The organism is Frateuria sp. (assembly GCF_035944355.1).
In the GTDB taxonomy this organism is placed as follows: domain Bacteria; phylum Pseudomonadota; class Gammaproteobacteria; order Xanthomonadales; family Rhodanobacteraceae; genus Frateuria_A.
The window spans coordinates 1-107,100 of sequence record NZ_DASZBH010000007.1; the positions used below are offsets into that span (position 1 = coordinate 1).

The window sequence follows — 107,100 nt, forward strand, 5'->3', positions numbered from 1 at the left end:
CGCGTCGATCGCGTCGTAGGCCTTGAACTCGCCACCGAAGCGCTCGGCGCCCACCTTGGTCAGCGCCGCCGTCAGCGTCGTCTTGCCGTGGTCCACGTGGCCGATCGTGCCGACGTTCACGTGCGGCTTGGTGCGTTCGAATTTACCCTTTGCCATGCGCGCTAAACCCCGATGGAGTCAATGAAAAAAAGAAAACCTGCCGTAGGCCCGGAGCGACCGGCGGCAGCCGCGTGAGATGGTGCTCATGACAGGAATCGAACCTGTGACCTCTTCCTTACCAAGGAAGTGCTCTACCGACTGAGCTACATGAGCGAAGTACTTTCAGCCATCCTTCCTTAGGTGGCGAATGGCCCGGCATCCGGCCGAACCCTAAAAACCCTGCGACGAGATCAATGGAGCGGGAGACGGGAATCGAACCCGCACCATCAGCTTGGAAGGCTGAGGTTCTACCATTGAACTACTCCCGCATGATGCACGCCTGCGCGGAACTCGTCATGGTGGAGGGAGGTGGATTCGAACCACCGAAGGCGTAAGCCAGCAGATTTACAGTCTGCCCCCGTTGGCCGCTTGGGTATCCCTCCAACAAAGAACGGCTATTTTCGCGAGCGCCCTGGGATGTGTCAACAGTTTGCGATGGGAAACGTGGATTCATCGGTTGCGCCGCAGGGGCGGGCATGCGCCGTCGTGGCCGCTTGCGCGGGGCCATGCCGGCCGCCATATGCCTGACAGGCCGATGGGAGCATGCCATGCCCGCACCACTCTCCGTTCCCTGTCCCCATTGCTGCGCACTCAATCGCGTCCCTGCCGAAAGACTGGCCGATCGCCCCGTGTGCGGCCGCTGCAAGCAGGGGCTGTTCGAAGGCCGGCCGGTCGAGCTTACTGCGGCCAACTTCGATGCCACTGCCGGGCGCGGCGATCTGCCGGTGCTGATCGACTTCTGGGCGACCTGGTGCGGCCCGTGCCGAGGTTTCGCTCCGGTCTTCGCCGAAGCGGCGCGGCACTTCGAACCCCGTTTGCGCCTGGGCAAGGTGGATACGGACGCCCAACCACAGCTTTCGCAGCGCTTCGCCATCCGCAGCATTCCGACCCTGGTCTTGCTCAAAGACGGACGCGAGATCGCGCGCCAGTCCGGCGCGCTCGGCGCCGCACAACTGCGGCAGTTCATCGAAGGCGCATTGCGCTAGGCGCCCGCGTCGTAGGTCTGGCGGCTGTCCGCCGGCGCCTGCGCGCGATCATGCATGCCGTAGTCGCGCAACACGGTCGCCACGCGCAACCGGTAATCGATGAACACCGCCGCCCGGCCATCGCGTTGCGCCGCACGGTGCGCTTCGAGCCGGCGCCAGTGGGCGACCGCAGCCTCGTCGCGCCAGAACGACAGCGACAGCAGCTTGTCCGGATCGGCAAGGCTGCGGAAACGCTCGATGGAAACGAAGCCGTCCACCTGCTCGAGCAGCGGTCGCAGCTGCGCGGCCAGATCGAGATAGCGCCCGGCCTGGCCTTCGCGCAGCGCGACTTCGAAGATGACGGCGATCATCGTTGCGCCTCTGCGGCATGGAGGTCGGCGGCATGGAGGAATGCATCCACGCTCTCGTACAGCGACCGCCGCGCACGCTCCAGGTGCATCACGTGCGTGCCGTCGTCGATGCATAGCCGCCAACGCAAGGGACTGGCGCTGAACCGCTCCAGGAACGCCGCCGCCGCCGCATCGCCACCGACCACCGTGTCATAGTCGCCGTAGACCACGAACACCGGCACGCGGACGCCGCTTGCCACATAAGGATAGCGGCCCGCCTCGGCGTCGCCGATGTCCGCCAGCGGACCGGATGGTATGCGCAGCTGCCCGGGCCGATCACCCGCCACACGGGGCACCGACGCCTGGAAGCGCCCAGCCCATACGGCGTCGACGGCGGGCTCGAGCAACACCTTCCCTGGCGGCAGCACCTGCGCGTAGCGCAATTGCTGGTAGCGCTCCTGTGCGCTGATGCCCCACCACGCGTTGCGCACCGGCTCGAACTTCGGATGAGCGGCCGGGGTGACCGGCCCGAACAGCGTGAGCGAGGCCAGCGCGCGCGGGTGCGCCGCCGCGAAGGCAGCCGCCGGAAGGGTGCCCCACGAATGGGCGACCAGATGCACCGCCCCGATGCCTGGCGCTGCGCGCAGGCGCTCGACCGCCAGCGCGATCTGCGCGGCCGCGTCCGGCGCGCGCGTCACCGGCATGCCTGCCCCGCCGCCCGTCATCGATGGCGGACGGCTGGAGGCGCCAAAGCCGATGAAATCCAGACCGCAGGCCAGGTAGCCGCGGCGCGCCGCGAACGCCATCCAGGAATCACCTGGTGCGAATTCGAAACCGGCGGCGAGCAGGGTGGGAAAGCTCGCACCATGCACGAACAGCACGCTCCGACCATTGGCATGCACGGGCGCGATGCAGTGCAGCGCTACGCGCTGCCCCGGCGCAGCCGGCAATGGAAGGTAGCTGGTGTGCACGGGCGCGGCCGAGAGCAAGGCGGCAGGCAGGCTGGCGAGCATGGTGGAGATCCGGGCGAGTGGGCCTCCATGCTGGAAGCATTCCCGCCGGGTTGTTTCGTCAGCGGACGAAACGTCGCCGCCCTAGGAACTGCAGGAAAGCATCGAGCAGCCGGCACGCTGCTTTGCCCAGTCCGGGCGCTTGTGAGCAAAGCGTTCGCGGCCTGGCTGTTCGTCGTACGGGCGGCGCATCACGTCCAGCAACTCGTGCACCATGGCGTAATCACCCTGCTCTGCCAGATCGATCGCTTCCTGCGCGAGGTAGTTGCGAAGGACGTACTTCGGGTTGGCCAGCCGCATGCGGCGGCGGCGCTGGTCGGCGGGCAAAGGGTCTTCGCGCAGCCGCGCGGCATAGCGTTCGAGCCAGCCATGCAGGGCCGGCTCGGTGGCCTGCCGGCGCTGCGGGTCATAGCAGGCATCGGCAAGCAACTGCGGCGAAGGCGCAGCCGGCTCGAAGTCGACGAGCGCGCGCCAGGCCAGCGTCATGTCCGCGCCGGCTTCGCGCATCCAGGCGTGCAGACCATCGCGCAAGGCCAGGTCCTCGTCGCGAGCCTGCTCCAGGCCAAGCTTCGCGGCCACGTTGGCGCGATCGGCGGCCTCCCACGCGGCGACGTAGCGGTCCAGCCCCGCCTGCAGCGGTTCCGTATCGGCAAACAACGGGGAGAGAGCACTGGCCAGCCGGGTGAGGTTCCACCACGCCACGTTCGGTTGCTGGCCGAAGCGGTAGCGGCGGCGGCTGGCGTCGGTGGTGTTGGGCGTCCAGTCCGGATCGTAGTCATCGATCCATCCGTACGGACCGTAGTCGATCGTCAGCCCGAGGATGGACATGTTGTCGGTGTTCATCACGCCGTGCACGAAGCCCACCCGCATCCACTGCGCGACCATCCGTGCGGTGCGTTCGCAGACCTCGCCGAACCAGTCGGCGTAGAGCGCCTCGCCCTGCCCGCGCAATTGCGGGAAATCGCGGCGGATGGTGAAGTCGGCCAGCTGGCGCAGCAGCGCCACCTCGTTGCGCGCATAGGGCAATTCGAAGTTGCCGAAACGGATGAACGAGGGCGCGACGCGGCAGACGATCGCGCCGGCTTCCGCACGGGGATGGCCGTCGTAGAACATGTCCCGCACCACCGTCTCGCCGGTTTCCAGCAGGCACAACGCGCGCGTGGTCGGAATGCCCAGGTGGTGCATCGCCTCGCTGCAGAGGAACTCGCGGATCGACGAGCGCAGCACCGCACGCCCGTCCGCCCCGCGCGAATACGGGGTGGGGCCGGCGCCCTTCAGTTGCAATTCCCAGCGCTGCCCACGCGCATCGAGCACCTCGCCCAGCGAGATCGCACGGCCGTCGCCCAACTGCCCGGCCCACACACCGAACTGGTGGCCGCCGTAATTGCTCGCCCACGGCCGCATGCCTTCCAGCAAGGCGTTGCCGCCGAAGACCTGGGCGAAGCGCTCGCTGCGCACATCGTCGTCGGTCAGGCCGAGCGCAGCGACCATTTCGGCCGACCAGGCCACCACGCGCGGCATGGCCACCGGCGCCGGCTCGACGCCTGACCAGCAGGCAGCTTCCACCTGACGCAGGCGCGAGCCGCTCTCAGCGTCGCCGGGAAGCTCGCGCACGAAGGCATTGTCGAACTCGAAACGCATGCCCGCATGATCGCATGCGCGGCCGACGGGCGACCGCCGGGACGAACACGATTCCTTTGCACACCCTGCAGCCGCAAGCCGCATACTGGCGCGTGAACGACGACTTCGAAAACGACAGATACGCCACCGGCATCGATCCGACCGTGCAGTGCACCGCGTGCGACGCGGTCTGCTGCCGGCTCACCGTGGTGCTGATGCCCGAGGACCACGTGCCCGACTGGCTGGTCGTGCACGACGACCACGGGCTTGCCACCCTGGCCAAGGGCGAGGACGGCTGGTGCGCCGCGATCGACCCGAATACCTCCCGCTGCACGATCTACGAAGATCGCCCGGCCATCTGCCGCAAGTACGCGATGGGCAGCCCGGGCTGTCGCGACGAGCGCCGCAAGTGGTACGGGAAACGCATCCCCACGCCGGCGAAGTTGCTCTAGGCGTACGGCGTCAGCAAGCCGGTTCGAAGACCTGCGCCACCGCCGCCGCGTCGAGCACCCGCCACTCGCCGGGCGCCAGATCGCCGAGCGTCAGCTGGCCGATCGCCACACGCTCGAGCGCTTCGACGTGGTTGCCGGTCGCCGCGAACATGCGGCGTACCTGGTGGTAGCGCCCTTCGGTGACGGTCAGGCGCGCCCGCCGGGGCGAAATCGCCTCCAGCCGCGCGGGCGCCAGCGGCGTGGTTTCCGATTCCAGCATCAGCGTGCCGCTGGCGAACAGCGCCGCCTCGTCTCCGCCGAGGTCGCGCGCCAGCGTCGCCTCGTACACCTTCGACACGCTGGCTTTCGGCGAGATGATCCGGTGCAGCAGGGCGCCGTCGTCGGTGATCAGCAGCAGCCCGGAGGTGTCGCGGTCGAGCCGCCCGACGGTGGACAGCGCAGGCTCGCGACGGCGCCACCGTGGAGGCAGGAGGTCGTAGACCAGCCGGCCGGCGTCCTTGCGCGAGCAGGTGACGCCGAGCGGCTTGTGCATCATGAGGACCAGGCCGCTGGCCGGATCGAGCGGCTCACCGTCGATGCGCACCTGGGCGTGCTCGATCCTGTCGTCGGCGTAGAGCCGCTCGCCCGCCGCGTCGGTGACGCGGCCTTCGCCGAACAGCTGCAGGACGTCCCGACGACTGCCGTAGCCCAGATTCGCGATCATGCGCAAAAGCTTCATGCGAGCACCGCCTCGATCACCTTGAAGCCATCCTGCGTGGCCACCGTGCGCACCTGCGCGAAACACGAAGCGAGCGTCGCCTCGTAGGGAAGATGCCGGTTGGCGACCATCCACAGCCGCCCGCCGGGATGCAACGCGGCGGCGGCGACCGTGATGAACCTACGTCCGAGCTCGGGCAGGTCCGCGCGGCCCTGGTGAAATGGCGGGTTGCTCACGATGGCGTCGTAGCGATACGGCAGGCCGCGGGTGACGTCGTGCCACAGCACGCGCACGTCCACCTGGCGCCCGCTGGCGGTGACGGCTTCGTCCAGGTTGGCCTGTGCCGGCCCGAGTGCGCGCGCCTGGGCCTCGTAGAGATCGACGGAAACGATGGCCTGGCAGCGCGCTACGGCCTGCGCTGAGAGGTAGCCGTAACCGGCACCCAGATCGGCGAGCCGGCCACGCAGGTCACCGGGCAGGTGTGCCGCCAGCAGCGCCGAGGCCGGATCGATGCGGTCCCAGGCGAACAGGCCCGGCCGGCTGAGATAGCCGTCAGCGATCCGGCGCGGCTCGTCCCAGGCAATCCATTGGTCCAGCAATTCGCGATCGAGCGGGTCGCCGGCCATCGCCCAGAACACGCGGCATTTGTGCTTGGAAAGGCTCCGCACAGGACCGAACAGCCGCGCGAAATCGGCCTGCGCCGACTTCGCCCCTTCGGCGTTGGGCACGGCGGCCAGTACGCAGCCGCCCGGCGATGCGTGACACGCCGCGCGCGCGAACACCGCCCTCGCCTCCTCCCGCTGGCGTGGCGGCAACACCAACACCCGATCGTAGCGCTCGCCGCTGACCGCTTCGCCCACCGTCAATCCCGCGCGCTCCAGGTCATCGGCGAAGGGCTTGAAACCCTGCTCGCACAGCCAGTCCGGACCGGCCCATTCGCGCAGCCAACGGCCGCCGCGCGCGCGCAGGAACAGCACGCGGGCGTCGGCAGGCAGCGCCAGCTCACCCTGGGCGAAGGGCAGGAACAGCGCGTCGAGTTGGCCCTCGGGCGCGGCGGCGACGGGTGATGCCATCGGAACTCGAAGGGCGGTTGAGGGAGCGCGATTCTACGGCCTCCTGCCGGACCGGACCGCCCCAACGCGCTGCCGGCGACCACGGGGACGCCGAAGATTCCTCTTCGTCGGCTCAGCGCGCCACCGACCCGGCACGCGCCAGGTACTGCACGCTGAACATGCGCTCCGGATCGACCCAGACGCGCAGCACCTCGAGGCCGGCCTTGGCCGCGAGCGAGGCGAAGTCCTCCGGCGAGTACTTGCAGCTGATTTCCACGCGGACCGCTTCGCCTTCGCCGAAGGCGACCTGCGCGCGGCCCAGCCGGACCTTCTGCTCGCGCTGGCTGACCAGGCTGGTCTCGATGCGCCCGGCCAGCGCGTTGTAGTGCGCCCGATGGCGAAAAGCGGCCAGGTGGAAATCGCTGCCGAGCTCGCGGTTGAGCCGGGCCAGCAAATTGAGCGTGAACGCGGCGGTCACCCCCGCCGCATCGTTGTAGGCGGCTTCGATCGCGGCGACGTCCTTTTTCAGGTCCACCCCGATGAGGATGCCCCCGTTCTCGCCCATCTCGCCGCGCATCTTGCGCAGCAGCGTGACCGCCTCGCGCGGGGTGAAGTTGCCGATGGTCGAACCGGGAAAGTAGATCACCGTGCGCCGTGGCGCACGTGGCGGGATCGGCAGGCGCAGCGGACGGGTGAAGTCGGCACACAACGGCTGCACCGGCAGCTGCGGAAAGGACTCGCCCATCCGCCGCACGCTCTGTTGCAGCGGCTCGGGGGAAATCTCCACCGGCACGTAGCTGACCGGCGATGCCATGTGCCCGAGCAGCAGGCGCGTCTTGGTCGCGCTGCCGCTGCCGTACTCGACCAGGCGCACGTCCACGCCCAGCCGGTCGGCGATACTGGCCGCGTGCACCTGCAGCAGGGCGATCTCGCATCGGGTCAGGTAGTACTCGGGCTGTTCGCAGATCTGCTCGAATAGCGCCGAACCCTGCGCATCGTAGAAGAGCCACGAGGGCAGGCGCTTGGGTTGCGCGCGCAGCCCGCGCTGGACGATCTCCAGCAGGCCGCTGGCCGGTGGCGTGCGTCCGTCGTCTTGCAGGTCCAGGGCACGGATGTTCATGCGGCGAGGCTCCTTAAGAGGTCTATCGGTCACGTGCGAGGCGCAGCCCGGCGAACTGCCAGCGCGCCTGCGGGGGGAAGAAGTTGCGGTAGCTGGCGCGTACGTGGTCACGGGGCGTGGCGCAGGAGCCGCCCCGCAGCACCCATTGCCCGGACATGAACTTGCCGTTGTACTCGCCGAGCGAACCGGGCAAGGGCCGGAAACCCGGGTAGGAGACGTACGGCGAGGCCGTCCATTCCCACGTGTCGCCGTACAGCTGCAGCAGGCCCGCGCCGGAGGCCGCCTGCGGCGGTCGCGGCGCTTCGTCGAGCAGGTTGCCCTCCACCGGCAGTGCGGCGGCGGCGACCTCCCACTCCGCCTCGGTGGGCAGCCGGGCATCGGCCCAGCGGGCGAAGGCATCGGCCTCGTAGTAGCTCAGGTGGCAGACGGGCGCAGCCGGGTCGAGCGCCTGCACGCCGGCCAGGCCGAAGGCGCTGGCCAGGTCCGGCTGCCAGTAGAGCGGCCGCTGCCAACCCTCGCGCTGCACCGTGGCCCAGCCGTCAGACAGCCACAGCGTCGGCTCGCGATAGCCGCCGTCGTGGACGAACGCGGCGAACTCCTCGTTGGTGACGAGGCGGTTGGCCAGCATGTGCGGTGCCAGCAGCACGCGGTGGCGCGGCGTCTCGTTGTCGAATGCGAAGCGCTCGCCGGCGCTGCCGATCTCGAACACGCCCTCGCGACCGGGCAGGAATTCCAGCGGCGCCGGGCCGGAACCTGCACCCGCTTGCGACGCCCGACTCCGGTACGCCGGCGACAGCGGGTTGCACCAGAACGCGTGCTGGATGTCGGTCAGCAGCAACTCCTGGTGCTGCTGTTCGTGTTGCAGCCCCAGTTCCACCAGCGGCGCCAGCGCCTCGTCCCGATCCCGCAGCAACCGCTCGCTCACTGCCTCGTCGACGTGGCGGCGATAGGCCAGCACATCGGCAAGCGCCGGCCGCGAGAGCAGCCCGCGCTGCGGCCGCGCATGCATCGGACCCACGCTCTGGTAGTAGGAGTTGAACAGGAAATGCCAGGCCGGATCGCGCGGCCGATAGCGCAGGTCGCAGCCGAGCACGAACTGCTCGAAGAACCAGGTGGTGTGCGCCAGATGCCATTTGGCCGGACTGGCATCGGGCATCGACTGAACCATCATGTCCTCGGCGGACAGGCCCTCGCACAACTGCAGGGTCCGCTCGCGCACACGCCGGTAGCGTCCCGCCAGCACATCGCCGGCGGGCCTGTGCAGCGCCGTCATGGCCCGCACCCCGGGTGCTCGGGCGTGGTGCTGTACCTGAGAACGGATCGAACCGTTGGCATGCTCCAAGCATGGCGCAGCCATCGTTCAATACTCGTGATCCGCCCATGGCAGATCGCTGACAGTGGCGGCGGCGGCGCAGGCGCGCGATGCTGAGCGATGCAGTCCCCCGTACCTCCGTCCCCAGTGAGGTGATGCCATGAAACGCCTGCCTTCCCTGCTGCTGTTGGCCGCTGCAAGCTGCACCACCGCGTTTGCCGGCAATGCGCCCCCCGCGCACAAGCCGTTGCCTTATGCGCAGTGCATCCAGATCGACAAGATCGCCGAGTGGCACATCGTCGACGCCCGCACCGCGTTGGTGCGCACCGGGCCTTATCGCTACCTGGTGCACCTGCAGGCCGATTGCCCCCGATTGGGTGTGGGCCTGCCCGGCTTCAGGCTTCGCGCCAGCGAAGCGAACAAGGCCGTCGGCGGGGGCCGCATCTGCGGCGAGGTGGGCGAGACGGCGAGCGCCCGCGACCAGCCGCCGTGCGCGATCGCTTCGGTCTCCCTGGTGGACCAGGCCAAGTTCGATCAGTTGCGCGAGCACGCCCTGCACCACGGCATTGGTGCCGAACCGCCGCCTGCGAAATGATTCCGCCAAACGAGAAGGGCCCGGCGATGCCGGGCCCTTCTCATGGCGAACGCAAAAGACTCAATCGTCGTCGTCGCCGACGTAGCGGGTCGGCGGAGCCTCGTAGACGGTGCGTGTTTCGATGACACGCCGGGTCACGACCGGCTCTTCGTAGATGACCTGCACCGGGCGCCGGTACACCGGCTGCTCGTAAACCACGGTACGTGGCGGCGGGTTCAGGGCATTGTCGACCAGCCCGATCACCGCACCGGTGACGATGGCGCCGGCGATCCAGCGCCCGCCGCTCCAGTGGCCGCCTTCACGGCGGTAACCGTCATGCCAGTCGCGGTCGTAGCGGTCGCCATGCCAGTCGCGATCGTAGTGACCGCCACCGCGCCAGTCGCGGTCGTGCCAGCCATGCGCCGAGGCAGCCGTAGGCAGCGCCGCAGCCGATGCCACCAGAAGCGCGGCCATCGCCAGAGCGGGTTTGCTTAGCCAACGCTTGGTCATGATTTTCGCCTCCATCCGGGCGACGGTGCCCGTGGCGACGATGCTCCGTCCGGTGGGCTTAATCGCCACTTAAGCGATACGGCCGTTTCCAAGCGAGCCTCAGCCGGCGCTTGGGCTACCGCTTGATGCGGGCGCTGTCCCATGGGTTGACGGCCGCATCCGGGCGGCGCGGGCGCAGCAACCAGCAGCCGTGGATGTCGGCGCGGCGGGCGAAGTCGAAAGGAATGCTGGCCGCGCTCCAGTCCTCGATGGCGAAGCGTTCTTCCAGCGCCGGGCGGTCGAGCTTGAACCGGCGGTAGTTGTTGGAGAACACGATCACCCCATCGTTCGCCAGGCGGCCGGCGCAGGCCAGCAGCAGCGCGGCATGGTCGCGCTGCACGTCGAAATCCTCGGCGCGCTTGGAATTGGAGAACGTCGGCGGGTCGACGTAGACGAGCCCATAGCGGCCGTGGTCGTTGCGCAGGAAGGCGGTCGCGTCGGCCTGCACCAGCCGGTGCGCCGCCCCGGTAAAGCCGTTGCGCGCGAGATTGCGCGAGGCCCACTCCAGATACGTGCCGGAGAGATCGACGCTGGTGGTGTCGCGCGCGCCACCGGCGGCGGCGTACACGCTGGCGGTGGCGGTATAGGCGAACAGGTTGAGGAAGCGTTGCCCCTTGGCCAGCTCGCGCAGCTTCGCGCGCACCAGGCGATGGTCGAGGAACAGCCCGGTATCGAGATAGTCGGTCAGGTTGACCAGGAAGGTCAGGCCGCCCTCCTCCACTTCGTGGAATTGCCCGCGCTGGTCGAAACGGCCGTACTTGGCGCCGCCCTTGCCGCGCTCGCGGGTCTTCAGCGCGATGCGCTCGCGCGGCACTCCGAGCACTTCACCGGCGACGCGCACGATCTCGCGCAGCCGCGTGCGCGCCACGTCGGCCGGCACCTCGGCCGGTGCGCGGTACTCCTGCACGTGCAACCAGGAGTCGCCGCCTGCGCTGCCATAGACGTCGATCGCCGCCGCATACTCGGGCAGGTCCTGGTCGTAGGCGCGCCAGCAAAAGACGCCTTCACGGACGAGCCGCTTGCGCTGGTGGCGCAGCGTCTTCTCCAGCCGGTTCCTGAGCATCTGTGCGCCGGCCGAAAGCGGCCTGGGCTCGCGGGCGACCGGTTCCCGCGGTGACAGGTCGAAGGTCAGCAGTACGGTTTCCAGCGCGCCGTTGTAGAGCACGTAGCGCTTGTCCGCATGCAGTCCGAGCGCGCGCCCCAGCTCCGCGTCGCCGGCGAGCACGGCACCGCGCCAGCCGGTGAAGCGCTCGCGCAACGCATCGCCCAGGGCGCGATAGAGCGCGGGCATCTGCGCACGCTCGCCCAACCGCTCGCCATAGGGCGGATTGGTGATGACCAGGCCCGCCGGGGAGCCCGGCGGCTGCGAGACATGTGCCACGTCGCGTTTTTCCAGGGTCATGAAGCCGGCGACGCCTGCTTCCTGCGCGTTGCGCTTGGCCACCTGCAGCATGCGCGAGTCGGCGTCGGAGCCGAAGAACGCCGCGCGCAGCCCGCGCAGCCCTGCCTCGGCGCGCTCGCGCGCCTCGTCCAGCAGGCCGCGCCACAGCGCGATGTCGTGCTGCCGCCAACCGAGGAAACCGAAGTACTCCCGGCGCAAGCCCGGCGCGACGTCCGCGGCCATCAGCGCGCCTTCGATCAGCAGCGTGCCGGAGCCGCACATGGGATCGAGCAGGGCACCGCCGGCGGCATGGATCTGTGGCCAGTGCGCACGCAGCAGCATTGCGGCAGCCAGGTTCTCCTTCAGCGGCGCCTCGCCCTGGGCCTCGCGCCAGCCACGCCGGTGCAGCGGCGTACCGGCCAGGTCCAGCGACAGGATCGCGCGGTCGCGCTTCAGGCGCAGGTTCAGGCGGACGTCCGGCTCTTCGGTATCCACGCCCGGACGGGCGCCCTCGCGCTGCCGGAACTGGTCGACCACCGCGTCCTTCACCCGCTGGGCGACGAACTGGCTGTGCGTGAGCTTGCTCAGCGCCGCATGCGCGTCGACCGCAAGGGTGCCGTGCGGGGCCAGGTGCTGTGACCAATCGATCGTCTGCACGCCGGCGTAGAGCGCCTCATCGTCGGCCGCATCGAACTCGGCCAGCGGTAGCAGCACACGGCTGGCCAGGCGCGACCACAGGCAGGCGCGGTAGGCGGTCTGCAGCGTGCCCGTGAAACGCACGCCGGCCAGCGCCTCGTGCGCTTCGGCCGCGCCCAGCGCGAGCAGTTCGTCGCGCAGCAGGTACTCCAGGCCCTTGGGGCAGGTGGCGAAGTACCCGTTCATGCCAGTGCGTCGAGGAACAGCGCGAACTGCCGTTCGATCGCCGCGAGGCTGCCGCCCAGGCGGTGGTCGTCGTCCAGGACCAGCAAGGGCAGCTGGCGGCGGCCGGCGAAGGCGTAGATATCGTCCAGCGGACAGACTTCGTCGCGCCAGCCATGGACCAGCAGCGTGGGCACGTCCTGGCGGGCGTCCAGCGCAACGTCGAACCCCGGAATCGCCTCGGGCGTGGCGAGCAGGAACAGGCCGGCGACCGGATGATCCAGCGAAGCCAGCGCGGATACGAATGCGCCCATGCTGGAGCCGACCAGCAACGGCGGCGTGCCGCAGGCGGCGATCGCGGCGTTGAGGCGCGCCAGCCGCGGCGCTACCGAACCGGCGTGGCCACGCGCGTCGTCCTCGCGGTAATCGGGCCGCTGCGTGCGCCAGCCGCGCCCCTCGGCCAGCGCCACCAGCGCGCTCACCTTGGTGGCTTCGGGGCTGGAGCCGGAGCCGTGCGAAAGAAGGATCGTGCCGTGCATCGCCCGGGTCTCGTGGCCGCCGTGGGACCGCGCATGATAGCCGGTGCCGTGCGAGACTTCCCGCCATGTGCGCCATCACCGACCAGCCGCTGCCCTATGTCGACCGCCTGCCCGAGCGCCCGGCCGAAGCAGTGACGCTGGCGGTGATCCACTGCACCGAACTGCCCGATCTCGCCACCGCACGCGAATATGGCGAGAAAGTGCTCTACGAGAGCGGCGCTGGCAACAGCGGGCACTACTACATCGACCGCGACGGCCGCATCGCTTGCTACGTGCCCGGCACGCGCATCGCCCACCACGTGCGGGGCCGCAACGCCGACTCGATCGGCATCGAGCTGGTCAATCGCGGGCGCTACCCCGATTGGTTCGCGGCAGGCAACCAGACCATGAGCGAGCCGTATCCGCCGGCGCAGGTCGAAGCCCTGTGCCGGCTGCTGGCGCAGCTTCGAAAGGATTTCCCGAACCTGCGCGCGGTGGCCGGCCACGAGGACCTGGACACCGCCCGCGTGCCGGCCAGCGACGATCCCCAGGTGACGGTGCCGCGCAAGCTCGATCCCGGCCCGCTGTTCCCGTGGGACGCGATCGTTCCCGCATGCGGGCTGGAGCGCATCAGGGCCTGAGCGGCTGGCGGCGAGCGCAACCGTCTCTCTCTGCAGGGATAGGGCCGAAGGCGCTGCGGCGGTCCTCTATAATCCGCTATCCCCCACGCACACGGACATCCCATGCGGGAAGAGCACGTCAAGGAACTGGTGGAGCTGCTGCAGTTGGAGCGGCTGGAAGACAACCTGTTCCGCGGCCAGAGCCGCGACATCGGAACGCGTTTCGTGTTCGGCGGCCAGGTGCTGGGCCAGGCCCTGGCGGCCGCGCAGCAGACCGTCGACCCCAGTCGCGAAGCGCACTCGCTGCACGCCTATTTCCTGCGTGCGGGCGACATCGAGGCGCCGATCGTCTATTCGGTGGAGCGCGCGCGCGACGGCGGCAGCTTCTCGGCTCGGCGCGTGGTGGCGATCCAGCACGGACAGCCGATTCTCAACGGCGCGATTTCCTTTCAGGAACCCGAGAAGGGTTTCGAGCACCAGAGCGCCATGCCCGAAGTGCCCGCGCCGGAAGACGTCGAACCCATGCGCCACCTGCCGCCGGACGAACTGGCCAAGCTGCCGGTGAAGCTGCAGCGCTGGCTGGGCATCGACGGCCCGTTCGAGTTCCGCCAGGTGTGGCCGCGCGACGAGCTGCGCCCGACCAAGCGGCCGCCGATCCAGCACATCTGGTTCCGCCTGACCGCGCCGATCGGCGACTCGCCCGTGCTGCACCGTGCACTGCTGGCCTATGCCTCGGACTTCCACCTGATCGGTACGGCCACGCTGCCGCACGGCATCTCCTACATGACCCACAACGTGCAGATGGCCAGCCTCGACCATGCGCTGTGGTTCCACCGCCCCTTCCGCGTGGACGAATGGCTGCTGTACTCGTTCGACAGCCCCACGGCGCAGGGCGGCCGTGGCCTCGCGCGCGGGCAGATTTTCAGCCGCGACGGCGCTCTGGTCGCCTCCACCGCGCAGGAAGGGCTGATCCGCCTGCGCGGCGAGTGAGGCATTAGACTCGCACCATGCGCCCGCTCTACACCTCGCCCCGCCAGGAAAACATCGACCGCGTCGTCGCGCTGCTCGCCGAACACGGCATCGAGACGACCATTACCGGCCGTTCCAACTGGAACCGCCCCAGCTACCAGCGCTTCAGCTATTCCCAGCGCAATGAGAACCGCGAGAGCTGGCCACAAGTTTGGATCAACCGCGCCGACGACTACACCCGGGCGCGCGCCCTGATGCGCGGGATCGGCATCGAGCCGATGGTGCGCCACGGCGAGGAGCTCGCCCTCGCGCGCAACCCCACGCCCGAATCGCGGCGCGCCGGCGTGGCGACGCGGGTGAGGCGCATCGTCCTGCTGGCGCTTGCCGCCGCGTTCGTGGTGCTGATGCTGCGCTACATGGGCAAGCTCTAGCGGCCATCAGGTCAAAACGGCCTTCTCGGAAAATTTGCAACCGTGCGGCGGCGCGGTCATAGAATCGGCTCATGCGCTCCGAACGCGTCCGCCTGTTCCAGACCTTGCCGCACACCTGCGGTTATTTCGCCGAGCGCACAGCCCAGAACCTGGTGATCGATCCGGCCGCACCGCGCCTGGACCAGCTCTACGGCCCGGCGCTGGAGCGCGGCTTCCGCCGTGCCGGTGGGCACCTGTACTACCCCAACTGCCCGCAGTGCCACGCCTGCACGCCCTGCCGCATCGACGTCGAGGGCTTCTCGCCGGACCGCTCGCAGCGGCGCTGCCTCAAGCGCAACGCAGACCTCACCGTGGTCGAGTGCATGGCCGGCTACAACGCCGAGCGCCATGCGCTGTACGAGCGCTACCTGCGCATCCGCCACAGCGGCGGAGGCATGGACGAGGCCGACGCGAGCGACTTCCGCCGCTTCCTGACGGCGCCGTGGAGCCCCACGCTGTTCCTCGAATTCCGTCGCGGAGCGCGCTTGGTCGCGGTAGCCGTCACCGACGTGTGCCTCAACGGGCTGTCGGCGGTTTACACCTTTTTCGACCCGGACGAGGCCACCCGCAGCCTGGGCACCTACGCCATCCTGCAGCAGGTGCAGCTGGCCCGCCGCCGCGGCCTGCCGTGGGTGTATCTGGGCTTCTGGATCGAAGGCCACCCGAAGATGGACTACAAGCGCCGGTTCCACCCGCTGCAGGTCCGCACGCGCGAGGGCTGGATAGCGCTGGCCTGAGCGCCAGCGTCCACGTCAAGTGGAAGGTTGGCCGGAGGCCGCTCTGGCCGAGCCCGGTTCGGGATACGGGAACAGCCTGACCAGCGGCACCGACAGGCCGTCGTCGCCCACCACGCGGCAATGGGTGCGATCGAGCTGGCGCGGATCGTCCACGCCGCAGCTGTGCGCGATGATGCCGACCTCGCACATCAGGTTGCGCGCGTAGTTCGCCACCTTCTCGGTCTTGTCGGTCACCACCAGGCCGCGCTGCAGTTTCGGGTTCTGCGTGGTGATGCCGGTCGGGCAGGTGTTGCGGTTGCACTGGAGCGACTGGATGCAGCCGAGCGCCAGCATGAAGCCGCGCGCGGAATTGACGAAGTCGGCGCCCATCGACAGCGCCCAGGCCACGTCGTAGGCGGTGATGCGCTTGCCCGAGCAGATCACCTTGATGCGCTCGCGCAGGCCCTTTGCGATCAGCGTGTCGATGAGCGCCGGCAGCGCCTCGTGCAGGGGCAGGCCCACCCCTTCCATCAAGGTCTGCGGCGCGGCGCCGGTGCCGCCCTCGGAGCCGTCGACGATGATGAAGTCCGGCGCGCTCTCGATGCCGCGCCTCCACACCTCGTCGCACAGTTCGGCGATCCAGTCGCAGTCGCCGAGCACCGCCTTGAAGCCGGTCGGCTTGCCGCCGACCTCGCGCACGTGCGCGATGGCGTCGAGCAGTTGCGGCACGTCGGCGATGTCCAGATGCCGATTGGGGCTTTGCGAATCCTCGCCTACGGGAATGCCGCGGATGGCGGCGATCTCCGGCGTCACCTTGATGCCCGGCAGCAGGCCGCCCATGCCGGGCTTGGCGCCCTGACCGAGTTTGATGCTGACCATCTTCACCTGGGCATGCGCGCAGATCGCGCGCAGCTTGTCGTCGTCGAGCCGGCCGTCGGTGGTGCGCACGCCGTACTTGGCGGTGCCGATCTCGAACACGATGTCGCAGCCGCCCTCCAGGTGGTAGGGCGCCAGGCCGCCCTCGCCGGTGTCCAGCCAGATGCCGGCCTTGGCCGCACCGAAGGAAAGCGCGCGCACTGCCGGCGCCGACAACGCGCCGAAGCTCATCGCCGAGATGTTGAAGAAGGCGGCGTGGTCGTAGGGCTCGCGCGCGTATGGGCCAATCCGCACCGGCTTGGGTGGAACGTGATGGCCTTCCAGCTTGGGGAACGGGGCGTTGACGAAGAAGGGCACGCCTTCGGCGGAAAGATCGCGCGTGCTGCCGAAGCCGATGGTGGTGTCGGCGTTCTTGGCTGCGCGGTAGACCCATACACGCTGGGCGCGGTTGAAGGGCAGCTCCTCGCGGTCGCTGGCGAACAGGTACTGGCGGAAGAACTCACCCAGGCGCAGGAAGCCGTAGCGGAAATGGCCGATGACGGGGAAGTTGCGCAGCACCGCGTTGCCGGTCTGGTAGCGGTCGCCGATCCACACCGCCACGACCATGGCAGCGGTCAGCACGAGCGCGAGCAGGAACAAGGCCGTGAGCGTTTGCACCACGACGATGAGCCAGTGCGAGAAGCCTTCCGACGCCATGGGTTTCCCCTTTCTTTGAAGCCCAGAGCCTAACCGATTGCGCCGCGCGGCCTCTCCCGTGCGACAAGGCAACCAGGCGCTGGGCCCGCTCGAGCTACAGCTCGACCTTCAGGTGTCCGGCCGCCCGCACGGCCTTGGCACGCGCCGCGTCGACGTCGGCGTCCCGCGCCAGCGTGACCGCCATGCGCCGGCGGCCCTTCACTTCGGGCTTGCCGAAGATGCGCAGCTGCGTGTCCGGCTCGGCCAGCGCCTCGGCCACGCCGTGGTAGCGCGGCGCGCGGCCTTCGCCCTCGACCAGTACGGCGCAGGAGGCCGAAGGCCCCAACTGGCGGATCACCGGGATCGGCAGGCCCAGGATCGCCCGCGCATGCAGCGCGAATTCGGACAGCTCCTGCGAAATCAGCGTCACCAGCCCGGTGTCGTGCGGGCGCGGGCTGACCTCGGAGAAGATCACCTGGTCGCCCTTGACGAAGAACTCCATGCCGAACACGCCCCAGCCGCCGAGCGCCGCCGAGACGGCAGCGGCCTGGCGCTGCGCCTCGGCCAGCGCGGCCTCGCTCATCGGTTGCGGCTGCCAGGACTCGCGGTAGTCGCCGTGCTCCTGGCGGTGGCCGATCGGCAGGCAGAAGCTGGTGCCGCCCTGGTGGCGCACCGTGAGCAGGGTGATTTCGTAGTCGAAATCGACGAAGCCCTCCACGATCACCCGCCCCTGCCCCGCGCGTCCGCCGGACTGGGCGTAGTCCCAGGCCTCGGCCAGCTCGGAGGCACCGCGCACCGTGCTCTGGCCCTTGCCCGATGAGCTCATCACCGGCTTGACCACGAACGGGTAGCCGATTGCCTCCGCCGCGGCGCGGTATTCGGCCTCGTCGTCGCAGAACCGGTACGGCGAGGTGGGCAGGCCGAGCTCCTCGGCGGCGAGGCGACGGATGCCTTCGCGGTCCATGGTCAGCCACGCCGCGCGTGCCGTGGGGATGACCCGCAAGCCCTCCTTCTCCAGCTCGACCAGGGTCGGCGTGTGGATGGCCTCGATCTCCGGCACCACCAGGTCCGGCCGCTCCTGCGCGATCACCGCACGCAATGCGGCGCCATCGAGCATGTCGACAACATGGCTGCGGTGCGCCACCTGCATCGCCGGCGCATCGGCATAGCGATCCACCGCGATCACTTCGACCGCATAGCGCTGCAGTTCGATGGCGACCTCCTTGCCCAGCTCGCCCGAGCCCAGCAACAGCACGCGCAGGGCGCGATCGGACAGGGGCGTGGCAAACGGCTTCATGGTCGGCTCCGGCGGAAAAGCGCGCATTGTAGGGCTACGCTGCACTGCGCATTGACGTGGCGCCGGCCACCGGCTCCACTGGTGCTCAGTCATCCATCCCCGGGGTTGACCATGCGCCGCGTCCTGCTCACCTTGCCCGCTTTGCTGGTGGGCATCTTCTTGCTGCGCATCTGCACCGCGGCCCAAGCCGCCGCGCCGCTGCAGACGGACTGGATGACCGTGCTTCTGGGCGGCCGCAAGGTCGGCTATCTCCAGGTCGACCGCGAGGGCGAGAACGGCACCATCGTCACCACGCAGACCCTGGCGCTGGACCTGAGCCGCGCGGACAAGCCCATGCACCTGGGGAACATGAGCCGCAGCGTCGAAGGCCCGCAGGGCCAGCCGCTGGGGTTCTCCGCACGGACCCGGATGTCCTCCATGGACAGCACCGTCGAGGCGCACACCGACGGCGCGGGACGCTACCTGGTCACCACCACGGTGGGCGGCCAGGCCCGCACGTCGCTGATGGACTGGCCCGGCGGCGCTCTGCTGGCCGAGGGACAGCGGCTGGCCGCGGTGGCCGCCGGGCGCAGGCCTGGCGACAGCTACCGGATGCGCGAGTTCGACCCGTCCAGCCTGCAGGTGGTGGACGTACGGGTGGACATCCTGGGCGACGAAACGGTGGCCCTGCCCGGCGGCGCCATGCGGCTGAGCCACCAGCGCCAGACGCTGGTGCTGCCGCACGGCCATCAAACGCTGGACTTGTGGATCGACGGCGACGGCATCGCCCGCAAGGGTCTGATGAGCCTGCTCGGACAACCGCTGGAGATGCTGGCCTGTGACCGCGCCTGCGCGCTTGCGCCGGACCAGCCGGTGGACATGTTGCGCGCCGCCACGGTCGAATCGCCGCGGCTGCTGCCGCAGTACGTCCGCTCGGTACCGATGCGCTATCGCATCCACGTCAGCGGAGGCATCGGGCAGCCGTTCATCACTACCGACGAACAGCAGGTCACCGCGCTGGGCGGCGACGACTGGATGATCGACGTAGGCAGCCCCCACCCTGGGCGACAGGCGCCGCCCACACCGGCCGACCGCGAACCCAATGCGTGGCTGCAGTCCGACGCTCCGGCCATCCGCCGGCTCGCCGCCAAGGCAGTGGGCGGCGCGCGCGACGATCTCTCGCGCATGCGCCGCCTGCGCCGGTTCGTCAGCGACTACATCACCGCGCACGGCTTGGACATCGGCTACGCCTCCGCGCTGGAAGTACTCGACAGCCGCGAGGGCGACTGCACCGAATACGCCGTGCTGCTGGCCGCCATGGCGCGTGCCCAGGGCATCCCGGCGCGGGTGGTCAGCGGCATGGTGTATGCCGACCGCTTCGCTGGCGAATCACGGCAGTTCATTCCCCACGAATGGGTGCAGGCCTGGGTCGATGGCCGCTGGGAGAGCTTCGACGCGGCGCTGCGCCATTTCGACAGCACCCACCTGGCGCTGGCCAGCGGCGACGGCGATCCCTGGCATTTCGCTGCCACCACGCAACTGTTCGGCAACCTGCATATCCGCCAGGCCGTGCCGGATGCGGACCTGAGCACGCCGGTCGGCGGGTCGGCGCCGCCTGCGGGCAGCGGTACGGGCAACGGCGGCACCAACGGCGGGCGCGGCGGCTGACGCCACTTGTGTTTTGATATATTTTTGATATCTACTTCCCGCACCTTAGGGAGGTAGCGACATGAACGAGCGCGAGGGTTTTTCGATTGCCGGCATTCCCTTCATCGGGTTCTGCCTGGTCCTGGCGGCCATCGGCCTGGGGCTGCTGGTGACGGCCGAGGGCGGGCAACCGGCCACGCACGTGATCCCGGGAGCCTTGTTGCTGGTTCTCACCGGCTTTTTGCTCAAGGGCTTTTTCCAGGTCGCGCCCAACGAGGCGCAGGTGATGCAGCTGTTCGGCAAGTACGCCGGCAGCGTGCGCATCGAGGGCCTGCGCTGGACCAACCCGTTCTATGCCAAGGCGCGCCTTTCGCTGCGCGTGCGCAATTTCGAGAGCGGCAAGCTCAAGGTCAACGACAGCGACGGCAACCCGATCGAGATCGCCGCCGTGGTGGTATGGCAGGTGGTCGACACGGCCGAGGCCGTGTTCCGCGTGGACGATTACGAGAACTTCGTGCACATCCAGAGCGAGTCGGCGCTGCGGCAAATGGCGCAGAGCTACCCCTACGACGCGCACGAGGATGGCCAGCCCTCGCTGCGCAGCCACGGCGAGGTGATCAACAACCACTTGCGCGACGAGATCCAGGCCCGGCTCGAACGTGCCGGCGTGCAGGTGATCGAGGCACGCATCAGCCATCTGGCCTACGCGCAGGAAATCGCCCAGGCGATGCTGCAGCGCCAGCAGGCCGGCGCCATCATCGCGGCGCGCACCCGCATCGTCGAAGGCGCGGTGAGCATGGTCGAGATGGCGCTGGACCAGCTGAGCCGCCGTGGCGTGGTGCAACTGGACGAAGAGCGCAAGGCGGCGATGGTCAGCAACCTGCTGGTGGTGCTGTGCGGCGAGCGCGGCACCCAGGCGGTGGTCAATACCGGCACGCTGTACGGCTGAGGACGCCCATGACCCATGCCCTGCCCGCGCTCATCGTGATGCTGGTGATCGGCGCCCTGGCCGCGCGCCGGCGCGCGCGCCGCTGAGCCCATGCCTGCCGAGAAGAAAGCCTATCCCCTGCGGATCAGCGCCAGCGTCCTGGAAGCGATGCAGCGCTGGGCGGACGACGAGTTGCGCAGCGTCAACGCGCAGATCGAGTACGTGCTGCGCGAGGCATTGCGAAAATCCGGGCGGATGAAAGCAGGCACGACCCGCCCGGCGCCGGACGACGAGGCCTAGCCTGGCACCGGCGGCGCAAGCCACCGGAAGCTTCAGCGCGATACCGCGGCCAGCGGCTGCGGTCGCAACCCCGGCAGCCGCACCACTTGCGGCCCGGCATTTCCCAGCACCACCAGCCAGCGACCCTCGAGCACCAGCCGGTCGACGTCGGCCAGGCCGCTGGCGCGGTCGATCGTGCCCAGTGGCTGGCCATCGCGCGCGTCGTAGGCGCTGATGCGGTCCTGCTGCCGGTCCGCCACCAGCAGCCAGTCGTGGCCCTCGGCTGTCCAGCGCACCAGTTGCTTCTGCGGTCGTTCCGCCGGCGCCGACACCACGAGCGCGGCCAGCGCCGCCGCAGCAAGGGTGGTCGCGGCAAAGCGCAGGCGCCGGTCGAGCCGGCGCGGAATCCGCGAAAGGAACGGGTATCGGCGCATGCGCGCAGCATCGCGCCGGCGCATGACGCGGCTATGACGCGGGCTTGTCCACGCGATGAAGCGCCATGCCCAGCGCGATCCAGCCGACGATGAACGCGACGCCGCCCAGCGGCGTGATCGCGCCGCACCAGCGCGGCGCGCCTAGCGCCAGCGCATAGAGGCTTCCGCTGAACAACACGATGCCGATGGCGAACGCGCCCGAGGCGATGCGCCGTCCGCGGCCGTCCGGTGCCAGGCAGGCCGCCGCCAGCGCCAGCGCATGCCAGAAGTGGTACTGCGAGGCGGTATGCCAAAGCTCGCGCCCGGCCGGATCCAGCACGCCGCGCAGCGCGTGCGCGCCGAAGGCGCCCAGCAGCACCGCGCTGGCGCCGGCCATGCCGGCCAGCCACGAAGGCCAGTGCACGAAGGCGGGGACAGGTTGTCGCATAGGCTCCTCGTCGGCGGCGCCCCAACGCCGCGTGGCGTATGCTGGCGTGATGCATCGCCCGGATTCTTGCATGAAGCCTTCGCGCCTGGCCCGCCTGCTGTTGCTCGTGGCCGTGCTGTTCCTGGCCGCCTGCCATCGCGAGGGCGCCCTGCCCTGGCGTCTGACCAACGTCAGCGGCCATATGCCCGGCCTCGAGTTCCAGCTCACCGACGACGCGGGCAAGCCGGTGACCGGCGAGGACTACCGCGGCAAGGTGGTGCTGCTGTACTTCGGCTACACCCACTGCCCCGACGTGTGCCCGCTTACGCTCGCGCACCTGCACGCCGTGCTGCAACGCGTCGGCCCCAGCGCCGACGGTGCGCGCATCCTCTTCGTCAGCGTCGACCCGGCGCGCGACACGCCGGCGATCATGCACGCCTACGTCAACGCCTTCGACAAGAGGGCGGTCGGCCTGACCGGCACGCCGGGCGCGATCGAAGCGCTCAGCAAGCGCTACCGCTCGGCATTCACCCGCGAACCGGGTACGGGCGATGGCCAGTACGAGGTGAGCCACAGCTCGGCGATCTACCTGTTCGACCGCCAGGGCCGCGCACGCCTGCTCGCCACGCCCGCCACCCCGCAGGACGATCTGGTCCACGACCTCTATCTCCTGCTCCAGACCGGAGACTGACCATGCGCACGAGCCCCCTTTCCCTGCTGCTCGCCGGGCTGCTCTGCGTCGGCGCCGCACACGCCGGCGAAGCGGCCAATGTGCATGCGGCCGACGCGTGGATCCGCGTGCTGCCAGGCGCTCTGCCCGCCGGCGGTTACGTCACCCTGCGCAACGACGGTGACCAGCCGGCCGTGCTCACCGGCGCAAGCAGCCCTGCCTACGGCAGCGTGATGCTGCACCAGAGTTCCACCGAGACCGGCATGGGCCACATGCGCATGGTCGACCGGCTGGAAGTGCCCGCGCACGGCCAGGTCGCACTCTCGCCCGGTGGTTATCACCTCATGCTGATGGACGCGGCCAAGCCCGTGCAGCCCGGCCAGACGGTGCGGATCACCCTGCGTTTCGCCGATGGCAGCACGCTGGCCACCGACTTCCTCGCCAAGCCCGCCAACGCGCTTTAGCACGCGTACCGGGTGCCGCCCGCGAAGCCGCGGAAGCGGCCTAGGCGTTGCGTGCGACTGGACGCTGCTGCACGCGGTGCTCGCGCCGGATGCGTCCGCGCCTGGACAAGGCCAGCCACTGGCGCAGGGCGAACAGGGCCCCGATCGATTCGATGACCGCCGCCGGCACCCACATGATCACGCCGCCGACCAGCTGCCCGGTCAGCACGTTGAAGGTGAAGGCGCGGCCGCAGATCTCGAAGATCGGATACAGGTCGGTCTTGGAGAAGGTCACGATGGCGCCCGCCAGGATCTGCGGCGTCATGGTGACCGCCGGCGAGAGTACCCGCAGCCCCGGCGTCATCCGTCCCGGCGGCCGCGGCCGGTGGTCCAGCACCAGCGCCCAGTAGATGAAGCCGCTGGCGAGCATGGTCCAGTTCATGAAGCGGTAGATCCGCCAGTCCAGCATCGCCAGCGTCTGCATCGACGGCACCAGCCACACCAGGATGAACGCGACGAACAGGAACGTCGCCACCGCCGGGTTGCCCAGCACCCCATCCACCGCCCGCCACGGCCACGACCGCGCCGCCGGCCGCAGCACGCGCGCACGCCAGCTGAGCGGCAGGCCGGCGCGCAGGGCCGCGCCGGGATAGGAGGCAACGATCAGCAGCGGCGCCAGATGGTGGAGCAGCACCTGCTGGATGCGGTGCATGAAGAACTCGTGCTCCGCGTAATAATCCAGGTAGGTATGCAGCGACAGGTAGATGATCGCCATGCCGGCCCAGAACGCGACTCGCCGCCCGAAGCCGACGCGAAGCTCGCGCGATCCGCGCCAATAGAGCACCGCGGCCAGCAGGAAGCTCGCGAGGAACACCCACGAAAACTCCCACGGCACGATCCATTTGAGCAGCAGTCCCATCACCGGCCCGCATATCACCAGCCTGCAAGCATAGCCCGAAGGCTCCGCATGCCGTGACGCTTGCGGCAGATTGCCGCCGCTTCAGGCGCCGATGGGCTCGGCCGGGATGTCGCTTCCCTTTGGCGCCGTGCCTCGGGTAGGCGCGCAACACGGCCACCGGCGCAGCCGGGTGGCTCCGCGGACGCGCAAAGGAAGTGTCGCCTTGTCCCGCGCGAACCTTGGGCGCTAGCGGCGGGACCGGCTGTAGCGCACGCGGCGCCAGCCGTAGAGCAGGCCGACCAGGGTGACCAGCGCCGGCACCAGCACGATGTTGACCACCTTCAGGCGCAGGCCCAGCGCGTCGATCTCCGCGTTGAGCTGGTGCTGCACGTCGCGCAGTTCCTTGTTGATCGCCAGGCGGCGCTGCTGGAACTGTTCGATCTCGCTCTTCTGCTGGGCGCTGGTGGCGTTGGGACGCCCGCCCTTGGCCGGCTGCAGCTCGTCCAGCCGCTGGCGGGTCTCGGCCAGTTCGCGCTCGAGTTCCTGTTTCTTCAGCAGAAACTTCTGGTCGGCCGCAGCCTGCAGGGCGCGCACCCGGGTGAACGGTCGCTGCGAGGCGGAGCGGCCGCGGATGGAAAGCAGCGCGGAGGATCCGCTCAGGTTGTCGACCAGATTGGTGACGAAGTCGCCGTTGTTGGCGAACACCGAAAGCATCGGCTGGCCCAGGAAGGTCTGCGTCTCCACCCACAGGCGATCGCTGAGCAGGTCGGTGTCGGCCACCAGCACCACTTCGGCGTCGGGGCCGGATTGCGCCAGGTGCCCCGGCGTGCCGGCGCGCTGCGGGAACGCGCTGCGCAGCGTGCCGCGCAGGCGCGCGGCGATCACGTAATGCTGGTTGTCGGGCCGATAGCCCTGCAACAGCGAGGTCGGATCGCTGGCCGCCTCCAGCACGCGCTCGGCGGGCACCTTTTCGGCCTCGGCGCTGCTCTGGATCAACGGCAGCAGGCGGTTCTGCGCGTCGGGGGCCAGGTCGAAGCTGCCGGTGGTCGAAACGTTGACGCGCTGCAGGCTCGCGGTCACCACGTCGGTGTGGTTGAGCTCCTGCGGCCCGAGGCCGAGCATCGCCGGATGGTTGAGGCTGCTGCCGGCCAGTTCGATCTGCAACGCGCGCGAGCGGTCCAGCACGACCGATTTCGGATCGAACGCGACGCCCCAGGCCGCGAACAGGCGCGGCAGGCTGGAGTCGTGGTCGTCGGTGACGCCATTGCTGTCGACGTAGGGCGTGGTATCCAGCTCCGCGTCGGGGTCGACGAACACCACCAGGTGGCCGCCGCGCAGCACGTACTGGTCCAGCGCGTACACCGCCGCCTCTGGCAGCCGCTTCGGATGCACCACCAGCAGCACCTGGATGTCGTTGCCCACGCGGGTGAGGCTGCCCGCATCGAGTGTCTTGACGTCGAACAACTGCTCCAGTTGCTGCACCACCGCCCACGGCGGCGCGCCGATGGCCGGATTGCCCGCCAGCGGCAACGAACTGAGCAGGCCGATGTGCGGCTTGCTCGGCTGGTCCAGTTCGTAGAGCAGCTTGGCGATGTCGTATTCGAGGAAGGTTTCCCGCGTCGGGTCGAAGAACGGTACCGACAGGCTGCGCTCCTCGCCCTCCCCTTCGCCGACCGGCAGGGCGCTGCCGACCAGCCCGAAGAACACCCGTTCGCCGTTGCTGCCGCCATTGACTGGCGTCAGCCCGCCGCCTTCGGCGCTGGCTTCGTCGTCCGAGTACGGCACCGGGTCGATCACCTGCAGGCGGATGCGGCCGCGGGAGCGGGCGACCATTTCCTGCAGCATCTCGCGCACGCGCTGCTCGTAGCTGCGCAATTGCGGCAGGTCGCGCGTGGCGTGGTCGGAAAAGTACAGGGTGAGCTTCAGCGGCCGGTGCAGCCCGTCGATGATGTGCTGGGTTCCGGGCGTGAGCGTGTAGAGATGATCGGCGGTCAGGTCGATGCGCGCGGCGCGCAGCCAGCGGCTGCCGGCCAGCGTGACGCCGATGAAGGCGAGGGTCAGCGCGACCAGCGCGGCGACCAGCAGGGTGCGGCGGCCGATGTGCTTGCGGCGCATCGTCAGCGGGCCCGCTTCAGGTCGAGCACCAGCACGCCGGCGGTGAGCCAGGCAATGATGGTGAACAGGAAATACATCAGATCGCGCACGTCCAGCACGCCGCGCGCGATCGCCTCGAAGTGGCGCAGGATCGACAGGTGCGCCACGCCGTTGACCAGCTTGCGCGGCAGCGCGCCCTGGAAGAAATCGAGCACCTGCGGCTGGCCGACCAGGATCAGCAGCACGCACACCAGCGCGGTGAGGATGAAGGCGACCACCTGGCTGCGGGTGAGCGTCGACAGGCAGGCGCCGACCGCCAAAAACGCACCGGCCATCAGCCAGCTGCCCAGGTAGCTGGCGAAGATCACGCCGTTGTCTGGATCGCCCAGGTAATTCACGGTGACCCAGATCGGGAAGGTCAGGACCAGCGCCAGTCCGAGGAACAGCCAGGCGGCTAGGAACTTGCCCAGCATCGCCTGCACCAGCGTCACCGGCAGGGTCAGCAGCAACTCCAGCGTGCCCGCCTTGGCCTCCTCGGCCCACATGCGCATGGACAACGCCGGGGCGAGGATCAGGTACAGCCACGGATGCATCACGAAGAACGGCTGCAGATCCGCCAGGCCGCGCTCATAGAAATCGCCCGCATAGAAGGTCAGCAACCCGGCAAGCACCAGGAAGATCACCAGGAACACGTAGGCCACGGGAGTGACGAAATAGCTGCGCAGCTCGCGGCGCATGATGGCGGTGATCGGGCTCATGGAGTGGCTCCTTCGGCGGAGCCGGGAACGGGGAATGGGGAATGGGGAACGTTTGGCTTCCCGCAGCGCTTGCCGAGGAGCGTATCCAGGGGACCAGCAAAGGCCCAGGCGACCGACCCGCCGAAGCGAACCTGCCCGTTCCCCGTTCCCCATTCCCTGGTCCCCGCCGCCTTCACGCCCCTTCCCCCATCGTGATCTGCCGGAAGACTTCGTCCAGCCGCCCGCGCTCCAGCTGGATTTCCGACACCTCCAGGCCCTGCTGGCGCAGCAGGTCTTCGACCGGCTCGAGCACGCGGGCGCCCGGCTTGGGAAACACGGTGATGCGCCCGTCCAGCGGATCGACCTCGATTGCCGCCACCTGCGGCAGGCGGCCGAGCATCTCCTGCGAGACGCCGCTGCCCGGCGCACTGAAGGACACCGCGCCGTGGTAGCGCGAGCGCGCCTCCAGTTCCGCCGGCGTGGCGTCGGCAAGCAGCCTGCCGCGCGCGATGATCACCACGCGATTGCACAGCGCATGCACCTCTTCGAGCAGGTGCGTGGAGATGAGGATGGTGCGCTCGCGCGCCATCGCGTCGATCAGCCGGCGCACGGCGTGCTTCTGGTTCGGATCCAGGCCATCGGTCGGCTCGTCCAGCATCAGCACCGGCGGATCGTGCAGGATCGCCTGGGCCAGGCCGACGCGCCGGCGCAGACCCTTGGACAGGGTGTCGATGCACTGGTCCAGCACCTCTTCCAGCTGCAGGTGCGTAACGACCTCGTCGAAGCGGCGATGCCCGGCCTCGACCGGCAGCGCACGCACCCGCAGGATGAAAGTCAGGAACTCGCGCACGGTCATCTCGCCGTAGCTGGGCGCGCCCTCGGGCAGGTAGCCCAGCGCGCGCTTGGCCTTGAGCGGTTCGCGCTGCACGTCGTGGCCGCAAACCCGGGCGGTGCCGGCGGTGGGTGCGAGGAAGCCGGCGATCATGCGCATCGCGGTGGATTTGCCCGCGCCGTTGGGCCCGAGCAAACCGAGCACCTGTCCCGGCTCGGCGCGCAGCGACAACGCGTCCACCGCGGTAAGGCGGCCATAGCAGCGGGTGAGTCGGTCGGCTTCGATCATGCGATGCGGCGGATGGGTCGGTCCACCACTCTAGCGCACCGTTGCGGCGCAGGCTCGGCCTGCCTTCGCCGCAAAAAAAAATCCTGCCTGCGCGAGGCAGGCAGGATCGGTGTTCCTTACGATGCGGACTTAGTGGGCCGAGCTGGCCGCGCTGGCCGGGGCGGCGCTGGAACCAGCGGCGGCTGGCGGCGCCGAGGAGGAAGAGGCCGGAGCCGCTTCCAGGGTCGGCTGCGGGATGCCGGCGGCCTGCTCCGGGGTCTGCTCCGGCACGTTGTCGCCCAGCAGCGGCAGGTAGACGTCGTACTTGGCGTAGGTGGTGACGTTGCCGTTCTTGTCCTTGACCTCCGGCTGCACTTCGATGTCGTACAGGCGGTTGGTCACCTCGTCGAACTTGTAGCCGTGAGTCTGCGCGTAGGCCTTGAGCATCTCGCGGGTCTGCGGCACGCCGGCGGCGGTGCCGTTCCACACACCGACCAGCGACGGTTCGCCGAAGGCCAGCGTGGCGCGCACGTTGGCGTCAACCACCAGACGGCCGAAGCGGTCATGGTCGCCCGGCGCCGGAGCGGCGGCAGGCTTGGCGCTGCTGCTGGTGCCGGCCGGAGCGCTGGCCGAGGCGGCCGGCTCTTCGTCACCGAGCTTGGGCGGCTGCGGAGCGGTCAGCTGCTGGCTCTGGCCGGCGACGTTGAGGCTGGTGGCGTCGATCGGCAGGGCGACGTCGAAGGTGTAGGTCTGGTCACCGTAGTTGGTGGTGAAGATGGTGCGCGGGCCGACCACGTTCACGCCCAGCTTCTTGGCCGCGTCCTGGATCTGCTTGACCGCGGTCGCGGTGGCATCGTCCAGCGCGGCCAGGCCGCCGCTGCGCTGGATCTGCGTGGAAACCAGCAGCACCGGCGTGGGCTTGGTCTGCTGGATATACGGGATCAGCTTGCCGTAGTCGATGTTCGGCACCGCCGCCAGCACGTTCTGCAGGTTGCCCAGGCTGGACTGGATGAAGGAGTCCGGATCGCCGTGGATGTACAGGTTGGAGTAGCGGTTGATCAGGTTGAAGCCGTAGGCCACGTCATAGGACCAGGTCACCTTGGTCAGCTGGTGGCGGCTGCCCTGGCGCTCCAGGTCCAGCGTGAAGTGCTTGTCCTGGCCACGCCAGCCGTTGTCCAGGTTCCAGATGATCTTGGCGCTGTTGACGGTCTCGTCGACCTTGAAGAATTCCGGCTCGGCGCTGGCGATGGTCAGCTTGCCCTCGCCGATGCCGGCGTTGTCGCTGCTCCAGCTCAGCTCCGCACCCGGGCCATAGGACTTGCCGGAGAGCTTGAACTGGATCTTCGGGTCTTCCTGGCGCAGCGAGGAGTAGTCCTCGAAGCGGCGGAAGTTGTCGAGGATGTCGTAGACCTGGCGCATGTCCTTGCCGAAGACCAGCGACCGCTCCACATGGCCGCTGCCGGGCATGATCACGCCTACCACGACACCGAGCACGGCGACGATGATCAGGGCCACAATGAATTCAAGAACACGCATCATTACCTGGGTTCTCCGAGCGTTTTCCGCGCAGCACTAAAGGTTCCCGTCGGGCTCCGCACCACGGGGTGGAACCCCGGAGGAAGGCACGGGCGAGGGTCGGCGAATGCCGAAGCTCCGGATGGTACTTGCTCGCGGGCTGGAACGCCATCGGGCAGGCAGGCGCCTGCAAGGGAGGCCGGCGGCGGACCGGCCGGGCCGCCGCGCTGGTCAGACGATGCCCAGTTCCAGCGCCTTGAGCACCGCCCGCGTGCGATCGCGTACGCCCAGCTTGGAGAGGATGTTGGAAACGTGGTTCTTCACCGTTCCCTCGGCCACTTTCAAGGAGTTGGCGATCTCCTTGTTGGAATAGCCGCCCGAGAGCAGGCGCAGGATCTCGGTCTCGCGCTCGGTGAGCGGGTCGGGCTGCTCCAGGCTGGTGAACTGGTTCTGCATGCGCCCCACCCCGGCCAGCAGGCGCTGGGTGACCATCGGCGCCACCAGCGAGCCACCGGCGGCGACCGTACGCACGGCCTCGACCAATTGCTCCAGCGACACGTCCTTCAACAGGTATCCGCGCGCGCCGGCCTTCAATCCCTGCAGCACCAGCTGATCGTCGTCGAAGGTGGTCAGGATGATCGTCGGCGGCAGCTCGCCGCGGGCGGACAGCGCCTGCAGCACCTCCAGCCCGCTCATATTGGGCATGCGCAAGTCCAGCAGCACTACATCGGGGCGGATGCGCGGGATGTCGGCCACCGCCTGCGCGCCGTCGGCGCACTCAGCCACGACGCGGATGTCCTCGGCCAGATCCAGCAGCGAACGGACCCCCTGGCGCACCAGGTTCTGGTCATCGACGAGACAGACGGAGATCATCGCGGTTCCTCAACAATGCGGTGATGGGGCGCGGTTGACGCGGGGGACGTTGCGGCCGGGCACTGCCGGCCATTCTGGCATGACGTTCGCCTGGCTGCCGTCACGACATGCTCAGTGCCGGCGGCTCCAGCCGCGAGGGCGAATGGGCCAGTTCCAGCACCTCGCCCAGCGGCAGGCGCACGGTCAGGGCAAAGCCTTCGCTGACCGCGGTATCCACCGCCACGCTGCCGCCGAACTCGGCCAGCCGCTCGCGCATGCCGGACAAGCCGTTGCCCGGCTTGAACTGCGCCGTGCCACGGCCGTCGTCGCGTGCGTGCAGGCCGATCTGGTTGGCGTCGGCATAGGCGAAGGTCAGCCAAAGCTGCCGCGCGCCCGCATGCCGGGCGCAGTTGGTGATGATCTCCTGCGCGCAGCGCAGCAGCACCTGCGCGCGGCGCGGATCCTCCAGGCTGAAGCGCGGCGGCATGTCCACGTGGACGGTCAGCCCCGGCACGCCCTCGATCAGGCTGCGCAGGGCCTGGGTCAGGTCGATGGCGTCGTCCTGGCGCAGCTCGCTCACCGCCTCGCGAACGTCCGACAGCAGATGTCGCGCGGTCGCCTGCGCCTTGCGCACGTGCTCGCCCGCGGCGTCGTTGGCCAGATGGCTGGCCACCTCCAGATTGAGGCTGAGTGCGGTCAGGTGATGGCCGATCAGGTCGTGCAGTTCGCGCGCGATGCGCATGCGCTCGGCGATGCGGGTGGACTCGGCCAGCAGCGCACGGGTGGCGCGCAGTTCGGAGTTGAGTCGGCGCTGCGCCTCGCGCGCCTCGGTCTGCTGGCTGGCGACCATTGAAGTGAAGAACGCGAGCGCCGAGATGCCCAGATACATGCACACCTGCAGGAAGGCCGTGACGATGGTCCAGCCCATGTAGCTGGCGATGATCGGAATGAGCATCAGGTTCTGCGCCAGCATCCACACCAGGCCAGCCCCCACCGGCAGCTGCCAGGGCAGCACCACCGCGATCACCAGCATCAGCATGGCGGACAGGCCGCTCTGGCTGAACCAGCCCATCGCCACCGCCGAGCCGGTCAGCACGACCAGGCCGAACAGCTTGAGCGCCTGCGCACGGCCGCTTTGCCTGCTCATGCCCGAGCGCCCGGTCAGCAGCAGGTAGGTCAAGCCGAACACCAGGTAGGAAAGGATCCAGCCCGAAATGTTGGGGTTGCTCCACCAGGCGCTGACCTGGGCCAGGCTCCAGCTACCGGGCAGCAACGGCAGCGCCACGCACAGGTAGGTGAACAGGCCGGTCAGCCGCAGCAGCCGGATGTGGTTGAAGTTCGTCCAGGACATGAGCCGCATCATAGGCTCCCGCCGGCCCCGTGCAATGCGCGGAAAGTCACCCTGCCGGAAGCCATGCAGGGCCGCGTTTTACAAAGGTTTTACAGCCCGGCGCAGGGTGTGCGGCCCGGCCCCGCATGCCATAATGCGCACCTGCGGGCCGCCCAAGCCGGCCCATCGGTTCATCGCCCTACCTCTGCGGAGCAACGAATGGCCTTAGCCATCCGCGACGTGCGCGAGCACGATCTGGACGCCGTGCTGGCGCTCAACAACGCCGCCGGCCGCTCCATCCTCGCCCTGGACGCCGCGCAGTTGCGCTACTTCTACGAGCGTGCAGAGTATTTCCGCGTCGCCGAGATCGACGGCCACCTGGCGGGTTTCCTGATCGCGCTGCGCGACGGGGGCAACTACGACAGCCCCAACTACCGCTGGTTCGCCGAGCACTACGAGTCGTTCGTCTATATCGACCGCATCGTCATCGCCAACGCCTACCGCCGTCACGGCCTGGGCAAGGTGTTCTACTGCGACGTGACCAGCTACGCCGAAGTGCGCGTGCCGCTGCTCACCTGCGAGGTGTTCCTGGAGCCGCGCGACGACGTGGTGGTGCTGTTCCACGGCACCTATGGCTTCCAGGAAGTGGGCCAGCAGCGCATGGCCGAGTCCGGTCCGCAGGTCAGCCTGCTGGCCAAGGACCTGCCCAGTTACGCCTTCGTGCGCGAAACCTGGCTCGAGCGCGGCGGCCTGCCCGACGTGCCTTGGCTGGCCGAACGCGAGTTGCCGGTTCCCGCCGCTTCCCTTTCCTCCGCCTCCCAGCCGCGCCGCCTCGTCGGAGAGCGGCGCCCGTGACCGTAAAGATGGATATCACTTCTGATGCCTGCGACCTGCGTTTCGGCCAGGTCGGCATAGCCTGCGTGCGCGTGCGCCGCGTCGACGCCGCCGCGCTGTGCGAGGAGCTCGAGCGCCGCGTGCGTTCGGCGCCGCAGTTGTTCTCCCGCGCCGCCGTTGTGCTGGACCTGTCGCACCTGCTCGACCTGCCCGACGACGGCACCGTCGACGCCCTGCTCGAGGCCGTGCGCAGCGCCGGCATGCTGCCGGTCGGCCTGGCCTACGGCACCAGCGCTACCGAGGCGCTGGCCCAGCGCATGGGCCTGCCGCTCATCGCCAAGTTCCGCGCCGCCTACGAACCGGCCGACGGCGGCAGCATCGCGCCGTCCGCACCGGCACCGGCCGCCGCACCGGCGCCGCGGCCCGAACCGGCGCGCGAACCGGTCCACGCCGCCGCGCCAGCCGGCCCCGCGCTGGGCGCGCAGCATCACGATGGCGCGGTGCGCTCGGGCCAGCAGGTCTACGCGCGCGACCGCGACCTGGTGGTCACCGGCGCCATCGCCAACGGCGCCGAGGTGATCGCCGACGGCTCCATCCACGTCTATGGCGGGCTGCGCGGCCGCGCCATGGCTGGTGCCCAGGGTGACGAGAAGGCGCGCATCTACGTTTCCGACTTTCGCGCCGAACTGGTGGCCATCGCCGGCCACTACCGCGTGTTTGAACAGATCCCCAAAGACCTCGAAGGCCAGGCTGTGCAATGCTGGCTCGATGGTGAAAAATTGATGATCGCCCGGCTGTGACCGGCGATTCCCACCTGCAGAGCATTACCGGAGAAGAGCCCTTGAGCGCTGAGATTATCGTCGTCACGTCCGGCAAAGGCGGCGTCGGCAAGACCACCACGAGCGCCTCGCTGGCCACCGGTCTGGCGATGGCCGGCAAGAAGGTCGCGGTGATCGACTTCGATGTCGGCCTGCGCAACCTCGACCTGATCATGGGCTGCGAACGCCGCGTGGTGTACGACTTCGTCAACGTCGTCAACGCCGAGGCCACCATCAAGCAGGCGCTGATCAAGGACAAGCGCCACGAAAACCTGTTCGTGCTGGCCGCCAGCCAGACCCGCGACAAGGACGCGCTGACCCAGGAAGGCGTGGAGAAGGTGCTCAACGACCTCTCCAACGAGGGCTTCGACTACATCGTCTGCGATTCGCCCGCCGGCATCGAGAAGGGCGCGCACCTGGCGATGTACTTCGCCGACCACGCGGTGGTGGTGGTCAATCCCGAGGTCTCCTCGGTGCGCGACTCCGACCGCATCCTGGGCCTGCTCTCCAGCAAGACGCGCCGCGCCGAACGCGGCGAGACCGGCATCACCCAGCACCTGCTGCTGACTCGCTACAACCCCACCCGGGTCGCGGCCGGCGAGATGCTGAGCGTGAAGGACGTGGAGGAGATCCTGGGCATCACCGTGATCGGCGTGATCCCGGAATCGGAAAACGTCCTGGCCGCCTCCAACGCCGGCGTCCCGGTGATCCTGGACGAGAACTCCCATGCCGGCCAGGCCTACCGCGATACGGTCGCACGCATCCTCGGCGAAGCCCGACCGCTGCGCTTCACCGAAGTAGCCAAGAAGGGCTTTCTCCAGCGCGTATTCGGAGGTTGATCGTGATGGGCATCCTGGATTTCCTGAAGCGCAAGCCGGAACCCACCGCCTCGGTCGCCAAGGAACGCCTGCGCATCATCGTGGCGCAGGAGCGCTCCACTCGCGGCGCGCCGGATTACCTGCCGCTGCTGCGCAACGAGCTGCTCGAGGTGATCAAGAAATACGTGCACGTCGACATCGAGGCGATCAACATCAACGTCGAGCGCGACAGCGGGCACGAGGTGCTGGAGCTGTCGGTCGCTTTGCCGGAGGGCAAGACGGCCACGCCGTAAAGCGCAGGCGGGCTTCGGCCCGCCTTGCTTCACCGAAGCGGTGGGCTTGAGAGCCCCACGTACCCATGAATGCTCCCACCGTCCTGCGCCTGGCCGACATCGGCTACGCGACCCCCGCCGCCCTGCTCTCCCGCCTCGGACTATCCCTGCAGCGCGTGCCCGCCGGCCAGCCGATTCCCGGCAGCTACTGGGGCGAGGAGGAGGCCGGCATCATCGGCACGGCCGTCTACGCGCGCGACGACACGCCCGTGCACTCGCTGCTGCACGAGGCCTGCCACCTGCTGGTGCTGCCGCCCGAACGCCGCGCCCAGGTGCACACCGACGCCACCGATTCGGTGGAAGAGGAAGACGCCACCTGCTACCTGCAGATCCTGCTCGCCGACGAGCTGGCCGGCGTCGGCCGCGCGCGGCTGATGGCCGACATGGACGCCTGGGGCTACAGCTTCCGTCTGGGTTCGACGCAGGCCTGGTTCGAGCAGGACGCCGCCGAGGCGCTGGCCTTTTTGCGGGCGCGCGGGCTCGCCTGAGCGGGCGCCACGCAAACGACGCAAAAAGGCCCGCCGGATGGCGGGCCTTTTTCTTTCAACGCCGCGCGGGTGATCAGCCGAGCAGCACCCGGTTCATGCGGTGCACGAAGCCTGCCGGATCGGGCAGCTGCGCGCCGGCGGCGATCTCGGCCTGTTCGAGCAGCAGGTTGGCCAGGTCGCGCGCCTTGCCCTCGTCGGCTTCCGTCTCCACCCGCTGGACCAACGGATGGACCGGGTTGATTTCCAGCGTCGGCTTGGAGTCGGGCATGTCGTGGCCGGCCTCGCGCAGAAGTCGCGCCAGGTGCGGGGCCATCTCGTAGTCGGACAGGGCCAGGCACGAGGGGCTGTCGGTGAGACGGGCGGAAACCTTGACGTCGCTGACACGCTCGCCGAGCAGGTCCTTGAGCTTCTTGAGCAGGGGCTCGGCCGCCCTGGTGGCCTCCTCCTGCTTTTTCTTGTCGGCTTCGTCCAGCGGCACCTCGCCCTTGGCGACGCTCTTGAGCTTCTTGCCGTCGTACTCGCTCAGCGAGCCGAGCATCCATTCATCGATGCGGTCGGACATCAGCAGCACTTCGATATCCTTGGCCTTGAAGGCTTCCAGCTGCGGGCTGCCCGCGGCGGCGGTGTAGCTGTCGGCCGTGATGTACCAGATCGCATCCTGGCCGACCTTCATGCGGCCGATGTAGTCATCGAAGCTGACCGTCTGGCCGGCGCCCTCGCTCTTGGTCGAGGCATAGCGCAGCAGCTTGGCGATGCGTTCGCGGTTATTGGCGTCTTCGCCGATGCCTTCCTTGAGCGTATTGCCGAAGGCCTTGTAGAAGGTGGCGAACTTTTCCGGCTCGTCCTTGGCGAGCTTTTCGATCAGATCGAGCACGCGCTTGACGCAGGCAGCCTTGATCCGGTCGAGCTGGCGGTTGTGCTGCAGGATCTCGCGGCTGACGTTGAGCGGCAGGTCGTCGGCATCGACCACGCCGCGCACGAAACGCAGATAGTTGGGCAGCAGCTCCTCGGCCGCGTCCATGATGAAGACGCGCTTGATGTAGAGCTTCAACCCCTTGCGCTCGTCGCGTCCGCCCATCATCAGGTCGAACGGCGGCTGCGCGGGGAGATAGAGCAGCGTGGTGAAGCTCTGGCTGCCCTCGACGCGGTTGTGCGTCCAGGCCAGCGGATCGTTGAAGTCGTGGCCTAGCGACTTGTAGAAGCTGACGTAGTCCTCGTCGCTGATCTCGGCTTTGGGCTTGGTCCACAGGGCGCCGGCGTCGTTGACGGTTTCCCACTCGCCGGTGGGCTTGCCGTCTTGCTCCTTCGGCATGCGGATCGGGAAGGCGACGTGGTCGGAGTACTTGCGGATCAGCGAGGCCAGCTGCCAGCGCTTCAGGAACTCGTCCTCGTCGGCCTTCAGGTGCAGGATCACCGTGGTGCCGCGCTCGCCGAGCTCGGCCGACTCCAGCGAGTACTCGCCCTTGCCGTCGCTCTCCCACTTCACGCCCTCGCCGTTGGGCGCACCCGCACGACGGGTCAGCACGGTGACCTTGTCGGCCACCACGAAGGCCGAGTAGAAGCCCACGCCGAACTGGCCGATCAGGCGCGCGTCGGCTTTCTGCTCGCCGCTCATGGCTTCGAGGAAGCGGCGCGTGCCCGAACTTGCGATCGTTCCGATATTCGCCACCACCTCGTCGCGGCTCATGCCGATGCCGTTGTCGCGCACGGTGACGGTGCGCGCTTGCTCGTCCCAGCTCACGTCGATGTGCAGCTCGCCCTCGCCGGCCAGCAGCTCCGGATGAGCGATCGACTCGAAGCGCAGCTTGTCGCAGGCGTCGGAGGCGTTGGAGATCAGCTCGCGCAGGAAGATCTCCTTGTGCGAGTAGAGCGAGTGGGTGACCAGGTGCAGCACCTGGGCGACTTCGGCTTCGAACTTGCGGGTTTCGGTGGATGCGTTCATGCGTGGAGGTTCCGTGGCTTGCGTGTTTGCTTTGGGGTTTCCTGGCGTCGCTCCCGCGCAGGCGGGAACCCCATTTGGCCCTGATCAGCCCAGGAGCCCATGGATTCCCGCTTTGGCGGGAGTGACGCCCCGTTTAGAAAGGTCGACCGCCCGGAGCGGCACCGCCCTTTGCTTATCGAGCCGCCTGCAGCGCAGCGATGCGCTCGTCCAGCGGCGGGTGGCTCATGAACAGGCGCTGCAGGCCGGCGGCCATGTGCCCGGAGATGCCGAAGGCGGCCATGGCCTTGGGCAGCGTGGTCTCGCCGTGGTCGCCCTTGAGCCGCTGCAGCGCGGAGATCATGGCGCCGCGGCCGGCGAACTGCGCGCCGGCGCGGTCGGCGCGGAACTCGCGCCAGCGCGAGAACGCCGCCACGATCATCGAGGCGAACAGGCCGAACACCACCTGCAGCACCATCACGGTGACGAAGTAGCCGATGCCGCTGCCGCCGCGGTTGTCGCGCCCGCCCGAGAGCCAGCTGTCGACCAGGTTGCCGACCACGCGCGCGGCCAGGATCACCAGCGTGTTGAGCACGCCCTGGATCAGGGTCAGGGTGACCATGTCGCCGTTGGCGACATGGCCGATCTCGTGGCCGAGCACGGCAGAGACCTGCTCGCGGTCCATCTGCTGCAGGAGGCCGGAACTGACCGCCACCAGCGAGCTGTTCTTGGTCATGCCGGTGGCGAAGGCGTTCATCTCCGGCGCGTCATAGATGGCCACCTCGGGCATGCCGATGCCGGCGTTCTGCGCATGGTGGCGCACGGTGTCGAGCAGCCAGCGCTCGGTCTCGTTGCGCGGCTGCTCGATCACTTGCGCGCCGGTGGAGTACTTGGCGATGGTCTTGGACATCGCCAGGGAGATGAAGGCGCCGCCCATGCCGAACACGGCGGCATAGACGAGCAAGCCGGTCATGCCGCCGTAGCCGTGGGCAGCGGCCCACTGGTCGATGCCGAAGATCCGGCAGACCACGCTCAGCAGCAGGAGGACGGCGATATTGGTGGCAAGGAAAAGGACGATTCGACGCACGGCTGTCTCTTTGGCAGTCATGAAAAAAGTGGCTCGCGCCACGGGCTGAGACTCGGGGCGACGTGTATTAGTTTCAAGAGCCGGACCCGCCTTGCGCGCCGGCGCGGCTCAGCGGAGGATCGGGGGCGGTGGCGGGGCCGTCAGCGCGGCGAGATCGGCCAGCCCGAAGGCCTGTTCGATGGCGCCGATGCGGCCGACCGCGTCCTCGAAGCCGTCATGGCCGAACATGCGCTTTTCCAGCGCCTCGAACTGGTCGGACAGCTCGCTGTAGCGGGCCGGCGCAAGCGTCCGTTTCCAGGCGGGAAAGACCACCGTGTCCTCGATCGCGGTGTGGTGCTGGTACATGCGCACCAGACCGTCCAGCGCACCTGCCAGCGGCGCCATCGCGGAACGGCCGATGCCGCCTGCACCGACGGCCAGGACGTAATCGGTGATCTGTCGGCCGCGCCGATGCTGCTCCGCCAGGGTGCGGCAAATCGTCGCCGCTCGGCCGCCGGCTGCGACCACGGCGGGAAACACGTGCGCCTCCTCCAGCGCGTGCTCGTGGTAATCCTCGCCGAAGCGGCGGAACAGTTCGGCCGTCCGACGCAGGGGTTCGAGCGGAACCGCCCGCTGGTGTTGCAGCAGGCTGGCCGCCCGGGCATAGACCAGCAAAGCCCGACGCAATACGCCGTGCTCGCGCATCAGGTCCTCCACGGCGAGCACGTCGGTGGACTTCGGCCCGTCGGCCAGGGCCGCCAGCGGCGCGGCGGCCGCGATACCGCCGACCAGGGCGATGCCTGCGCTCCCCATACAGCGGCGGCGGCCTGGGTCGGCCACCTCGCCGGAGCTCGGGCGTGCGCCCTGCGATGTCATCCGCGGCGACCTGGCTCAGCGCCAGGCGTCCTCGCTGCGTTGCTCGAAGTGCTCATAGGCGGTGATCAGGCCGCCCAGCACCTCGGCCGAAGTCTCGAACAAGGCCTGCGCTTTCGGGTCGGACACCTGGGCCACGTCCTGGCGGACATGGTCCATCGCCTCGCGCAGCATGCCCTTGATCTTGCGGGTATGTTCGCGCGGGTCGTCGTGGCCTTGAATGGAAGTGGCCATGGGAAAACCTCCTGGGGAGCGCCGGTCCAAGGATGAAGGGATGCTCGCGCCGGAGGCGTTTCGGGCAAGTGAACCGGACTGCCCGCACCGTAAACTCCCCCGCATGAACTACCGCGGCCGCTTCGCTCCTTCTCCCACCGGCCTGCTGCACTTCGGCTCGCTGGTGGCCGCGGTGGGCAGCTGGCTGTGCGCCCGCCACGCGGGCGGCCAATGGCTGCTGCGGGTGGACGACATCGACCCGCCGCGCGAAGCGGCAGGCTCGGCTCAGGCGATCCTGGCGGCGCTGCCTGCGTTCGGGCTGGCGGCCGATGCGCCGCCGTTGTTCCAGTCGCAGCGGCGGGCGGCCTACGACGAGGCGTTCGAACGGTTGCGGGCAGCGGACCTGGTTTTCCCCTGCTGGTGCAGTCGGACGCAGCTGGCCGAAGCGGGCGGCATCCATCGCGACGGGCATTGCATCGCGCGCCCGCAACCGGCGCGCCCGCCGGCCTGGCGGCTGCGCGTGCCGGACGTCACGATCGCCTTCGATGACGCCTTGCAGGGCCGCCAGCGGCAGAACCTGCGTGACGAGGCCGGCGACTTCGTGATCCGCCGGGTCGAGGGCTTCTACGCCTATCACCTCGCCTGCGTGGTGGACGACGCCTTCCAGGGCGTCACCGAAGTGGTGCGCGGCAACGATCTGCTCGATTCGACGCCGCGGCAGATCTGGCTGCAGCGTTGCCTGTCGCTGCCCACGCCCGGCTATCGCCACCTGCCGCTGGCGCTGGACGCCGGGGGGCGCAAGCTGTCCAAGTCCGAACAGGCGCATCCGCTGAACCCGGCCGACCCGATGCCCGCGCTGCGCCGGGCGCTGGCGTTCCTGGACGTCCAGACGTCCGCGACCTCATCCACCCCGCAGGCGCTGCTGGCAGCCGCGCTCGACGGCTTCGAGCCGGCGTGCCTGCCGCATGCGGCAACGCGCCCGGCCTGACTTCACGCGCGCCGCCCACGGCAGGTGTCACAAACTTGGGGTATACATGCAGGCAGGCGGCGGCAGTCGCCGCCCTGATTCGGGAACTCTGGCAATGAACCCACGCACCGCACTGGTTACCGGTGGTACCGGCGGCATCGGCACCGCCATCGTCCGCTACCTGGCGCGCCAGGGGCACCGCGTCGCCACCAACTACCGCGACGCCGCCAAGGCCGAGGCCTGGCGCACCGCGATGGCCGCCGAAGGCATCGAGGTGTGCATGGTGCGCGGCGACGTGGCCGATCCGGTCGACGCCGAAGCGATGGTGCGCTCGGTGGAAGAGGAATGCGGCCCGGTCGATATCCTGGTCAACAATGCCGGCATCACCCGCGACACCACCTTCCACAAGATGAGCTACCAGCAGTGGACCGAGGTGGTGAACACCAATTTGAACGCCTGCTTCAACGTCACCCGCCCGGTGATCGAAGGCATGCGCGCGCGCAAGTGGGGCCGCATCGTGCAGATCAGTTCCATCAACGGCCAGAAAGGCCAGTACGGCCAGGCCAACTACGCCGCGGCCAAGGCCGGCATGCATGGCTTCACCATCTCGCTCGCGCAGGAGAACGCGAAGTTCGGCATCACCGTCAACACCGTGTCGCCGGGCTATGTGGGCACCGACATGGTGATGGCGGTGCCCGAGGAGGTGCGCGAGAAGATCGTCGCGCAGATCCCGATCGGCCGGCTGGGCAGGCCCGAGGAGATCGCGCACGCAGTGGCGTTCTTCACCACCGACGAGGCCAGCTGGATCACCGGTGCGAACCTGGCGATCAACGGCGGGCATTACATGGGCTGGTGATTTGCTCCCTCTCCCCCTGCCCCTACCAAAGATGGGGGAGAGGGTTGGGGTGAGGGGCCGCTCTTGCGGACAAGTCCCGCACGAGCCCGACGGCTCCCCCGCGAGCCCCGGCCCCTCACCTCGATCCTCTCCCCGGAGGGGAGAGGAAGAAAAGCCGGAGCTACTTCTCCAGCAGCTTCTCCAGCACCTTGCCCACCGCCGCAAAGGCGAACGCGCCCGTGATGTGCGTGGCCGCGCCTAGGCCGCCGCCGCAGGCCAGGTTGAGCGAGTCGCCGCCGGGCGGGCGCAGGCCGCAGACCGAGCCGTCCGGCTGCGGGTATTGCACGTTCTGCAGCGAATAGACCGCCGACACGCCGAAGTAGCGGTCCGGGTTGCGCGGAAAATGGAAATCCTGCCGAAGCTTCTTGCGGATCAGGCTGAACATCGCGTCATGCTCGGTGCGGGAGAGGTCGCGCACGCGGATCTGCGTCGGGTCGGTGCGCCCGCCGGCCGAGCCGACCGTCACCATCGGCAGCTTGCGCCGCCGGCACCAGGCGATCGCCTCCAGCTTGACGCGGAAGGCATCGCAGGCATCCAGCACCACGTCGTAGCCGCGGTCCAGCAGCTCCTCCAGCGTGGCGGTGGTGAGGAAGCGCTCGATCGCCTCGAGCCGGATGCGCGGGTTGATCGCATGGGCGCGCTCGGCCATCACGCCGACCTTGGGCTTGCCCCACTGCCCGTCCAGCGCGTGCAGCTGGCGGTTGGCGTTGGACACGCACACCTCGTCGGCGTCGATGAGGGTCAGCCGGCCCACGCCGCTGCGCGCCAGCGCCTCGACCGCCCAGGAGCCGACCCCGCCGATGCCGATCACGCAGACGTGGGCGTCCATCAGGCGCTCGATCGTGCCGCGCCCGTACAGGCGCTCGACGCCCTCGAAGCGCTCGACCGGGTAGTGCGGGCCGCTCACGCGGACTGCCAGGTGGCGGGGTGCAGACTGCCTTCCATCACGTGCGGTTTCCTACGCGGAAAAGCTCATTTTACGGCTACGAAAGCGGGCGACGCTTCGGTATTCTGGCCGTTCCAACCAAGACGACGGCCTCCCCATGAATGCACGTTCCGCGTTGCTCATCCTGCTCGGCCTGGTCATCGGTGCCCTCGGCACGGTGTTCGCCATGAAGGCGCTGGGCAACCGCAATCCCATGCCGCATGCGGTGATGACCGTGATGGGCCATCACATGGGCGCACTGAGCCAGTCGGTGAAGGCCAAGCAATGCGACGCGGCGCAGGTGAACGACCACCTGCTGCGCCTGCAGTCGACCTCGGCCGACATCGCCGACGCGTTCCCGGGCGCGGAACAGGATTTCGTCGACCACGCCGGCCGGCTGCGCACCGCGCTGCAGGGCGCGGTACAGGCGCACCCCACCGATTGCGCCGCACTGGCCCAGGCGATCAAGCCGGTCGGTGATGCCTGCGAGTCCTGCCACCAGCGGTATCGCTAGGCTCCGCCCACGGCCGGACGCAACTTGGCGTTGATCGAGGACGTCTCACGCTTCCAGCTCGACAAGCTGCGCAACTACCGTGATTGGCTGAGCGAGCAGGACCAGGCGCGGGGCGCCTGAGCACTACATACGTTGCCGGCGACGCAGGATCTGCCAGTACATCACCCAGTCCCCGGCCAGGCTGTAGAGCGGATGGCGGAAGGTGGCGGGGCGGTTCTTCTCGAAGACGAAATGGCCGACCCAGGCAAAACCGTAGCCCGCCAGCGGCGCGAGCCACAGCCAGCGCGCATCGCGCGTCACGATCGCCGCCACGATCACCAGCAACACCAGCGTGCTGCCGGCGAAATGGAGCCGGCGGCAGGTCGGATTGCGATGCTCGTTCAGATAGAACGGGTAGAACTGGCGGAAGCTGGTGAACTCGGACATGGCGGCGGAACGCCCGGCAGACGGGAAGCTCAAGCCTGCGCCGCCGGCATGCCCGGTTCAAGGCTCCGGACGCTACCAGGCGCGCCGGTACTGTAATGGCGCCTCCAGCGAGGCTCCCAGCTCCTGCGCGGCGCGGCGAGGAAAGTAGGGATCGCGCAGGCTCTCGCGGGCGATCAGCACCAGATCCGCCTGCCCGTCTTCGACGATGCTGGCGGCCTGCGCGGCATCGGTGATGAGCCCCACGGCGCCGGTGGCGATGCCCGCCTCGCGGCGAAGACGCGCGGCAAAGGGCACCTGGTAGCCGGGGCCGACGGGGATCTTCACGTGCGGCACCAGGCCGCCGCTGGACACATCGATGAGGTCCACGCCCAGCGGCTTGACCTCGCGCGCCAGCCGCACGCTCTGTTCGACGTCCCAGCCGCCCTCGGCCCAGTCCGTCGCGGAGACGCGCAACCACAGCGGCAGACGCTCCGGCCACACCTCGCGCACCGCCGCCAGCACCTCGCGCAGCAGCCGCGTGCGGTTTTCGAAGCTGCCGCCATAGGCATCCGTGCGGTGGTTGCTGAGCGGCGACAGGAACTGGTGCAGCAGGTAGCCGTGCGCCGCGTGCACCTCGATCAGCTCGAAGCCGGCCTCCAGCGCGCGCTGTGCGGCGGCGCGGAAATCCGCCACGACCTTGCGCAAGCCGGCCTCGTCCAGCGCCAGCGGCACGTGCCAGCCTTCATCGAAGGCGATCGCCGAAGGCGCCACGGTGGTCCATGCGCCCTGCCCCGCCGACAGCGCGCCACCACCCTCCCAGGGCGCGCGTGCGCTGGCCTTGCGCCCGGCATGCGCGAGCTGCACGCCGGCTACCGCGTGCTGGCTGCGGATGAACGCGGCGATCGGGCGCCAGGCCTCGACCTGCGCCTCGTTCCAGATGCCGGTGTCGCCGGGCGAGATGCGCCCCTCGGGTGATACCGAAGTCGCCTCGGCGACCACTGCCGCCGAGCCGCCGACGGCGCGGCTGCCAAGGTGCACGAGGTGCCAGTCATCCGGCAAGCCATCGGTGGCCGAGTACTGGCACATCGGCGAGACGACGATGCGGTTGCGCAGCGTCAGGCTGCGCTGTGCGAAGGGAGTGAACAGTTCCACGCGGCGATCCTGCAGGAAAGAGCCCACGAGATGACGACGCGCGGGCGATCCTTCAAGAGCCCATGGCGAAGGAACGCGGCCGGCGCGACGCGCTCTCCGGACCTCAGGCTTGCTGCGAAAGGGGCTGCGGCACCAGCGGCAAAGGCCTGGCCAAGGCCCACAGCGGCGCGTCACGGTAGCCGTCCAGCACGGCCCATGCGCCGCAGGCGATCGCCGAGGACATCAGGAAGGCGGTCCAGTTGTCGTTGCCCGGCGCGGCGATCAGGCGCGGAAGCCAGATGACGAGCGTGATGATGCTCAGCATCGCTGCCTCCAGCGCCACCGCCAAGCGCGGCAGCAAGCCGAGCATCACCGCGGCGGCGGCCGCCAGGCTCGCCGCTCCGGTGAACCAGGCCCAGCCCAGGTGCCAGGGCAGCCATGCGGGCATCAGCGCGACCGTCTGCGGCGCATAGACGAAATGCGCCAGCCCGATCGGCAGCAGCGAGAGCGCGAACAGCAGCCGCGCCCCGCGACTGCCGCCCGGGCGCCGACCGTGCAGCGCCATCAGCGTCCAGCCGCCGGCAAGGATCAGGCTGATCTCGGCCACGCCCAGCCAGGTCGCCTCCATGCCGGGCATCGCGACCAGGCCCGGCAGCTTCAGCAGCAGCGTCCACAGCGCAAGCAGCGCGACCAGCACCAAGGCGGCCATCGGCGCCGTGCGGCGTAGCAGCAGGCCGAACCCGCAGGCCAGCTCCAGCAGGGCGACCGCCAGCGCGATGGCGGCTTCGGCCGACAGGTGCGCGATCGGCAAGTGCTGCCATACGCCGGCAAGATCGCCGTAGAGGCATCCACGCACTCCGAGCCCGATCATGGCGAGCGCCAGCAGGCTCTGTCCGAGCCCTGGACGATCCGGCATGCGTGCGTGGGAAGGAATGGGGCCGAGCAGGCTCAGGCGCAGGCGGTTCGACGCGGACATGGCAGCCTCCCGGATGGCGGTGGGGCATTATGGCCCTGCCCGCGCGGCAGTCCACACCGCCCGTGGCGCCTGATCATCACAGTCCGTGCCCGCCTCGATCGCACTGTAAACGGTTGCGCCACGGCCACAATTTTCTACGGGGCCCGATCCAGCCAATCGGCGATGCGTGCGGCCACCACCTGGGGCGTTTTCATCCAGCTGAAGTGGTCGGCCTTCGCCTGCAGATCCTGCGGCGTCAGAAGCTCGCGCGTGACCTGCGCGCCGGGCAGCTTGCCGAGCAGCCACTCCAGCGACGCGGCCGGCCCCAGCCAGTCGTCGCGCAGGCGCAGCGCGAGCACCGCGCCACCGAAGCTCGCCATGCCCGCTTCCAGGTCGCCCAAGCCTTGCGCCGCGTAGCGGCCCGTGCGTCCGCTGCGTGCCCAGTCGCGGATCACGCCACGCGCCTCGTTGCCGCCGAAGCCGATGCGCCGCCCCGGGAAATGGCCCAATGCGCCCGCCAGCGCCGGCGCCGCCACGTAGGCGGCGCCGATCAACCACGCATGGCGGAACCTGCGCCAGTACGGCGCGCCGCTCGCCACCAGCACCAGCCCCGCCGCCTGCTCCGGCTGCATGCCCACGTGCAGCGCCGCCAATTGGCCGCCCAGGCTGTGGCCACCCATCCAACAAGGCGTCCGCGGCCAGGCCGCGCGCGCGGCGGCGAGTCCGGCCGGGAGGTCGTCGTGCAGCAGCGTGCGGTAGCTCCAGTCCTGGCCGCGACCCGCACGCCGGTCGCTGGAACCGTTGCCGCGCCACTCGTGCAGTGCCACCGCCGTGCCCCGAGCGGCCAGCGCCTGCGCCAGCGGCAGGTAGTGCTTCGCCGGCACACCCATCGCCGGCAGCCAGTACAGCCAACGCGACGCATCGGGCGGACCGACCAGCAGCAGCTGGCTGGTGGCACCGTCGCCTGCGGTTACGCGCAGCGTGCGCGCAGGTTCGTCCCGGTTGGCTTCCATTGGCTCTCCGCGCAAAGGGCAAAGGCTAAGCGAAGCGGCGGCGTGCGCACAAAAAAAGGCCGGCTTGCGCCGGCCTTTGGCAAACGTTCGCTCCGCCCTCAGGCCGGAGCGACTTCGTCGGCCTGCAGGCCCTTCTGGCCCTGCACCACCTTGAAGCTCACCTTCTGGCCTTCCTTCAGGCTCTTGAAGCCCGTTCCGCTGATCGCGCGGAAATGCACGAAGACGTCGGGGCCACTCTCCCGGCTGATGAAGCCGAAGCCCTTGGCGTCGTTGAACCATTTGACGGTGCCAATTTCACGATCCGACATGACTCACTCCGTTCTGCACGATGCTGAGACAAGTCGACCTCCCCTTTGGCCGACGGCTTACTGGGCATGCAGGGAGCGGGTGGAGCGAGGCGTGATTCGGGAATCCTGCCTCGGGGCACGCACGTGGACCGAGCAGACACAGTGGCTCAAGCATAACGGAATTTAGGTAAAAGCAAGCCATGCCCAATGGCCCGCCCGGCGGCATAAAAAAAGCCGGGCATCGCTGCCCGGCTTTCTAGGCTCTGCGGCAAACCGCCTTAGGCCGGGAGGACCTCGTCGGCCTGCAGGCCCTTCTGGCCCTGCACGACCTTGAAGCTCACCTTCTGGCCTTCCTGCAGGCTCTTGAAGCCGGTACCGCTGATGGCGCGGAAATGCACGAACACGTCCGGGCCGTTGTCGCGGCTGATGAAGCCGAAGCCCTTGGCGTCATTGAACCACTTGACCATACCCATCTGACGATCAGACATGAAACACTCCGTAGGTTTTTCAAAGAGACTCGACCGCCGCGACATGCGGGGCCGACTTACTGGTGTGCAAGGAAAACCCTAGGGGTGAATCGATGAAGCGCAGATCGTGATCGGCGGCATCGGGCCACAAAACTCTGGTGACCCCGGCAAACACAGTGCACGCATGATAGCCGGTACCGAACCCCCGCGCGACCGCCAAGCTGAACAAGCGGGCCGGTTCCACGACCGGTCGGATTTCAGATTTTCTTCACGACGCCGTTTGTCTAGTGTCCAGACCGCCAGCGCATCGGCCACTGTGTTGCCTGAGGAAATCCAGCCATGAAGCCTGCCCTTCCGCGCCTGACCATCCTCCTGCTAGGTGCCGGCCTGCTGCTGGCCGGATGCGCCAGCCATCCGGCCCGCCCCGCCACGGCCGCCGGCAGCCGTCCGCAGGCGGCGTCCGAAAGCCAGCCGCAACCAGGCACCCAGGCGGGTGAGCGCAATGGCCAGGTCCGTGCCCCGCGCGGCGAACGCCATGCCGGCGCCACCACCGAACCGGCCGCCGAATTGCCGGAAAACACCGGCATCCCTGCCTGCGATGACTACCTCGCCAGCTACGTGGCCTGCCATCGCGCCGCCGCGATCTATAAGCCTGACCAGATCCAGCCCCGTTACGAGGCCATGCGAACCAGCCTGCTGCGCGACTCGCAGGATCCGCAGATCCGCCCCAATCTGGCGGCCCGCTGCAATTCGCTGGCCAGCCAGTTGCGCGAGGCGCTGCACGGCAAATCCTGCGCCGGCAGCCCGGCCGCGCCGAGCAGCCAGTCCGACGGGAATCCCTAGTCCCGACAGACGCAGCCGCGGCGATCGCGCTCTAGCACGCCGCGCCGGATGCCTTCCATTGTGCACGCAACGCGCGCCCCAGCGCCGCCGGCTCGGTGCGCTCGAGGTGGATCGTGGGCGTACCGTGCCAGGACGCGGTGCGCGCAATCGCTTCGGCAAGGTCCGCCACCAGGCGCGGCGCGACCGCCTGGCCAGGCTCCAGGAACAGCGCCTTGACCTCGAACACGCCCTCGTCCCGGTGCGCTTTGGCATCCAGCCGACCGACCAGGCTGCCGCGTGACAACAACGGCAGGACGAAGTACCCGTAGCGCCGCCGGAGGGCGGGCGTATAACACTCGATCGCGTACTCGAAATCGAACATGGCCTGGGCACGGGCGCGATCCCACACCAGCGGATCGAACGGCGAGAGCAGGGCGGTATGGGTCGCCCGCAGCCGGCCCGACCGCGCCATCGCCAACAGCGGCGCATGCTCCCGATGCACGTAGCCGGGCGCGTCCCAGCCGCGCACGGGCACCGCCAGCAACTCGCCCGTGGCGACCAGCGGCGCCAGCTCCGCCTCGCCCACCGCGGGCTTAAGCCGGTAGTAGTCGGCGATCCAGCGCGCCTGCGTGATGCCCAGCGCACGTACGCTGTCCAGGATGAAACGCCGCCGTAGCCCGCTTTTGTCCAGTTCGCTCGGCACGAACGGCGGGTCGAGGCCGGCCAGCACGCGCCCGGCCAGGTCATAGACGCGCTGGAAGCGCTCGCGCCGCGGAATCATCAGCTCGCCCAGCGCGAACCAGGCCTCCAGCCAGCGCTTCTCCGGCTTCCATTCCCACCAGCCGCTGGCGCCGCGGTCCGCGCGCGGAAAATCGGCCGCGCGCACCGGGCCGGAAGTCCGGATGCGTTCGAGCATTTCGTCCATCTGCGCGCGATGCTCGCGGTGCATCCGCTCGGCATGGCGATGTGCCCAGTGCGCGCCGCGCTCGCGCCAGGCACGGTGCAGTGGCAGGTCCGCCGCGGGCACGAAGCAGGCTTCGTGCGCCCAGCACTCGGCAATGCGCCCCTGCGCCAGCGCCCGGTCCAGCCAGGAGCTGTCGTAGTCGCCCAGACGGGAGTGCAGCACCAGGTAGGGGCTGCGCGCCACCACGTGGATCGAGTCGATCTGCAGCAGGCGCATACGCTCGATCGCCGCCACCACGTCGGCCGGGCGGGCGCGTCGCGCGGGCGGGCGCAACAGGCCCTGCGCGGCCAGGTGCAGCCGGCGCGCCTGGGCCGGATTCAGCGGCATGGAAGCGGACGGAATGGCGGGCAACGGCGGTGTTGGCTTCACGCAACCCTGTCGCGCAGTGTGAGGCGGCATTTACAAACCGTTTGTTAGCGTGCCTGGAGCGCGGCAGCCATCGATCGCCTGTGCCCGCGCTCCCGCATTCTGGCATGGAGTATCGATGATGAAACCCCGCAAGCCACTGCTGTCCGCCTTGGCAACCGGTTCGCTGCTGTTGTCCGGCGCGCTGCTGGCGCAGAACCAGCCGGTGCCGCCGCCGAGCCCGACCAATCCTGCACCTCCGCCGCCGACCGCGCCCATGCCACCGGGCTCGCCGCAGTCGAGCATGCCGCCGACACCGCCGTCGCCGCCGAATCCGGCCGACACGCAACCCGCGCCGCCGACCAGCCAGGGCATGCCGCAGACCATGCCGCCGCCAGCTTCCAGCGCGCCCCCGCCGCCCGCCGGCCAGATGGACCACGGCATGAACGGCGCCAATCCCCAGGGCGGCGTGGACAACCAGGGTGGCATGAGCAACCAGGGCGGGATGAACGACCACGGCGGCATGAACAGCGCCGGCGCAGGCGCCAACGTGGAATTCAAGTCTTCGATACCACCGGCACCCGACGCCGGCCCGGCGCCGGACTTCAGCCAGCTGGCCAAAGGCAAAAAGTTCATCACCATGAAGGAAGCGGCGAGCTATCCACCGCTGGCCAACGACTTCGAGCACGCCGACCGCAATCGTGACGGCCGCATCACCCAGCGTGAGTACGATCAGTGGAAGTCGCACTGAGTTTCCGACACTCCCCCCCTCGCCGGCCCCAGTGGCCGGCTTTTTTTGTCACCAACGGTCCGGACCCGCGTCGCTAGACTGGCCCCCTTGCGACCGGGAGCCTGCCCCCATGAAGCGAACCCTGACCGTGGCATGCACACTGCTCGGCAGCGCATGGGCCTGCGCTGTGCGCGCACAGAACCCCAGCCCGATGGACATCCGCGCCTGTACCGCCATCGAGAGCGACGCGCAACGGCTGGCCTGCTACGACCACGCCACCGGCCGCGTGAACCTGCCGGCGCCCAGGAGGCGCACGGACAAAGGCACCACGCCCAGCGTGTTCGGCCACGACCTCCATTCACGTGCGGCGGTCGACCAGGCCCAGGCCAACCCGGAGGTGGCCGCGCCGCTGTCGCTGCTTGACAGCCGCTGGGAACTCTCGCCGGAAGCCAAGCTCGGCACGTTCAACGTGCGCGGCTACAAGCCGGTCTATGCGCTGCCGGTGTTCGCCACCAGCAACCAGAACGCCAGCCCGCACAGCCCCAACCCGCTCAACACGGTGACCACGCCGCAGCAATTGCAGAACATCGAGGGCAAGTTCCAGCTCAGCCTCAAGACCAAGCTCTGGCAGGGCGTGTTCGGCGATGCCGGCGACCTGTGGCTGGGCTATACCCAGTCCTCGCGCTGGCAGGTCTACAACAGCCGCACCTCGCGCCCGTTCCGCGAAACGGACTACGAGCCCGAAGCCATGCTGGTGTTCGACACCCACTACGACGTGTTCGGCTGGGACGGGCGCCTGCTCGGCATCGGCATCAACCACCAGTCCAACGGGCGCTCCAACCCGCTGTCGCGCAGTTGGAACCGCGTAGTCGCCGACGTCGGTTTCGAGCGTGACGGCTGGACGCTGATGCTGCGACCCTGGTGGCGCATCCCCGAAGGCGGCCCGGACGACAACAACCCGGACGTCAGCGACTACATCGGCCGTGGCCAGATGCAGATCGTGCGCGAATGGAACGGCCAGGAGTTCAGCCTGCTGCTGCGCCATTCCCTGCGCGGCGGCAGCCGCAGCCACGGCGCCGGCCAGTTCACCTGGAGCTTCCCGATCGCCGGCAACCTGCACGGCTACCTGGAACTGTTCAAGGGCTACGGCGAGAGCCTGATCGACTACAACCACAACGCCACGTATCTGGGCCTGGGCGTGTCGTTGCTGGATTGGTACTGACGCCGCCGGGTTCCCACGGGTGAAAGAAAAAGGCCGCGGAGCGCATCCGCGGCCTTTGCCGGCACCACTTCAGTGATGATGGCCGCCCGGGCCGTGCACGTGCCCATGCTCGAGCTCTTCCGCGCTGGCCGCGCGCACGTCGGTCACCTCGACGTTGAAATGCAGGGTCTGGCCCGCGAGCGGATGGTTGCCGTCGATGTGCACCTTGTCCGGCTCCACGCGCACCACCGTGACGTTGATGACGCCCTGCGGTCCGCGGCCCTGGAACTGCATGCCCGGCTGGATGTCCTCCACGCCCTGGAACGCCTCGCGCGGCACTTCCTGCATCAGCTCGGCTTGGCGCACGCCGTAACCTTCCTCCGGCGACACGTCGACCTTGAACTGGTCGCCCGCCTGGCGGCCGGCCATCACCTTCTCCAGGCCGGGCACGATCTGCCCGGTGCCGTGCAGGTAGGACAGCGGCTCGCGTCCCTCGGAGCTGTCGATGACGCGTCCTTCGTCGTCGGTCAGCGTGTAGTGGAAGGAGGCGACGGTGTTGTCTGCGATCTGCATGGCGTTCTCGTGATCGGTGGATAGGCCAGTCTATCAGTTGCAGGTGCAAGCCCCGTCACACCAGCCTGCGCAGTGGCGCCGCGGTTGCGGCGTCGGCGGGAACGCCGGCCAGCGCCGACGTGGATGCCATCGCGGTGTGGCTGGCCGAGCTGGGCGAGCCCGGCGCGGCCCCGCCCTGAGGCCGGAGGCTCAGCTGGCCAGCCTGGCCGCCAGGTCGCGGCCGATCTTTTCGGGCGTGTCGGTCGGCGCATAGCGCCGCGCCACCTGGCCCTGCGGGTCGACCAGGAACTTGGTGAAGTTCCACTTGATCGCCTCGCTGCCGAGCAGACCCCGGCCCTCGCGCTTGAGCCAGCGATAGAGCGGATGGGCGTGTTCGCCGTTGACCTCGATCTTGGAAAACAGCGGGAAGCTCACCTCGTAGTTGAGGCTGCAGAACTGGCGGATCTGCTGCTCGTCGCCCGGCTCCTGGTGCCCGAACTGGTCGCAGGGAAACCCCAGGACGGTCAGGCCCTGTTCCCGGCGTGCCTGCCACAGCGCCTCCAGGCCCTGGTACTGGGGCGTGAAGCCGCACTTGGAGGCGACGTTGACGATCAGCAGCCAGCGCCCGCGCCATTCGGCCAGCGACCGGTCATGGCCTTCGATGTCGCGCGCGGTGAAGTCGTAGACGCTGCCCATGCATTTGCCTCCGTAGCGTGGCGGCAGTCTACGCCGGCGGAGGCGCACATATGCACATGAGCGAAGGTCATTTCCGCCTGCGCCGCCCGGGAGCGACGCTGCCATGATGGACCTGCTGATCTGCGCCCTGGTCGCGCTCGCCACCCTGGTACTGCTGGCACGCTCCGCCTGCCGCGAGGCGCCGCAGCGTCCGCTGCGCGCCCGCCCCACCCGTGACGACAGCTTCCTGTAGCAGGCGTACTCCGCGCAGGCTCACGCCTCCGGCGGAATGTCGAACACCTGCCGCAGGTAGGCCACGTAGGCCGGGTCGTCGCACATGTTCTTGCCCGGCGAATCGCTGAGCTTGGCCACCGGCTGGCCGTTGCAACGGACCATCTTGATCACGATCTGCAGCGGCGAGGGACCCACGTCGTTGGTGAGGTTGGTGCCCACGCCGAAGGCCAGCTGGCAGCGCCCACGGAAGTGGCGGTAGAGCTGCATCACGCGGGGCAGGTCCAGCGCGTCGCTGAACACCAGGATCTTGCTGCGCGGGTCGACGCGGTTGGCGCGGTAGTGGGCCAGCACCTTCTCGCCCCAGACGAACGGGTCGCCCGAGTCGTGGCGGGTGCCGTCGAAGAGCTTGCAGAAGTACATGTCGAAATCGCGCAGGAAGGCGTCCAGGCCATAGACGTCCGACAGCGCGATCCCCAGGTCGCCGCGGTATTCCTTCGCCCAGGTCTCCAGCGCCACGCGCTGTGAATCACGCAGGCGCGGACCCAGCGCCTGGTGCGCCTGCAGGTATTCGTGCGCGAGCGTGCCCAGCGGCGTCAGGCCCAGTTTCCAGGCCAGCCATACGTTGCTGGTACCCGCCAGTTGCTCGCCCAGGCCATCGCGCAGCGTGCGCGCCACCTCCTCGTGCCACCGGCGCGAAAAGCGCCGGCGCGTGCCGTAGTCGGCGATGCGGCAGTCGGCGTACTCGTCCTCGCCGCGCAGCAGTTCGATCTTCGCGTGCAGGCGCCGGCGTCCTTCGGCGAGGTCCAGGCCCGACTGGGTGTTGCGGAAGTACACCTCGTTGACGATCGCCAGCAGCGGCACCTCGAACAGGATGGTGTGCAGCCACGGGCCGACGATGCGGATCTCAAGCTCGCCGGTGCCCGAAGGGGCCGGCGCGATATCCACGTATTTGGCATTGAGCTGGAACAGCCCCAGGAAGTCGACGAAGTCGCTTTTGATGTAGCGCCAGCCGCGCAGGTAGTCGAGCTCCTCGGCGGTGAAACGCAGGCGGCACAGCGCATCGAGCTCGGCACGGATCTCCTCGATGTAGGGCACCAGGTCGACGCCGGGATTGCGGCACTTGAACCGGTATTCGACCTGCGCGGCCGGATAGTGGTGCAGCACCACCTGCATCATCGAGAACTTGTACAGGTCGGTGTCGAGCAGGGACTGGATGATCATGCGTGCGCCGGATGGGATCCGGTGCACCGGATCGTCCCGCGCATTATCCGCGCGCCGGTCCGATCGCGGCGAGCCGATGCCACGGTCGGGCATGGCGCCTCGGCAGCCATGGGGGACCACCAGACTTCGCCGGTTCGGCGAGGCGGCGCCGAGCCCGGCTCCGCGCATGCTCCTCGCGGGGGGCTTTTCAAGCACCCGTGGTACGCCACCGCCGCCCATACCCACGGCATGGACGGCGGCAGCGGTTCACGGCCCCTTTCCCACCTCCAGCACGGTGAAGCTGCCGGGCAGCACCGGCGGGCGGTGGTGCTCACCACCCTGCTCCGTGTGCGGCCCGAACTTGGCCGCCGAGAGGAACAGGTGCCCGCTCTTGGGGTCCAGCGCCAGCGTACGCGCCGTGGTCTGCGTGGGCACGGTAGCCAGCACGCGGTAATGGTCGGGGTCGTCCTCGTGCACCACGGTGAGCGTGCCGCTTTCGCCGTTGGAGCTGAAGATGAGGCCGCGCTGGCTGTCGAAGGCAACGGCATCCGGACCCTCGCCGATCGGCACGTCCGCCACGTGGCGGCCGCTGTCGGCATCCAGCACCGTCATCGTCTGGTTGTCGCACACCGAGAACAGGCGCCTGTGCGCCACGTCGATCGCCAGCCCGGACGGCGACTGGCACGGCGCCAGCGACCAGGTCGCGCGGACCGAGGCGGTCTTCGGATCCATTTCGACCAGTTCGCTCTTGTCCTCGATGTTCGCCCAGATGTGGCCGGCGCCATCGCTGACCGCGAACTCCGGCTTGCCCGGCAGCGCGATCGTGGCGAGCTGCTTGCCGCTGGCGGCATCGAACGCCGTGGCGTTGGAGCTGCGCCCGTTGAAGGTGAATACGCGCCCGCTGGCCGGGTCGTAGAGGATCGCGTCGGGATTGACGCCGCTGGCCTTGAGCGTGCCCAGCGTCTTCAGCGTGGCGGTGTCGAAGACCGTCACCTCGCCGCTGCGGCCGTTGCTGATCCAGCCGCGATGGCGGGCCGGCGCGAGCGCGATGCCGTGCACTCCGTCCAGATGCTCGATGCGCCCGACCGGCTTGCCGTCTTCGGCATCGAGTACGACCACTTCGTCGCCGTGGCTCACGTACACGCGCTGCGCGGCAGAGTCGAACGCCAGGTAATCCCAACCCTGGTCGCCGCCCAATACGTAGCGGTGCAGCACGCGGTAGCCGGCGGCAGAGGGGGTCTCGCCTACCGCGGTGGCGCAAAGCAGGCCGAGCGACAGGGCGACGAGCATGCGGGACGGTGCATTCATGGCGGCTCTCCGTGATGGACCCGCCGATGCTGGTGCCTGGGGCTTATCGCGCGCTTATCCGGCCAGCGCCTGTTCCACGGCGGTTTATTGGCCGGCGCCGCCGCCGGGGGGAGTCGTGCCACCAGTCAGAAGATCCAGCGCGCGGTCGCGTTGCTCCCTGGGTTCCCCCGCCAGCGCGCGGGCCGCCGCGTAGAACGCACCCCAGCGCCCCTCGGCCCGCTCGAACAGTACGGCGAAAGCGCCGGTCCAGCGGTCGTACAGGCCGAAGGGGAGCAGCCGCGCGTTGTTGATCGGCGCGGCGACCCAGGCGTCGTAGCGGTGGTCGCCGGGCCAGCGGGTGTCGCGCCAGCGGGCGTAGCGGCGGCGGAAGGCCTCGATCTGTGCCTGCTTGCCGCGCGCCAGCGCCGCCAGATCGTGCGTGCTCGCATACAGCCGCTGCAGCCTCCCGCGCAGGTCCAGCACCAGCCCGGTGAAGTCCCGATCCATCGCCTGCCCGTGCGGATCCGGTGGCGGCAGGCCGCGTGCCTTGCGCCACTGGCGCAGGCCCTCTTCCCCTACGAAGCTGGCGAAGGATTCGTTGAAGGCGGTATCGCCCTTGACGTAAAGCCGCTGGTGCGCCAGTTCGTGGAAGATCGTGCTGGCCAGTTCGTCGTCGTCCCAGCGCAGCATGCTGGAAACGATGGGGTCGGCGAACCAGCCCAGGGTCGAGTACGCCGGCACCGGGCCGATCCACACGTCGTCGCCTTGCGCCTTCAACTGGGCCGCCCGTGCCTGCGCCTGGGCCGGATCGAAATAGCCGCGGTAGGCCACGCAACCGGCGATCGGAAAGCACTGCGGCACGGCCTCGACGGCATAGGGCGGCGTGGCGAACACGTTCCACGCCACGTAGGGACGCTGCAGGTCGACGTAGCTGGTGTAACTGCGATTGCGCGGCAGGTCCAAATGCGTCGAGGCGAAGGCGCGCGCCTGCTCGGCCAGCCGCAGGCGCGAAGCCAGCGCCGGGTCGGTGCCGCCATCGCCCAGCACCCGGGCGATCGGCCGTCGGTGCATGAGCAGCGATGCCTCGCCATGGGCCACGTGGACGTAGTAGCGCAGGCTGCTGCATGCCGCCAGCGGCAGGCATGAAACGAGGACGGCCAGGCGCGCGAGGCGCCGCGGGAAGAGCGCAAGCGGCATGCCGCGATTGTGCCAAAGCCCGTGTTCCGCGACCGCGGCGCGCGGCCGGCGCCCATTCAGTGGCGATCTTCGTCGTGGAAATCGCGCCTGTCGCCGCGGCCGCGCCGTTCGACCGGGGCGCGCTCGTCGCGGCTCCAGTGGCGCTCGCCGCGCCAGTCGCGGTCGCGTCCTCGGTAACGATCGGAATCGTGGTACCAGGTGCCGCTGATGCCTACGCTCACGCCCGGCGCATAGCAGCAACCGCCGTAGCCCCAGCCGGGGCCGTAGTAGCCGGAGTAGTAGTCCGGCTCGTAGATCACTGCGGGGCCTTCGCCGTAGTAGGCATCGCCCTGGTAGCCGTTGCTGCGCACGTAGCTGTAGCCGGGGTCGTAGTAGCAGCCCGACAGCGCCGCCGTGCCCAGCGCGAGCGCCAACCCTGCAAGCATGCGTTTCATGGCTCACCTCCGTGACTCGACGTCACGGATCCACGCTAGTGGCGATGGTTTGAATGAGCCCTGAGCGTTGCGCCCGGAGAATGTCCGGGCGCGACGCGGGAGAAAGCCGGCTCAGGCCTTGGGACCGCGCTGGCCCACGTGCACCGGGATAGTGGTCTTGGGTGCATCGCTGGGCAGGCCCGGACTGGCCGGCGTATGCACTGCCGAGTTGCCATGCGGCTGCGCCGCGGGGTTGCCTGCGTTCTGCCTGTTGCGCTCCTGTTTGGCCTCCAGCAGTGCCTGGATGTGCGCTACCGCCTCTTCCGGACTGATGTGCTTGGCCGCCGGTGCAATCGTTTCCTTGCGCGCTGCTGGGCCGGCCGACGGGCCACCGGCCCCGCCGCTGCGGGCCGCCGCCTTGCGTGCCGGCGAAGCGGCCTTCCTGACGGCGCTTGCTGCTGCCGGCTTCCGGTTGCCGGCAGCCTTCTTCCCGGCCGCCGGCCTGGCTGGCGTATTGGCAGCCTTTGCTGCTGGCCTGGCGGCCTTCCCCGGGGCGGCCTTCAGGGCTGCCTTTCCTGGGGCGGCCTTCTTCGGAGCGGCCTTCGCAACGGCCTTCTTTGCCGCCGCCTTCTTGGCGGGTGTGTTCTTGGCTGCGGCCTTGCGCGTGGCCGTCTTCGCGCCAGCCTTCCCTGCGGCCGGCCGGGCGGCGGTCTTGTGGATCGCGGTCTTGATGCCGGCCTTCTTGGCCGCGGCCTTCTTGGTCGCGCCACTGCCGGCGGCTGCCTTCTTTGCCGCGGATTTCTTCGCGGCCGACTTGCGGGTCGTTGCCATGCGTCATCACTCCTGCGGTGGTCTGTGCAGCCTTGCCCGCATTGCCGTGCTTCACGCACGCGGCGGAAAGACCTGCGCTCCCAGTATTGCGCGAGCGCCTGCCGCTGTCATGCGCGATCGCGTCAAGACCGCCGCCCAGTTCAGGCTGCGGAACAACTGCGATGGCCCCTCACATGCGCGGGCTGGAAAGCTCCGCTAGGAAGTACCCGAACACCCGCGGCTCGACCAGCAACGTGACCACCACGCCGTAGGCCGCGCCCCACAGGTGCGCGCTGTGGTTGATGTTGTCGCGCCCGGAGCGGTCCATGTAGATCGAGTAGCCGACATAGAGCACGGCGTAGAGGATCGCCGGCATCGGCACCACCAGCACGATGATGCGCGACCAGGGCGACAGCAGGATGAAGGAGAACAGCACGGCCGACACCGCGCCGGAGGCGCCCAGGCTGTGGTAGTTCGGATTGCGGCGGTTCTTCAGGTAGGTCGGCAGGATCGAGACCAGCAGGCCGCCCAGATAGAACAGCAGGAAGCCCAGTCGCCCGAGCTCGGCGGTGTAGAACTGCTCCATCAGCCGGCCGAAGAAATACAGCGTGAGCATGTTGAACAGCAGGTGGCCGAAATCGGCATGGACCAGGCCATAGGTCACCAGCCGGTGGTATTCGCGATGGCGCTGGATCGCCGGCGGCCACAGGATCAGATCGTCCATCAGCCTGGGCTTGTTGAAGGCCAGGAAGGAGACGATGCAGGTGACGGCGATGATGGCCAGGGTGAGCATGCGCGAGGCTTCCTCGATCGGACAGACCCGCCATCTTGGCGGCGGCGAGGCGGCTTGTCGACGCACCCTGCATGCACGGCGCTATCATGCGCGCCTTTATCCGCCCGTCCCCTACGGATACGCATGCAACCGATCCGCTACCTGCATTTGGACGTCTTTGCCGCCAGTTGCGGCGGCGGCAACCACCTGGGCGTGGTGACCGACGCACGAGGCTGGAGCGAGGGCGACATGCAGCGCTTTGCGCGCTGGACCGCGCTGGTGGAGACCACCTTCCTGCTGCCGCCTTCGGTGGCCGGCGCGAGCTACCGCGTGCGCATCTTCACCCCGCAGCGGGAGATCCCCTTCGCCGGCCACCCCAGCATCGGCAGCGCGCACGCCGTGCTGGCCTGCGCCCTGGCGGAGCCGGTCGACGGGCTGCTTTGGCAGGAATGCGGCGCGGGCCTGCTGCCGATCCGCGTCGAAGGCGAAGGCCACTCGCGCGACCTGCTGCTCAAATCGCCGGGCGAACGCGTGCTCGCCACCGGCCGCGATGCGCATCCGCTGCTCGATGCCTCGCTCGCCGGCGTGGAACTGGGCGCGTTGCCGCCCGCACTGGTCGACGGCGGACGCCGCTGGTGGCTGGCCGAGATCGCCGACGAGGCCAGCCTGCGCCACTGGTCGCCCGACCACAGTGCGATCGGCGCGCTGGCCCGCGCCAGCGACAGCATGGGCCTGTGCGCCTTCGCACGCAGCGCCTCGGCGGACCATCAGCTCGTCGTGCGCGCCTTTCCCGCCGGCGTGGGCATCGTCGAGGATCCCGCTTCGGGCGCAGCCAACGGCCTGATCGCGGCCTACATCGCGCAGGCCGAGCCGCACGGGCCGCTCGCGCGCGGCTACACGATCAGCCAGGGACGCGAGATGGGCCATGACGCGCGGTTGCTGGCGCGCATCGAGCCGGCGGCGACCTGGGTAGGCGGCCGCGCGCACACCGTCGTCGACGGCGTGCTGAATTGGACCCGGGCATGAGCGAGCCGCCGCGCATCTGGGTGGACGCCGACGCCTGCCCCGCACCGATCAAGGACATCCTGTTCCGCGCCGCCGACCGCGCGCAGGTGATAGTGACGCTGGTGGCCAACCAGGCCTTGCGCACGCCGCCATCGCGCTGGGTGCATTCGATCCAGGTCGCCGGCGGCTTCGACGTAGCCGACGACGAGATCGTGCAGCGCCTGGCCGCGGGGGACCTGGTGGTGACGCAGGACATCCCGCTGGCCGCGCAGGCCATCGACAAGGGGGCGCTCGCCCTGCACCCGCGCGGCGAGCTGTACACCCGCGAGACCATCGCGCAGCGGCTTTCGATGCGCAATTTCATGGACGAGCTGCGCGGCGCCGGCGTGGATACCGGCGGCCCGGCGGCCTTCCACGCGCGCGACCGCCAGGCCTTCGCCAACCAGCTCGACCGTTGGCTGCAGCAGTCGGCGCGCCGGCCGCCGGGATAACCTCGCGGACGCCCGCCGTCCTTCGGACGCATCGCCGATGCCCGACGTCCGCTTCCAGCACACCGGCCTGCCCGGGCTGGACCTGACGTGCGCCGACACCGCGCGCAGCTTCCCGCCGGACACGCGCGGCGGCGTGAGCGCCAGGCTCAGTCCAGGTGCGCGCGCCGCGCGGCCACCTGCGCCAGGGCGGCCCAGTCCAGCCCCTCGCCGCCGCCGGCCAGTGCCTCGATCAGGGCGTCGCGCACCACGCCGGCGAACGGCAGCGGCACCCGCGCCGCCTCGCCGGCGGCGAGCGCGAGGTTGACGTCCTTCAGGCCCAGCGGCAGGGCGAACCCGGGCGGCGCATAGCGGCCTTCGGCGATCAGCCGGCCGTAGCCCTGGTAGGCGGGTGCGGCGAACAGCGTGCCGGTCATGATCTGGAGGAAGTCGGCCGCCTCCACGCCATGCGCGCGGGTCAGCGCGCTGGCCTCGGCCATGCTCTCGATCGCGGTGGCGAGCATGAAGTTGCCGGCCAGCTTGACCACGTTCGCCCGCTCGGGCACCTCACCCACGGGCCAGATGCGGCTGCCCATCGCCTCCAGCAACGGACGCACGGTCTCCACCACGGCGGCATGCCCGGCGACCACGATGTTGAGCTTGGCCGCCGCGGCCATGTCGGGCCGGCCGAACACCGGCGCGGCCACGTAGCCCAGGCCTCGCCGCGCATGCTCGGCGGCCAGCTCGCGCGCCAGCGCTACGGAAATGGTGGCGTGGTTGACGTGGATGGTGCCGCGGTCCATTTCCTCGAGCAGGCCGCTGTCCAGGAACACCTCGCGTACCGCCTGGTCGTTGGCCAGCATGCTGTGCACGACCTCGCCCTGCACCGCCCGCCCCGGAGTGCGCGCGACCCTGGCGCCGAGCGAGGCCAGCGGCTCGCCGGCAGCCTCGGAACGGTTCCACACGGTCAGCGCGTGACCGGCGGCGAGCAGGTTGCTGGCCATGGCGCTGCCCATGGCGCCCAGGCCGAGGAATCCGATGTTCATGCGTCTCTCCTGCGAATGCCTTCGACCCGATCCCGCGCTCCCGGCGAAGGATGAAGCCGTTCGCACCGAGCCTAGCGCTGGTCAGCGTGGACGTCGAAGCGTCCAGTCCATCACGCGCGGCGTTGATGGCATGCGAACCGCTATACCGCCTCGCCCGCGGCATGTCCCGACGCCCAGGCCCACTGGAAGTTGTAGCCGCCCAGCCAGCCGGTCACGTCGACCACCTCGCCGATGAAGTACAGCCCCGGCACGAGCTTCGATTGCATCGTGCTGGAGGAAAGCCCGTCAGTGTCCACGCCGCCCAGCGTGACCTCGGCGGTGCGGTAGCCCTCGGTGCCGCTGGCGACCAGCGGCCAGTCGTTGAGTCGCGCGCCGATCGCGGCCAGCTCCGCTTCGCGGTACTGGCGCATCGGCCGGTTGCCAAAATCGAGTTCGCACAGGCGCTGTGCCAGGCGCTTGGGCAGCACATCCGCCAGCACGGTCTTAAGCTCCGCCGCCGGCCGCGTCGCGCGCTGGACAGGCAGCCAGTCGGCCGCGTCGCGGTCGGGCAGCAGATCCAGCCGCAGCTCCCCGCCCGGCTGCCAGTACGAGGAAATCTGCAGGATCGACGGCCCGCTGACGCCACGGTGGGTGAACAGCAGGCCGCCGCGGAAGGACTGCCGCCCGCTGCGCGCCTCGGCCGGCAAGGCCACGCCGGCCAGGTCTGCGTAGCGCTCCTGGTGCTTGCCGCTCAACGTCAGCGGCACCAGCCCCGCGCGCGTCGGCAGTACGACATGGCCCAATTGCCGCGCCAATTCGTAGCCGAACCCGGTCGCGCCCATGCTGGGGATCGACAGCCCGCCGCTGGCGACGACCAGCGCCTCGGCGTGCACGTCGCCGCGTGCCGTGGCCACGCTGAAACCCGCTTCGCCATGGCGCACGCGTTCCACCGCGCAACTGGTTTCCAGCCGCACGCCGGCGGCCGCGCATTCGTCCAGCAGCATGCGCACGATCTGCTTGGAGGAGTCGTCGCAGAACAGCTGGCCAAGCTCCTTCTCGTGGTAGGCGATGCGGTGTTTCTCGACCAGGGCGATGAAGTCGGCCGGCGTGTACCGCGCCAGCGCCGACTTGGCGAAATGCGGGTTGGCCGACAGGTAGTTGGCCGGGGTCACGCCCAGGTTGGTGAAATTGCAGCGCCCGCCGCCGGACATCAGGATCTTCTTGCCCGGCTTGTTGGCGTGGTCAAGCACCAGCACGCGCCGGCCGCGCCGGCCGGCGGTGATCGCGCACATGAGGCCGGCGGCGCCCGCGCCGATGACGAGTACGTCGGTTTTCATGGGGTCGCAGCGGCTTCGAAGGCGCGCATTATCGCCGAGCGCTTACACTTTCCGCTCCCGTACCCAAAGGCGCACATCCATGCCCTCCTTCGACGTCGTCTCCGAAGTGGACAAGCACGAACTGACCAACGCGGTCGACCAGGCCAACCGCGAGCTGGCCAACCGCTTCGACTTCAAGGGCACCGATGCGGCCTACGAACTGGACGGCTACGTGATCACCCAGCGCGCGCCCAGCGATTTCCAGCTGCAGCAGATGCTGGACATCCTGCGCGGCCGCCTGACCAGCCGCAAGATCGACATCCGCGCGCTGGACGTGGCCGAGCCGGAAGTGAACCTCGCCGGCGCGCGGCAGAAGATCACCGTCAAGCAGGGCATCGAGCAACCCATCGCCAAGAAGCTGATCGCCGAGCTCAAGGCGGCCAAGCTCAAGGTCGAGGCGCAGATCAACGGCGACAAGCTGCGCGTGACGGGCAAGAAACGCGACGACCTGCAGCTGGCCATCGCGCAGCTGCGCAAGTCGCCCACCGAACTGCCACTGCAGTTCGACAACTTCCGCGACTGAAAACTCAGCTGCCCATGCCGGCGAGGATGTTCACGCTGGCGGCGATGATGAAGACGTTGAAGAAGAACGCGATCACGCTGTGCAGCAGGGCCATGCGCCGCAGCTCGCGGCTGGTGATCTGCACGTCCGATACCTGGAAGGTCATGCCGATCACCAGCGCGAAGTACATGAAGTCCCAGTAGTCGGGATGCTCGGTCTGCGGGAAATCCAGGCCTCGGTGCTGGCTGCCGAAATCGCCGTAGTAGCCGTGCGCGTAGTGCTGCGCGAACATCGTGTTGATGAACAGCCACGACAGCACCAGGGTCAGTGCCGCCGGGAGGATCGCCGTCACGCCGCCGCTCTTGCTGGCGTGCAGTTCGTTGGTCAGCGCCACCAGCACCACGCCGGTCAGCACCAGCGCGCTGCCCAGCACGCCCCAGCGGCCGGTATCCATGGCGCGCGCCTGGCTGTGCATGTGCTCGGGCGTCGACCGGGCGAACAGCTGCCCGAGCGCCACCAGGTAGACCAGGGCGCCGGCGTCGAACCCGAGCAGCACCGCGCTGCGCGGGAGTGTCCCGGCGAGCACCAGCGAACCGGTGGCCAGCACGAAGACCGCGCCGGACAGGCTCAGCCGCGGTCGTGCGCGCAGATGGTGCAGCGGCCGCCAGCGCCAGCGCCGGCGGGGTGGAACGAGGGTGTCGTCGATATCCCGGGGCAAGGGACTTTCTCCATGGGTTCGGTGCCGCGGCGCGTGGCCACGCTGGCGTACCGATCTGGCGCCGCGGGTGGCCGCGAGTGTATCAGGCGCGCAGGTCGGCAAATTCCGGATGGCGGCGCAGCCAGGCCGCCGCGTAGGAGCAGGCAGGCACCACCTTCAAGCCTTCGGCGCGGGCGCTTTCCATCGCCGCCCGGGTCAGCGCCGCCGCGACGCCGCGGCCTTCCACCGCCGGCGGCACGCCGGTGTGGGTGATCGTCATGGAGCCGCCGGCCAGGCGGTAGTCGAGCACGCAAAGCGCGCCATCGACGCGCGTCTCGAAGCGCTGCGCGCTGCGATCGTGGCGGATGTCCAGGTCCATGCGCCCTCCTCGAGGCAAACGCCGAGCATACGTCCGCACGGGGAAAAGCGCCCGTGAAGCCAGTCCCGCGCCGCATTCGCACCTCGTGCATGGCACGGCGGACACACTTTGGCGCTCACTTCACGGGAGAACGCCATGAAGAAATCCGCATCCGCCGTCTGGACCGGCGGCCTCAAGGACGGCCAGGGCACCATGTCCACCGGAACCGGCGTGCTGCGCGAGGCGCCCTACGGCTTCAAGTCCCGCTTCGAGGACGGTCCGGGCACCAATCCGGAGGAGCTGATCGGCGCGGCGCTCGCCGGCTGCTACTCGATGGCGCTCTCGCTGGGCCTGGGCAACGCCGGGCTCACGCCGGAGCGGATCGAGACTCGCACCCAGGTGACGCTGGACAAGCAGGGCGACGGCTTCGCCATCACCACGATCGCGCTTGAGTGCCGTGCCCGCGTACCGGACGCCGACGCCGGCACGTTCGAGCGCATCGCCCAGGAGACCAAGCAGGGCTGTCCGGTCTCCAAGGTGCTGCGCGCCGAGATCTCGCTGGACGCCAAGCTGGAGGACTGAGCGCCCTCGGCCGGGCGCGCGCCGGCCTCAGGCCGACACTGATCCGGCCATCTGCAGATCGGCCGCCATCACGCGGTTGCGTCCTGCGCGCTTGGCTCCATACAGCGCGGCGTCGGCGCGGTGCAGCAGCGCGTTCACATCGCGCTCGCCCGGCCGCGGGGCGGCCACGCCGATGGACACGGTCAGCTGCAGCACGTGCCCATCGACCAGCAGCGGCGTGGATTCGACCGTGCAGCGGATGCGCTCGGCCAGCACCAGCGCCTGCTCCATGGAGGTGTCGGGCGCCAGCACCACGAACTCCTCGCCGCCGACCCGGCCGACCACGTTGGCGGCGCGCAACGTCGTGCGGATGCTGCCGACCAGCGCCAGCAGCACCTTGTCGCCGCCGCCGTGGCCGAAGCGGTCGTTGACGCTCTTGAAGTGGTCGGCATCGATCATCAGCACGCCCAGCGGGCGTCCGCTGCGGTTCGCCTGGGCCAGCAGCCGAGTGGCCGTCTCGTTCAGCGCCAGGCGGTTCTGCACGCCGGTGAGCGCGTCGACGCGGGCCAGCTGGTACAGCTCGCGCTGCAGGGTTTCGTTGTAGAGCAGCAGGAAGGCGATGCTCAGGAACAGCGGCTGCATGCCCGACAGCAGCACGTACAGGTAGTTGACCGTGTCGGGCTGGATGACGTCGGCCGGCGGGTTGAGGTCGAACCACAGCTGGCCGTTGCGCCACAGCAGCAGCAGTGCCGAAAGCGTGTGCAGCATGAGCAGTATCGCCCGCGCCCGCGTGGCGCGGCGCAGGCCGCCCTGCAGCAGCGCCTCCATGCGCAGCCAGATCAGCGCCACGATCGCGATGGAGCCCCACACCACGCGCAGGCGGTAATCCGGCTGCACCACACCGAACCAGCCCACGCCCAGCCAGCCGATCACGCCGATCGCCAGCGCCGATCGCCAGCGCAGCGGCGCTCCCAGCAGCTTGCGCAGGGCCACCACCGCCATGCCATGCGCCAACAGGTTGAGCGCATTGCCGCCCAATAGCAGCTGCGCCGGATGCAGCCAGGCCTGCGCGGCCAGCATGGCCCAGCCGCCCGATTCCACCGCCAGCGCGCCGGCCCGCAGTTTCAGCGCGTCGCGGGCGGCGCCCGGGCCGCCCTGGGTACCCGCCCACAGCATCGCCGCCAGCGCCAGCGACTGGATGGCGCTGATGAGCGACAGGGTTTCGATGTGCATGGGCATGGACGGGCTCTCCCCCGCGCCCGGACGTGGCGATCGGTCTGCCGCAGGCTTCCTAAGCTTGCCCGCGGGGACCCTCCGTCGCCCGTCCTATCGGCGCTGGCGGTGCCGACTTTAGCGTTGACAGTGGCCTTGAGTCCGCTACTTTTCCCGCAAAATACCCAACGGAAGCCGAATGGCCACGCTCATCCCCACCCGCAACAGCTGCCTGCCGCGCATGACTGCGGGCGAGAAGCGCTTCTCCGAGCGGCTGGAGCAGAAGCTGGAGGACGACTACCTGCTCTGGTACGACGTGCCGGTGGGCCTCAAGCAGCGCCACCCTGACTTCGTGGTGTTCCACCCGCGTCGCGGCCTGCTGGTGCTGGAGGTGAAGGACTGGAAAGCCGAGACCATCCAGCACGCCGACAGCACCCAATTCACCCTGGTCACCGAGCGTGGGCTGGTGAAGGAGAACCATCCGCTGCTGCAGGCGCGCGCCTACGCGCTGGAGATCGGCGTGGTGCTGGAGCGCGACCCGGCGCTGCGATTCCCGCCCGGCCATCGCCACGCCGGCAAGATCATCATGCCCTGGGCCTGGGGCGTGGTGCTGGCCAACATCAGCCGCAAGCAGTTCGAGGACGGCGGGCTCGACGCGGTGATTCCGCCGCACCTGGCCATCTGCCGCGACGAGTTCTACGAGTCGGTGGAATCGGAAGACCTGCAGGAACGGCTGTGGGCGATGTTCCCCCAGGTGTTCCCGGTGGCGCTGACCCTGCCGCAGATCGACCGCGTGCGCTGGCACCTGTTTCCCGAGCTGCGGGTGGAGTCCGGCAGCGGCCAGTTCGGCCTGTTCGGGCCGACCGACGCGGCGGTGCGGCCGCTTGAGATTCCGGAACTGGTCAAGGTGATGGACGCCCAGCAGGAGCAACTGGCCCGTTCGCTGGGCGACGAGCACCGCATCATCCACGGCGTCGCAGGCTCCGGAAAGACCATGATCCTGGGCTTCCGCGCCATGCAGCTGGCGCGCACGATGAGCCGGCCGATCCTGGTGCTCTGCTACAACAAGACCCTCGCCGCGCGGCTGGAGCAGCTCATCGGCGAGCGCGGCCTGGCCGAGAAGGTGCAGGTCTACAACTTCCACAAGTGGTGCCGCGCGATGCTGACGGCCTACCACGTGGAGCTGCCGCCCCGCAGTCAATCAAAGGACGGGGGAGGCGACCGCTTTTTCGAGCAGATGGTCGAGCGGGTGATCGACGGCGTCGACCGCGGCCAGATCCCCCGCTTCCAGTACGGCGCGGTGCTCATCGACGAGGGCCACGACTTCGAGCCTGACTGGTACAAGCTGATCGTGCAGATGATCGACCCGGCGACCAACTCGCTGCTGGTGCTCTACGACGACGCGCAGAACATCTACGGCAAGGCCGACCGGCGCAAGGTGAGCTGGAAGAGCCTCGGCGTCCAGGCGCAAGGCCGCACCACCATCCTCAAGCTCAACTACCGCAACACGCTGGAGATCCTGGCGGTGGCGCGCGGCTTCGCCAACGAACTGCTGGCCGAGCGCGCCGACGACGAGGACGGCGTGCCGCTGGTCGCCCCGGAAAGCGCCGGCCGGCGCGGCGCGCTGCCGGAGCTGATCCGCGTGGAGACCGCGCCCGCCCAGCTCACCGTGCTGATCGCCCAGCTGCGCGACGAGCACGCGCACGGCCGGCCGTGGTCGGACATGGCGGTGATCTTCCGCAACCAGTGGGAGGGCGAGAAGCTCGCCCAGGCGCTGGAGCGCGAGGGCATTCCCGCCCGCCTGGCCGAAGGCACGGGCAAGGGCGCGCTGTTCGCCGTGGGCGACACGGTCAAGCTGGTCACCATGCATTCGAGCAAGGGTTTGGAATTCCCGTTCGTGATCATCCCCGGGCTGGGTTCGCTGCCCAAGGACGGCAAGGACGAGGCCGAGGAGGCGCGGTTGCTCTATGTGGCGATGACCCGCGCCACCGAGCGGCTGGTGCTGATCCACCACGACGAATCGGTCTTCAGCAAGCGCATCCGCGATTCGATCAACCAGGTGCAGGAACAGCTCGTCGCCTTGCCGGCCTGAGGGCATGGGAATGCTCCCATGCCTTTGGGCACGCTCCAGCACCCCTGGCAGCCGCTAGGCTGGTCGCTTCCGCAACCAGGGGACTCCACACGTGCGCAAGACCCTCCAGGCCACCCTGCTGGCCGCCTCGCTGCTGGCCGGCGTCGCCGTTCCCGCCTTCGCCGCCGACAAGCCCGCCGCCGAAGCCGGCCACGGCGACTACCACCTGCCGCCCCTCCCCGCCGACGCGCACGTGCAGCAGACCGCGCAGATCGACGGCCGCACGCTCAAGTACACGGTCACCGTGGGCTCGCTGCCGGTGCGCGATGAAAAGGGCAACACCGTGGCCGAGGTGGTATTCACGGCCTACACCATGGGCGGCGGCGACCGCCCGGTGACCTTCGCGCTCAACGGTGGCCCGGGCGCTTCCTCGGTGTACCTGAACCTGGGCGCGATCGGCCCGAAGCGGGTGAACTTCGGCGTCGAGGGCAACAACCCTTCCGATCCGGCCACCCTGCACGACAACCCCGGCAGCTGGCTGCCCTTCACCGACCTGGTGTTCATCGATCCGGTCGGCACCGGCTTCAGCCGCGCCCTGGTCGACGACAAGAAGGCCACCGAGCTCTTCTACAGCACCGACAGCGACATCCACTACCTCTCGCGCATCGTCTACGACTGGCTGGTCGCCCACCGCCGCATGCAGTCGCCCAAGTACCTGGTCGGCGAAAGCTACGGCGGCTTCCGCGGCCCGCGCATCACCGACTACCTGCAGACCCAGCTGGGCGTGGCGATGAAGGGCGTGGTGCTGGTCTCGCCCTACCTCGATCCGGCCGCGTCCGACGACGAGAACGTTTCGCCGCTGCCCTGGATGCTGACCCTGCCCTCGATCGCCGCCGCGCACCTGGAGCGCGAGCACCGGCTCACCCCCGAGGCGATGGCGCAGGTGGTCCAATACACCCGCGGCGAGTACGCCACCGACCTGATGCGCGGCCGCTCCGACCCGCAGGCGACCGAGCGGGTGATCAAGAAGGTGACCGAGCTGACCGGACTGGACCCGCTGTTCGTGCGCCGTTCCGGCGGGCGCCTGGAAACCCAGGCCTACCTGCGCGAGGTCTACCGCGCCGAGGGCAAGCTGGGCAGCCGCTACGATTCCAACGTCACCGCCTGGGACCCATTCCCCTACGCGTCCCGCCAGCGCACCGGCGATCCGATCCTGAACGGCATCATCGCGCCCACCACCACGGCGATGGTCGACTTCGTCACCCGTACCGTCGGCTGGAAGTACGACGGCCGCTACAACGCCCTCAGCTACGAGGTGAGCAAGCTGTGGCACGAGGACGAGGACGCCAACGCGGGCTCGGTGGCGCAGCTGCGGGAGTCGGTGGCCAACGATCCGGGCCTGCGCGTGCTGATCGCGCACGGCTGGGACGACCTCTCCTGTCCGTTCATGGCCTCGGTGCTGATCGTCGACCAGATGCCGGCGATGGGCGATCCGACCCGCGTGCAGGTGAAGAGCTATCCCGGCGGGCACATGTTCTACGCTCGCCCGGACAGCCAGGCGGCGCTGCTCAAGGACGTCAAGGCGCTGTACGGCGCGAGGTGATGTAGCGCGTGGCAGGCAGGGATCGCGGCGCGCCATGCCGGGATCCGTCGCCGCAGCTAGGTCGGTGCCATCGATGCTACCAGGCCGCCGCTCTCGCGGCCTGTCGCCGGTGACGTGCGCGGCGACGCCTCAGCGTCCGGCAGCCTGCCAGCGTAGCCAATCGATCACCGCGGCCAGTGCAGGACGCGGCCGCGCGGCGTTGGGGCGCACGATCCAGTAGGACGGCCCCAGTGGTAGCTCCAGCGTACCGAAAGGGCGCAGCAGCACACCGCTCGCCACGTCATCGGCGGCCAGCCGGTGCCGCGCCAGCGCCACGCCCTGGCCCTGCTGGGCAGCGCGCAGCACCAGGTCGGACGAGGCATAGCGCGCACCACCCTGCAGCACGAGGCCGGCGGGCCCGTGGGCGCGGCGCCACAGTTCCCACGCGGCCTGCGGATCGCGGTCGTGCAGCAGGCGCAGCCCGGCCAACTGGGCCGGCCGGGACGGGCGGCCGTGACCACGCCAGCAGGCCGGGCTCATCACCGGGTACAGCACGTCGTCCATCAGCGGCTCGCAGTGCAGCTCGGGCCACGGGCCGACGCCCATGCGGATGGCCAGGTCGATGCGGCCGTCCTCGAATCCTTCCAGCTTCTGGTCGACCTGCACCGACAGTTCGATCTTCGGATGCGCCGTTTCGAACGCCGGCAATCGCGGCAGCAACCAGCGGATCGCGAAGGAGGGCGTGGTCGACAGCGCGACCGCGTGGGCCGGCCGTACCTCGCGCAGCGCGGCGACCGCCTGCTCGATCTCGCGCAGCCCCGCGCCGACCGCCTTGCCCAGCGCCTCGCCCTGCGGCGTGAACACCAATCCGGCCCGGCCTGCGCCGGCGTGCAGCAAGGGCACGCCCAGCCAGCGCGCCAGTTCGCCCAGGTGGCGGCTCACCGAGGAGTGCGACATGCCCAGCTCGCGCGCGGCCGCACGCACGCCCCGGTGCCGGTAGACCAGGGCGTAGGCGCGCAGCGCGTTCAGGGGCAAGTCCATGGTCGAAATTCTAGACCATAGGCTGCCGCACGCAGACCAGCCTCCGAGGCGATCCTGTACCCGCCGCACAGGATGCAGCGACCGCATCGAGGACCCCATGCACGACCTGCTCGCCGTTGCCGGGCTGCTGTTCGCCGCAGCCGCCACCCCGGGACCGAACAACCTGGTGGTTCTGCACGAAGCCGGGCGCGGCGGCATGCGCGCCGCGGGTGCGGCGATCGGCGGGATCGTGCTGGGCGGGCTGGCGCTGTTCGCCGCGGCCGCAGCGGGCCTGGGCGGCGTACTGGCCCGCCACGGCGGCGCGCGCACCGCGCTGGGCGTGGCCGGTGCGCTCTACATGGGCTGGCTGGGACTGGGACTGGTGCGGATACACGGCATGACAAGCCGCGCCGCGACGGCCCTGCCCACCGGCATGCCGGGCCTGTTCGGTTTCCAGTTCCTCAATCCCAAGGGCTGGGCGATGGCGCTGACGGTGGTCGCCGCCTGGCCTGCCACGCGCGCAGCCGACTACCTGCCGCTGGCGTTGCTGTTCACCTTTGTCCCGCTCGTCTGCCTGCTGCTGTGGGCCATGGGCGGCCGATGGCTGGCCACGCGCCTGGCCTGCCCGCGCTTCCGCCGGCGCGCCGATGCCGCCATGGGCCTGTTGCTGCTGGCAAGCGCGGCGCTGCTGCTGGCCGGCCTTTGATCCCCAAGGAGAGACCCATGACCGACCGTCCCATCCGCGTCCTGTGCCTGGCCGGCAGCCTGCGCCGCGGCTCCTGGAACCGCCGCCTGCTGCATGCCGCCGCCACGCTGGCGCCACCCGCGGTGGCGGTCGAGGTCTTCGACGCGCTGGCCGCCGTGCCGCTGTTCGACGAGGATCTGGAACTGGCCGGTCCCGAGGGACCGGCCGGCGTGCACGCCTTGCGCGCCGCGATCGCGGCAGCCGATGGCCTGCTGATCGCCACACCCGAGTACAACCATGCGATGCCCGGCGCGCTGAAGAACGCGCTGGACTGGCTGTCGCGGGAAAGTCCCCAGGGCGAGATGCTGGCCGGGCGGCCGGCCGCGGTGCTCGGCGCGAGCGCCGGTCCCTGGGGAACGCGGCTGGCACAGGCCTCGCTGCGCCAGGTGCTGCATACCTGCGGAGCCCTGGTGATGCCCTCGCCCACGCTCTTCGTCGCGCACGCCGGGCAGCGCTTCGATGCGCAGGGCCGGCTCGCCGATCCCGGCCTGCAGGCGTCACTGTCGCGGTTCATGGCGGCATTCGCGGCGTGGATCGAGCGCGTAGCCGTGGCTGCGTGAGGCCTGGGCGACCTGCGATGAACCGTGCGCGCCTGCCGGCCGCGCGCCTGCTCGGCCCGCTGCCCTGCCCGCCCTGGCTGGAACGACACCTGTGGCGGACGTCGGCCGGCTAAGCGTCGACCACCGGCACGGCCTCCGGCCGCAGCGCGACCACCTGCTGCTCCATCGTCTTGGACATCTCCATCAGGCGGCGGGCGTAGTCCTGCAGGCGCCGGTCCTCATCGTTGCCCGGCTCCCAGCGCGGCACCGGCGTGGGTTTGCCGTCGGGGCTGTCCAGCGCCACGAACACCATCACGCAGCTGGTGGCCAGGCGCTGCTCGCCCTTGCGCAGGTCGCGCGCCAGCACGTCGACCGCCAGGTGCATGCTGCTGGTGCCGGTATGGATCAGCCGCGCGCGCACGCTGACCAGGTCGCCGATCAGGATCGGCGCGATGAACTGGATCCCGCTGACCGACACCGTCACGCAGTAGGCGCCGCTCCAGCCCACCGCGCAGGCGTAGCCGGCCTGGTCGATCCATTTCATGGCCATGCCACCGTGCACCTTGCCGCCGAAGTTCACGTCGGTGGGCTGGGCGAGGAAGCGGAAGGTGACTTCGTTCTGCTGGCCGGGCATGGCGGTCCTGTCCTGGTCGGGTGGCTGGCGATTATGCCCGCGCAGGCCGGCGCGGGGCTTCCAGCGCCATCGGCGTGCTGCGGATGCCGTTGGGCGAGAGGCCTTCGGGCCCTGTGGCTGCAAAGCCGAAACGCACATACACCGGCACCGCCATGCGCGTGGCGTTGAGGGTGAACCGGCGCGTGCCGGCGCGGCGCACCGCATCGGCCATCGCCCGCTGCCACAGCCGACGCGCGATGCCGCGCCCCTGCCAGCGGGTGCCGACGAAGAAGTGGACCAGATGGCTGTCCCCGCGCATCGCCGCGATGCCGACCAGCGTCCCGTCCACCCAGGCGAGGTGGAAGCGCTGGCCGTCGCGCATGCGTTCACGCAGCGTCCGCGTGCCGAGCCGTTCCAGCAAGGCCAGGCCGGCGGCCGGCTCCTGCTCGGGCAGGATCCAGCGGCGTGCCACCCGCCGCGCCAGCCGGCTGACGGCTTGGACGTCCTCGGGCCTTGCCAGGCGCAGTTGCAGGTCGGGCATGCGCCGATCAGACCATCGGCGCCGCTCCGTGCGCAAGGCCGCGCGGGCTCAGACGTTGAACAGGAAGTGCAGCACGTCGCCGTCCTTGACGACGTAGTCCTTGCCTTCCTTGCGCAGGCGCCCGGCCGCGGCGGCGCCGGCTTCGCCCTTGTACTGGATGAAGTCGTCGTAGGCGACCGTTTCGGCGCGGATGAAGCCGCGCTCGAAGTCGGTGTGGATCACGCCGGCGGCCTGCGGCGCGGTGGCGCCCTTCTTCACCGTCCAGGCGCGCACTTCCTTGACGCCCGCGGTGAAGTAGGTCTGCAGGTTGAGCAGCTTGTAGCCGGCGCGGATCACGCGGTTCAGGCCCGGCTCGTCCAGCCCCAGGTCCTTGAGGAACTCGTCGCGGTCGGCGTCGTCCAGCTGCGCGAGTTCTTCCTCGATCGCCGCGCACACCGGCACCACCTCGGCGCCCTCGGTGGCGGCGCGCGCGCGCACGGCATCCAGGTGCGGATTGTTCTCGAAGCCGTCCTCGCGCACGTTGGCGATGTACATCAGCGGCTTCAGGGTGAGCAGGAACAGGTCGCGCACCAGCGCCTTCTCGTCGTCGTCCAGATCGACGCTGCGCGCGGACCTGCCTTCGTTCAGCGCGGCGGCGAGCCTGGCCAGCACCGGCTTCTTGGCCAGCGCTTCCTTGTCGTTGGCCTTGGCGGCTCGCTCGGCGCGGTTGAGCGCCTTCTCGACCGAGTCCAGATCGGCGAGCGCGAGCTCGGTGTCGATCGTCTCGATGTCGGCGATGGGGTCGACCTTGCCGGCCACGTGCACGATGTCGCTGTGCTCGAAGCAACGCACCACGTGCGCGATGGCGTCGACCTCGCGGATGTGCGCCAGAAACTTGTTGCCCAGGCCCTCGCCCTTGGAGGCGCCGGCGACCAGGCCGGCGATGTCGACGAACTCGACCGCGGTCGGCACCACCTTCTGCGGATTGACGATGGCCGACAGCGCGTTCAGCCGCTCATCGGGCACCGGCACCACGCCCACGTTCGGCTCGATCGTGCAGAACGGGAAGTTCGCGGCGGCGATGCCGGCCTTGGTCAGCGCGTTGAACAGGGTGGACTTGCCGACGTTGGGCAGGCCGACGATGCCGCATTTGATGCCCATGGGGTGACTCCGGGGAACGGGGAACGGGGAACGGGGAACGGGGAACGTGTGGATCAGGATGAGGCGAAACGGTGCGGCTCTTGCGGGCGCCTCACGTTCCCCGTTCCCCGTTCCCCGTTCCCGCGGTATGTAGCTGCTGCATCGCCTTGTCGAACTGTCCGGCCACCGCCAGCGGGAGCACGTCCAGCGCGCGGGCGATGCCGTCGAGGATCGCATCCTCGTCCTGCGCGGAGGGCTTGCCCAGCACCCAGGGCGTGACCTTGTCCTTGTGGCCCGGATGGCCGATGCCGATGCGCAGGCGGTGGAACTTGCCGTGGCCCAGATGCGCCATGGTGTCGCGCAGGCCGTTCTGTCCGCCGTGGCCGCCGTCGAATTTCATGCGCACGGTGCCGGCAGGCAGATCCAGCTCGTCGTGCGCCACCAGGCACTCGTCCGGCTCGATCTTGTAATAGCGCAGCGCGGAGGCGACCGCGATGCCGCTCTTGTTCATGAAGGTCGCGGGCTTGAGCAGCCACACACTATCGCCGCCGATGCGCACGCGGCAGGCCTCACCGTGCAGCTTGCCGTCGAAGGCGAAGCGCTCGCCCTGCCCCGATGCGAGGGCGTCAACAAACCAGAACCCGGCGTTGTGCCGGGTTCGGAGGTATTCGGCACCGGGGTTGCCCAGGCCGACGATGAGTCGCAAACCAGCCATGCGATAAGCCGATGGCCCGGCATCCCGCGCGCGGCGGGATGCCGGACGCAAGGCTTACTTCTTCTCGGCGGGCTTGGCTTCGCCCTCGGGCGCCGCCGCGGCTTCGGCAGCCGGCTCGGCCTCTTCCTTCACCGTGTTGGCGGTGACCACGGCGATGTCGTGGTCCGCACCCAGGTGCAGCGAGGGAACTTCCACGCCCTTGGGCAGCTTGACCTGCGACAGATGGACGATCTCGCCGGGCTTCAGGTCCACCAGGTCCAGTTCGATGAACTCGGGCAGGTCCTTGGGCAGGCAGGACACTTCCACTTCCGTCAGGTTGTGCGAGATCACCACGCCGGAGGTCTTGCCGGCCGGAGACTTCTCCTGGTTGAGGAAGTGCAGCGGCACGTTCACGCGCACCGCCTCGTTCTCGTTGATGCGCAGGAAGTCCATGTGCAGCATCTGCTGCTTGAACGGATGCTTCTGCCAGTCGCGCACCAGCACCTTCTGCACCTTGCCGTCGACGTTCAGGTCGAGGATGGAGGAGAAGAACCACTCGTGCTTGGCGGCGAGCAGGATGGTGTTGTGCTCGATCTGGATGCTCTGCGGCGGCTGGTTCGCGCCGTAGACGACGGCAGGCACCATGGCGGCACGACGCAGGCGGCGGCTCGCACCTTTCCCCTCGTCGTTGCGGCTCTGGGCCTTGATTTCATGAGTCTGGGCCATTGCTTGTTACTACCTTAGGTTGTGTTTGCCCGCCTCGCAGCGGACGGGTGACTTCCCCGCGACCAGGGAAGTCCGTTACTTCCACGCGGCATCCATGCCGCGAAAAGCGAAGTTCAAAAACCGCCCATCCTGGGCGGACTCTTAACTCAATCCACGTAAAGCGAACTCACCGACTCGCCGAAGGCGATGCGGCGGATCGTTTCGGCCAGCAGCTCGGCGACCGAGAGCTGGCGGATCTTGCCGCAGCTCTGCGCCTCTGGGCGCAGCGGCAGCGTGTTGGTGACCACCAGCTGGTCGAGCTGGGAGTTCTCGATGTTGCCGATCGCAGCGCCGGAGAGCACCGGATGCACGCAGTAGGCGACCACCTTGCGCGCGCCGCGCTCCTTCAGCGCCGCGGCCGCGGCGCACAGCGTGCCGGCGGTGTCGACGATGTCGTCGACCAGCACGCAGGTCTTGCCGTCCACCTCGCCGATGATGTTCATCACCGTGGCCACGTTGGCCTTGGGGCGGCGCTTGTCGATGATCGCCAGGTCCGCGTCGTCCAGCCGCTTGGCGATCGCGCGGGCGCGCACCACGCCGCCGACGTCGGGGCTGACCACGATCAGGTCGTCCATCGAGTGGTTGCGCCAGATGTCCGCCAGCAGGATCGGCGAGGCGTAGACGTTGTCCACCGGGATGTCGAAGAAGCCCTGGATCTGGTCGGCGTGCAGGTCGACCGTGAGCACGCGATCCACGCCGGAGGTGCCGATCATCTTGGCCACCATCTTGGCGGTGATCGGCACGCGCGCCGAGCGCGGGCGGCGGTCCTGCCGGGCGTAGCCGAAGTACGGCATCACCGCAGTGACGCTGGCGGCGGAAGCGCGCTTGAGCGCATCGACCAGGGTCAGCAGCTCGATCAGGTTCTCCGCGCTCGGCGCGCCGGTCGGCTGCAGCACGAACACTTCCTGGCGGCGCACGTTCTCCTCGATCTCGACCTGCACCTCGCCGTCACTGAACTTGCCGACCAGTGCCTTGCCCAGGGGTACGCCGAGCCGGTGCGCCACATCGTCGGCCAGGGCGCGATGGGCATTGCCGGTGAAGAGCATCGGGGTGGACGTGTCCACAGTGGTTCCTCAATTGGCCATCTTTTGGAATGGCTGGGGCGGCAGGATTCGAACCTGCGCATGCGGGAATCAAAATCCCGTGCCTTAACCAGCTTGGCGACGCCCCAGTGTTTCGTTTTGGCGAGCCCCGTCCTGGTGGCCTGCCGACCTTCTCATCCGCACTCACTGCCCCGGCGAGGCGATCCTGCCGCGCTGGCGCGCCAGCGCCGCCTGCAACGGCGATGCATCCACGCCCTCGGCCAGTTGCGCCGCGAACTGCGCGGGACATTGCCGCACCAGCTTTCGCGCCTGCGCGAGCGAGGCGGTTTCCAGGAACACGCACCCGCCGCTGCCGGAAAGCCGGGCGCGGCCGAAACGCGAAAGCCAGTCCAGCGCCGCGGCCACCCCAGGGTGTCGCGCGCGCACGACCGGCTCGAACGCGTTTTCCGCCGTTTCGCCGGAAACAAAGGACGAAATTGTCGCCCGGGGTGCATTTCGTGTCAATTCAGGCGCTTGAAACAAGGCCGCGGTGGGCACGTGTTCGCGGGGATCCAGCACGACGTACCAGCGCCGTGGCAGTGCGATGGGCGTGAGCCGCTCGCCCACGCCTTGGCCCCAGGCCGAACGGCCGCGCACGAACACCGGCACGTCCGCGCCCAGCCGCTGCGCCAGGGCGGCCAGCGCGTCCTCGTCCAGGCCGCAGCCCCAAAGGTGGTTGAGCGCCACCAGCACGGTGGCCGCGTCGGAACTGCCGCCGCCGAGCCCGCCACCCATCGGGATGCGCTTGTCCAGCGCGATCTGCGCGCCGAGCGCCAGGCCGGCTTCCGCCTGCAGCAGCCGCGCGGCCCGCACCGTCAGGTCCGACTCGGCGGGCACGCCCGGCAACTCGCCGGCGCGCGTGATGGCGCCGTCGGCACGCACGCGCAGGCGTACTTCGTCGCCCCAGTCGAGCAGGCGGAACACCGTCTGCAGTTCGTGGTAGCCGTCGGCGCGGCGGCCGACGATGCGCAGGAACAGGTTGAGCTTGGCCGGCGCCGGCCAGGCGGTCCACTCCTCGCGGGCCGGCGGCGCCAGCGTCCGCGACATGAACATCCGCAGCGCGTCGGGAAAGCCGTTTTCCCGGTCGCGGTCGCGGGCGTAGGCGAAGGCGGCATCGGCCTTGTCCACCGCCACGAAGCCATGCTTTGCGTAGAACGGCGCGTTCCACGGCACGTCCGCCAGCGTACCCAGGTCGACGCGCGCGTAGCCGGCGGCACGCGCCCAGCCGCACGCATGCTCGAGCAGGGCCGCACCGATGCCGCGGCGGCCATGATCGGGAAGCACGTCGATTTCGGCGATGCCGATGGCGCCGCCGCCAATCTCGTCGTCCAGCCATACGAAGCCGACCGGCGTGCCGTCCTGCAACTGGGCGACCCACACCAGACCGCGCGCGATGGCCGCTTCCAGCAGGTCCGGCGGCAGCGCCATGGCGGCATAGGAAGGCCACGCACGATGGCCACGGAACAGCTGCACCGCCGCGCGCTCGATGGCGCACAACACGGGGACCTGCGCCGGCACGGCGCGTGCGATGGTCACCGTCACGGCTTCAGCGTCCGCAATCGGCGCACGGCGCCGGCGCAAGGCGGAAGCTGTCGATCGACAGCTTCACTTTGTATGGCGGCTGGCTGGCGAAGACCTTCTGCGGCAGCGGCGGCTGGCGGGACAGGTCCCAGGCGCGGTAATCGACCGCCCAGCCGTCCTGCTGCAGCAGCGCCGGCAGCTCGTGTTCGCCGAAGCTCAGCTCGGCCGCCCCGCCGGGCGCACGCAAGCCGAGCACCCAGGCGCGCAGTTCGCGCAGCGGCACCTCCCAGCCCAGCGCCCTGCGCATCAGCGTCTCGGCATCCGGACCACGCAACGGCCCGCCCTCGACGCCTTCGAGCACCGCTCCGTCCGGGCCGCCGCTCAACCGGAAACTCTTGCCCGTGATCGGCGCGCGCAAGTCGAAGTCGTAGCGCTCGCCATTCTGCGTCCAGGTCAGCGTGCCGCTGCCGCCGTCGTGGCCGTCCGAGACGGCCAGGTGGCCCTCCAGCGTCCAGCCTTCCACGCCGGCCAGCTGCCTTTCGCGCGCGGCCTGCGCCGCCAGCGCGGCCTGGTCGGCCGGCTTGCGCACCGGCACCGGCGCGCAGGCGGCGAGCAGCAGCCCGGCTGCCGCGCCCATCAGGACCAGCCGCCTCATGGCTCGAGCCGCTGCACGGTCTTGTGGAGGTTGGCGTTGTTCGGGTCCAGCTTGCGCACCTGTTCGAACACCTGCCGGGCATCCTGGCGCTTGCCCAGCTTCCACAGCACCTCGCCCAGGTGCACGCCGACGTCGGCATCCCGCGCGGTGCTCCAGGCCTGGCGCAGCGAGCGGGCCGCCTCGTCCAGGTGGCCCAGGCGGTATTGCAGCCAGCCCCAGGAATCGGCGATGGCCGGGTCGTGCGGCTTGGCCGCGCGCGCCACTTCGATCAACTTCTTCGCCTCGGGCAGGTCGCGGCCGGCATCGGCGAGGGTGTAGCCCAGCGCGTTGCTCGCATCCACGTCGTCGGGCTTGATCTTCAGCAGGTGGCGGAAATCGGCGACCGCCTGGTCGATCCGGCCGGCCTCGGCATAGGCCAGGCCGCGGCCGTAGAGCAGGCCCGGATCGTCCGGCAGCACCTGCAGGGCGTGATCGTAGGCCTTGGTCGCCTGCGCGTAGCGCTGCTCGCGCATGTACAGCTCGGCGTCGGCCTGCCAGGCGCGGCGCAGCTGCTCGGGCTGATCGAGGTAGGCGGTCTCCAGCTGCTCCAGCAAGGCGTGCGCGTCGGCCAGCTTGCCCTGGGTGTGCAGGATCACCGCGCTGCGCAGGTCGGCGTCGAAGGCGTGCGGGTCCTGGTCGCCCACCTGGTCGTACCAGGCCAGCGCCTCGTCTTTGCGGTCCTGCATCTCGGCCAGCTGGCCGAGCAGGAAAGTGTTGCCGTCGCGCACGTCGGGCGGCGCCTGCCTGAGCTGGCGGTACAGCCGCGCGATGGCCTTCTGGTCGTGCGCCTGCGCGGCCAGTGCCGCGCGCAGGGCGTAGGTCTCGGCGCTCTGCGGCCCGTTGTCGAGCAGTCTGGCGGCCGCGGCATAGTCGCCGCCCTGGCTGAGCAGGCTGGCGTAGGTCAGGCGCAGGCGCACGTCGTTCGGCGACCGGGCCAGCGCCTGCTCGAGCAGCGCAGTCGCACCCTTGCGGTCGCCGGCCTTGAACTTCAGCTGCGCCGCCCAGGCGTAAGTCTCGGTGTCGTGGAAGCGCGTGACCGCGGCATCGGCCAGCCGCATCGCGTAGTCGGGCCGTCCCAGCTTGTCGCCAAGCTCGCTCATCGCCAGCCAGGCCTTGGGGTCGGCAGGCAGCCGCGCGGGCGTGGCCATGGCTTCGAGCAGCCCTGCCGCCTGGGCGGGGTCGCGCGCGCCGACCAGGGCGCGGCCGAAGCGGCGCCAGGCGTGCGCATCGCCACTGCCGACCAGGCGTTCCAACTGCTCGCGTGCGCCGGCGCTGTCGCCGGTGGCCAGCGCCAGCTCGGCCTGCGCCTGGGCCAGGTCGGCGGTACTGGCGCCGAGCGCCTTCCAGCGGCCGATCGCGCGCTGCACGGCCGCTTCGTCACGCACCGCCAGCGCCAGTTCCACCGCGCGCTGGGCGACGTCGGGGTCGTCCGACAGGGCCATGGCGCGGCCGTAGCGGGCGGACGCTTCCTTGAGGTCGTTGCGGGTGAGCGCCATTTCCCCGGCCAGCAACTGCGCCAGCAGGTCGTGCTCGGCATCGGGCGTGACCACGGTCAGCCGGTCCAATGGCTGCTTGGGCGCCGGCGTGGAGGCGTGCGGCCCGGGCATGCCGGCGCAGGCGGCCAGGCCGAGCGCACAGCCGGCCGCGCCAGCAAATTGCCGCAGTTGCTTGAACTTGGTCTTCACGCTCAGCACACTAGTTGCCATCCCATCGTCCGTCCTGGCCGTACCCAACCGCCACAGGTACGAAAGCTTAGCCTACGCCGCCGCGGATACCCCGTCGTCAATTCGCACTCCACGCCATGCCGCTGATCGCCCTCGGGCTCAATCACCTCACCGCGCCGGTCAGCCTGCGCGAGCAGGTGGCGTTCGATGCGGACGCCGCCAGCGAAGCGCTGCGCGAGCTGAAGGCCGAGCCGGGCGTGGAAGAGGCGCTGATCCTTTCCACCTGCAACCGCACCGAGCTTTACGTCGGCGTGGCCGAGGGCGCCGAACACGCGCCTCAGGCATGGTTCAACCGCCACCACCGCTTGACCCCCGGCAAGCTGGACGAGTTCCTCTACCGGCACGACGAGGACGCTGCCGTGCGGCACATGTACCGCGTGGCCACCGGCCTCGATTCGATGGTGCTGGGCGAGCCGCAGATCCTGGGCCAGGTCAAGGATGCCTACCAGCTCGCCCGCGACGCGCAGGCGCTGGGCGCGCCGCTGGACCGGCTGCTGCAGAGCACCTTCCAGGTGGCCAAGCGGGTGCGCACCGACACGCGCATCGGCGCGCACACCGTGTCGGTGGCGTTCACCGCGGTGCGCCTGGCCGAGCAGGTGTTCACCGATCTCGAACAGGCCTGCGTGCTGCTCATCGGCGCCGGCGACACCATCGAGCTGGCCGCGCGCCACCTCGCCGACAAGCAGGTGCGCCGCCTGATCGTCGCCAACCGCACGCTGGAAAACGCGCAGGAACTGGCCAGCCGCTACGGCGGCTACGCCATCGCGTTGACCGACCTGCCCCAGCACCTGGCCGAAGCCGACATCGTGATCTCCTCCACCGCCGCGCGGCAGCCGGTGGTGACGCGGCCGATGGTCGAGCAGGCGGTGGCCGCGCGAAAGCGCCGGCCGATGTTCATGGTGGACATCGCCGTGCCGCGCGACATCGAGCCCTCGGTCGCCACGCTGGAGGACGTCTACCTCTACGGCGTCGACGACCTGCAACAGGTGATCGACGACAACCGCCGCTCGCGCGAAACGGCGGCGCGCGAAGCGCAGACCATCATCGACCTGCAGGTGGAGCGCTACATGGCCTGGCGCCGCGCGCTCACCCTGCGCAACCCGGCGATCGACCTGCGCCAGCACGCCGAGCGCTATCGCGACGAGGTACTCGTCAAGGCGCAGGCGATGCTGGCGCGCGGCAAGTCGCCCGACGAGGCGCTGGCCTTCCTCGCCAACACGCTGACCAACAAGCTGTTGCACCACCCCAGCGCGCGCCTGCGCGAAGCGGCGCTCAACGGCGACCTGGACCTGCTGCAGGCAGCCGGACGGCTGTACGGCGAAACGGACGAACGGGACCCATAGCGAGAGCGGCTGGCTGCCGCTCCCGCGCCGCGAGCCGGACCTTGCCGGCCCCTTCCACCCGTGCCATCCATACCGCCATGACCCCATCGATCCGCCGCAAACTGGAAACCCTGGCGGAGCGCCACGAGGAAATCGGCCTGCTGCTGGCGCAGCCGGACGTGCTCGCAGACGCCAACCGTTTCCGCGAGCTGTCGCGCGAGTACGCGCAGATCGAGCCGGTGGCCGCCGCGCTGCGCGAGCACGACCAGGCGCAGAGCGAGCTCACCGAGACGCGCGCGATGCTGGCCGACCCGGAACTGCGCGACATGGCCGCCGACGACGTCGCCCGCCTGGAAGCGCGCCTGGCCGCGCTGGACGGCGAACTGCAGATCCTGCTGCTGCCCAAGGACCCGCGCGACGAGGCGAACCTGTTCCTGGAAGTGCGCGCGGGCACCGGCGGCGACGAGGCCGCGCTGTTCGCCGGCGACCTGTTCCGCATGTACGCGCGCTACGCCGAGCGCCGCCGCTGGCACGTCGAGGTGCTGAGCGAGAATCCGGGCGAGCATGGCGGCTACAAGGAGATCGTCGCCCGCATCGAGGGCAAGGGGGCCTACTCGCGGCTGAAGTTCGAGTCGGGCACGCACCGAGTGCAGCGCGTGCCCGAGACCGAATCGCAGGGCCGCATCCATACCTCGGCCGCGACCGTGGCGATCCTGCCGGAAATGGACGAGATCGAGGACATCCCGATCAACCCGGCGGACCTCAAGACCGATACCTTCCGCGCCTCCGGCGCCGGCGGCCAGCACGTCAACAAGACCGACTCGGCGATCCGCATCACGCACCTGCCCACGGGCATCGTGGTCGAATGCCAGGACGAGCGCAGCCAGCACAAGAACCGCGCCCGCGCACTGTCGCTGCTGAAGGCGCGCCTGCTCGACGAGGCGCAGGCCAAGCAGACCGCCGCGCAGGCGCAGGAACGTCGCCTGCAGGTGGGTTCGGGCGACCGCAGCCAGCGCATCCGCACCTACAACTTCCCGCAAGGGCGCATCACCGACCACCGCGTCAACCTCACGCTCTACCGCCTGCCCGAGGTACTCGCCGGCGACCTGGACGAGCTGGTCGACACGCTCACCCGCGAGCACCAGGCCGACGAGCTGAAAAGCCTCGCGTCCTGAGGAACCGGCCGGCCGCCTGGCGCATCGGCACCTGCGCCGGCTCGACCGTCAAGCACGGGCTCGTTTGGGGAACGCACCTTCCGAGCGGGAACTGCCATACGTCCTTGTTCATCGACCTGGCGACCATGGCATCCTTGCGAGGCAGCTGAGTGCGATCCAGCGTAACGGGCTTGCGGAAGCCATAGCGATGACAACCGTTCCATCCCGAGGCACGGCCGGCCAGAAGTACACGGCCCCATGACACCAAACGCCCGCGCCGACCTGGAAGCCTTGCTGCAGCGGCTTGCCTACCTGCTGCAGCGGACCGCCAGCGGCGAAGCCGAAGCGCTCGCGGCGAAGGGGCGCAAGGAATTTCCGCTTTCCGGTGAACTGGCCCGCCTGCACGGCATCGCCCTGCTGCAACTGGGTCACCGGCGCGAGGCGCTGACGGCGCTGCATCGCGCCGCGGAACTGGCTCCGGCCAGCCTGGAAGTGCAGTGCAACCTGGCCAACCTGGCGCTGGAGGACGGCCGCCCGGAGGCGGCGATCGAGCGGCTGCAGGCCACGCTCGGGCGCGCGCCCGGCCACCCGGGCGTACTGCAGGCGCTCGGCGTGGCGCAGATGGTCGCCGCGCGCCATGGGGAAGCGCGCGATACCTTCGCCCAGGCGGTTCGCGCGGCCCCGCAGCATCCCGGTCTACGACTGAACCAGGCGGAGGCCGAGCTGGAGCTCGGCGCGACTGCCCAGGCACTGGCCCACGTGCGCGAAGCGCTCGCGCTGGCACCACATCTGGCGGCCGCGCACGACCTGCTCGGCCACGTGCTGCACGCCCAGGGCCATTTGTCCGAGGCCGCCCAGGCGTGGCTGGAGGCCGAGCGGCTGGCACCCGGCGAGCCGCGCTACGCGTTCCAGGCGGCCCGCATGCTGGAAGCCTCCGGCGAACTCGCCCGAGCGGCCGCGGCCTATGCCCGTACGCTGCAAAACGCGCCTGGCTCTGGCCCTGCCCTGAGCCGTCTTGCCTCCACGCGACGCCGCCTGGCCGATTGGCGCGAGCAGGACAAGCTGACCGCCCGCCTGCGCGAAGCGGTGGAAGCCGGCCTGCACGGCATCGTGCCGTTCGCGCTGCTGCTCGAGCCGTTCGATCGCGCGCTGCAGCGCAAGGCAATGGAAACCTTTGCCCGCCCGATCGAGCAGCAGCTTTCGCCGGCGCGCCGGCAACTGCGGTTCAGCTGGCGCCAGCCGGCGCCGGCCGAACCGATCCGCGTCGGACTGCTGTCTGACGGCTTCGGCGAGCATCCGACCGGGCGCACCGTGGCCGGCCTGGTCGAGGCGCTGGCCACGGCGGGCGGATTGGAACTGCACCTGTTCGCGACCTGCGCCGACGATGGCGGCCCGCTGCGCCGGCGCCTGGCCGCCGCCGCGCCGCTGCACGTACTCGACGCGCTGCCGCCCCCGCAAGCGGCCGGGCGCATCCATGCACTGGGCGTCGAAGTGCTGGTCGACCTCACCGGCTATGGCCTGCACACGAATGCCGACCTGCTCGCATTGCGCCCGGCGCCGCTGCAGATGAACTGGCTGGGCTATCCGGGCACCACCGGTGCGCCCTGGATCGACTACCTGCTGGCCGACACCGTGGTGTTGCCGCCCTCGCACCGGGCCGATTACAGCGAGAAGGTCCTGCGCCTGCCGCGCTGTTTTCTGCCGGTCGCCTGCGTTGCGCCGGCGCCGCCGCCGGCTCGCTCCGCCTGCGGCCTGCCGGAGACGGGCGTGGTGTTCGGCTGCTTCAGCGACGTGCGCAAGCTCGACCCGGCCACGTTCGCGCGCTTCATGCTGATCCTGCGCGAAGTCTCCGGCAGCGTACTGTGGCTGCGCGCCGGCCCGGACGGCGCCGACGAACGTCTGCGCGCCGCAGCCGCTGAACACCAGGTGGCGCCGGAGCGGCTGCTGTTCCTGCCGCAACTGCAGCATGAGGAATACCTGGCGCGCTACGCCCTGGTCGACCTCTTCCTCGACACCCTGCCCTGCAGCGCCCGCACCACCGCGGCCGACGCGCTGTGGGCCGGTTGCCCGGTGCTGACCACGACCGGCGACACCTTCGCGGGCCGCGTTTGCGCGAGCCTGCTGCACCATGCCCACATGCCCGAGCTGGTGGCCGAGGAAGCCGACGGCTTCGTGGCGACGGCCGTGCGACTCGGCCGCGACCCGGCTGCGCTGGCGGACTTGCGCGGCCGCCTTGCCGGGATGCGCGGGCGATCGCCCTTGTTCGACATGAGCGCCTTCGCCGGCGATTTCCGGCGCGCGATGCAGTCGATCGGGACACGGCGCAGGATGGGGCGGCCACCGATCGACCTGGACTTCTAGACGGCCGGACGGAGATCCGCCCGGCCACCGGGATCCGTGGTCACCCCGTGCCGAATCCTTCGGGCGGCTCGCCGGTGCCAAATCCTCCGGGCGGCTGGCCCGGGCCATCCTCGCGCAGGACGCCGGTCACCTTCGCCGCCGCCGGCCCCTGCCACAACCAGCGCTCCAGCGCGTCCAGCGCCGCGGCTTCGCCATAGGCGAACACTTCGACGCGGCCGTCGTGCAGGTTGCGCGCGTGGCCGGTCAGGCCCAGCTGCCGCGCCTGCTCGCGGGTGCTGGCGCGGTAGAACACGCCCTGCACGCGGCCGCTCACCAGGAAGCGCGCGCCGGCCATCTCACTTGCCCGCGCCGATCGCCGCGCCCAGCGACTGCGGCGTCACCGGACCGACGAAGCGCTTGGCCACGTGCCCGTCGGGTGCGATCAGGTAGGTGGTGGGCAGCCCGCGCGGCTCCTCGAAATCCTTCGGCGGGCTGTCCAGCGCCACCTGGGCGATCGGGTAGCTCACCGGGTGTTTGGCCAGGAAGGCCTGGATGTCCGCCTTGTCGCTGTCCTCGTAGGCCAGGCCGATGGCGCGCACGGTGGCGTGGCTGGCGACGAAGCGGGAGATGTCCGGCATCTCCTTGATGCAGGGCACGCACCAGGTCGCCCAGAAGTTGACGATCACCCAGTGCCCGCGCTGCGCGGCCAGGTCGAAGGGCTTGCCCTCCAGCGTGGTCACCTGCAGCGAAGGCTGCGCGGGCATGGCCGCATGCACCGATGCCACGGCTGCAAAAAGCGTCGCCGCGAGCAGGAGGCTTGGCATCTTCATGGGGAAACGTTCTCCGCTTCGTTCGGGTCGGGGGGGAAAGCGTGGTCCAGCCGCGTGCCCAGCCCATCCTCCAGCATGCGCGCCATCTCGGCGAGCAGATCGAGCAGTGCGGGCGGCAGGTCGATGCCCAGCGTGCGCGCCTCCAGCGCGGGCCTGAGCGGCAACCGGTAATCGCTGTGACGATACACCCGCAGCAGATCGGTGCTGTCCAGGCTGCGGCTCAGCAGCCAGCCGCCGGCCTCGCCGCGCTGGATCAGGTCGGCCCGTTGCAGGTCCTGGAAATAGCAGGCGATCGCGGCGCTGCGAAGGTAGGGCGCGTGCACGCGCACGGTCGCCGGATCGAGGCTGCAGCCGGCGCGCTGCGCATCGACGAAATGCCGCAGCACCACCAGCAAGCCGAGGAACTCGGCTCCTTCCGGCAGCGTCTGCGCCGGCGCGTGGTATTCGTAGGCGGACAGCGAGGCGGCCACCGACGCGCCGAGAATGGCGATCACCCACGACAGGTAGATCCACAGCAGGAAGATCGGGATGGTAGCCAGCACCCCGTAGATCTGCTGATAGGTCTGCGCTCGGCTGACGAACAGAGTGAAGCCCCAGCGCGCGATCTCGAACAGGACCGCTGCGATCAGCGCGCCCAACGCCGCGTCGCTGCGTCGCACCCGGCAGTTGGGCACGGTGCCGTACATCAGCCACAGCGTCACGAAGGTCACCACGAAGGGCAGCACGCCGAGCAGGCGCTGGCCCAGGCCCAGTTGCTGATAGGCGCCAGCCAGCAGCGGCATGGCCGTGACGTACGAAGTCACCGCGATGCCGCCCACCACCAGGATCGGGCCGAGCGTCAGCGCCGTCCAGTAGAGCAGCAGCCGCGAGGCCCAGCTGCGCGATTCGTGCACGCGCCAGATGCGGTTCATGCGGTCCTCGATGCTGACCATCATGGACAGCGCGCTGAACAGCATCACCAGGATGCTGATGCCGGTGAGCTGGCTGGCGTTCTGGGCGAAGCTGAGCAGCGTCTCCTGCACCTTCTCGCCCGTCGCCGGCACGAAGTTGGAGAACACGAAGTCGAGCAGCATGTTGCGCGCCGGCTCGAACACCGGAAACACCGAGAACATCGCCAGCACGGCCACCATCAGCGGCACCAGCGACACCAGGGTGGTGTAGGACAGGGCGCCCGCGGTCTCGAAGCACTTGTCGTCGACGAACCGCTGCCAGATGAAGCGGCTGAAGCTGAGCGCACGGTCGCGGTCGAAACGCCAGGCCATGGGCGGCACCATCAAGCGGAAGGCGGCCGCTACACTACCCGATCGCCGGTGAACGCCCAATCGAACGGAAGCCATGAGCCCGGAACCCGAAAAGCACGTCATTCTGGTCCTGTACTACAGCCGCAGCGGACACACCGCCCAGCTCGCGCGGCTGATCGCCCGCGGCGTGGAGGAGGCCGGCCTGGAGGCACGCCTGCGCCAGGTGCCGCCGGTCGCGCCGGTCACCGAGGTGGCGCAGCCGCCGGAGCCGGACGAAGGCGCGCCCTACGTGCGCCGCGAGGACCTGGCCGAGTGCGCGGGCCTGGCGCTGGGCAGCCCCACGCGCTTCGGCAACATGGCCGCGCCGCTCAAACATTTCCTCGATTCCACCGGCGCCGAATGGGCCAGCGGTACGCTGGCCGGCAAGCCGGCGGCGGTGTTCACCTCCACCGGCACCATGCACGGCGGGCAGGAATCGACCCTGCTCACGATGGCGCTGCCGCTGCTGCACCACGGCATGCTGCTGCTGGGCCTGCCGTTCACCGAGCCGGCGCTCAACGCCACGGCGAGCGGGGGCACGCCGTACGGCGCCAGCCACGTCGCCGGCACGCGCGGCGACAACCCGGTCAGCGAGCACGAGCGCGAGCTCGCCCGCGCGCTGGGGCGACGCCTGGCGCTGACCGCCCGCAAGCTGGCGGCGCAGGCATGAGTGCGCCGGTGCCGCTCGCCTACCGCGCCGGCCGCGCGGCGTGGTTCGCGCTGATCGCGCTGCAGCTGCTGTGGCACGGCTGGCTCGCCCGGCCGGAGCGCATGCCGCTGTGGCTGGTGCTGGGGATCACTGTGATCCCCTTGCTGCTGCCGCTGGCCGCGTTGCGCGACCTGCGCCGCGCGCTGCTGTGGGTCGGCATCCTCAGCCTGTTCTACTTCTGCCATGGCGTGGCCGAGGCATGGAGCGAACCCACGGTGAAGTGGCTCGCGCTGGTGGAGATCGGCCTGTCGCTGCTGGTCATCGTGGCGCTGGGGGCGGGCGTGAAGCGCAGGCCGGGCCGCTGATCGCTTCGGCGAACCGGCGGTTCGCCGAAGCACGCTCCGCCTACCACGGGTGCCTATACTGACCCGCATCGCACCGCCGGAGCGCGCCATGGGCTTACTGCAGACCGCGCCGCAATTGGTTCATCCCTACCGCAACGATCGCACGCTGCTGGCCTTGCTGGACCGGGTGATTCCGCCCGAGCGCCGTAGCGCGCTCGATGCGGACCTGGACGCCTTGGGCGACTACGCGCAACGGGCCTGGGAGCGCGCCCGCCGCGGCACGCCGCGCACGCCGGTGCTGACGCAGTGGGACGCCTGGGGCCGGCGCGTGGACCGGATCGAACTGACCACGGCCTGGCAGGAAGGCCCCGGGCTGACCACCCGCCACGCGATCCTCGCCGCCGGCCACGAACCGCACGCACACGCGCGGCTGGAGCAGTTCGCCCGCGTCTATCTGTATCACCTGGCCAGCGAGTTCTATACCTGCCCGCTGGCGATGACCGACGGCGCGATCGCAGCGCTGCGCGCGTCCGGCAACCAGGCGTTGATCCAACGCGCGCTGCCGCATTTCCTCAGCCGCGATCCGGCCACCTTCTGGCTGAGCGGCCAATGGATGACCGAAACCGGCGGCGGCTCGGACGTCGGCCGCACCGGGACCGTCGCACGCCAGGACGCCGATGGCCAGTGGCGACTGCACGGCCGCAAGTGGTTCAGCTCGGCGGTGGTCGGCGAGGCGGCGCTCGCGCTGGCGCGGCCCGAGGGCGCCGGCGAGGGCGCGGCGGCGCTGGCGCTGTTCTACGTCGAGACGATGGATGGCGGGGAACGCAAGCCGCAACTGGTCGTCGACCGCCTCAAGGACAAGCTCGGCACGCGCGAACTGCCCACCGCGGAGATCCACCTCGATGGCCTGCCCGCCTGGCCGCTGGGCGAACTCGCCAACGGCGTGCGCCAGGTGGCGCCGATGCTCAATGTCACGCGCACCTGGAACGCGGTCTGCGCGGTGGCGAGCATGGCCCGCGCGTTGGCGCTGGCCTGCGACTATGCGGTGCGGCGCGAAGCCTTCGGCCGGCCGCTGATCGAACAGCCGCTGCACGCGCAGACGCTGGCGGACATGCGCGCCGAATTCGAGGGCGCGTTCGCGCTGGCGTTCGAGGTGGTGCAGCTGCTCGGCCGTGTCGAACAGGGGCAGGACGCGCCCCACGAGGCGGCGCTGCTGCGCCTGCTCACGCCGCTGGCCAAGCTGTGGACCGGCAAGCTCGCCGTGGCGCTGTGCTCGGAGGCGCTCGAATGCTTCGGCGGCGCGGGCTACATCGAGGACACCGGCCTGCCGCAGCTCCTGCGCGACGCACAGGTCTACGCGATCTGGGAAGGCACCACCAACGTGCTGGCGCTGGACAGCCTGCGCGCGCTCGGCGAAGGCCTGCCGGCGCTGCGCACGGCCATCGGCGGCTGGACCGGCGGCAGCCATGAGCCTGAGATGCTGGCGCCCATCCATGCCGCGCTCGACGCCGCCGCGCGACAGCCGCAATCGCTGCACGGCGAGCGCGCCACACTGGAAGCCGCGGCGCGCGGACTCTCGCTCACGCTTGCGCGCAGCGCTGCCGCTGCCCTGCTCGCCCGCCAGTCGACCTTCGCCCGCGGGCGCGGCGACATGCGTCCCGGTGCCGCCCTGCGCCGCTTCGTGGCGCACGGGCTGGACCGGACGATCGTCCCGGACCTGGCCGACACGCACCTGCTGTTGTGAGCCGCGGCAACCCGCAGGCCAAGGGCAGCCATCGCGGCCGCGGGACTCCCGCTAAACTAAGTCCCCCACTCCTGGTTTCCGGCCACCATGCAGCACCTGACCATCGTCACCACCGGCGGCACCATCGACAAGATCTACTTCGACGACAAGTCGGACTACAAGATCGGCGCGCCACAGATCGGCGAGATCCTGAGCCAGCTCGGGGTGGCGTTCGCCTTCGACGTGATCCCGATCCTGCGCAAGGACAGCCTGCACATGTCCGACGAGGACCGTGCGCTGGTGCGCTCGACCATCGAGGCGCAGCCGCACCGGCACGTGCTGGTGACCCATGGCACCGACACCATGGTGGAGACCGCGCGCGAACTGGCCTCGATTCCCGGCAAGGTGATCGTGCTGACCGGCGCGCTGAATCCGGCGCGCTTCCAGGGCTCCGATGCCGTGTTCAACATCGGCTGCGCGGTGGCCGCGGTGCAGACGCTGCCCGACGGCGTCTACATCACCATGAACGGCCGCGTGTGGGATCCGGCCAAGGTGCGCAAGAACCGCGACGCCAACCGCTTCGAACAGGTCTGAGGGCATCCCTCGGAACGAACCGAGGGGCCGCCCGCAAGCGGCCCCTCGTCGCTTTCGCGCGTGTTGCCTTACTGCACCGTCAAGGTCACGTCATCCAGCACGAACGAGGTCTGCAGCGACGCATCCTCCGTACCGGTGAACTTCAGCACCACCGTCTTGCCGATATAGCTGGACATGTTCGCCGTATGCACGGTGTAGCCCGCAGCGGCGTTGACGTTGGAGAACGTCGCCAGCGTGCCAAGCAGCGTGCCGGAGGTGTTGTAGACCTGCACGTACAGGTGATCGTAGGCGGTCGAGCCGGTTTCGGCCGTGTCGATGTGCAGGTAGTACTGCAGCGTCGCCGAGGTCTTGCCGCTCGGGATGGTGACCTGCTGCGAGACCGTGTCGGTATGGGTGGTGCCATAGCCATCCAGCCAGGCCTTCCACGAACCGCTGTGCGCCGGCTCCGAACTGCTGTTGTCGATCACGCCCGCGGTCGTCGTCCAGGGGGCCGCCGTACCGGTTTCGAACCCGGTGTTACCCAGCAGCTGGCTGCTGCCACCGCCGCCGGAAACCGTCACCGACTGCGTCTTGGTGTTGGTGGCGCCGAGGTTGTCGGTCACCTTCAGCGAGACGTTGTAGGTACCGGCCGCGGCATAGGTGTGGCTGGGGTTGGTCACGGTCGAGGTGCCGCCGTCGCCGAAGGCCCACGAGCGCGAACTGATCGTGCCGCCAGTGTCGGTCGAGCTGTCGGTGAAGTTCACCGTCAGGCCGCTGATCGTCTCGCCGAAGTTGGCCACCGGCGTACTGCCGCCGCCGCTGCTGCCGCCCACGATCGGATGCGAGATGTCGCATTCGTTGGTGTCGTTGGACCAGGTGCTCTGCATGGCATAAGTGCCGTTGCCCATGATCACGTTCTGGGTGGCAGCGTTCGACGGCGAGGTGAGCCACGCGCACTCGTCGCCGTCTTCCTCGCCGTTGTAGGTAGCGTCTCCGGTGTGGTTGGTCCAGCCGCCGGCCGGGTTCTGGTCGGTGACGGTCTCGGCGTACTCGTGGCCTTCGACGATCGAGAAGCCGTCCAGATTGCCCTGCGAGGAACTGCCGTTGACCGAGCCCGTGCCGCAGCTGGAACCCATGTCGTACACGTAGGGCATGTTGGTGAAGGCGACATCACCCACCGGCGAAGAGACGTTCTGGTCACCGTTCCAGTCGTGCCAGGCGCAGAACGAACCGCTCGGCGTGTTGAATCCGTCCGGATGGGTGCCCGAAGGCGACAGCACTACGTACTGCACGTAGCGGTTGGAGGCCGCGGTGGTGTTGCCGAAATGCTGCGCTGCCTTGATCGCTTCCTGCGCCAGCTGGGCGCCGGTGGCCTGCGAAGGCGAGGCGACCGAGTTGTCGTACCAGATGCCGGCGAAGGCGCCGCCGGTCGGATAGCCGATCTGCGCGGCACCAGACGGGCAGAAGGTGGCGCCGCTGGACACCGAGGGACCGTCGCAATACTGGGTCATCACGCCGGACCACAACTCGCCGCCGGTGCCCAGGCCCTTGAACAGGTTCTGCAGGTAGGGCACGGCGCCGACCGGGTCGCCTGACAGGTGCATAAGTCCATCCGAACCGGTGCTGGCCGTGCCCCACTGGTTGCCGTAGACCACCAGGTAGACCTTGGGCGTGCCGCTGGTGACGCCGATGCCGTCCACACCGCCGCCATAGCTCAGGGTCTCGGGACCGGTGGCGGCATTGGTGGCCAAGGCATGGGTCGCCCCGTACCGCTTCATCTGCGCATGCGCCTCGCGGGTCGGCACGGCGCCGTGGCGATAAAGATGCTTATAGCGCGGCGAGTAGGGGTTGAGGGTCTGCGCATTCGTGTTCTGCGCGTTGGACATGCCGACCTGTGCCGCCACGCCGCTGCCCGCGAACGCAAACCCCGCGGTCACGCTCAGCACGGCTGAGGCCATGGCTTTCATCAAGCTGCTTTTCATGGTTGCTCCGAATTTGAGGACGAGAAGACCTGCTGCGGCAGAGGCCACAGTTCAATCGAGCTAGCTGGTGTGCCCTAAAGTTGCGTCAATGCCCCGAACCGCAGTTCCCCCTGCGGTCCCTCAGCAGCGATCGGGGCCCGTCTGGTGCGGCTGGAGAGTGCGGCACGCAAACGGGACGAACCATCCGTCAACCTCCCCGCCGACGAATGGTTTGACGATAGGCGGGCCAAATCGACGCGGACAATTGGACTTTTTCGTAGGGGAGAAGCGCCTGGCTGATATCGAAAAAACCTTCGTGCGCGCAAGTGTGACGCAGTGCGTTAACCGGGCGACGCAGGCCTGTGTGATGGCATCGCTCGACCAAGTCGGCGCAAGGCTTCCGGAGCATCGCTTCGCGCTCGCGTGAAGGTTTTGCATGCGCGCGAAGGCGCCTAAACCCTGGTTAAACACAAGACCTTGCGCCGCCATCGGTGGCAAACGTACGCGCCCGGGAGCGGCTGTCCGGGCCGTTGCAGAGATTCCCCCATGAATAAGGGCCCGGCCGAAGCAGAGCCCTTTGCCTGCGCTGTCGGCGCACCCGATACGGCCGGGCGCGTGACGCGTCCTGGTCACGCTCCGAGCATGCGGAGGCCGTACGCCGTGGCAGAGAGATTTCCTGGGATTCGGATCCGTGATTGGCGCTGTTAGCAGCCGCGGAAAGCGCGCCGCAGCGACGCCCACGAGGCATCACGCCCATGCCGCAAACGCATAGAGCCCGGCTTTGTGCCGGGTCTTCGGGTGCTGCGGGATGGCACCGGAACGCTAGAGCATGCCGGTCTCGAGCTTGGCCGCATCCGACATCATCGAGTGGTTCCACGGCGGGTCGAAGACCAGGTCCACGTCCGTCTCGCCGACGGTGGGGATCAATTCGAGCTTGGTGCGCACGTCGTCCACCAGGATGTCGCCCATGCCGCAGCCGGGCGCGGTCAGGGTCAGCTTGACGTAGACCTTGCGCGTGCCGTCGGCGAGCGCATCGATCGACACGTCGTAGACCAGCCCGAGCTCCACCACGTTGATCGGGATCTCCGGATCGAACACCGTGCGCAGTTGCTCCCACACCAGCTTTTCCACGTCCTCGTCGCTGGCATCGGCGGCCAGCTCGATCGGCGGCGGCGGTTCCTTGCCCAGGGCGTCGGCATCGTTGCCGGCGATGCGGAACAGGTTGCCCTCGACGTAGACGGTGAAACTGCCGCCGAGCGCCTGCGTGATGTAGCCGATCTGGCCGGCCGGAAGCATCACGCTCTCGCCCTGCGGCACCATCACCGCCGCGCAATCGCGCTCCAGGGTGAAGGGTTCGCTGCTCAGACTGAAGCCACTCATGCCGATCCTGCTAAAAATCCGTCGAGGCCGCGGCCACGGCCGCGGGAAGCGCTCTATTATGCCGCGCCGCGGCGGCACGCCGCTGATCAAGATCAGGCCCGCGCTGCCGATCTCAAGACATCCGGGCGGACGGGACGGCCGCGCGGTTATCATTCACGCTCGCCAGAAGACTGCAGGACCCGCATGGCTCCCGACCACCCGCCGCAGCCCCGTCCCCGCTCGTGCGCCTGATTTCCGCGCTGTTCGCCGCCTTCAGCGCGGCCATGCTGGGGCTCGCCGCGGGCGCCGTCTGGATGTTGCCGACGATGGCGTTGCGGCGCCCGCTGCCGGTGCTCGCGCTGGTGGCCGGCGGGCTGCTGGCGCTGGCGGTACGGAGCTGGGTGCGCCCGGCTGGCCGTGCGGCTGCCGCACTGGCTGCCGGCGCCACGGTGCTAGCGGCGATCTACGTGGACATGCTCACCGCTGCGGCGCGGATCGCCGGAGCCATGGGCATCGGCCTGCTCGACGCCCTGCGCGGGGCCGGTCCGACGATGCTGCTGGTGTTGGCGCAACTGGCGGTGCGGCCGGTCGATGTCGCCTTCGGCCTGGGCGGCGCGCTGCTTGCCGCGTGGCTGGCCGGCCGCAGGCCCCGACGGGTTCCGTAAGCGCCTACGCTTCCAGCGCCTTGAGCGCCGCCACCAGTTCGGCCGCCACCGCCTGCCCGTCGCCGTAGAGCATGCGCGCGTTGTCGGCGTAGAACAGCGCGTTCTCGATGCCGGCGAAGCCGGTGCCCTTGCCGCGCTTGACCACGATGACGTTTCTCGCGGCCGCCACGTCCAGGATCGGCATGCCGTAGATGGGCGAGGCCGGATCGGTCTTGGCCAGCGGGTTGACCACGTCGTTGGCGCCGATCACCAGCGCCACGTCGGTGCTCGGAAACTCGGGGTTGATCTCGTCCATGTCGGCGATCAGGTCGTAGGGCACGCCCGCCTCGGCCAGCAGCACGTTCATATGGCCCGGCATGCGGCCGGCCACCGGGTGGATGGCGAATTTCACCTTGACCCCGCCCTCGATCAGCAGCCGCGCGAACTCCCACACCTTGTGCTGCGCCTGCGCCACCGCCATGCCGTAGCCGGGCACGATCACCACGCGCTCGGCATAGGCCATCATCACCGCCGCGTCCGGCGCCTCGATGGGCTTCTGCGCGCCGCTTATCGCCTGCGCCGCGCCGGCCGCAGCGCCGAAGCTGCCGAACAGCACGTTGCCCAGCGAGCGGTTCATCGCCTTGGCCATCAGCTGGGTCAGCAGCGTGCCGGCCGCGCCGACCACGGTGCCGGCGATGATCATCGCCTCGTTGCCCAGTACGAAGCCCTCGAACGCGACCGCCAGGCCGGTGAATGCGTTGTACAGCGAGATCACCACCGGCATGTCGGCGCCGCCGATCGGCAGCGTCATCATCAGCCCGAACAGGAGCGCCAGCGCAAAGAAAATCGCGATCAGGCCGGGCCGGAGCGTGCCGGCGACCAGCAGGGCTCCCAGCACGAGCGCGAGCGCGAGCACCAGCAGGTTGGCCGCGCGCTGGCCGGGAAACGTGAAGCGCCGATCCAGCCAGCCCTGCAGCTTGGCGAAGGCGACCAGCGAACCGGAAAAACTCACCGCGCCGATGAGCGCGCCCAGCACCGCCAGCGCCAGCTGCGCCGTGCCGGGCGCCTGGCCGCCGGCGGCGAACCGCCCGCCGCCGAGCAGCGTCACCGCCGCGCCGGCGAAGCCGACCAGCTCGGCCGCGCCGATGGCCGCCGCCGCGCCGCCGCCCATGCCGTTGTAGAGCGCCACCATCTGCGGCATCGCGGTCATCGCCACGCGCCGGCCCGACCACCACGCCGCGGCGGTGCCCAGCAGCAGCGCGGCCAGCATGAGCCCACGGTGCGCCAGCCCGGGCAGCGCGAAGGTGGCCGCCACCGCCAGCGCCATGCCCAGGCCGGCCCAGACGATGCCGCCGCGCGCCGTGCGCGGCGAACTCATGCGCTTCAGCCCCAGGATGAACAGCAGCGCGGCGATGAAATAGCAGGCCTGGATCGCCCCCGGCAGCCAGGCCATCAGTGCGTCCCCCGGCCGCCCGGGCGGCTGGACTTGAACATCTCGAGCATCCGCTCGGTGACCACGTAGCCGCCCGCCGCGTTGCCGGCGCCCAGCAGCACGCCGACGAAGCCGATGCCGATTTCCAGCGGCGTCTGCGCGTGGCCCAGCGCGATCATCGCGCCGACCAGTACGATCCCGTGAATGAAGTTCGAACCGGACATCAGCGGCGTATGCAAGATCACCGGCACACGCGCGATGATCTCGTGGCCGGTGAAGGCCGCCAGCATGAAGATGTACAGCGCAAGGAACCCGTCGAGCATGACCTCTCCCCCCGTCCGCGCGCCCCGCCGAGCGGCTGTCGCCGCATCATACGGTCGCACGTCAACCCGTGCGAGCCTGTCGCGTTGATGCATCCGATCCTTTCGCAACCGGGCCAGGACGCCGATGACGCGGACCCCGACGCCATGAACAGCCTTGCCGGCGCCCTCGACAGCGGCCTGCTGGCGCCGGATGCGCGCGCCGTGCCGGCCACCCTGGACGCGTTCCTGGCCGACGTCGAGCGCCGCGCTTTCCGCCTGGCCGAACTGCAGCTGGGCCATCGCGAGGACGCGCTGGACGCGGTGCAGGACGCCATGCTGCGTCTGGTCCGGCACTACCGCGACAAGCCCGCGCAGGAGTGGACGCCGTTGTTCTGGGGCATCCTGCGCAGGCGCATCGTCGACCTGCAGCGCCGGCGCAAGGTGCGCTCGATCGTGGTCGGCTGGCTCGGCGGCCGCGACGAGGACGGCGAGGACCTGCCCGCCTGGGAGCCCGCCGACAGCACGCCCGGCCCGCTGCAGCGGCTGGAGGACGGCAAGGCGTGGAGCGAGATCTCCGCCGCGGTGCAGCGCCTGCCCCGGCGCCAGCGCGAAGCGTTCCTGCTGCGCATGCTCGAAGGCCTGGACGTGGCGGACACGGCCAGGGCCATGGGTTGCTCCGAAGGCAGTGTCAAGACTCATCTGTCGCGTGCGATGCACCATCTGCGCGACCAACTGGAGGACTGGCGATGACGCCCGATCCCGACAAGTTCGCCCGGCGCGCCCGCGCGCTGTACCTGGAAGCCAGCCGGCAGCTCGATCCGTCCACGGCCGAGCGCCTGCGCGCGACGCGCCGGCAGGCGCTTGCCGCCGCGCGTCCGGCGCCGCACCGGTTCGCCTCGCGCGTGCTGCTGCCGGTCGGTGCCTTCGCCGTGCTCGCCCTGGCCACGCTGATGATCTGGCAGCCGCTGCGGCGCGCCGACAGCGCAACGCCGCAGGCGGCCTCCACGGCGCAGACCGCCGACGCGGATGTGGACCTGCCGCCCGACGCCGACAGCGCCGATCCGCAGCTCTACCAGAACCTCGACTTCTTCGATTGGCTCGCCGCCAACGACACCTCCAGCCGCAGCACTGAGCCATGACGCGCTTCGCACTCCTACCGCTGCTGCTTGCCCTGCTCGCCCTTGCGCCATCGCACGCGCAGGAGGCGCCGCCTCCCCCGCCGTCCGGCGAAAATGCCGAGCTGCCGGCGCCACGCCCCTGGCGCAGCCTGGATCCTGCCCAGCAGGAAGTGCTCGCCCCCTTGCGAAACGACTGGGACAGCATGCCGCCGCGCAAGCAGTCGCACATGCTCAAGCGCGCCGAGCACTGGGTCACCCTGCCGCCCGACCGCCGCCAGGAAATCCGCGAACGCATCGCCCGCTGGCAACAGATGACGCCCGAGGAGCGCCAGCGCGCACGGGCCAACATGCACAAGTTCCACCACCTGCCGCCAGGCCAGCGCGAACGCCTGCACGATGCCTATCAGCGCTTTCAGCACCTGCCGCCGGACCAGCGCGAACGCCTGCTGCGCCAGTGGCGCTCGCAGACGATCGAGCAGCGGTTGCAGGGGCTCGACCATCCGCCTCGGTCTGCGGGACACTGACCCGGGACCGTCTTTCGGGAAAGGGGCAATACGGTGGATCTCGGCGCAGGGCCGCCTGCCGCGCCAGTACCGCCGACGATTCAGGGCCGCGGCTCGCCTTCACGCGTGAGGCAGGTCTTGGCGATCAGTTCGTCACCGAAGTCGGGCGCGAGCGCCCCATCGCGGAGCATCAGCTCGACGAAGTTGTAGACGTTGCGCGCATACATCTCCGAGGCATGCAGAGGCGCGCCCGCGGGTAGGTTCAGCGGGCCGAGGATGCTCACGCCCGCATGCTCGACGCGTTCGCCCGGCCGGGTCAGCTCGCAGTTGCCGCCGCCTTCGGCGGCCAGGTCCACCACCAGTGCGCCGGGCTTCATGCCCTCGACCATCGCCTGCGTGACGATCTTCGGGGCCGGGCGGCCGGGCACCGCGGCGGTGCTGACGATCACGTCGACGAGCTTGAGGTGTTCGGCCAGCGCCTGCTGCTGCGCGGCGCGCTCCTCGGCGGAAAGCTCGCGCGCGTAGCCGCCGCTGCCGGCGGCGCTGACGCCCAGGTCCAGGAATTTCGCGCCCAGCGACTCGACCTGCTCGCGCGTCTCCGGACGCACGTCGTAGCCCTCGATCTGCGCGCCCAGCCGGCGCGCGGTGGCGATGGCCTGCAGGCCGGCCACGCCGGCGCCGATCACCAGCACCCGCGAGGGCCGGATGGTGCCGGCGGCGGTGGTCAGCATGGGGAAGAACTTCGGGCAGGCTTCGGCGGCGATCAGCATCGCGCGATAACCGGCCACGGCGGCCTGTGAACTCAGCACGTCCATCGCCTGCGCGCGGGTGGTGCGCGGCAGCAGTTCCAACGCGAAGGCGGTGATCCGGCGCTTGCCCAGCGCGGCGATGCGCTCGGCGGCGCCGTGCGGCCGCAACTGGCCGACCACCATCGCGCCTTCGCGCAACTGGCCGTAGACGGCGTCTTCCGGCGGCAGCACGCAGGCGAGCAGGTCGGCCTGGGCGAGCACCTGCGCCGCGTCGGCGAATTCCACATCGGCGTAGGCGCCCTCGGGGAAACCGGCGGCCGTGCCGGCGGCATGCTCCAACAGCACCCGCACGCCCTTGCCGCGCAATTTCTTCGCCACCTCGGGCGTGATCGCCACCCGCCGCTCGCCGGCAGCCGCCTCGCGCAATGCGCCCACGGTAATCGCCATGTGTCTCCCCCGCGTCCCGATGCGCCATCCTAGCCCATGGGCGCCCGCACACGCCGGTCGACCGGCGCGCCGGCGGCCGCAGTAGACTGGCCCACCGGCAGCGCCGCCAGCGGCGCGCACGGGGTCTTTGCAGGAGATCCCTCGTGTCCCCACCCATGCCGCTTCCAGCCGTCGACCCGCTGATGCTCGTGGCCCGCCAGGCACGCGAGCAGGCCTATGCGCCGTATTCGAGTTTCCAGGTCGGCGCCGCGTTGCTCACCCACGATGGCCGCAGCTTCGCCGGCTGCAACGTGGAAAACGCCGCCTACGGCCTATGCAACTGCGCCGAGCGCACGGCGCTGTTCAGCGCCGTCGCGGCCGGTTGCCGGCCCGGGGACTTTTCCCAGCTCGCGGTCGTCGCCGACACGCCGGGGCCGGTCAGCCCCTGTGGCGCCTGTCGCCAGGTGATGGCCGAACTGTGCGACGCCGGCATGCCGGTGCTGCTTGGCAACCTCGCCGGGGACGTGCAACGCACCACCGTGGGCGCGCTGTTGCCCGGCGCCTTCACTTTGCCGCCGAGTTGAGCGCAGAGCGGTGCGGCGGCGGCGCGAGCCCTGGCTCGCGCGCCAGGCGTGGGCGCTGAACGTCTCGCGCTCCTGTTGAGCGGGCGCGAGGCCGGCTTGTGTAGGATGTCGGCTTTCCCCGTGCGTCCTCCCATGTCCGATCCGTTGTCCCTGTTGCTGGAACGCCATTCCATCCCTTCGCGCCAGCTCGGCGCGCCGGCCCCGGAAGGGGCATCGCTGCGCGCGCTGCTGGAGGCCGCCATCCGGGTGCCCGATCACGGCAAGCGGGTGCCGTTCCGGCTGATCGAACTGCGCGGGGCGGCCAAGCTCGCCTTCGGCGAGCGGCTGGCGGAGCGTGCGATCCGCCGCGATCCGGAGCTTTCGGAGGCCAAGCGCGAGAAGGAGCGCACGCGCTATGCCTTCGCGCCGCTGGTGCTGGTGGTGGTCGCGCGCCTGACCGAAGACAGCAAGGTGCCGCCGGTGGAGCAGGTGAACACCGCCGCCTGCGTGGCCTATAACCTGCTGCTGGGCGCGCACGCGATGGGCTACGGCGCGCAGTGGCTGACCGGCTGGGCCGCCTACGACGCCGAAGTGGCCGCGCTGCTTGGCCTGGCGGCCAACGAGCAGGTGGTGGGCTTCGTGCACATCGGCACGCCGCAGATCGAGGTGCCCGACCGTGACCGCCCCACGCTGGACGATCTGCTTTCCACATGGACGCCGTGACCCGGATGGACCCTGGCGCATCCGCCGTCCATCTGGTCGACGGCAGCCTGTACGTGTTCCGCGCCTGGCACTCGATGCCGGACGCGTTCCACGACGCCGACGGACACCCGGTCAACGCGGTGCACGGCTTCGCCCGCTTCCTGTGCGAGCTGCTGGAAAAGACCCGCGCCGAGCACGTGGCCGTGGCCTTCGACGCCTCGCTCACCAGCTCCTTCCGCAACGCGATCTACCCGGCTTACAAGGCCAACCGCGAACTGCCGCCGCCGGAGCTGGAACGCCAGTTCGTGCTCTGTCGGGCGATCACCGAGGCGCTGGGCGTCAGCGTGCTGATCGACCACAGCTACGAGGCCGACGACCTGATCGGCAGCGCGCTGTGGAGCCTGCGCGGGCACGGCCTGGCCAGCGTGATCGTCTCGGCCGACAAGGATTTCGGCCAGCTCCTGGGCGAGCACGACGAACAATGGGACTTCGCCCGCAACCATCGCTGGGGACCGGCCGGCGTGCACGAGAAACTCGGCGTGCACCCGCATCAGGTGGCCGACTACCTGGCCCTATGCGGCGACGCGGTGGACAACATCCCCGGCGTGCCGGGCATCGGCGCCAAGACCGCCGCCAGCCTGCTCGCCCACTTCGGCAGCCTGGACGTGCTGCTGGAGCGGGTCGAGGAGGTGGCCTTCCTGCGCATCCGCGGTGCCGCCGCCTGCGCCGCGCGGCTGCGCGAGCACGCCGAGCTGGCCCTGCTGTACCGCCGGCTGACCCGGATCGCGCTGGACGCCCCGGTGGCGCCCGCCGCCGATGCCCTGCGCCGCGGCACGGGCAAGGGTGACCTGGACGCGCTGTGCGAGCAGTTGCGCTTCGGCCCGCTGACGCGCAGCCGGCTGCGGGCGGTGCTGGCGGGCGGTTGAGCGCCGCGGCAGGGCACGGCACCATGGGTGGATGGACCCGAACGCCTCCCCGCTTCCGCCCGACGCCCACGCCCCCGTCGAAACCCTCTGCGAGGGCCGCTGGCTCACCCTGCGCAAGCGCGGCCGCTGGGAGTACGCCGAACGCAACAATCCAGGCGGCGCGGTCATCATCGTGGCGGTGACACCGGAAGACCGGGTGCTGTTCGTCGAGCAGTACCGCGTGTCGATCCTCAAGAACACCATCGAGATGCCGGCCGGGCTGGTCGGGGATCTGGGCGACCAGCCCGACGAGAGCGCGCTGCTGGCCGCAGCGCGCGAGCTGGAGGAGGAAACCGGCTACCGCTGCGAGCGGGTGGAATTCATCCACGAGGGGCCATCGTCCTCGGGCATGAGCACGGAGATGATCGCCTTCGTGCGAGCCCATGGTCTGGTGCGGGTGGGGCCAGGCGGCGGCGACGAGACCGAGAACATCGTGGTCCACGAGGTTCCGCGCCGGGAGGCCGGCGCCTGGCTGTTCGCCCGCGCGGCCGAAGGCTATTCGGTGGACCCCAAGCTGTTCGCCGGACTGTGGTTCCTGGAGCACGCCGGAACCGATCCGGCCGGCGGCGATACGACGGCCTAAAGGATTCCCGCAACCGGCCGATTCCCAGGGTGTCGCCTCCTATCGACTCCCTAACGCAACGGAATCCGCCATGAAAATCCTGCTCGCCTCCGCCCTGTTCCTGCTCGCGCCGATGGCCGCCCACGCCGCCTGCTCGCCTACCGACTTTGCGGTGCAGGACTTCAAGATCGCCGCCAACGGCGGCCGCCTGAGCCTGAAGGGCCAGCTGGTCAACCATTGCGCCGAGGCTGCCGCCGCGCAGGTCACGATCGAGGCCAAGGACGCCAGCGGCAACGTGCTGGTGAGCAAGAAGGGCTGGCCGGCCGGCACCGCCAACATCGGCCCCGGCCAGTCGGTCGACTTCGACCTGGGCCGCCTGTTCCGTTATTCGTCCGACATGCAGAGTTTCACCGCCGGCGTGGCGGACGTGCGTACCTGGTAAGCATCGGACCGGATGCACTGCCCAGCAAAAAGGCCCCGAACGGGGCCTTTTTTGTTGGGCGGGGGGTACAGCGCCGCCCAACCGCACACCGAACCTTCCCCCGCAAACACGGGGGAGGCCCGGTACCGCGCTCTGCGTGCTTACCAGATATGCACCCGGTCCTTCGGATCGAGGTAGAGCTTCTGGCCCGGCTTCGGATCGAAGGCCTTGTACCAGGCGTCGATGTTGCGCACCGTCTGCGCGCGGTAGCGACCCGGCGCGTGGCCGTCGGTGATCACCTGCTGGCGCAGCGCCGCATCGCGCGTCTTGGTGCGCCAGGACTGCGCGAAGGCCAGGAAGAACCGCTGGTCGCCGGTCATGCCGTCGATCACCGGCGCGTCCTTGCCGCCCAGCGACTTGTGGTAGGCGATCCATGCGGCGGTGAGGCCCGATACGTCCGCGATGTTCTCGCCCAGGGTCTGCTGGCCGTTGATGTGCAGGCCGGGCAACGGCTCGTAGGCGTCGTATTGCTCGACCAGCTTCTGGCCGGCCGCCTTGAAATGGGCCAGGTCCTGCGGCGTCCACCAGTTGGCCAGGCGGCCCTGCGCGTCGAACTCGGCGCCGGTGTTGTCGAAGCTGTGGCTGATCTCGTGGCCGATCACCGCGCCGATCGAGCCGTAGTTCGCGGCTGCGTCGGCCTTCGGATCGAAGAACGGAGCCTCCAGGATCGCCGCCGGGAAGTTGAGCGCGTTCTGCAGCGGCAGGTTCACCGCGTTGACCGTCTGCGGCGTCATCCACCATTCGCCGCGGTCCACGCTCTGGCCCAGCTTGGCCTTCTGGTGGCGGTATTCCTGTTCGACCGCGCGCAGGTGGTTGCCCAGCGCGTCGTCCGGGCGGATCTCGAGCGCGCTGTAATCACGCCAGGTTTCCGGATAGCCCACGCCGACCTTGAGCGTCTCGATCTTGGCCTTGGCCTTCTGCTTGGTGGCCGGGGTCATCCAGTCGAGCGAGTCCACGCGTTCGTCGAAGGCGGCCAGGATGTTCTTGACCATGTCCTGCACTTGCGCCTTGGACGAGGCGGGGAAGTACTTCTTCACGTAGATCTGGCCGACCGCGTCGCCCAGGTCGTTGTTGACCGCGCCGATCGCGCGCTTCCAGCGGTCGCGCTGCTTGGGCGTGCCCTGCAGGGTGTGGCCGTAGAACTCGAAGCTGGCGTCGGCGTAGGCCTTGGGCAGCAGGCCGGCGCTCTCGTTGATGGTGTGGAAGGCGAGGTAGGCCTTCCAGGTGTCCAGCGGCTCGCTGGCGACCAGCGCCGAAAGACCCTTGATGCCCTGCGGCTGCCAGGCGTCGACCACCGGCTGCCCGGCCAGGCCGGCGGCCTCGAAGAACGCGTTCCAGTCGATGCCGGGCGCCTTCTGCGCATAGGCGCTGGCAGGCCACGGGTTGTTCGCCTTGTGCACGTCCTCGCTCTCGACCAGGCTTTCCTGCGCGTTAGCGATCTTCGTTTCCAGGGCCATGACCGCGCCCGCCTTGGCCTGGGCATCGGCCACGCCGGCGCGCTGCAGGGTGGCGGCGACGTAGGCCTTGTACTTGTCGCGGAAGCCGGCCATTTCCGCGTCGTTCTTCAGGTAGTAGTCGCGGTTGGGCATGCCCAGGCCGCCCTGCAGCAGGTAGGCGATATTGTGCGAGGGATCTTCCAGGCCCTGCGTCACGAACAGACCGAACAGGTGCTCGGTATCCCAGTGGGTCGCATTGACCGGATCGACGTCGGCACGCAGCTGGCCGCCGAGCACGCGCGAGAGGTCGGTGCGGGTCTTGATCGCATCGATCTTGTCCAGCTCGGGCTTGAGCGGGGCGAGGCCGGCCTTCTCGATCGCCGCTTCGTTCATGAAGGCGGCGTAGTAATCGGCGATCTTGCGCGCATTGCTGCCCGCGGCCGGATGGCCGGCGCCGGCATCGCGGATGATCTGCGCATTGCGCTTCTCGGCCTTTTGGAACACCTCCAGGAAGATGCCCGTGCTGGCCCGGTCGGCCGGGATCACGGCGTTCTTGCGCCAGTTGCCGTTGGCGTAATTGTCGAAGTCGTCGCCCGGCTGCACCGAACGGTCCATGCCCTTCAGATCCACGCCCAGCGGCGCCTTGCCCTGCTGCGCCGCCGCCGCGAACGCACCCGCGCTCACCGCCGAGCCGCACAGCAGTGCGGCCGTCACCATCCATCGCATCGCTTGCATTTGAGTACTCCAGGCCAAACAGGCGCCCACGATAGCCCCGATGCGACAAGAGCGCGTGCATGACCTCTGGGCTAGGCGCATGAGCGGCGCCTCTAGCCGGGCCGCGGCCAACCTCCCCTGGGATGCGGGGCAAGGCCGCCACCGGCGCTACCGGCCTGCTAACGAGCCTGGTGGTGCTGCAGCCAGTGGCGCGACAGGCGCGAGAACCCGAGGCAGGCCACGAGCGCCCATAGCCATGGCTTGGCCAGCAGCGCGCCGGTCGCGCCCTGATCCAGCGAAGGCAGCCAGGCGTTGCCGTAGATCGCGGCGGACACCAGCCCGGCCAGCGCAAGCAGTCCGAACAGCCAGGTTTCCAGGCGGTTGTCGGCCGCTCGTGCGGGCGGCTGCACGCGTTGCGCCATGCGGCGGGCGAAATCGGGCGGCAGCTGCGCCTCAGGCGGCTGCGCCAGCACGTGCGCCAGCAAGCGATAGCTGCGTACCCGGGGGTCGCCGGCGGGCGAGGCCACGCCGGCGCGCTCGTCGGCCAGGGCACGCTCCTGTGTGGCCCACTCGTTTTCATCGACAGGTGGCGAAAAAGGACGTTCGTGGTTCATACGGCAACTCCCAGCCGGCCTTCGAGCATCTCGCGAAGGCGCAGGCGCGCGCGGAACAGATGACTCTTGATGGTGCCGGAGGCCATGCCGGTGATCGCTGCGATCTCCGGGATGCTGGCCTCCTCCAGATGGTAGAGCGTGAGCACGGTGCGCTGCACCGGTGGCAGCGCATCGACCGCGGCATGCAGGCGGCGCGCGATCTGCGCGTCGCCGAAGGCCTGCTCCAGATCGAAGTCGTCGCCTACGTTCTCCACCGGCGAGGCCGCGCCTTCGTCGGCGGCAGGCTCCAGCAGCGGGATCCGTTTGCGCTGCAGATGGCGCAGCGCGATCGAGTAGGCCACCTGCCCGATCCACGACTTCAATGCGCTTTCGTAGCGGTACTGGTGCAGGCACTGGTGCACGCGCAGGAAGGTTTCCTGGCACAGCTCCCTGGCATCCTCGGGGTGGCGCACCATGCGGTAGATGATGTGCCAGCACAGGCCCTGGTAGTCGCGCACCAGGCGCTCGAATGCGCCGGACGCGCCGCGCAGTACGGCATCGACCAGCTCGCGGTCCGGATTGGGTGGGCGCGTATCCATCGCAGCTGGGATACGCGCGCAGGGCAAACGGTTGCAAGTGCCTTCGGCTGCAACCGTACCGGGGCCGGCCGTCTCTCTTGTGCCAAACCCGTCCACACTGGAGCAGGAACCATGAATCTCGGCGATCTCATCCCCATCACGCTGTTCATCTGCATCACCTACGCGATCAAGGTCATCGTCGATGCGCGGGTGCGGCAGAAGATGGTCAGCGTCGGCGGCTCGGAAGAGCTGGTGCGCTCGGTGCTGCAGAGCGAGGAGCTGCGGCGGCGGCATGCCTCGCTGCACTGGGGCGTGGTGCTGGTCGCGCTGGGCCTGGGCTTCGCGCTGATCCAGGCCTTCGGATGGCAGGACCTGACGCCCGGCCTGGTGGCCGTGCTGGCGGTCGCGACCGGGCTGGGCAATCTGGTGTTCTACGGCATCGCGCGCCGGTTGGGATGACCCTTCCCTGCTTCCTCTCCCCCCGCCGGGACGGGGAGGAAAAGCGTTGGTCAGTGCAGCACGAACAGCTTGTCGAAGCCGGCCACGCGCAGCGTGCCACGCAGCTCGTCGCGGGCGTTGACGATGCGGATCTCGGCGTGGTCGGCGCCGGCGTGCTCGCGCAGCAGCAGCAGCATGCCCAGCGCGGAGCTGTCCATGCGGGTCACTTCGCCCAGGTCGATCACGTAGCTGCGCGCCTTGAGGCCCGAGGCCAGGCAGGCGTCGTGGAAGTCGCGGTGCATGCTGAAGTCGAAGTGCTCGCCCAGGTGCAGGGTCAGGCAATCGGTGTCGCTGTCGTGGTGGACGTTGATGCTCATGGGTTGCCTCGAATTGGCGGAGCTTTCTCTGCCGTCAATCCCGCGAAAGCGGGAATCCATCTTGCTTGGCGCCGAAGGTCGAAACGGATTCGCGCGCTCGCGGGATTGACGCTCCCGGGAGCGGTGCTCCAGGTGGCTTGCTAGAACAGTTCGATCTCGCCGGCGTCCATCGAACTCTGCAGCGCCGGACCGCGCGAGCGCAGGCGGGCCTTTTCGCGCTGGACCGCCAGGCGGGCGCGTACGCGCTGTGCGCGGGCTTCCAGCGCCTCGGCGTCGATCCGGCTGCAGGCCAGCTCCTCGATGTCGCGGGTGCAATCGGCGGTGATTTCCTGCAGCTCGACCAGGCGCGTGCGCGTCTGCTGCAGCAGCTGGCTCAGGATGTCCTCGAACTGCAGCGAGCGGATCGTGGTGGACACGTCCGAACCCAGGCCGCGGTTGATCTCGACCACCTGGTCGGCGACCGCGTTGGTGCGCGCGTCGGACTCGGTGACGTGGGCCATCATCGCGTCGATGCCGCCCTTGGCCGACAGCGCAACGTTCAGGTCCTGGGAAGCCATGGTGCCGACCAGGCCGCGCAGCTGCTCCATCGCGGCGCGGGCGCGCTCGACGTGGCTGCCGATCTGCTCGTTGAACTGGTTGGAGTTGCTGGCCAGGTTGCGGATCTCGCCGGCGACCACCGCGAAGCCGCGGCCCGACTCGCCCGCGCGCGCCGCCTCGATCGAGGCGTTGAGCGCCAGCAGGTTGGTCTCCTCGGCGATGGTGTTGACGTTCTTCAGCAGGCCGAACACCGCGTCCATTTCCTTGGCCATGCCGTCGATGCGGTAGACGATGCGCAGGCTCTCGCGCGACATCTGCACGATCATGCCGACGAAGTGCTCGAGCAGGTCGCCGGTGCGCGCGGCGAAGTCCTGCACCGACACGCCGCCGTTCTGCACGTCGATGATCTGCTTGAGCAGCGACTGCTGCAGGCCGGTCTTCTGCGACAGGCCGTCGAAGCCGCCGCCCAGCTCCAGCACCGCGTCGCGCAGCAGGTCCAGCCCCTGGTGCAGCTCGCGGGTGGCGTGGCCCAGTTCGTCGACCAGCGCGCTGCGCACGTCCTCCATCGCTTCGCGCACAGGCGTGCTGTCGGCCTCGACGGGCACTTCGGCCGCGGCCTGCGCCGCGGTGCGGCGGGCCTCCACGATCCAGGCGGCGGCCAGCGCGATCACCAGCACGGGCGGCAGCCAGGCGGGATGCCACAGCAGGCTGACCAGCAGCGCCGCGGCGCTGGCCGAGAAGCCGATCAGGTGGCGGGTGTGGAAGAAGGAAAGGATGGCGTTCATGGAACTCTTCCGCGGTTCATAGGGCGACGCGCAACG

At 69.4% G+C, this 107,100-nt stretch carries 120 protein-coding genes and 4 tRNA genes (1 of these 124 only partly in view); 49 read left to right on the forward strand and 75 right to left on the reverse strand.

Annotation, left to right across the window (positions count from 1 at the left end; all coding sequences use genetic code 11):
* The 4 genes from VGU03_RS03445 to VGU03_RS03460 all read right to left on the reverse strand — a co-directional run.
* The coding region (locus VGU03_RS03445) for a GTP-binding protein (protein ID WP_327473253.1) at positions 1-156 on the reverse strand (156 nt) is incomplete at its 3' end.
* An 80-nt stretch (positions 157-236) separates the two neighbouring features.
* Positions 237-312: transfer RNA gene (locus VGU03_RS03450), tRNA-Thr, on the reverse strand.
* Positions 313-393: 81 nt separating this feature from the next.
* Positions 394-467 (reverse strand) — tRNA-Gly (locus VGU03_RS03455).
* A 28-nt stretch (positions 468-495) separates the two neighbouring features.
* Positions 496-581: transfer RNA gene (locus tag VGU03_RS03460), tRNA-Tyr, on the reverse strand.
* A 165-nt stretch (positions 582-746) separates the two neighbouring features.
* Between VGU03_RS03460 and trxC the strand changes: the two genes are divergently transcribed.
* Positions 747-1,184, forward strand: coding sequence for a thioredoxin TrxC (trxC, locus tag VGU03_RS03465; protein ID WP_327479036.1), 438 nt, complete (start codon positions 747-749; stop codon positions 1,182-1,184).
* On the opposite strand, the gene VGU03_RS03470 is transcribed toward trxC, so the two are convergent.
* The 3 genes from VGU03_RS03470 to VGU03_RS03480 all read right to left on the reverse strand — a co-directional run bounded on the left by VGU03_RS03470 (position 1,181) and on the right by VGU03_RS03480 (position 4,164).
* On the reverse strand, positions 1,181-1,534 hold the full coding sequence (locus tag VGU03_RS03470) for an antibiotic biosynthesis monooxygenase (RefSeq protein WP_327478677.1): 354 nt from the start codon (positions 1,532-1,534) through the stop codon (positions 1,181-1,183). The genes trxC and VGU03_RS03470 overlap by 4 nt on opposite strands.
* Positions 1,531-2,526, reverse strand: a complete 996-nt coding sequence (locus VGU03_RS03475) for an alpha/beta fold hydrolase (RefSeq protein WP_327478679.1) — start codon at positions 2,524-2,526, stop codon at positions 1,531-1,533. Before VGU03_RS03475 ends, VGU03_RS03470 begins: the two co-directional genes overlap by 4 nt.
* A gap of 81 nt (positions 2,527-2,607) precedes the next feature.
* Positions 2,608-4,164: a protein adenylyltransferase SelO gene (locus VGU03_RS03480; RefSeq protein ID WP_327478681.1), complete on the reverse strand. Its 1,557-nt coding sequence runs from the start codon at positions 4,162-4,164 to the stop codon at positions 2,608-2,610.
* Between the two features lie 92 nt (positions 4,165-4,256).
* On the opposite strand from VGU03_RS03480, the gene VGU03_RS03485 reads away from it, so the two are divergent.
* Entirely contained in the window at positions 4,257-4,595 is a 339-nt protein-coding gene (locus tag VGU03_RS03485; protein WP_327478683.1) for a YkgJ family cysteine cluster protein, read from the forward strand.
* A 10-nt stretch (positions 4,596-4,605) separates the two neighbouring features.
* Here VGU03_RS03485 and VGU03_RS03490 read toward each other — a convergent pair whose 3' ends face one another.
* The 4 genes from VGU03_RS03490 to egtB all read right to left on the reverse strand — a co-directional run bounded on the left by VGU03_RS03490 (position 4,606) and on the right by egtB (position 8,737).
* On the reverse strand, positions 4,606-5,313 hold the full coding sequence (locus tag VGU03_RS03490) for a 16S rRNA pseudouridine(516) synthase (protein ID WP_327478685.1): 708 nt from the start codon (positions 5,311-5,313) through the stop codon (positions 4,606-4,608).
* The gene (locus tag VGU03_RS03495; protein WP_327478686.1) at positions 5,310-6,365 is read right to left on the reverse strand and encodes a class I SAM-dependent methyltransferase; all 1,056 of its coding nucleotides are present in this window, start codon (positions 6,363-6,365) and stop codon (positions 5,310-5,312) included. The genes VGU03_RS03490 and VGU03_RS03495 overlap by 4 nt, the downstream gene beginning before the upstream one ends.
* Positions 6,366-6,477: 112 nt before the next feature.
* On the reverse strand, positions 6,478-7,464 hold the full coding sequence (gene egtD / locus VGU03_RS03500) for an L-histidine N(alpha)-methyltransferase (RefSeq protein WP_327478688.1): 987 nt from the start codon (positions 7,462-7,464) through the stop codon (positions 6,478-6,480).
* Between the two features lie 22 nt (positions 7,465-7,486).
* Entirely contained in the window at positions 7,487-8,737 is a 1,251-nt protein-coding gene (egtB, locus tag VGU03_RS03505) for an ergothioneine biosynthesis protein EgtB (protein ID WP_327478690.1), read from the reverse strand.
* A gap of 199 nt (positions 8,738-8,936) precedes the next feature.
* On the opposite strand from egtB, the gene VGU03_RS03510 reads away from it, so the two are divergent.
* On the forward strand, positions 8,937-9,371 hold the full coding sequence (locus VGU03_RS03510; RefSeq protein ID WP_327478692.1) for a DUF6491 family protein: 435 nt from the start codon (positions 8,937-8,939) through the stop codon (positions 9,369-9,371).
* A 60-nt stretch (positions 9,372-9,431) separates the two neighbouring features.
* On the opposite strand, the gene VGU03_RS03515 is transcribed toward VGU03_RS03510, so the two are convergent.
* The 3 genes from VGU03_RS03515 to VGU03_RS03525 form a co-directional block, all read right to left on the reverse strand.
* Positions 9,432-9,860, reverse strand: a complete 429-nt coding sequence (locus VGU03_RS03515; RefSeq protein WP_327478694.1) for a hypothetical protein — start codon at positions 9,858-9,860, stop codon at positions 9,432-9,434.
* Positions 9,861-9,975: 115 nt separating this feature from the next.
* Positions 9,976-12,162, reverse strand: coding sequence for a bifunctional 23S rRNA (guanine(2069)-N(7))-methyltransferase RlmK/23S rRNA (guanine(2445)-N(2))-methyltransferase RlmL (gene rlmKL, locus VGU03_RS03520; protein WP_327478696.1), 2,187 nt, complete (start codon positions 12,160-12,162; stop codon positions 9,976-9,978).
* On the reverse strand, positions 12,159-12,677 hold the full coding sequence (locus tag VGU03_RS03525) for an alpha/beta hydrolase (RefSeq protein WP_327478698.1): 519 nt from the start codon (positions 12,675-12,677) through the stop codon (positions 12,159-12,161). The genes rlmKL and VGU03_RS03525 overlap by 4 nt, the downstream gene beginning before the upstream one ends.
* A 65-nt stretch (positions 12,678-12,742) precedes the next feature.
* On the opposite strand from VGU03_RS03525, the gene VGU03_RS03530 reads away from it, so the two are divergent.
* The 4 genes from VGU03_RS03530 (at position 12,743) to VGU03_RS03545 (ending at position 15,452) form a co-directional block, all read left to right on the forward strand.
* Positions 12,743-13,297, forward strand: coding sequence for an N-acetylmuramoyl-L-alanine amidase (locus VGU03_RS03530; RefSeq protein ID WP_327478699.1), 555 nt, complete (start codon positions 12,743-12,745; stop codon positions 13,295-13,297).
* A gap of 102 nt (positions 13,298-13,399) precedes the next feature.
* Positions 13,400-14,266 (forward strand): acyl-CoA thioesterase II, encoded by an 867-nt coding sequence (gene tesB / locus VGU03_RS03535; RefSeq protein WP_327472905.1) that lies wholly within the window; start codon positions 13,400-13,402, stop codon positions 14,264-14,266.
* Positions 14,267-14,283: 17 nt separating this feature from the next.
* Complete coding sequence (locus tag VGU03_RS03540; protein WP_327478701.1) at positions 14,284-14,676, forward strand: hypothetical protein; 393 nt, start codon at positions 14,284-14,286, stop codon at positions 14,674-14,676.
* A 71-nt stretch (positions 14,677-14,747) separates the two neighbouring features.
* Positions 14,748-15,452 carry an arginyltransferase gene (locus tag VGU03_RS03545; RefSeq protein WP_327478703.1) on the forward strand — a complete coding sequence of 235 codons (705 nt, stop codon included), beginning with the start codon at positions 14,748-14,750 and terminating at the stop codon, positions 15,450-15,452.
* Positions 15,453-15,467: 15 nt separating this feature from the next.
* Here the strand turns inward: VGU03_RS03545 and VGU03_RS03550 are convergent, their stop codons facing one another.
* Complete coding sequence (locus VGU03_RS03550; protein ID WP_327478705.1) at positions 15,468-17,003, reverse strand: FMN-binding glutamate synthase family protein; 1,536 nt, start codon at positions 17,001-17,003, stop codon at positions 15,468-15,470.
* A 94-nt stretch (positions 17,004-17,097) separates the two neighbouring features.
* Complete coding sequence (gene purT / locus VGU03_RS03555) at positions 17,098-18,279, reverse strand: formate-dependent phosphoribosylglycinamide formyltransferase (protein WP_327478707.1); 1,182 nt, start codon at positions 18,277-18,279, stop codon at positions 17,098-17,100.
* A gap of 111 nt (positions 18,280-18,390) precedes the next feature.
* On the opposite strand from purT, the gene VGU03_RS03560 reads away from it, so the two are divergent.
* The 3 genes from VGU03_RS03560 to VGU03_RS03570 all read left to right on the forward strand — a co-directional run bounded on the left by VGU03_RS03560 (position 18,391) and on the right by VGU03_RS03570 (position 21,133).
* Positions 18,391-19,926, forward strand: coding sequence for a transglutaminase-like domain-containing protein (locus VGU03_RS03560; RefSeq protein ID WP_327478709.1), 1,536 nt, complete (start codon positions 18,391-18,393; stop codon positions 19,924-19,926).
* Positions 19,927-19,987: 61 nt separating this feature from the next.
* Positions 19,988-20,854 (forward strand): SPFH domain-containing protein, encoded by an 867-nt coding sequence (locus VGU03_RS03565; protein ID WP_327478711.1) that lies wholly within the window; start codon positions 19,988-19,990, stop codon positions 20,852-20,854.
* Between the two features lie 90 nt (positions 20,855-20,944).
* A complete protein-coding gene (locus tag VGU03_RS03570; protein ID WP_327478713.1) occupies positions 20,945-21,133 on the forward strand; it encodes an Arc family DNA-binding protein in 189 nt (62 codons plus the stop codon).
* Positions 21,134-21,165: 32 nt separating this feature from the next.
* On the opposite strand, the gene VGU03_RS03575 is transcribed toward VGU03_RS03570, so the two are convergent.
* Together VGU03_RS03575 and VGU03_RS03580 are read right to left on the reverse strand one after the other, a co-directional pair.
* On the reverse strand, positions 21,166-21,546 hold the full coding sequence (locus VGU03_RS03575; protein WP_327478715.1) for a hypothetical protein: 381 nt from the start codon (positions 21,544-21,546) through the stop codon (positions 21,166-21,168).
* Between the two features lie 31 nt (positions 21,547-21,577).
* Entirely contained in the window at positions 21,578-21,973 is a 396-nt protein-coding gene (locus VGU03_RS03580; protein ID WP_327478717.1) for a DUF423 domain-containing protein, read from the reverse strand.
* A gap of 70 nt (positions 21,974-22,043) precedes the next feature.
* On the opposite strand from VGU03_RS03580, the gene VGU03_RS03585 reads away from it, so the two are divergent.
* Together VGU03_RS03585 and VGU03_RS03590 are read left to right on the forward strand one after the other, a co-directional pair.
* Positions 22,044-22,643 carry an SCO family protein gene (locus tag VGU03_RS03585; RefSeq protein WP_327478719.1) on the forward strand — a complete coding sequence of 200 codons (600 nt, stop codon included), beginning with the start codon at positions 22,044-22,046 and terminating at the stop codon, positions 22,641-22,643.
* 2 nt (positions 22,644-22,645) lie between these two features.
* On the forward strand, positions 22,646-23,086 hold the full coding sequence (locus VGU03_RS03590) for a copper chaperone PCu(A)C (RefSeq protein ID WP_327478721.1): 441 nt from the start codon (positions 22,646-22,648) through the stop codon (positions 23,084-23,086).
* 40 nt (positions 23,087-23,126) lie between these two features.
* Here VGU03_RS03590 and VGU03_RS03595 read toward each other — a convergent pair whose 3' ends face one another.
* From VGU03_RS03595 to VGU03_RS03625, 7 genes are all read right to left on the reverse strand, one after another.
* Positions 23,127-23,987: a cytochrome c oxidase assembly protein gene (locus VGU03_RS03595; RefSeq protein ID WP_327478724.1), complete on the reverse strand. Its 861-nt coding sequence runs from the start codon at positions 23,985-23,987 to the stop codon at positions 23,127-23,129.
* 222 nt (positions 23,988-24,209) lie between these two features.
* Positions 24,210-26,078 carry a Gldg family protein gene (locus VGU03_RS03600; protein WP_327478726.1) on the reverse strand — a complete coding sequence of 623 codons (1,869 nt, stop codon included), beginning with the start codon at positions 26,076-26,078 and terminating at the stop codon, positions 24,210-24,212.
* 2 nt (positions 26,079-26,080) lie between these two features.
* Positions 26,081-26,815 carry an ABC transporter permease subunit gene (locus VGU03_RS03605; protein WP_327478728.1) on the reverse strand — a complete coding sequence of 245 codons (735 nt, stop codon included), beginning with the start codon at positions 26,813-26,815 and terminating at the stop codon, positions 26,081-26,083.
* 172 nt (positions 26,816-26,987) lie between these two features.
* Entirely contained in the window at positions 26,988-27,914 is a 927-nt protein-coding gene (locus VGU03_RS03610; protein WP_327472933.1) for an ABC transporter ATP-binding protein, read from the reverse strand.
* A gap of 129 nt (positions 27,915-28,043) precedes the next feature.
* Positions 28,044-29,432, reverse strand: a complete 1,389-nt coding sequence (locus tag VGU03_RS03615; RefSeq protein ID WP_327478729.1) for a polyketide cyclase — start codon at positions 29,430-29,432, stop codon at positions 28,044-28,046.
* 207 nt (positions 29,433-29,639) lie between these two features.
* Positions 29,640-30,281, reverse strand: coding sequence for a response regulator transcription factor (locus VGU03_RS03620; RefSeq protein ID WP_327472937.1), 642 nt, complete (start codon positions 30,279-30,281; stop codon positions 29,640-29,642).
* A gap of 100 nt (positions 30,282-30,381) precedes the next feature.
* On the reverse strand, positions 30,382-31,611 hold the full coding sequence (locus tag VGU03_RS03625; protein ID WP_327472938.1) for a sensor histidine kinase: 1,230 nt from the start codon (positions 31,609-31,611) through the stop codon (positions 30,382-30,384).
* A 198-nt stretch (positions 31,612-31,809) separates the two neighbouring features.
* Here VGU03_RS03625 and VGU03_RS03630 point away from each other — a divergent pair, with 198 nt between their 5' ends.
* The 5 genes from VGU03_RS03630 (at position 31,810) to VGU03_RS03650 (ending at position 34,880) form a co-directional block, all read left to right on the forward strand.
* A complete protein-coding gene (locus tag VGU03_RS03630; RefSeq protein ID WP_327478731.1) occupies positions 31,810-32,445 on the forward strand; it encodes a GNAT family N-acetyltransferase in 636 nt (211 codons plus the stop codon).
* 8 nt (positions 32,446-32,453) lie between these two features.
* The gene (gene minC / locus VGU03_RS03635) at positions 32,454-33,224 is read left to right on the forward strand and encodes a septum site-determining protein MinC (protein WP_327478733.1); all 771 of its coding nucleotides are present in this window, start codon (positions 32,454-32,456) and stop codon (positions 33,222-33,224) included.
* 41 nt (positions 33,225-33,265) lie between these two features.
* Positions 33,266-34,081, forward strand: a complete 816-nt coding sequence (minD, locus tag VGU03_RS03640) for a septum site-determining protein MinD (protein WP_327478735.1) — start codon at positions 33,266-33,268, stop codon at positions 34,079-34,081.
* 5 nt (positions 34,082-34,086) lie between these two features.
* A complete protein-coding gene (minE, locus tag VGU03_RS03645) occupies positions 34,087-34,353 on the forward strand; it encodes a cell division topological specificity factor MinE (RefSeq protein WP_327473257.1) in 267 nt (88 codons plus the stop codon).
* 65 nt (positions 34,354-34,418) lie between these two features.
* On the forward strand, positions 34,419-34,880 hold the full coding sequence (locus VGU03_RS03650) for a hypothetical protein (RefSeq protein ID WP_327478737.1): 462 nt from the start codon (positions 34,419-34,421) through the stop codon (positions 34,878-34,880).
* Positions 34,881-34,953: 73 nt separating this feature from the next.
* Here the strand turns inward: VGU03_RS03650 and htpG are convergent, their stop codons facing one another.
* The 4 genes from htpG to VGU03_RS03670 all read right to left on the reverse strand — a co-directional run bounded on the left by htpG (position 34,954) and on the right by VGU03_RS03670 (position 38,971).
* Entirely contained in the window at positions 34,954-36,822 is a 1,869-nt protein-coding gene (gene htpG, locus VGU03_RS03655) for a molecular chaperone HtpG (protein ID WP_327478739.1), read from the reverse strand.
* Positions 36,823-36,994: 172 nt separating this feature from the next.
* Positions 36,995-37,885: a protease HtpX gene (gene htpX, locus VGU03_RS03660; RefSeq protein ID WP_327478741.1), complete on the reverse strand. Its 891-nt coding sequence runs from the start codon at positions 37,883-37,885 to the stop codon at positions 36,995-36,997.
* Positions 37,886-37,993: 108 nt separating this feature from the next.
* Complete coding sequence (locus tag VGU03_RS03665; protein WP_327478743.1) at positions 37,994-38,740, reverse strand: hemerythrin domain-containing protein; 747 nt, start codon at positions 38,738-38,740, stop codon at positions 37,994-37,996.
* 15 nt (positions 38,741-38,755) lie between these two features.
* The gene (locus VGU03_RS03670; protein ID WP_327478745.1) at positions 38,756-38,971 is read right to left on the reverse strand and encodes a hypothetical protein; all 216 of its coding nucleotides are present in this window, start codon (positions 38,969-38,971) and stop codon (positions 38,756-38,758) included.
* A gap of 103 nt (positions 38,972-39,074) precedes the next feature.
* On the opposite strand from VGU03_RS03670, the gene gluQRS reads away from it, so the two are divergent.
* On the forward strand, positions 39,075-39,938 hold the full coding sequence (gene gluQRS, locus VGU03_RS03675) for a tRNA glutamyl-Q(34) synthetase GluQRS (protein WP_327478747.1): 864 nt from the start codon (positions 39,075-39,077) through the stop codon (positions 39,936-39,938).
* Positions 39,939-40,032: 94 nt separating this feature from the next.
* Positions 40,033-40,773, forward strand: coding sequence for an acetoacetyl-CoA reductase (phbB, locus tag VGU03_RS03680; protein WP_327478749.1), 741 nt, complete (start codon positions 40,033-40,035; stop codon positions 40,771-40,773).
* A gap of 160 nt (positions 40,774-40,933) precedes the next feature.
* On the opposite strand, the gene VGU03_RS03685 is transcribed toward phbB, so the two are convergent.
* Entirely contained in the window at positions 40,934-41,719 is a 786-nt protein-coding gene (locus VGU03_RS03685) for a tRNA threonylcarbamoyladenosine dehydratase (RefSeq protein WP_327478751.1), read from the reverse strand.
* A gap of 136 nt (positions 41,720-41,855) precedes the next feature.
* Here VGU03_RS03685 and VGU03_RS03690 point away from each other — a divergent pair, with 136 nt between their 5' ends.
* Positions 41,856-42,251, forward strand: a complete 396-nt coding sequence (locus tag VGU03_RS03690) for a cytochrome c (RefSeq protein WP_327478753.1) — start codon at positions 41,856-41,858, stop codon at positions 42,249-42,251.
* Between the two features lie 123 nt (positions 42,252-42,374).
* Here VGU03_RS03690 and VGU03_RS03695 read toward each other — a convergent pair whose 3' ends face one another.
* The 6 genes from VGU03_RS03695 to VGU03_RS03720 form a co-directional block, all read right to left on the reverse strand.
* Positions 42,375-42,677, reverse strand: coding sequence for a DUF962 domain-containing protein (locus VGU03_RS03695; protein WP_327478755.1), 303 nt, complete (start codon positions 42,675-42,677; stop codon positions 42,375-42,377).
* Between the two features lie 72 nt (positions 42,678-42,749).
* Entirely contained in the window at positions 42,750-43,808 is a 1,059-nt protein-coding gene (locus VGU03_RS03700) for an NADH:flavin oxidoreductase/NADH oxidase (protein ID WP_327478757.1), read from the reverse strand.
* A 103-nt stretch (positions 43,809-43,911) separates the two neighbouring features.
* Positions 43,912-44,763, reverse strand: a complete 852-nt coding sequence (locus tag VGU03_RS03705; RefSeq protein ID WP_327478759.1) for a hypothetical protein — start codon at positions 44,761-44,763, stop codon at positions 43,912-43,914.
* Positions 44,764-44,897: 134 nt separating this feature from the next.
* Positions 44,898-45,755 carry an alpha/beta fold hydrolase gene (locus VGU03_RS03710; RefSeq protein ID WP_327478761.1) on the reverse strand — a complete coding sequence of 286 codons (858 nt, stop codon included), beginning with the start codon at positions 45,753-45,755 and terminating at the stop codon, positions 44,898-44,900.
* Between the two features lie 98 nt (positions 45,756-45,853).
* On the reverse strand, positions 45,854-46,063 hold the full coding sequence (locus tag VGU03_RS03715; protein WP_091333775.1) for a cold-shock protein: 210 nt from the start codon (positions 46,061-46,063) through the stop codon (positions 45,854-45,856).
* Between the two features lie 257 nt (positions 46,064-46,320).
* Positions 46,321-46,530 (reverse strand): cold-shock protein, encoded by a 210-nt coding sequence (locus VGU03_RS03720; protein ID WP_327478762.1) that lies wholly within the window; start codon positions 46,528-46,530, stop codon positions 46,321-46,323.
* Between the two features lie 318 nt (positions 46,531-46,848).
* Here VGU03_RS03720 and VGU03_RS03725 point away from each other — a divergent pair, with 318 nt between their 5' ends.
* The gene (locus VGU03_RS03725; RefSeq protein WP_327478764.1) at positions 46,849-47,352 is read left to right on the forward strand and encodes a hypothetical protein; all 504 of its coding nucleotides are present in this window, start codon (positions 46,849-46,851) and stop codon (positions 47,350-47,352) included.
* 31 nt (positions 47,353-47,383) lie between these two features.
* Here the strand turns inward: VGU03_RS03725 and VGU03_RS03730 are convergent, their stop codons facing one another.
* On the reverse strand, positions 47,384-48,622 hold the full coding sequence (locus VGU03_RS03730; RefSeq protein WP_327478766.1) for a winged helix-turn-helix domain-containing protein: 1,239 nt from the start codon (positions 48,620-48,622) through the stop codon (positions 47,384-47,386).
* Positions 48,623-48,779: 157 nt separating this feature from the next.
* Between VGU03_RS03730 and VGU03_RS03735 the strand changes: the two genes are divergently transcribed.
* A complete protein-coding gene (locus VGU03_RS03735; RefSeq protein WP_327478767.1) occupies positions 48,780-49,391 on the forward strand; it encodes a hypothetical protein in 612 nt (203 codons plus the stop codon).
* A 109-nt stretch (positions 49,392-49,500) separates the two neighbouring features.
* Complete coding sequence (locus VGU03_RS03740) at positions 49,501-50,592, forward strand: phospholipase A (RefSeq protein WP_414655928.1); 1,092 nt, start codon at positions 49,501-49,503, stop codon at positions 50,590-50,592.
* Positions 50,593-50,661: 69 nt separating this feature from the next.
* Here VGU03_RS03740 and VGU03_RS03745 read toward each other — a convergent pair whose 3' ends face one another.
* Together VGU03_RS03745 and VGU03_RS03750 are read right to left on the reverse strand one after the other, a co-directional pair.
* On the reverse strand, positions 50,662-51,144 hold the full coding sequence (locus tag VGU03_RS03745) for a peptidylprolyl isomerase (RefSeq protein ID WP_327478768.1): 483 nt from the start codon (positions 51,142-51,144) through the stop codon (positions 50,662-50,664).
* 189 nt (positions 51,145-51,333) lie between these two features.
* Positions 51,334-51,819, reverse strand: a complete 486-nt coding sequence (locus VGU03_RS03750) for a glutathione peroxidase (protein ID WP_327478770.1) — start codon at positions 51,817-51,819, stop codon at positions 51,334-51,336.
* A gap of 103 nt (positions 51,820-51,922) precedes the next feature.
* On the opposite strand from VGU03_RS03750, the gene VGU03_RS03755 reads away from it, so the two are divergent.
* Positions 51,923-52,051, forward strand: coding sequence for a hypothetical protein (locus VGU03_RS03755; protein ID WP_327478771.1), 129 nt, complete (start codon positions 51,923-51,925; stop codon positions 52,049-52,051).
* Between the two features lie 20 nt (positions 52,052-52,071).
* On the opposite strand, the gene pncB is transcribed toward VGU03_RS03755, so the two are convergent.
* The 6 genes from pncB to VGU03_RS03785 form a co-directional block, all read right to left on the reverse strand.
* On the reverse strand, positions 52,072-53,253 hold the full coding sequence (pncB, locus tag VGU03_RS03760) for a nicotinate phosphoribosyltransferase (protein WP_327478773.1): 1,182 nt from the start codon (positions 53,251-53,253) through the stop codon (positions 52,072-52,074).
* 246 nt (positions 53,254-53,499) lie between these two features.
* Positions 53,500-54,540, reverse strand: a complete 1,041-nt coding sequence (locus VGU03_RS03765) for a YncE family protein (RefSeq protein ID WP_327478774.1) — start codon at positions 54,538-54,540, stop codon at positions 53,500-53,502.
* Between the two features lie 84 nt (positions 54,541-54,624).
* The gene (locus tag VGU03_RS03770; RefSeq protein ID WP_327478775.1) at positions 54,625-55,716 is read right to left on the reverse strand and encodes an aminopeptidase; all 1,092 of its coding nucleotides are present in this window, start codon (positions 55,714-55,716) and stop codon (positions 54,625-54,627) included.
* 56 nt (positions 55,717-55,772) lie between these two features.
* Entirely contained in the window at positions 55,773-56,150 is a 378-nt protein-coding gene (locus tag VGU03_RS03775) for a hypothetical protein (RefSeq protein ID WP_327478777.1), read from the reverse strand.
* A 111-nt stretch (positions 56,151-56,261) separates the two neighbouring features.
* On the reverse strand, positions 56,262-56,960 hold the full coding sequence (locus VGU03_RS03780; RefSeq protein ID WP_327478778.1) for a hypothetical protein: 699 nt from the start codon (positions 56,958-56,960) through the stop codon (positions 56,262-56,264).
* Between the two features lie 169 nt (positions 56,961-57,129).
* The gene (locus VGU03_RS03785; RefSeq protein WP_327478779.1) at positions 57,130-57,732 is read right to left on the reverse strand and encodes a rhomboid family intramembrane serine protease; all 603 of its coding nucleotides are present in this window, start codon (positions 57,730-57,732) and stop codon (positions 57,130-57,132) included.
* Positions 57,733-57,855: 123 nt separating this feature from the next.
* Between VGU03_RS03785 and VGU03_RS03790 the strand changes: the two genes are divergently transcribed.
* On the forward strand, positions 57,856-58,737 hold the full coding sequence (locus VGU03_RS03790; RefSeq protein ID WP_327478780.1) for a PhzF family phenazine biosynthesis protein: 882 nt from the start codon (positions 57,856-57,858) through the stop codon (positions 58,735-58,737).
* Positions 58,734-59,207, forward strand: a complete 474-nt coding sequence (locus VGU03_RS03795; protein WP_327478781.1) for a YaiI/YqxD family protein — start codon at positions 58,734-58,736, stop codon at positions 59,205-59,207. The genes VGU03_RS03790 and VGU03_RS03795 overlap by 4 nt, the downstream gene beginning before the upstream one ends.
* A gap of 146 nt (positions 59,208-59,353) precedes the next feature.
* Here VGU03_RS03795 and VGU03_RS03800 read toward each other — a convergent pair whose 3' ends face one another.
* Positions 59,354-60,295, reverse strand: coding sequence for an NAD(P)-dependent oxidoreductase (locus VGU03_RS03800; RefSeq protein WP_327478782.1), 942 nt, complete (start codon positions 60,293-60,295; stop codon positions 59,354-59,356).
* 74 nt (positions 60,296-60,369) lie between these two features.
* Entirely contained in the window at positions 60,370-61,545 is a 1,176-nt protein-coding gene (locus VGU03_RS03805; RefSeq protein ID WP_327478783.1) for an NAD(P)/FAD-dependent oxidoreductase, read from the reverse strand.
* A gap of 79 nt (positions 61,546-61,624) precedes the next feature.
* On the opposite strand from VGU03_RS03805, the gene VGU03_RS03810 reads away from it, so the two are divergent.
* Positions 61,625-62,107: a YajQ family cyclic di-GMP-binding protein gene (locus VGU03_RS03810; RefSeq protein WP_327473019.1), complete on the forward strand. Its 483-nt coding sequence runs from the start codon at positions 61,625-61,627 to the stop codon at positions 62,105-62,107.
* A 4-nt stretch (positions 62,108-62,111) separates the two neighbouring features.
* On the opposite strand, the gene VGU03_RS03815 is transcribed toward VGU03_RS03810, so the two are convergent.
* Positions 62,112-62,804, reverse strand: a complete 693-nt coding sequence (locus VGU03_RS03815; RefSeq protein WP_327478784.1) for a DUF1345 domain-containing protein — start codon at positions 62,802-62,804, stop codon at positions 62,112-62,114.
* Between the two features lie 82 nt (positions 62,805-62,886).
* Complete coding sequence (locus VGU03_RS03820) at positions 62,887-63,162, reverse strand: GNAT family N-acetyltransferase (protein WP_327478785.1); 276 nt, start codon at positions 63,160-63,162, stop codon at positions 62,887-62,889.
* A gap of 135 nt (positions 63,163-63,297) precedes the next feature.
* Here VGU03_RS03820 and VGU03_RS03825 point away from each other — a divergent pair, with 135 nt between their 5' ends.
* Complete coding sequence (locus VGU03_RS03825; RefSeq protein WP_327478786.1) at positions 63,298-63,723, forward strand: OsmC family protein; 426 nt, start codon at positions 63,298-63,300, stop codon at positions 63,721-63,723.
* A 27-nt stretch (positions 63,724-63,750) separates the two neighbouring features.
* On the opposite strand, the gene VGU03_RS03830 is transcribed toward VGU03_RS03825, so the two are convergent.
* Entirely contained in the window at positions 63,751-64,941 is a 1,191-nt protein-coding gene (locus tag VGU03_RS03830; protein WP_327478787.1) for a GGDEF domain-containing protein, read from the reverse strand.
* 172 nt (positions 64,942-65,113) lie between these two features.
* Between VGU03_RS03830 and VGU03_RS03835 the strand changes: the two genes are divergently transcribed.
* Both VGU03_RS03835 and VGU03_RS03840 read left to right on the forward strand, forming a co-directional pair.
* Entirely contained in the window at positions 65,114-67,006 is a 1,893-nt protein-coding gene (locus tag VGU03_RS03835; protein WP_327478788.1) for a 3'-5' exonuclease, read from the forward strand.
* Between the two features lie 91 nt (positions 67,007-67,097).
* Positions 67,098-68,588 carry a S10 family peptidase gene (locus tag VGU03_RS03840; protein ID WP_327478789.1) on the forward strand — a complete coding sequence of 497 codons (1,491 nt, stop codon included), beginning with the start codon at positions 67,098-67,100 and terminating at the stop codon, positions 68,586-68,588.
* A 129-nt stretch (positions 68,589-68,717) separates the two neighbouring features.
* On the opposite strand, the gene VGU03_RS03845 is transcribed toward VGU03_RS03840, so the two are convergent.
* Positions 68,718-69,608, reverse strand: coding sequence for a LysR substrate-binding domain-containing protein (locus VGU03_RS03845; protein ID WP_327478790.1), 891 nt, complete (start codon positions 69,606-69,608; stop codon positions 68,718-68,720).
* A gap of 97 nt (positions 69,609-69,705) precedes the next feature.
* Between VGU03_RS03845 and VGU03_RS03850 the strand changes: the two genes are divergently transcribed.
* Positions 69,706-70,293: a LysE family translocator gene (locus tag VGU03_RS03850; RefSeq protein WP_327478791.1), complete on the forward strand. Its 588-nt coding sequence runs from the start codon at positions 69,706-69,708 to the stop codon at positions 70,291-70,293.
* 17 nt (positions 70,294-70,310) lie between these two features.
* On the forward strand, positions 70,311-70,892 hold the full coding sequence (locus tag VGU03_RS03855; protein ID WP_327478792.1) for an NADPH-dependent FMN reductase: 582 nt from the start codon (positions 70,311-70,313) through the stop codon (positions 70,890-70,892).
* Between the two features lie 109 nt (positions 70,893-71,001).
* On the opposite strand, the gene VGU03_RS03860 is transcribed toward VGU03_RS03855, so the two are convergent.
* From VGU03_RS03860 to VGU03_RS03905, 10 genes are all read right to left on the reverse strand, one after another.
* Positions 71,002-71,505, reverse strand: coding sequence for an acyl-CoA thioesterase (locus tag VGU03_RS03860; protein WP_327478793.1), 504 nt, complete (start codon positions 71,503-71,505; stop codon positions 71,002-71,004).
* Positions 71,506-71,536: 31 nt separating this feature from the next.
* Entirely contained in the window at positions 71,537-72,025 is a 489-nt protein-coding gene (locus tag VGU03_RS03865) for a GNAT family N-acetyltransferase (RefSeq protein ID WP_327478795.1), read from the reverse strand.
* 48 nt (positions 72,026-72,073) lie between these two features.
* Positions 72,074-73,165: a redox-regulated ATPase YchF gene (gene ychF / locus VGU03_RS03870; protein WP_327478797.1), complete on the reverse strand. Its 1,092-nt coding sequence runs from the start codon at positions 73,163-73,165 to the stop codon at positions 72,074-72,076.
* Positions 73,166-73,256: 91 nt separating this feature from the next.
* Positions 73,257-73,859: an aminoacyl-tRNA hydrolase gene (gene pth / locus VGU03_RS03875; RefSeq protein ID WP_327478798.1), complete on the reverse strand. Its 603-nt coding sequence runs from the start codon at positions 73,857-73,859 to the stop codon at positions 73,257-73,259.
* A gap of 54 nt (positions 73,860-73,913) precedes the next feature.
* Positions 73,914-74,564, reverse strand: coding sequence for a 50S ribosomal protein L25/general stress protein Ctc (locus tag VGU03_RS03880; protein WP_327478799.1), 651 nt, complete (start codon positions 74,562-74,564; stop codon positions 73,914-73,916).
* A gap of 146 nt (positions 74,565-74,710) precedes the next feature.
* Positions 74,711-75,649 carry a ribose-phosphate diphosphokinase gene (locus tag VGU03_RS03885; protein ID WP_327479040.1) on the reverse strand — a complete coding sequence of 313 codons (939 nt, stop codon included), beginning with the start codon at positions 75,647-75,649 and terminating at the stop codon, positions 74,711-74,713.
* Between the two features lie 48 nt (positions 75,650-75,697).
* Positions 75,698-75,774, reverse strand: a tRNA-Gln gene (locus VGU03_RS03890).
* A gap of 55 nt (positions 75,775-75,829) precedes the next feature.
* A complete protein-coding gene (gene ispE / locus VGU03_RS03895; protein ID WP_327478800.1) occupies positions 75,830-77,227 on the reverse strand; it encodes a 4-(cytidine 5'-diphospho)-2-C-methyl-D-erythritol kinase in 1,398 nt (465 codons plus the stop codon).
* A gap of 4 nt (positions 77,228-77,231) precedes the next feature.
* The gene (gene lolB / locus VGU03_RS03900) at positions 77,232-77,861 is read right to left on the reverse strand and encodes a lipoprotein insertase outer membrane protein LolB (RefSeq protein ID WP_327478801.1); all 630 of its coding nucleotides are present in this window, start codon (positions 77,859-77,861) and stop codon (positions 77,232-77,234) included.
* Positions 77,858-79,606, reverse strand: coding sequence for a tetratricopeptide repeat protein (locus VGU03_RS03905; RefSeq protein WP_327478802.1), 1,749 nt, complete (start codon positions 79,604-79,606; stop codon positions 77,858-77,860). Before VGU03_RS03905 ends, lolB begins: the two co-directional genes overlap by 4 nt.
* A 95-nt stretch (positions 79,607-79,701) precedes the next feature.
* Here VGU03_RS03905 and hemA point away from each other — a divergent pair, with 95 nt between their 5' ends.
* From hemA to VGU03_RS03920, 3 genes are all read left to right on the forward strand, one after another.
* On the forward strand, positions 79,702-80,967 hold the full coding sequence (gene hemA / locus VGU03_RS03910; RefSeq protein ID WP_327478804.1) for a glutamyl-tRNA reductase: 1,266 nt from the start codon (positions 79,702-79,704) through the stop codon (positions 80,965-80,967).
* A gap of 77 nt (positions 80,968-81,044) precedes the next feature.
* Complete coding sequence (gene prfA, locus VGU03_RS03915; protein WP_327478806.1) at positions 81,045-82,121, forward strand: peptide chain release factor 1; 1,077 nt, start codon at positions 81,045-81,047, stop codon at positions 82,119-82,121.
* A 237-nt stretch (positions 82,122-82,358) separates the two neighbouring features.
* The gene (locus VGU03_RS03920) at positions 82,359-84,461 is read left to right on the forward strand and encodes a tetratricopeptide repeat protein (protein WP_327478807.1); all 2,103 of its coding nucleotides are present in this window, start codon (positions 82,359-82,361) and stop codon (positions 84,459-84,461) included.
* A 40-nt stretch (positions 84,462-84,501) separates the two neighbouring features.
* On the opposite strand, the gene VGU03_RS03925 is transcribed toward VGU03_RS03920, so the two are convergent.
* The 3 genes from VGU03_RS03925 to VGU03_RS03935 are packed head-to-tail and all read right to left on the reverse strand — an operon-like array spanning position 84,502 to position 86,532.
* A complete protein-coding gene (locus VGU03_RS03925; protein ID WP_327478808.1) occupies positions 84,502-84,795 on the reverse strand; it encodes an acylphosphatase in 294 nt (97 codons plus the stop codon).
* A gap of 1 nt (position 84,796) precedes the next feature.
* Positions 84,797-85,270, reverse strand: coding sequence for a TlpA disulfide reductase family protein (locus tag VGU03_RS03930; RefSeq protein ID WP_327478809.1), 474 nt, complete (start codon positions 85,268-85,270; stop codon positions 84,797-84,799).
* Positions 85,267-86,532, reverse strand: coding sequence for a YihY family inner membrane protein (locus VGU03_RS03935; protein ID WP_327478810.1), 1,266 nt, complete (start codon positions 86,530-86,532; stop codon positions 85,267-85,269). The genes VGU03_RS03930 and VGU03_RS03935 overlap by 4 nt, the downstream gene beginning before the upstream one ends.
* Before the next feature lie 73 nt (positions 86,533-86,605).
* Here VGU03_RS03935 and wrbA point away from each other — a divergent pair, with 73 nt between their 5' ends.
* The 4 genes from wrbA (at position 86,606) to VGU03_RS03955 (ending at position 89,860) form a co-directional block, all read left to right on the forward strand.
* On the forward strand, positions 86,606-87,220 hold the full coding sequence (gene wrbA, locus VGU03_RS03940) for an NAD(P)H:quinone oxidoreductase (protein WP_327478812.1): 615 nt from the start codon (positions 86,606-86,608) through the stop codon (positions 87,218-87,220).
* A complete protein-coding gene (locus VGU03_RS03945) occupies positions 87,217-87,564 on the forward strand; it encodes a DUF2069 domain-containing protein (RefSeq protein WP_327478813.1) in 348 nt (115 codons plus the stop codon). The genes wrbA and VGU03_RS03945 overlap by 4 nt, the downstream gene beginning before the upstream one ends.
* A gap of 88 nt (positions 87,565-87,652) precedes the next feature.
* Positions 87,653-89,287: an acyl-CoA dehydrogenase family protein gene (locus tag VGU03_RS03950; protein ID WP_327478815.1), complete on the forward strand. Its 1,635-nt coding sequence runs from the start codon at positions 87,653-87,655 to the stop codon at positions 89,285-89,287.
* 87 nt (positions 89,288-89,374) lie between these two features.
* Positions 89,375-89,860 carry an asparaginase domain-containing protein gene (locus VGU03_RS03955; RefSeq protein ID WP_327478816.1) on the forward strand — a complete coding sequence of 162 codons (486 nt, stop codon included), beginning with the start codon at positions 89,375-89,377 and terminating at the stop codon, positions 89,858-89,860.
* Positions 89,861-89,928: 68 nt separating this feature from the next.
* Here the strand turns inward: VGU03_RS03955 and VGU03_RS03960 are convergent, their stop codons facing one another.
* Together VGU03_RS03960 and sufT are read right to left on the reverse strand one after the other, a co-directional pair.
* Positions 89,929-91,821 carry a PKD domain-containing protein gene (locus tag VGU03_RS03960; protein ID WP_327478817.1) on the reverse strand — a complete coding sequence of 631 codons (1,893 nt, stop codon included), beginning with the start codon at positions 91,819-91,821 and terminating at the stop codon, positions 89,929-89,931.
* Between the two features lie 801 nt (positions 91,822-92,622).
* Positions 92,623-93,180 (reverse strand): putative Fe-S cluster assembly protein SufT, encoded by a 558-nt coding sequence (gene sufT / locus VGU03_RS03965; RefSeq protein WP_327478818.1) that lies wholly within the window; start codon positions 93,178-93,180, stop codon positions 92,623-92,625.
* 221 nt (positions 93,181-93,401) lie between these two features.
* Here sufT and VGU03_RS03970 point away from each other — a divergent pair, with 221 nt between their 5' ends.
* Positions 93,402-93,824, forward strand: coding sequence for a hypothetical protein (locus tag VGU03_RS03970; RefSeq protein WP_327478819.1), 423 nt, complete (start codon positions 93,402-93,404; stop codon positions 93,822-93,824).
* Positions 93,825-93,828: 4 nt separating this feature from the next.
* On the opposite strand, the gene VGU03_RS03975 is transcribed toward VGU03_RS03970, so the two are convergent.
* Together VGU03_RS03975 and VGU03_RS03980 are read right to left on the reverse strand one after the other, a co-directional pair.
* Entirely contained in the window at positions 93,829-95,256 is a 1,428-nt protein-coding gene (locus tag VGU03_RS03975) for an NAD(P)(+) transhydrogenase (Re/Si-specific) subunit beta (protein ID WP_327478820.1), read from the reverse strand.
* On the reverse strand, positions 95,256-95,558 hold the full coding sequence (locus tag VGU03_RS03980; RefSeq protein ID WP_291195831.1) for an NAD(P) transhydrogenase subunit alpha: 303 nt from the start codon (positions 95,556-95,558) through the stop codon (positions 95,256-95,258). Before VGU03_RS03980 ends, VGU03_RS03975 begins: the two co-directional genes overlap by 1 nt.
* Before the next feature lie 144 nt (positions 95,559-95,702).
* On the opposite strand from VGU03_RS03980, the gene VGU03_RS03985 reads away from it, so the two are divergent.
* From VGU03_RS03985 to VGU03_RS03995, 3 genes are read left to right on the forward strand one after another with little or no spacing between them, the layout of a single operon-like run.
* Positions 95,703-96,287, forward strand: a complete 585-nt coding sequence (locus VGU03_RS03985) for an RNA polymerase sigma factor (RefSeq protein ID WP_327478822.1) — start codon at positions 95,703-95,705, stop codon at positions 96,285-96,287.
* Positions 96,284-96,676, forward strand: coding sequence for a DUF3619 family protein (locus VGU03_RS03990; protein WP_327478823.1), 393 nt, complete (start codon positions 96,284-96,286; stop codon positions 96,674-96,676). The genes VGU03_RS03985 and VGU03_RS03990 overlap by 4 nt, the downstream gene beginning before the upstream one ends.
* Entirely contained in the window at positions 96,673-97,179 is a 507-nt protein-coding gene (locus tag VGU03_RS03995; RefSeq protein WP_327478824.1) for a DUF3106 domain-containing protein, read from the forward strand. Before VGU03_RS03990 ends, VGU03_RS03995 begins: the two co-directional genes overlap by 4 nt.
* Positions 97,180-97,259: 80 nt before the next feature.
* On the opposite strand, the gene VGU03_RS04000 is transcribed toward VGU03_RS03995, so the two are convergent.
* Positions 97,260-98,354, reverse strand: coding sequence for an NAD(P) transhydrogenase subunit alpha (locus VGU03_RS04000; protein ID WP_327478825.1), 1,095 nt, complete (start codon positions 98,352-98,354; stop codon positions 97,260-97,262).
* Positions 98,355-98,509: 155 nt separating this feature from the next.
* Here VGU03_RS04000 and cdd point away from each other — a divergent pair, with 155 nt between their 5' ends.
* The 5 genes from cdd to VGU03_RS04025 all read left to right on the forward strand — a co-directional run bounded on the left by cdd (position 98,510) and on the right by VGU03_RS04025 (position 101,567).
* Positions 98,510-98,917, forward strand: coding sequence for a cytidine deaminase (cdd, locus tag VGU03_RS04005; protein WP_327478826.1), 408 nt, complete (start codon positions 98,510-98,512; stop codon positions 98,915-98,917).
* 132 nt (positions 98,918-99,049) lie between these two features.
* Entirely contained in the window at positions 99,050-99,619 is a 570-nt protein-coding gene (locus VGU03_RS04010) for a nitroreductase (RefSeq protein ID WP_327478828.1), read from the forward strand.
* Entirely contained in the window at positions 99,607-100,524 is a 918-nt protein-coding gene (locus VGU03_RS04015; protein WP_327478830.1) for a 5'-3' exonuclease, read from the forward strand. Before VGU03_RS04010 ends, VGU03_RS04015 begins: the two co-directional genes overlap by 13 nt.
* Before the next feature lie 31 nt (positions 100,525-100,555).
* Positions 100,556-101,146 (forward strand): NUDIX hydrolase, encoded by a 591-nt coding sequence (locus tag VGU03_RS04020; protein ID WP_327478831.1) that lies wholly within the window; start codon positions 100,556-100,558, stop codon positions 101,144-101,146.
* Between the two features lie 70 nt (positions 101,147-101,216).
* Entirely contained in the window at positions 101,217-101,567 is a 351-nt protein-coding gene (locus tag VGU03_RS04025; RefSeq protein WP_327478833.1) for a hypothetical protein, read from the forward strand.
* A gap of 140 nt (positions 101,568-101,707) precedes the next feature.
* Here the strand turns inward: VGU03_RS04025 and VGU03_RS04030 are convergent, their stop codons facing one another.
* From VGU03_RS04030 to VGU03_RS04040, 3 genes are all read right to left on the reverse strand, one after another.
* Positions 101,708-103,777 (reverse strand): M13 family metallopeptidase, encoded by a 2,070-nt coding sequence (locus VGU03_RS04030; protein WP_327478834.1) that lies wholly within the window; start codon positions 103,775-103,777, stop codon positions 101,708-101,710.
* A 158-nt stretch (positions 103,778-103,935) separates the two neighbouring features.
* On the reverse strand, positions 103,936-104,370 hold the full coding sequence (locus VGU03_RS04035; protein WP_327478836.1) for a hypothetical protein: 435 nt from the start codon (positions 104,368-104,370) through the stop codon (positions 103,936-103,938).
* Positions 104,367-104,948, reverse strand: a complete 582-nt coding sequence (locus VGU03_RS04040) for a sigma-70 family RNA polymerase sigma factor (RefSeq protein ID WP_327478837.1) — start codon at positions 104,946-104,948, stop codon at positions 104,367-104,369. The genes VGU03_RS04035 and VGU03_RS04040 overlap by 4 nt, the downstream gene beginning before the upstream one ends.
* A 111-nt stretch (positions 104,949-105,059) precedes the next feature.
* Here VGU03_RS04040 and VGU03_RS04045 point away from each other — a divergent pair, with 111 nt between their 5' ends.
* Complete coding sequence (locus VGU03_RS04045) at positions 105,060-105,386, forward strand: hypothetical protein (protein ID WP_327473080.1); 327 nt, start codon at positions 105,060-105,062, stop codon at positions 105,384-105,386.
* Between the two features lie 50 nt (positions 105,387-105,436).
* Here the strand turns inward: VGU03_RS04045 and VGU03_RS04050 are convergent, their stop codons facing one another.
* The 3 genes from VGU03_RS04050 to VGU03_RS04060 all read right to left on the reverse strand — a co-directional run.
* Positions 105,437-105,736: an STAS domain-containing protein gene (locus tag VGU03_RS04050; protein ID WP_327479041.1), complete on the reverse strand. Its 300-nt coding sequence runs from the start codon at positions 105,734-105,736 to the stop codon at positions 105,437-105,439.
* A gap of 146 nt (positions 105,737-105,882) precedes the next feature.
* Entirely contained in the window at positions 105,883-107,064 is a 1,182-nt protein-coding gene (locus tag VGU03_RS04055) for a methyl-accepting chemotaxis protein (protein ID WP_327478839.1), read from the reverse strand.
* A gap of 16 nt (positions 107,065-107,080) precedes the next feature.
* A protein-coding gene (locus VGU03_RS04060) for a chemotaxis response regulator protein-glutamate methylesterase (protein ID WP_327478840.1) crosses the window boundary here: on the reverse strand, positions 107,081-107,100 show its final stretch. 1,078 nt of this gene lie beyond the right edge of the window; only the last 20 of its 1,098 coding nucleotides appear in the window; the start codon falls outside the window, past its right edge — the gene reads right to left on this strand; its stop codon occupies positions 107,081-107,083.

Excerpts from the sequence above, each read along its gene's own strand:
- VGU03_RS03880 (WP_327478799.1), bottom strand. The coding sequence starts at position 74,564 with ATGGCCCAGACTCATGAAATCAAGGCCCAGAGCCGCAACGACGAGGGG.
- VGU03_RS03615 (WP_327478729.1), bottom strand. The coding sequence starts at position 29,432 with ATGATGCGTGTTCTTGAATTCATTGTGGCCCTGATCATCGTCGCCGTG.
- VGU03_RS03820 (WP_327478785.1), bottom strand. The coding sequence starts at position 63,162 with ATGGACCTGGACATCCGCCACGATCGCAGCGCGCAGCGCTTCGAGACG.
- VGU03_RS03540 (WP_327478701.1), top strand. The coding sequence starts at position 14,284 with ATGCGCCCGCTCTACACCTCGCCCCGCCAGGAAAACATCGACCGCGTC.
- VGU03_RS04045 (WP_327473080.1), top strand. The coding sequence starts at position 105,060 with ATGAATCTCGGCGATCTCATCCCCATCACGCTGTTCATCTGCATCACC.
- htpG (WP_327478739.1), bottom strand. The coding sequence starts at position 36,822 with ATGAACGCATCCACCGAAACCCGCAAGTTCGAAGCCGAAGTCGCCCAG.
- VGU03_RS03830 (WP_327478787.1), bottom strand. The coding sequence starts at position 64,941 with ATGCCCATGCACATCGAAACCCTGTCGCTCATCAGCGCCATCCAGTCG.
- VGU03_RS03530 (WP_327478699.1), top strand. The coding sequence starts at position 12,743 with ATGTGCGCCATCACCGACCAGCCGCTGCCCTATGTCGACCGCCTGCCC.
- VGU03_RS03470 (WP_327478677.1), bottom strand. The coding sequence starts at position 1,534 with ATGATCGCCGTCATCTTCGAAGTCGCGCTGCGCGAAGGCCAGGCCGGG.
- VGU03_RS04000 (WP_327478825.1), bottom strand. The coding sequence starts at position 98,354 with ATGGCGATTACCGTGGGCGCATTGCGCGAGGCGGCTGCCGGCGAGCGG.
- VGU03_RS03865 (WP_327478795.1), bottom strand. The coding sequence starts at position 72,025 with ATGCCCGACCTGCAACTGCGCCTGGCAAGGCCCGAGGACGTCCAAGCC.
- VGU03_RS03560 (WP_327478709.1), top strand. The coding sequence starts at position 18,391 with ATGCGCCGCGTCCTGCTCACCTTGCCCGCTTTGCTGGTGGGCATCTTC.
- egtB (WP_327478690.1), bottom strand. The coding sequence starts at position 8,737 with ATGACGGCGCTGCACAGGCCCGCCGGCGATGTGCTGGCGGGACGCTAC.
- VGU03_RS04020 (WP_327478831.1), top strand. The coding sequence starts at position 100,556 with ATGGACCCGAACGCCTCCCCGCTTCCGCCCGACGCCCACGCCCCCGTC.
- VGU03_RS03515 (WP_327478694.1), bottom strand. The coding sequence starts at position 9,860 with ATGACCAAGCGTTGGCTAAGCAAACCCGCTCTGGCGATGGCCGCGCTT.
- VGU03_RS03855 (WP_327478792.1), top strand. The coding sequence starts at position 70,311 with ATGACCGACCGTCCCATCCGCGTCCTGTGCCTGGCCGGCAGCCTGCGC.
- VGU03_RS03715 (WP_091333775.1), bottom strand. The coding sequence starts at position 46,063 with ATGTCGGATCGTGAAATTGGCACCGTCAAATGGTTCAACGACGCCAAG.
- gluQRS (WP_327478747.1), top strand. The coding sequence starts at position 39,075 with ATGAACTACCGCGGCCGCTTCGCTCCTTCTCCCACCGGCCTGCTGCAC.
- VGU03_RS04040 (WP_327478837.1), bottom strand. The coding sequence starts at position 104,948 with ATGGATACGCGCCCACCCAATCCGGACCGCGAGCTGGTCGATGCCGTA.
- pth (WP_327478798.1), bottom strand. The coding sequence starts at position 73,859 with ATGGCTGGTTTGCGACTCATCGTCGGCCTGGGCAACCCCGGTGCCGAA.
- VGU03_RS03690 (WP_327478753.1), top strand. The coding sequence starts at position 41,856 with ATGAATGCACGTTCCGCGTTGCTCATCCTGCTCGGCCTGGTCATCGGT.
- VGU03_RS03740 (WP_414655928.1), top strand. The coding sequence starts at position 49,501 with ATGAAGCGAACCCTGACCGTGGCATGCACACTGCTCGGCAGCGCATGG.
- VGU03_RS03980 (WP_291195831.1), bottom strand. The coding sequence starts at position 95,558 with ATGCTCGACGGGTTCCTTGCGCTGTACATCTTCATGCTGGCGGCCTTC.
- VGU03_RS03850 (WP_327478791.1), top strand. The coding sequence starts at position 69,706 with ATGCACGACCTGCTCGCCGTTGCCGGGCTGCTGTTCGCCGCAGCCGCC.
- egtD (WP_327478688.1), bottom strand. The coding sequence starts at position 7,464 with ATGAACATCCGTGCCCTGGACCTGCAAGACGACGGACGCACGCCACCG.
- VGU03_RS03590 (WP_327478721.1), top strand. The coding sequence starts at position 22,646 with ATGCGCACGAGCCCCCTTTCCCTGCTGCTCGCCGGGCTGCTCTGCGTC.
- VGU03_RS03565 (WP_327478711.1), top strand. The coding sequence starts at position 19,988 with ATGAACGAGCGCGAGGGTTTTTCGATTGCCGGCATTCCCTTCATCGGG.
- VGU03_RS03605 (WP_327478728.1), bottom strand. The coding sequence starts at position 26,815 with ATGAGCCCGATCACCGCCATCATGCGCCGCGAGCTGCGCAGCTATTTC.
- VGU03_RS03665 (WP_327478743.1), bottom strand. The coding sequence starts at position 38,740 with ATGACATCGCAGGGCGCACGCCCGAGCTCCGGCGAGGTGGCCGACCCA.
- minC (WP_327478733.1), top strand. The coding sequence starts at position 32,454 with ATGGATATCACTTCTGATGCCTGCGACCTGCGTTTCGGCCAGGTCGGC.
- VGU03_RS04015 (WP_327478830.1), top strand. The coding sequence starts at position 99,607 with ATGGACGCCGTGACCCGGATGGACCCTGGCGCATCCGCCGTCCATCTG.
- VGU03_RS03925 (WP_327478808.1), bottom strand. The coding sequence starts at position 84,795 with ATGGCCGGCGCGCGCTTCCTGGTGAGCGGCCGCGTGCAGGGCGTGTTC.
- VGU03_RS03525 (WP_327478698.1), bottom strand. The coding sequence starts at position 12,677 with ATGCACGGCACGATCCTTCTTTCGCACGGCTCCGGCTCCAGCCCCGAA.
- VGU03_RS04030 (WP_327478834.1), bottom strand. The coding sequence starts at position 103,777 with ATGCAAGCGATGCGATGGATGGTGACGGCCGCACTGCTGTGCGGCTCG.
- VGU03_RS03885 (WP_327479040.1), bottom strand. The coding sequence starts at position 75,649 with ATGCTCTTCACCGGCAATGCCCATCGCGCCCTGGCCGACGATGTGGCG.
- VGU03_RS03780 (WP_327478778.1), bottom strand. The coding sequence starts at position 56,960 with ATGGCAACGACCCGCAAGTCGGCCGCGAAGAAATCCGCGGCAAAGAAG.
- VGU03_RS03695 (WP_327478755.1), bottom strand. The coding sequence starts at position 42,677 with ATGTCCGAGTTCACCAGCTTCCGCCAGTTCTACCCGTTCTATCTGAAC.
- pncB (WP_327478773.1), bottom strand. The coding sequence starts at position 53,253 with ATGATCATCCAGTCCCTGCTCGACACCGACCTGTACAAGTTCTCGATG.
- VGU03_RS03920 (WP_327478807.1), top strand. The coding sequence starts at position 82,359 with ATGACACCAAACGCCCGCGCCGACCTGGAAGCCTTGCTGCAGCGGCTT.
- VGU03_RS03790 (WP_327478780.1), top strand. The coding sequence starts at position 57,856 with ATGCAACCGATCCGCTACCTGCATTTGGACGTCTTTGCCGCCAGTTGC.
- VGU03_RS04055 (WP_327478839.1), bottom strand. The coding sequence starts at position 107,064 with ATGAACGCCATCCTTTCCTTCTTCCACACCCGCCACCTGATCGGCTTC.
- VGU03_RS03495 (WP_327478686.1), bottom strand. The coding sequence starts at position 6,365 with ATGGCATCACCCGTCGCCGCCGCGCCCGAGGGCCAACTCGACGCGCTG.
- VGU03_RS03990 (WP_327478823.1), top strand. The coding sequence starts at position 96,284 with ATGACGCCCGATCCCGACAAGTTCGCCCGGCGCGCCCGCGCGCTGTAC.
- VGU03_RS03975 (WP_327478820.1), bottom strand. The coding sequence starts at position 95,256 with ATGGCCTGGCTGCCGGGGGCGATCCAGGCCTGCTATTTCATCGCCGCG.
- VGU03_RS03805 (WP_327478783.1), bottom strand. The coding sequence starts at position 61,545 with ATGAAAACCGACGTACTCGTCATCGGCGCGGGCGCCGCCGGCCTCATG.
- VGU03_RS03710 (WP_327478761.1), bottom strand. The coding sequence starts at position 45,755 with ATGGAAGCCAACCGGGACGAACCTGCGCGCACGCTGCGCGTAACCGCA.
- VGU03_RS03720 (WP_327478762.1), bottom strand. The coding sequence starts at position 46,530 with ATGTCTGATCGTCAGATGGGTATGGTCAAGTGGTTCAATGACGCCAAG.
- VGU03_RS03775 (WP_327478777.1), bottom strand. The coding sequence starts at position 56,150 with ATGAAACGCATGCTTGCAGGGTTGGCGCTCGCGCTGGGCACGGCGGCG.
- VGU03_RS03995 (WP_327478824.1), top strand. The coding sequence starts at position 96,673 with ATGACGCGCTTCGCACTCCTACCGCTGCTGCTTGCCCTGCTCGCCCTT.
- VGU03_RS03750 (WP_327478770.1), bottom strand. The coding sequence starts at position 51,819 with ATGGGCAGCGTCTACGACTTCACCGCGCGCGACATCGAAGGCCATGAC.
- VGU03_RS03960 (WP_327478817.1), bottom strand. The coding sequence starts at position 91,821 with ATGAAAAGCAGCTTGATGAAAGCCATGGCCTCAGCCGTGCTGAGCGTG.
- VGU03_RS03625 (WP_327472938.1), bottom strand. The coding sequence starts at position 31,611 with ATGTCCTGGACGAACTTCAACCACATCCGGCTGCTGCGGCTGACCGGC.
- VGU03_RS03670 (WP_327478745.1), bottom strand. The coding sequence starts at position 38,971 with ATGGCCACTTCCATTCAAGGCCACGACGACCCGCGCGAACATACCCGC.
- VGU03_RS03985 (WP_327478822.1), top strand. The coding sequence starts at position 95,703 with ATGAACAGCCTTGCCGGCGCCCTCGACAGCGGCCTGCTGGCGCCGGAT.
- VGU03_RS03580 (WP_327478717.1), bottom strand. The coding sequence starts at position 21,973 with ATGCGACAACCTGTCCCCGCCTTCGTGCACTGGCCTTCGTGGCTGGCC.
- VGU03_RS03905 (WP_327478802.1), bottom strand. The coding sequence starts at position 79,606 with ATGGCAACTAGTGTGCTGAGCGTGAAGACCAAGTTCAAGCAACTGCGG.
- VGU03_RS03845 (WP_327478790.1), bottom strand. The coding sequence starts at position 69,608 with ATGGACTTGCCCCTGAACGCGCTGCGCGCCTACGCCCTGGTCTACCGG.
- cdd (WP_327478826.1), top strand. The coding sequence starts at position 98,510 with ATGCCGCTTCCAGCCGTCGACCCGCTGATGCTCGTGGCCCGCCAGGCA.
- VGU03_RS03705 (WP_327478759.1), bottom strand. The coding sequence starts at position 44,763 with ATGTCCGCGTCGAACCGCCTGCGCCTGAGCCTGCTCGGCCCCATTCCT.
- ychF (WP_327478797.1), bottom strand. The coding sequence starts at position 73,165 with ATGGGCATCAAATGCGGCATCGTCGGCCTGCCCAACGTCGGCAAGTCC.
- VGU03_RS03725 (WP_327478764.1), top strand. The coding sequence starts at position 46,849 with ATGAAGCCTGCCCTTCCGCGCCTGACCATCCTCCTGCTAGGTGCCGGC.
- VGU03_RS03795 (WP_327478781.1), top strand. The coding sequence starts at position 58,734 with ATGAGCGAGCCGCCGCGCATCTGGGTGGACGCCGACGCCTGCCCCGCA.
- VGU03_RS03825 (WP_327478786.1), top strand. The coding sequence starts at position 63,298 with ATGAAGAAATCCGCATCCGCCGTCTGGACCGGCGGCCTCAAGGACGGC.
- VGU03_RS03490 (WP_327478685.1), bottom strand. The coding sequence starts at position 5,313 with ATGAAGCTTTTGCGCATGATCGCGAATCTGGGCTACGGCAGTCGTCGG.
- lolB (WP_327478801.1), bottom strand. The coding sequence starts at position 77,861 with ATGAGGCGGCTGGTCCTGATGGGCGCGGCAGCCGGGCTGCTGCTCGCC.
- wrbA (WP_327478812.1), top strand. The coding sequence starts at position 86,606 with ATGAGCCCGGAACCCGAAAAGCACGTCATTCTGGTCCTGTACTACAGC.
- VGU03_RS03550 (WP_327478705.1), bottom strand. The coding sequence starts at position 17,003 with ATGGCGTCGGAAGGCTTCTCGCACTGGCTCATCGTCGTGGTGCAAACG.
- phbB (WP_327478749.1), top strand. The coding sequence starts at position 40,033 with ATGAACCCACGCACCGCACTGGTTACCGGTGGTACCGGCGGCATCGGC.
- prfA (WP_327478806.1), top strand. The coding sequence starts at position 81,045 with ATGACCCCATCGATCCGCCGCAAACTGGAAACCCTGGCGGAGCGCCAC.
- VGU03_RS03770 (WP_327478775.1), bottom strand. The coding sequence starts at position 55,716 with ATGCCGCTTGCGCTCTTCCCGCGGCGCCTCGCGCGCCTGGCCGTCCTC.
- hemA (WP_327478804.1), top strand. The coding sequence starts at position 79,702 with ATGCCGCTGATCGCCCTCGGGCTCAATCACCTCACCGCGCCGGTCAGC.
- trxC (WP_327479036.1), top strand. The coding sequence starts at position 747 with ATGCCCGCACCACTCTCCGTTCCCTGTCCCCATTGCTGCGCACTCAAT.
- VGU03_RS03575 (WP_327478715.1), bottom strand. The coding sequence starts at position 21,546 with ATGCGCCGATACCCGTTCCTTTCGCGGATTCCGCGCCGGCTCGACCGG.
- VGU03_RS03610 (WP_327472933.1), bottom strand. The coding sequence starts at position 27,914 with ATGATCGAAGCCGACCGACTCACCCGCTGCTATGGCCGCCTTACCGCG.
- VGU03_RS03630 (WP_327478731.1), top strand. The coding sequence starts at position 31,810 with ATGGCCTTAGCCATCCGCGACGTGCGCGAGCACGATCTGGACGCCGTG.
- VGU03_RS04035 (WP_327478836.1), bottom strand. The coding sequence starts at position 104,370 with ATGAACCACGAACGTCCTTTTTCGCCACCTGTCGATGAAAACGAGTGG.
- VGU03_RS03945 (WP_327478813.1), top strand. The coding sequence starts at position 87,217 with ATGAGTGCGCCGGTGCCGCTCGCCTACCGCGCCGGCCGCGCGGCGTGG.
- VGU03_RS03730 (WP_327478766.1), bottom strand. The coding sequence starts at position 48,622 with ATGCCGCTGAATCCGGCCCAGGCGCGCCGGCTGCACCTGGCCGCGCAG.
- VGU03_RS04025 (WP_327478833.1), top strand. The coding sequence starts at position 101,217 with ATGAAAATCCTGCTCGCCTCCGCCCTGTTCCTGCTCGCGCCGATGGCC.
- VGU03_RS03835 (WP_327478788.1), top strand. The coding sequence starts at position 65,114 with ATGGCCACGCTCATCCCCACCCGCAACAGCTGCCTGCCGCGCATGACT.
- VGU03_RS03650 (WP_327478737.1), top strand. The coding sequence starts at position 34,419 with ATGAATGCTCCCACCGTCCTGCGCCTGGCCGACATCGGCTACGCGACC.
- VGU03_RS03545 (WP_327478703.1), top strand. The coding sequence starts at position 14,748 with ATGCGCTCCGAACGCGTCCGCCTGTTCCAGACCTTGCCGCACACCTGC.
- VGU03_RS03620 (WP_327472937.1), bottom strand. The coding sequence starts at position 30,281 with ATGATCTCCGTCTGTCTCGTCGATGACCAGAACCTGGTGCGCCAGGGG.
- VGU03_RS03755 (WP_327478771.1), top strand. The coding sequence starts at position 51,923 with ATGATGGACCTGCTGATCTGCGCCCTGGTCGCGCTCGCCACCCTGGTA.
- VGU03_RS04010 (WP_327478828.1), top strand. The coding sequence starts at position 99,050 with ATGTCCGATCCGTTGTCCCTGTTGCTGGAACGCCATTCCATCCCTTCG.
- VGU03_RS03480 (WP_327478681.1), bottom strand. The coding sequence starts at position 4,164 with ATGCGTTTCGAGTTCGACAATGCCTTCGTGCGCGAGCTTCCCGGCGAC.
- VGU03_RS03735 (WP_327478767.1), top strand. The coding sequence starts at position 48,780 with ATGATGAAACCCCGCAAGCCACTGCTGTCCGCCTTGGCAACCGGTTCG.
- VGU03_RS03930 (WP_327478809.1), bottom strand. The coding sequence starts at position 85,270 with ATGAAGATGCCAAGCCTCCTGCTCGCGGCGACGCTTTTTGCAGCCGTG.
- VGU03_RS03935 (WP_327478810.1), bottom strand. The coding sequence starts at position 86,532 with ATGGCCTGGCGTTTCGACCGCGACCGTGCGCTCAGCTTCAGCCGCTTC.
- VGU03_RS03950 (WP_327478815.1), top strand. The coding sequence starts at position 87,653 with ATGGGCTTACTGCAGACCGCGCCGCAATTGGTTCATCCCTACCGCAAC.
- VGU03_RS03600 (WP_327478726.1), bottom strand. The coding sequence starts at position 26,078 with ATGCGCCGCAAGCACATCGGCCGCCGCACCCTGCTGGTCGCCGCGCTG.
- VGU03_RS03955 (WP_327478816.1), top strand. The coding sequence starts at position 89,375 with ATGCAGCACCTGACCATCGTCACCACCGGCGGCACCATCGACAAGATC.
- purT (WP_327478707.1), bottom strand. The coding sequence starts at position 18,279 with ATGAAGCCGTTTGCCACGCCCCTGTCCGATCGCGCCCTGCGCGTGCTG.
- VGU03_RS03745 (WP_327478768.1), bottom strand. The coding sequence starts at position 51,144 with ATGCAGATCGCAGACAACACCGTCGCCTCCTTCCACTACACGCTGACC.
- VGU03_RS03810 (WP_327473019.1), top strand. The coding sequence starts at position 61,625 with ATGCCCTCCTTCGACGTCGTCTCCGAAGTGGACAAGCACGAACTGACC.
- VGU03_RS03785 (WP_327478779.1), bottom strand. The coding sequence starts at position 57,732 with ATGCTCACCCTGGCCATCATCGCCGTCACCTGCATCGTCTCCTTCCTG.
- VGU03_RS03860 (WP_327478793.1), bottom strand. The coding sequence starts at position 71,505 with ATGCCCGGCCAGCAGAACGAAGTCACCTTCCGCTTCCTCGCCCAGCCC.
- rlmKL (WP_327478696.1), bottom strand. The coding sequence starts at position 12,162 with ATGAACGGGTACTTCGCCACCTGCCCCAAGGGCCTGGAGTACCTGCTG.
- VGU03_RS03570 (WP_327478713.1), top strand. The coding sequence starts at position 20,945 with ATGCCTGCCGAGAAGAAAGCCTATCCCCTGCGGATCAGCGCCAGCGTC.
- VGU03_RS03585 (WP_327478719.1), top strand. The coding sequence starts at position 22,044 with ATGAAGCCTTCGCGCCTGGCCCGCCTGCTGTTGCTCGTGGCCGTGCTG.
- sufT (WP_327478818.1), bottom strand. The coding sequence starts at position 93,180 with ATGAGTGGCTTCAGTCTGAGCAGCGAACCCTTCACCCTGGAGCGCGAT.
- tesB (WP_327472905.1), top strand. The coding sequence starts at position 13,400 with ATGCGGGAAGAGCACGTCAAGGAACTGGTGGAGCTGCTGCAGTTGGAG.
- minE (WP_327473257.1), top strand. The coding sequence starts at position 34,087 with ATGGGCATCCTGGATTTCCTGAAGCGCAAGCCGGAACCCACCGCCTCG.
- VGU03_RS03475 (WP_327478679.1), bottom strand. The coding sequence starts at position 2,526 with ATGCTCGCCAGCCTGCCTGCCGCCTTGCTCTCGGCCGCGCCCGTGCAC.
- VGU03_RS03765 (WP_327478774.1), bottom strand. The coding sequence starts at position 54,540 with ATGAATGCACCGTCCCGCATGCTCGTCGCCCTGTCGCTCGGCCTGCTT.
- VGU03_RS03510 (WP_327478692.1), top strand. The coding sequence starts at position 8,937 with ATGAAACGCCTGCCTTCCCTGCTGCTGTTGGCCGCTGCAAGCTGCACC.